The following is a 115,343-nucleotide window of genomic DNA, read 5'->3' on the forward strand; positions in this document are numbered from 1 at the left end:
TCCGAATTAAAGAATTTGCTTGGCGACCATAGCGTTTTGGACCCACCTGATTTCCATGCCGAACTCAGAAGTGAAACGAAATAGCGCCGATGGTAGTGTGGGGCTTCCCCATGTGAGAGTAGGACATCGCCAGGCTTTAGTTTTATTTTCACTTTTTCGAAAAGTGAAGACAAAAGCGGACACTTGCTTATTAAAGCGAGTGATACCACTGCGGAGTGGTAGTTCAGTTGGTTAGAATACCGGCCTGTCACGCCGGGGGTCGCGGGTTCGAGTCCCGTCCACTCCGCCACTTATTTGAGCGTCGTCTCAATAAACACGAATCACAGGGGTGTAGCTCCAATTGGCAGAGCAGCGGATTCCAAATCCGCGTGTTGGGAGTTCGAATCTCTCCACCCCTGCCATACTCTAAAGCCTCAGCAGTAATGCTGGGGCTTTTTTGCATCTGAAGAAAAGAGAATCTGACTAGTTGGAGAGTTGTCGATTCCTCTGATACCAAAGTATCGGGGGATTGAAAGTTCATATCTCCGGGATATTGGTCCACTTCACCTATCCCCCATGTTCATAAGCTCTGGCTTAGGTCAGGGGCTCTTTTATTCCTAACGTATAGTTTCGACGTCAGGTGTATGTTTATCCAACGAATATGGCATACCTTTGCTTCAGATAGTTTTATTTTCTAGTAATGTAATTATTAAATGTTGATGTATCGCTTTGCTCTTTCTGTTTTACCTTCGAATTTTCATAACGCTTTTTCTTCGTTATCGAGCACATCTGATTCACAATCTATTGAAAGGTCAGTGGTTACATTGGCTTGGATGATTACTGACTTGGTTCCTGTTATCATCATGCATTGATGCTAATAATTAGGAAGTAAGTTTATGCCACATTTTCGATTCCGTGCTGTAGAGCCACAAGCTGTTCAGGCATTATCAAAACCTCTTACGGATGAACTTCAGCCTCTAATGGACTGTCCGCGTGAGGATTTTACTTTTGAGTATATCTACACTACGTTTTTCAATGAGGGTGAGGTGAGTGCTGCATATCCTTTTGTCGAAGTGCTTTGGTTCGACCGTGGCCAGGAAGTGCAAGATGAAGTTGCCAAGCTTATTACGCAACAAGTGCGCGGTATCGCTGGTGCCGATATTGATGTTGCAGTTATCTTTTCCGCCTTATCTCCTAAAGCTTATTACGATAATGGCGAACACTACTAAAGGTTAAAGGCTATGAGGCTGAGTTTCATTGTAACTTTGGGTTTATGTTTCTCAGCTTCAGTATGTTCTACTCCTTGGGAGTCTGCGGTTAATCCTACCCGAAACTCTTCCTCCTCTATTGGTAGTTATGCTAACGGTTGTTTAGATGGTGCATTACCCTTGCCTCTCGATGGCGTTGGTTATCAAGTCTTACGTAGTAAAACGAAGCGCTACTATGGGCACCCTAAAACGATAGAGTTTATTGAAAATCTGGCGCTTAAAGCTCATCAAAATCTCAACACCACTCTGCTAATTGGTGATTTGTCTTTACCTAGAGGTGGAAGGTTCTCCTCTGGTCATTCTAGTCATCAAACCGGGTTAGATATCGATATCTGGTTAAGACTTGCTGACCAACCGCTTTCTTATAACGAATTACAACTTCCTAAACCCATGAGTGTGGTGGATTTAAAAGGTGATTCCATACTTAATCATCGCTGGGAAGAGCGGCACTTTAAGCTAATTCGGTACGCTTCAAAAAGTAAGGATGTTGCACGAATTTTTGTACATCCTGTTATTAAGGAGCAACTTTGCTTGCAAGAAAACGGCAAAGATCGTTCTTGGTTACGTAAAGTACGTCCATGGTGGGGGCATCATTACCACTTTCACGTCAGGTTATCTTGTCCTGATTCGAGCGACTATTGTGTTGATCAAGCACCACCTCCAGTAGGTGATGGTTGCGGTGCTGAGCTTGCAAGTTGGGCCCCGAAAGCAAAACCTACTGATCCCCCTCAACGGGTAAAAACAACCTCTAAGCCCAAACGAAAAAAAGTCGTTCCACCTCAATGCTTGCCGCTTATCAATCCTAATTAGTGTTACTCTTCAGGTTTATCTGTACTTGGTGATCTCTTTTATGAAACTGGAGAAACATCATACTTTTGTCTACATTGAATAGTACCAATACAAAAACTAACCCAATCAGTTTTGGGGACATATTATAGAAATCTAAATTAAACAAAGAGTTGTAGTATGGGTAAGTTGTAACTTCTCTGTTTAGAAAAAGATCTTTCGTCACGATACTCTGGTTTCTTAGCAATATGTCTGTCAGTTGGCTAAAAAGCGATAACAACGCAGACAAGTGTGTAAGGCAGGGATATCCCCTTTTCCTGTTAGAAGAGTAAATCAAGGACAAAACCATGACTATGATTTGTGCAAAAGAATTTGCAGAGTGGTTAAGACACAGATTTAGCAGTGATACTAAAGGAGTCTCTTTGACTCGAGAGGATGTGAATCACCTGACTGGGCGTCAACGCCTTGATCCGGGTTTTGTTAATGATGTGCATTATGAGCTGATGCAATATGGGATGGCTTTCGTTACTGATACGAGCCGAGAAAACTTTTATTTAATACCTGTTTCTCAAGCGGAGAATTGGCGTGAGAGACTAGAGTATCATTTTGAAAAAGAGCTATTCTGCAATATTATCCCTATTGAAAAATCAGGTTGAGAAAAGGTTCAACTTTGATGTCAAAGTTGAACCTAATTGCTCTTATGCTAACCCTTGAATAATCACGAATTTTTCAAGCAACTGCTCTTCAGTTTCGACATGGTTCGGATCAGTGATTATGCATTTTGTAATTGGACACACTGACTGACAGGTCGGCTTTTCGTAATGCCCCTTACACTCTGTACATAGCGCTGGATCAATTTCGAAAATGCTCTCTCCCATACTGATTGCCCCATTGGGGCATTCGGGATCACACATGTCGCAGTTAATGCATTTATCAGTAATGAGCAAGGCCATGGTTACTTACCAGTCGGGTTACGGGTGTCCTGCCCTGAGTTTAGATTACGCATTAATAGGCCATATTCTAAATCTAGCTCTGCTGGTACTGGAATGAATACAAAGTGACCGTTTCCTTTCGCGTCTTCAATAGACTCTGATTTGCGGTTTTCCATTGCCTCTAGCGTGAAAACAATATTGCCTTTTGGCGTCATTAGTTCAAGGCTATCACCGACAAGAAACTTATTTTTTACTTCTACTTCAGCCATGTCACCACGACGTTTGCCAGTGAATTCACCAACAAACTGTTGAGCATCAGAGACTGAGTAACCGTAATCGTAGTTTTGGTAAGTATCGTGTGTATGACGGCGTAGGAAGCCTTCAGTGTAGCCACGGTGAGCTAGGCTTTCTAGTGTACCCATTAGGCTTTCATCGAATGGTCGACCTGCTACTGCATCATCAATTGCTTTACGATAAACTTGAGCGGTACGTGCGCAGTAGTAGAACGATTTAGTACGACCTTCAATTTTCAATGAGTGAACACCCATCTTAGTTAAGCGTTCAACGTGCTGAACCGCTCGTAGGTCTTTAGAGTTCATGATGTAAGTACCATGCTCATCTTCGTAAGCCGCCATTTTTTCTTCTGGACGGTGCGCTTCAGAAAGCAGAACGACTTCATCTGTTGGTTTGCCGCGACCAATTGTGGTTTCAGGACGCTCGTCTTGTACTTCGACAGGCTGTGCTTCCGTCGGGTCGAATTTCTCTACGATGTCACCAGCGTCGTTTTCTTTACCCTCTTCAACTTTGTATTCCCAGCGGCATGCGTTAGTGCAAGTGCCTTGGTTAGGGTCACGTTTGTTGATATAGCCAGAAAGTAGGCAACGACCAGAGTAAGCCATGCATAATGCACCGTGAACGAATACTTCAAGCTCAGTTTCAGGGCAATGCTCACGAATTTCTTCGATTTCTTCTAGAGACAGCTCGCGAGAAACGATCACACGTTCCACGCCATTCGCTGCCCAGAACTTAACGGTCGCCCAGTTTACAGCGTTTGCTTGTACAGAAAGGTGAATTGGCATTTCTGGGAAAGCTTCACGAACCATCATAATTAGGCCTGGATCTGACATGATCAATGCGTCAGGACCCATCTCTACGATTGGCTTAAGATCACGGATGAAGGTTTTTAGCTTCGAGTTGTGTGGTTGAATGTTACATACCACATAAAGCTTTTTGCCTAGGGCGTGGGCTTCATCGATACCGATTTTTAGGTTCTCGTGGTTAAACTCGTTGTTACGTACGCGAAGGCTGTAGCGAGGTTGGCCAGCGTAAACTGCATCTGCCCCGTAGGCGAATGCGTAACGCATGTTTTTCAGGCTGCCCGCTGGAGATAGTAGCTCAGGCACGAATGCTTTCTCAGTTGTCATTGCTCAATTCTCTTTTATCTGATCACAAGTCAGGCCAATTCCACCTAATGGAAATGGGGCGCAAATTTTACGTCAAAATGTGAACTGTGACTAGGGTAATTGTGCTTCAGATAGAAAAAAAGCCCTCAAAAAAAGTGAGGGCGTTATGGTTAACCTTTATACAAAATTAAGCGTTAGGATTCGGTAAGCCGCCTAGCGCATCGTATAGGTTGGGAAGGAAAGCACTGAACTCTCCACACATTAGAGAGAAGTCTGCATCAAATCGAGCTGCTTGATCTTCACGTGGAATATCATCGTTTTGATCTTTCAATTCATCAGAGAATTTTAGACGTTTGATGCCCGCATCTTCCGTCATAATGAACTCAATACGATCTTGCCAATTAAGCGCAAGTTTCGTCACGACTTTATCCGCAGCGATGTGGTTGCGGATTTCATCAGTGGTTAGCTCTTGCTTCTTACAGCGAATCACACCACCTTCTTCAAGTACGGATTTTAGCTCAGCTTCGTCCATCATGCTGATACCTTGAGGTGTGTCACCGCTTTTCACCCACTCGGTTAGCGTAGTTTCAATCGCCACTTCTGGAATAGCAGGAACAACAGGTAGACTACCCATGGTTTTACGAAGCAATGCTAATACATCTTCTGCTTTTTTATAGCTGCTTGCATCAACAAGGATAAAACCTTCTTTTGGCATGATGAGCACGTGAGTGTGGCTGCTGCGGCTGAATGCGCGCGGCAGTAAATCCATTACGATGTCATCTTTCAGGTTGTCTTTCTCTTTCTTCTTCAGAGGACGACCTTCTTGCGCTTCCATTGCTTCTACTTTTGCATTCAATGATTCTTTGATCACAGAGGCAGGTAGCATTTTCTCTTCTTTCTTGGCGCAAATCAGAATGCGGTTTTCTGACACGTGAGTCATCATATCGCCATGTCTACCCATTGCACTGACCCAGCCAAATTTCTGTTTGTCTTGACTGCCACACGGGGTGAATCGGAATTCAGACAGCTGAGTTTCTAGTTGTTCGGCGTTAAAAGTAACCTCGCGGTTAACGCGGTATACCAGACAGTTTTTAAACCACATAAATCTTCTCTAGGCTTGATGACAAGGGACTAATCATAGGGAATTTTTGTGCTGATGTCTTAATAGAAATGAAAAATATCCGAATGAACCTCAAAAGAAAGTTATATGAAAATTTGTTTTCAAAGGTCACAAAAGTGTCATAATTGGTAGTGATAATGCTTATGCAAAGAGAGGCGCTTTGTCTCTTAAATTCATTAGCTCAACGAACATAAGGTTACTCAATTATGTCTAGAAGGATTCTGGTTGTTGAAGACGAAGCTCCTATTCGCGAAATGCTGTGCTTCGTACTTGAGCAGAAAGGTTACCAAGCGGTAGAAGCGGAAGATTACGATACTGCAGTAACCAAACTGGCTGAACCCTTCCCTGATTTAGTTTTACTGGATTGGATGTTACCAGGCGGTAGTGGCATTAACTTCATCAAACATATGAAGCGAGAGGAATTAACGCGCAACATTCCAGTTGTGATGCTTACCGCTCGTGGTGAAGAAGAAGATAAAGTGCGCGGTTTAGAAGTCGGTGCGGATGACTACATTACTAAGCCATTCTCTCCTAAAGAGTTGGTTGCACGCCTAAAAGCGGTGATTCGTCGCGTTACCCCTACTGCACTAGAAGATGTAATTGATGTACAGGGATTGAAGCTTGACCCTGTATCGCACCGTGTTACGGCTAATGATGCGCCATTAGACATGGGTCCAACAGAATTTAAGATGCTTCATTTTTTCATGACGCATCAAGAACGCGTATACAGCCGTGAGCAGCTATTAAACAATGTTTGGGGCACTAACGTGTATGTCGAAGACCGTACGGTCGATGTTCACATTCGCCGCCTGCGTAAAGCATTGGAAGCTGCAGGGCATGATAAGCTGATCCAAACTGTTCGTGGTGCTGGATACCGCTTCTCGACGAAGGCATAAATTAACACGCAGCTTATCGGTACCATTTCTGGAGTTATGAGTGGTTGAAAGATTAACGTGGAAAAAGCTGGCCTGGGAGCTGGCTTTTTTTTACACCCCATGGGTGATAGTAGGTTGGATATTCGGTTATATGCCGTGGTTGCTTTTGGCTGCTACGGCATTGCAGCTTGTGTGGCATTTGCATAACCAAGTACGTTTATCTTCTTGGTTATGGGATGAAAAACGCCTCACGCCACCATCTGGTAGTGGTAACTGGGAATCTTTGTTCAATGGGTTGTATCGCTTACAACAGCGCCAACGCCGTAAACGAAAAGAGCTTACTAATCTTATTCGTCGATTCCGAAATGGTGCAGAATCGCTACCCGATGCCGTAGTGGTATTCCGTGCTGAAGGTAATATTGTTTGGTGCAACAAGCTGGCTCAGCACTTACTGGGCTTCCATTGGCCAGAAGATTCAGGTCAACCTATCTCCAATCTCATTCGTACACCTGATTTTATCAAGTACCTCAACAAGAAAGACTTCTCAGAGCCATTAGAAATGCGTTCACCACTCAACGTCGAACGCATGCTGGAATTGCGTATCGTACCGTATACCGAGGGTGAGCACTTGATGGTAGTGCGTGATGTGAGCCAATTAAAACAACTTGAGGGAATGCGTCGCAACTTCTTTGCCAACGTATCTCATGAACTGCGTACACCAATGACGGTGCTACAAGGTTATTTGGAGATGACAGAAGACCCTGATATGGTCGTGGGTCCAATGTGGAGCAAAGCTCATGGTGTCATGACGGAGCAGCTCAACCGCATGAACAGTTTGGTGAACCAACTACTGACACTATCTAAAATTGAAGCGGCACCTATGCATGAACTTGAGGAAGTCGTGAATGTGCCTGCGATGCTTGAAGTGTTAGAAAAAGAGGCAGTTAGCCTTAGTGGGGACAATCAACATAAATTGAAATTTGATGTTGATGCTAGCCTACGCGTGTTGGGCGATGATGACCAGTTACGTAGTGCTATCTCTAACCTCGTTTATAATGCCGTCAAATACACGCCGCCTGGTGCAAACATTAATGTTCGCTGGTTCCAGACCTCTCAAGGCGCATGCTTAGAGGTGGAAGATAGTGGTGATGGTATTGAACCTCAGCACCTACACCGACTTACCGAGCGTTTTTATCGAGTGGATAAAGCAAGATCACGTGATACTGGTGGAAGTGGTTTAGGGCTAGCCATTGTAAAACACGCGCTGAGTCACCATGACTCTCATTTAGAAATTCACAGTGAAGTAGGTGTGGGCAGTAAGTTTTCTTTCGTATTGCCTGAGCGTTTGGTGGTGAAATAATGGCTTTACGATTGGCAAAAACATTCAGTTTATTCGCGCTTGTTTGTTCTTTTATTGCTGCCGCTCAAGATAAACCATTGCCGACTTATCATAAAACGACGGGGATTGTCGGGAACTTGCTCTCTGTTGGCTCCGATACACTTGCGGGTATGACAACGCTTTGGGTTGAAGAGTTTAAATCCATTTACCCGAATATTAATGCGCAAGTCCAAGCATCTGGCTCTTCTACTGCCCCCCCAGCATTGACCGAACAAACAGCTCAGTTTGGTCCCATGAGCCGCCCTATGCGTTTAAGAGAGGTTGAAGCGTTTGAACGTGAACATGGCTACAAGCCAACTGCGCTCAGGGTCGCCATCGATGCAATCGGTATTTTTGTTCATCAAGATAATCCAATTCAAGGGCTTAACTTTAGTCAGTTAGATGCTTTGTTTTCTGCCACGCTGCGCTGTGGTGAAAGTCAATTTGTCACAAACTGGCAGCAACTCGGTCTTGAATCACAGTGGGCAAAGCGAAACGTCCAGTTGTTTGGTCGTAACTCCGTTTCTGGAACTTACGGTTACTTCAAAAGCAATGCCTTGTGTGGCGGCGATTTCAAGACCCGAGTTAACGAGCAGCCAGGCTCCGCGTCAGTTGTGCAAGCTGTAGCGTCAACCATCAGTGGAATTGGTTATTCCGGTGTCGGTTATCGAGTGGCAGGCGTGCGCTTAGTCCCTGTGGCTAAAATGGGAAATGACTACGTGACTCCAACGCGAGAACATATTGTTAGTGGTAAGTACCCACTATCACGTTACTTATATGTTTACGTGAATAAGCACCCTGATTACCCATTAACACCAATTGAAGCTGAATTTATTCGCTTTATCTTTTCTGCTCAGGGACAAGCGTTGGTTGAGAAAGATGGTTATGTGCCCATTACGGCAGATTTTGCAGAAGAAGAGTTAAAAAAAGTCGGCCTGTAAGCCGACTTTTTATTTAGGTATGAAGAGTACGAGATCAGAAAGTGAGTGTCCACTTCGCGCTGTCCCAACGTTCTTGTTCTTCCTGTAAATCCGCGTGAAGTAATTTATTGTTTTCTAGCCATGCTTCATCTGTGCATGTGAGAATCCATTCGTCATTTTTGATAGATAAGGTGATATCAGGCAATGGATCTTCATTACGCTGCCCATTTAATACGATAGAAAGTCGTAATATTTTGATGAGGCTTATAACGTCACTCTGTTTATAGAGGTTGAAATCTGGTAGTTCTTGCAATTTGAGCGCTTTACGCTGGAAGCGAGCTAATGTTGCAAGCACTAATTGCTGCTCACGGTTGAAGCCTTGTAGGGTGGAGTGCAACAGAATATAAAAAGAGTGGCGATGGAAACTACGCAAGTTAATACTTAATCCGACTTCATGAAGCAACGCTGCCCACTCTAGTAAGTCAAATAACTCACTCTTTTTCTTAATGCCTAGTTCAGAGCGTACCTGACATAACATCTCACGTGCATGCCCCTTAACACGAGCGGCATGCTCTAAGTCGACCCGGTGCTTGTTGGCTAAATTTTCTGTGGTGCGCATGCGAATATCGGAGCGTGCAAAACGTTCTTCCATTTCGTACAACAGGCCTTCGCGTAGAGCACCATCGGAGAAAAACATCTGCTCAATGCGAAGCGCTTTGAAAATCGCGGACAAAATCGCTACGCCTGCTGCGAATACGGGTTTACGTTCTTCTGTTAGACCCGCCAGCTCAATATCTTCAATGGAATCAAATTTACACAGAGTTTCGATAAGTGTATCCAGTCGACTCGCTGTGATCAGGCCATCTTCAAAACCTAATCCTACTAGCACTTCTTGAATCGCCTTGATGGTTCCTGATGAGCCGAGAGCAATATCCCAGCCCTTTTTACGATATGTTGAAGCGATGGACTCGAGTTTTTGTTCGGCAGCTAACATCGCCTTGCTGAAGTTTTTTCCTGACAGTTTGCCGTTTTTAAAGTATTGCTCTGTAAAACTGACGCATCCCATCTGTTTACTGTTGAGAAGCTCAGGCTCAAATTCTTGTCCAATAATCATCTCGGTACTGCCGCCTCCGATATCGATGACTAGTTTGGAGTTGGATTCTACTTGAGTGTGCGCGACGCCTAAGTAAATCAGGCGGGCTTCTTCTTCTCCAGGGATAATTTCTATTGGGAAAGGCATCACTTCTTTCGCACGCTCGATGAAAAGGTGGGCATTTTTAGCGCGTCTTAGTGTGTGTGTGGCGGCGATACGTACATTTGACTCATCAAGCCCTTGCAGCCTCTCAGCGAACATGGCTAAGCATTCTAGCGCACGCTCCATTGCGGCGTGACTTAAGTTCAATTCACTGTCGAGTCCTGATGCTAAGCGAACACGTTGTTTATGACGACTAACCAGTTGTAGGTCACTGCCGACAACTTTGGCCACCACCATATGGAAACTGTTTGAGCCGAGGTCTATCGCGGCAATGTAGCGAGTATCTTGTTCAAGTATTTGAGGCATCTGAATTTTGTTTTCTAGTTTGCTTTTCTATATTTTTAAGATAGTCATAGATAGCGATTTGAGAGCGAACTTTTTTGCGATTACCTCGTGGTACGTAAGCGTTACTCATTTCTTTATCTATTAAACGAGCCTTTACTGTATCGGTAAAATGGATATTCGTTATATCAATAATTCTCTGTTTCAAACGTGGATCACGGACTGGTACTGCTACCTCGATACGGTGATCAATATTTCTTGTCATCCAGTCTGCGGAGGAGATATAAACTTGCGGATCGCCATCATTGTGGGTGATCACCACGCGAGGGTGCTCAAGAAAGCGGTCAACAATACTGATGATGCGAATATTGTCGCTGATCCCCTCAATGCCCGGTACTAATGAGCACATGCCTCGAATGATCATGTTTATTTTTACACCGGAAGTACTTGCTCCATAAAGCTTATTGACGATGCCTTTATCGACTAGGTTATTGACCTTGATCGTAAGAGCGGCTTTTTTCCCTAGCTTGGCATTCGCAATTTCATTATCGATTAAGCGGTAGATTTGGGTTCGAGAATTACGAGGAGATACCATAAGGTGATTGAACTTCACTGGTCGGTATGGATTCTCAATGTAACCGAAGACATTACGGACTTCATTAGTGATTTCTTGATCTGCCGTAAGCAGGGAGAAGTCGGTATAAATTCGTGCCGTCTTCTCATGGAAGTTGCCTGTGCCGATGTGTGCGTAGCGAATAATTTCTTCACCTTCACGGCGGCTAATCATCAGTAGCTTTGAGTGAATCTTAAGACCAGGCGCACCAAAGATGACGTGCACACCCGCTTCGGTTAATACTTTTGACCATTCGATATTGGCTTCTTCATCAAAGCGAGCTTGCAGTTCGACGACCACAGTGACATTTTTTCCGTTGTGCACCGCATCAATTAAAGAGTTCATCAAGCGAGAATCTTTCGCGACGCGATAAATGTTAATCTTGATACTAAGTACTTTGGGATCGAAGGAGGCTTGGCGCACTAACTCACTAATGTGGTCAAAAGTGTGGTAGGGATAATAGAGCAGAATATCTTTCGCTTTAATCGCGTCAAAGCTGTTGGCATAACCTTCGAAATCGGCACATTTCATTGGCGGGAGAGGTTTATTTTCAAGATATTCTCGTCCAACATTTGGAAAGCCGATGAAGTCTTTAAAGTTGTGATAGCGTCCGCCGGGGATAAGGTTATCGTAGTTAGAGATATTAAGTTTGTTACACAGAAACTCTAACATTTGAGGCGGCATATCGCGTTCGTAGACGAAGCGAACGGGCTTTGCTGTCAGTCGCTGATTGACACCCTCTGACATTTGTTCAAGCAAGCTGTACTCGATTTCATTGCGTAAATCGTATTCAGCGTCACGCGTCATTTTCATCGCATAGCCGCTAAGCTCATCATAATCAAAAAAGCCTTTGAACAGCTCGTCCAAACAGTGGCGGATAATATTATCAAGTAAGATGATGGTTTTTCGGCGCTTTCCTTTCTGTTCTGGTACCATCACAAAGCGGGGAAGGTGATCGGTCGGAATTTCGATCAGAGCGTACTGGTAATGTTCTTCTTTACGCAGTTCTACGGCGATGTAAGCGTACTCGTCTTTGAGAAATTGCAGAACATCGATCTCGTCTTTCATTAGGAGGGGAGTGATATGCGGCATTACCTCTCTACGGAAGTATTTTGCGATCCACTTTTGTTGCGATTCATCCAGTTGTTGTTCGTTGACCAAGAAAATGCGACGTCGTGCCATTTCTCGAATCAATTCGCTGTAAAGCTCATCAAATTGTTCGTTAAGCTTTAGTGCTTTCGACTGCATTTTGGTTAACAGTCGTTTAGGGCTATCACTGCCACCGCGCTCTTGGCTGATTAGGATTCTGCGCTTCACGTCCGCAAAGCGTACTTTGTAAAATTCATCTAAATTGTTGGAAAAGATCCCAAGAAAGCGAATACGTTCGATCAAAGGGACGGTTTTATCGGCAGCTTCTTGTAATACTCGTTCGTTGAAAGACAACCAACTCAGTTCTTTTTCTATATATAGTTTTTCTGCGCTCATAACCTTACCTAGCCAAAAGTGAAGTAATACGTACTCATCTTGGAAAAATGGATGAGTGAGAACATTATGAGATTTTCATTACAGATTTATTTCATACCACGCATTGCATAAGAGTTGTATTCTTTTCAGGTGTTTAATGTGATCTGTAATATAATTGTCATCTTAACGACATATTCTAGTACTAAGTCAAAAAAGGTAGAGATTTAAATGGCACAAGCCGAGTTTTCATTGCAGGAAAAAGATAAGAAACGACTGATAAAAGATCGTTTAGTTCGACTTGCAGTGACATCCGGTGGTGTCGGCGTACTCGCGGCGCTTATTTTGATCTTTGTCTACCTCGCTATGGTGATCATTCCGCTTTTTTCTGATGCGGAGATCAAAACCAACCAAGCCATTCGAGCTACTCATATTGAAACACCACTTGCGATTTCAGTGGATGATTACGCTCAGCTCGCGTTCGTTCTAACCCAAAGTGGTGAGATTCAATATTTGTCGATGGACGATCCTACGAAACCTGCGGTGTATACACAGCAAATCGTCCAGAAACCCGTCGCTTTCTCTCAATCTGCTCCTGGGCTAGGTTGGTATGGATTTGTTGATGGGCAGGGTAAAGCGAACCTTTTCAAGCCAGAATTTAATGCCACATTGAGAGAAAATACACGTCCTCCGGAAGTGATTGAGCTAGACACCAGCATGGATCTGACGCTGAGTATGCCTCAAGAACCTGTGACTCAGTTTGTATTTGCAGCTTCGACGCCCTTACCAACGGTTGTTTGGCAGACGCAAAGCGGTGAAGTGAAAGCTCGCTGGCAAGTGGCTTCGTCTTTGGGTACGTCTCCTACAACGATCGATTTTACGTTCTCTTCAGGCTTTAATACGCCTCAGCAAATGTTGTTGACACCTGACGGTGAAACGCTTTATTTGCGCGATGGCTCTGAGTTGATAGTGTTAAAGAAAACCGCACGTAAATTTGCTGTACGAGAGGTGGTCGATCTCACTCAAGGTGATAAGAAGCATTCCGTTCGTACGATAGACTTATTGGCTGGTGCTTACTCGCTTTTGGTGACGCACAACGATGGTCGGGTGTCGCAATGGTTTGATACGCTGCAAGAAGAAAAACGCACGTTAACGCATATTCGTGATTTTAAATTGGCATCAGAGCTTAAGTATTTGTTGCCGGATTCTCATCGAAAAGGATTTTATAGCTTTTACACCAACGGCACGTTGCAAAGCCATTATACAACCAGTGAAAAACTGGTGTTGTTTAAGCGTGCGTACAATCAAGCGCCCGCAATCGCAGCAATGTCTAACAATGAACGCTACTTAATCACTTGGCAAAATAATGCGTTAAATGTTGCGGAAGTGGACAATGCCTATCCGGAAATTTCATTGTCTTCATTATGGCAAGAAGTGTGGTACGAAGGGTATCCTGAGCCTGAATTTGTGTGGCAATCGACTTCGGCGAGCGATAACTTTGAGGCTAAGTTCAGCCTAGTACCTATTGCGTTTGGAACGATAAAAGCGGCGATGTTTGCGATGCTGTTTTCAGTACCGCTCGCAGTGCTAGGTGCTATTTATACGGCTTACTTTATGTCGCCACGCATGCGTCGTGTAGTAAAACCGTCGATTGAGCTAATGGAAGCACTGCCGACGGTGATCATAGGTTTCCTCGCGGGATTGTGGTTCGCGCCTATTGTCGAAGATCACCTGATTACGATCGTCGTTATGCTGTTTGTTTTGCCCTTGAGCACCATGATTATGGGCGGGCTATGGGCATTAATACCGCAACCTTTGCGGAATCGTCTGCCCAATGGTTGGCATGCTTTAGTGCTCATGCCTGTCATATTGGTACTGATTGTGCTTGGAGTGTGGATTTCGCCTACGATTGAGCAGGCGTTCTTTGGTGGCGATATGCGCTTATTCTTAACCGAGCATGGTATTGGTTACGATCAACGCAATGCATTGGTGGTGGGGTTAGCGATGGGGTTTGCTGTTATCCCGACGATTTTTACCATTGCCGAAGATGCCATTTTCTCTGTACCGAAGCATTTATCGGATGGCTCTTTGGCATTAGGGGCCACGCCTTGGCAAACTTTAATCTATGTTGTCTTGCTTACTGCAAGTCCAGGTATTTTTTCTGCCATTATGATGGGCCTGGGACGCGCTGTTGGCGAAACCATGATTGTGTTAATGGCAACGGGCAATACGCCATTAATGGATTGGAATATTTTGGAAGGATTGCGCAGCTTATCGGCAACCATTGCGGTGGAATTGCCAGAGTCAGAGGTTGGCAGTTCGCATTATCGTTTGTTGTTCCTCGCTGCGTTGATTTTGTTTGTCTTCACCTTTGCGGTGAACGCGCTGGCAGAGTTGGTACGTCAAAGATTGAGAGATAAATACCGTGCGTTGTAGTTTAGATCAGGAAAAAGAGCGAGTTACAGAATGTTAAATTGGATTCGTTCTGGCGCACCGTGGATATGGCTAACAGGCGGTGCGGTCAGCATCAGTCTGTTGTCGGTGTTAGGGTTATTGCTCCTCATTGGTTGGAAAGGATTAACCTATTTCTGGCCTGCGCCATTGTATCAATGGAACGTAACGTCGTTGACTCCTGTACAAGGCGAAGTGCTACATGAAAATACTATTCTGATTGGTCAAGTGTATGAGCGCAGCTTTGTACCGAAGAGTTATTTGCCTGAAAGCGCAGCACAACAGTTAGAAGACGATGAAGATTTTGCCACTCGACTCAGTATCAAAATCGCTAACCGAGAGTTGTATCCCGCCGATTTTATCTCCGTATTGCAAATGCAGTTGGATGAGCCCACGACGCCAAAAGAGTGGGCGGTGATAGAGCGCAGTAGCGGTGGTTATTTCTTTGGTAAGCTGGTGGCGTTTCAAGATGGCGATAATATATACACCAGTGATATTCAATCGATACTAAATAAAAAGCTTGATGATGCAGAAACTCTGCGCCATGAGATTGATTCTTTGGTGGTCGATCAGCTTAAAGAGCTTGGTTGGAAGCTAGAGCAGTTGCGATTAGAAAAGCGCAAGCATGAATTGAATGACACGCTGACAGAAAGCTTCTTAAAGGAAAATCAGACGAAAAAAGAGCAGATAGAAAAAGCGCTTGCGACGTTAGATTTGCAACTTGATGGTTTACGACTTCAGCTCTCTGACTATGCCTTGATTGCCGAGGATATGACGGGGTCACAAGTATCGATTCCGCTCGAAGATATTTTGGACTACTGGTATCCAAACCAAATGTCACTGCCTGATAAAGTCATGCATTGGGGAAAACAGGTTTGGAAGTTTTTATCTGAAGATCCAAGAGAGTCTAACTCCGAAGGAGGCGTGTTCCCTGCGATATTTGGTACGGTTTTCTTAGTACTCATCATGTCGATCATTGTGATGCCACTCGGGGTGATCGCCGCTATCTATCTACATGAATACGCTAAGAATAACGCTCTAACCAGAGTTATTCGTATTGCGGTTATAAACCTAGCGGGTGTTCCATCGATTGTTTATGGCGTGTTTGGTTTAGGCTTCTTCGTTTATACGATTGGTGCCTCTATCGACAACGTATTCTATGCGGAGAAGCTACCGGCACCAACCTTTGGTACGCCGGGTTTGTTATGGTCTGCACTAACTCTTGCCGTGCTGACGCTTCCAGTTGTGATTGTGACGACGGAAGAAGGTTTAACTCGTATTCCGAGTTCAGTACGACATGGCTCTCTGGCACTTGGTGCAACTCAGTTCGAAACGCTATGGCGCGTGGTTTTGCCTATGGCGACGCCAGCTATTATCACAGGTTTGATCCTTGCGATTGCGCGTGCAGCTGGCGAAGTAGCGCCACTGATGCTGGTGGGGGTCGTGAAATTGGCATCCAGTTTACCGGTTGACGGACAATTCCCTTATGTGCATTTGGATAGAAAGTTCATGCATTTAGGTTTTCACATTTACGATGTTGGCTTTCAAACCTCCAACATCGAAGCGGCGCGACCATTAGTTTATGCCACCTCTTTCTTACTCGTGACAGTGATTGTCGGGCTAAACTTAACAGCAATCAGTATTCGCAATAATTTACGAGAAAAATACAGAACGTTAGGACAAGATTAAGTATGTTTAATTTTGATAGTACATTAGGTTATGAGCCACCATTGGACGTTCATAATTTAACGGATGAACAAACAGCCATCTCAATCGAGAACCTTAATCTGTTCTATGGTCAAACTCAGGCGCTGCATGATATTTCGATGCGAATTCCCAAAGGGCGAGTCACCGCTTTTATCGGTCCTTCAGGGTGTGGAAAGTCGACGTTATTACGTTGCATCAATCGCATGAACGACTTAGTGGAAGGATGTCGAGTCACAGGCAAAGTGCGTCTCCATGGAAAGAATGTTTATCATCCTAATGTCGATGTTGCGACACTTCGACGCCGAGTGGGGATGGTGTTTCAAAGACCCAATCCATTTCCTAAGTCTATTTATGAAAACGTAGTTTATGGCTTACGCTTACAAGGTGTAAAAAACAGCCGCAGTTTAGATGACGCAGTGGAGCGATCCTTGCGCTCGGCGGCGTTGTGGGATGAGGTAAAAGACCGCTTGCATGAGAACGCATTTGGCTTATCTGGGGGGCAGCAACAGCGCTTGGTCATTGCGCGCGCGGTGGCGATTGAGCCGGAAGTCCTGTTATTGGACGAGCCAACATCAGCGTTGGATCCAATCTCAACTTTAACTATTGAAGAGCTTATCAATGAGCTGAAGACTCAATATACTGTCGTTATCGTTACCCATAACATGCAACAAGCGGCGCGAGTGAGTGATCATACTGCATTCATTCATATGGGTAAGTTAATTGAATACTCTGACGCGGACTCGATCTTCACCTCGCCAATGAAGAAGCAGACCGAAGATTACATTACGGGTCGCTACGGTTAAGTCGCGACTCTATACGGAATAAGGAACATCATGCACTTTGGACGTCATATTTCAGGACAGTTTAACGTAGAGCTAGAATCGATTCGTACTCATGTATTAACCATGGGGGGCTTGGTAGAACAGCAGCTTTCGTATGCTATTCAAGCCTTGCATAAAGAAGACATCGAACTGGCGCGTAAGGTTGTGCGTGACGATCATAAAGTGAATGCGATGGAAGTCTCGATCGATGACGCTTGTACACGCATTATTGCTAAGCGTCAGCCAACGGCAAAAGACTTGCGCTTAATTATGGCTATCATCAAAACGATCACTGATTTAGAACGTATCGGTGACGTGGCGACACGTATTGCTTACGTTGCCATTGAAAGCCCATCATCAAAAGAACGACAATTCCAAGTGTCGTTAGAGCCTCTCTGCCGTCAGGCAATTAATATGCTGCATCAGGTTTTAGACGCGTTTGCCCGTATGGATGTAGAAGCGGCAGCAGAGGTGCACAAACAAGATGACAAACTAGACGCCGAGTATGAAGCGGTGATTCGTCAGTTGATGACTTACATGATGGAAGATCCAAAAAATATCCCTAATATTCTGCAAGTGATGTGGTCTGCACGCGCGATTGAACGCGTGGGGGACCGCTGCCAGAACATCTGTGAATACATTATTTACTTTGTGAAAGGGAAAGATGTACGCCACCTAGGTGATCAAAGTATTGATGACGTACTGAAGTAACTGACTTCAACAAATAGACCAGCTTTTAGGCTGGCCTATTTATTAGAGAGAAGGAAAGCACGTCAATATTTATCAGGAACGAAGGTCTGATCATCAATGGGCGCTCTGACGTAACCTTCTTTATTGAGTTCAGGTAATTCGATGGGTGAGTACTCAAGTGCTTTGTAGTCAATCTGGCTTAGTAAATGACTGATACAGTTCAAGCGCGCTTTCTTTTTGTCATCAGAAGGGACGACCCACCAAGGGCAGTTTTTCGTGTCTGTATAGGCAAACATCTTATCTTTTGCTTCCGAATACTCCGCCCAGCGATGACGTGACTCCAAATCCATGGGGCTGAATTTCCAACGTTTGATCGGCGTATTAATTCGACCTAGAAAACGTTTTTCCTGCTCTTCGTCTGAAACCGAAAACCAATACTTAATCAGAATAATCCCAGAGCGTTGCAACATTCTCTCGAATTCAGGGCAAGAGCGTAAAAACTCCTCGTATTCGTCTGGAGTACAGAACCCCATGACTTTTTCGACACCTGCTCGGTTATACCAACTTCGGTCAAATAAAACGATTTCACCAGCAGATGGTAAATGAGCGACGTAACGTTGGAAGTACCATTGCGTTTTTTCTTTTTCGGTCGGTGCAGGCAGAGCCACTACGCGACAAACACGCGGGTTTAGCTTTTCTGTAATTCGCTTTATCACTCCGCCTTTGCCCGCAGCATCACGTCCTTCAAACAGAACCACCACTTTTAACCCTTTGTGTTTGACCCACTCTTGAAGTTTTACGAGCTCAACTTGAAGGTTTTTGAGCTCCTTTTCGTATTCCTTTTTCTTCAATTTAGACATACACATTTCCTCACTCCTTGATAAACAATATGTTAGCACTCAAAAGCTATGCGCGTGAGGTTACGGTGGTCTATTTGAGAGCTGCTACGACATCGGTAATGGCTTGTGTACTTGTGATGGGGATTAAAAAATCATCGACATCGGATGCGCCCATTTTGCTTTGTTCAGCAACAAAGGTCATTTGGCTAGGGCGTGTGGTTTTGCCTGACAGATGGATTTCAGGAACTTGAGTGTCTTCTACTAGCTCACGTACGTTACTCGCATTAACGCCAGCACCCGCCATGATTGCTATGCGTCCTTGGGCTTGCTTAACCAAAGCTCTAAGCACATCGATCCCTTGTGGTGCTGAAGGCGCAAGACCGGAGGTTAAAATACGTTCACAACCTAAGCTGATCACTTCTTCCAAAGCTTTTTCAGCGTCACGACACTGGTCAAAGGCACGATGGAAGGTCACGCCTAAGCCAAGCGCTTGAGCAAATTCACACAGCGTAGCCGCGTAAGGCATATGAATATCACCGTCTTGAGTGAGCACGCCGAACACGGCACCGCTCAAGCCTGATTGGTGAACCGCTTCAATATCCCAACGCATCATTTCGATCTCTTCTGCATTGTAGAAGAAGTCACCTTGGCGTGGGCGGATCATGGCATAAACTGGAACACTAGAAAGCTTAGCCGCTTGCTGCATAAAGCCATAACTGGGTGTTAGTCCGCCTAAAGCCAAAGAGGAGCAAAGTTCAATCCGAGTGGCGCCGCCAGCAATGGCGTAGTGCAGAGATTCAATATTATCAATACAGACTTCTAGGTGAGTAACCACGTTCATTCATCCTGCTAACGTTACAAATAAGTGTTGTGGCTAAGATATTAACAGGGCCAGTAAGCAGAATCTGTATGGAGGGGATGATAAATAGAGGTAAAGTTTACGCTAAAGCGTTACCTCATTTTGGCGGTTTATCTGAAGGAAAAAGAAAGCCCAGAGCAGAGGCTCTGGGCTTTGATAGGACTTTACTTAGACTGATTGGCGTTTGCGGTTTTCCGCATTAGCTTATTGCTTTATATACATCCAACCATCACACCCGTTGAGCTAGGGTGAAGGTCTATTATTTTTTGCCTAGGTCAGCTGCGTGCTCAGATAGGAACGCTGCAACACCTTTTGGAGATGCGTCCATACCTGCTTTACCTTCTTCCCATTGTGCAGGACATACTTCGCCGTGCTTCTGGTGGAAGTTAAGAGCGTCAACCATGCGTAGCATTTCGTCGATGTTACGGCCTAGTGGTAGGTCGTTAACTACTTGGTGACGTACAACGCCTTCTTCGTCGATTAGGAAAGAACCACGGAAAGCAACGCCTGCTTCTGGGTGCTCAACGTCGTAAGCTTTACAGATTTCGTGCTTAACGTCAGCAACTAGTGGGTACTTAACTTGACCGATACCGCCATCTTCGATAGCAGTGTTACGCCATGCGTTGTGAGAGAACTGAGAATCGATAGAAACACCGATTACTTCAACACCTTTAGCTTGGAAGTCAGCTAGACGGTTGTCGAATGCGATTAGCTCAGATGGGCAAACGAAAGTGAAATCTAGTGGGTAGAAGAATACTACTGCTTTCTTACCTTTAGTGAACTCTGCAAAGTTGAAGTTTTCAACGATTTCACCGTTACCTAGAACAGCTGCTGCAGTAAAATCAGGGGCTTGACGACCTACTAGTACCATTTTTTTGCTCCTAAAAAGTATGGTTAGCTCCAAACCGAATTCAGTTGTGTCGGTTTGGTTCGTGTTTGTACGAGACAAACTATAGTACAGATTGTAGTATTGAAAAAAGCGAAATAAATAGATTGAGTTAATCGAAAAAAACGATAATAACAAAACTCTTAACTCGATCACTGGAACGGCGGTAGATACAAATACAATTATGAATAAATGGCCCAGTTTGAAGCAGTTACACTATTTAGTCACACTGCATGAAACAAGACATTTTAGTGACGCTGCAGAGCGTTGTTTTGTCAGTCAGTCGACTTTAAGTAAGGGTATTCAAAACTTAGAGGAGTTGATTGGCTGTCCATTATATGAAAAGAAAGACAAGAAAAGTCCACTGGTTTTTACCCAAACAGGAGAAATGGTAGTAAAGCAGGGGCGAGAGCTGTTAGCAAAAGGGCAAGATTTGGTCGAGCTTGGACGTATGTGCCAAGGCGACGATATGCAAGGCCAGCTAAAAGTAGGATGCATACCAACAATTGCTCCGTTTTTACTGTGTGATTTGGTACAAGAGGTGAACTACCGTTTTCCACAACTGAATCTTTTATTAAGAGAAGACACGACGACAAACTTACTTCAAGCGCTCAGACATGGTGAGCTGGATGTGCTTATTTTAGCGTTACCAGTCGAAATTGATGGGATGGAAAGCCGAGTAGTGGGTAAGGATCCGTTTCGAATGGTTATAAGCGCTAATCAAGCCCAATCGGTCCCTGTGCCGATTCGTTACGCGGATTTACCTGACGAATCCGTCTTTCTACTAGAGAAAGAACATTGCTTAACGGAACATGCGGTATCAGCGTGTAAATTAACAGACAAAGAAAAAATCAATCCGTTTACGGCAACCAGCCTCCATACACTGGTGCAAATGGTTGCGAATGGTTTGGGAACAACGTTCATTCCTCAAATGGCTATCGACCATGGCTTGCTGCATAACCAGAATTTAGTCGTGATCGATCCTCCTGGTAAACAAGCTTATCGCGAAATCGGCTTAGTTTGGCGTCCGAGCTCGTCAAGAACGAAAACATTTAATCAACTTGCAGAAGTCGTTTCAGAGCTGCTTTAGCTATTAGTATTAGCCCTTACTTCTCCATTATTTATCTAAAAGCGCACTGGAAACAGTGCGCTTTCTAGTATTTTATTCTGCTGGTAAACTTTGACTTGTAAAATTTTACAGCTCTTCTTTGATGAAGCTTTCATAAAATAGTGAAATTTCACAATGTTAATTTTACACAAAGCCCTGCATACCTTGTTTGACTCCTGTTTAAATCCATCTCTTCAGCCCTTGTGAATACAAGGTGTTTGTTTACCTGTCAATATTCATACGCTTGTTTGAAATTATAAAGCGACTTTAAATTTAATGTAATTTTATTACGTAATAACTTACAAAATAAGGCGCTTGATAGATGGTTTTTACCTTGCGGAATAAAACTTTGAATTTTCTGTTTTGTTTATATTAGGGGTTTCACTAAACCCTTTGTTGATATAGCTTATTTAAAGGCGATACGACTTATGTCTAGATTGAAAATACACGTAGCATTACGCAATCTATCGACATGGCTAGACGAGTTGAACACAAAGTTAAAGGATGTAATTTGTTGTTCATAACTTACAAATGTAGCTTTACGCTGACTACCCAAGATTGATAAAGCACGTTAAGGATGAATGATTATGCTTGCTCAGACAGAACAAAAAACACAACAACTAAAGCAAACCCAAGGCATGCTTGAGGTGAATGGAGTCGTTGCTCCAGAACATCAAGCAATTTTCCCTGTTGAAGCCCAAACCTTTTTATCTCTACTGTGTGAAAAATTTGCCGGACGTGTTGAAGAGTTGCTGGAAGCAAGAGAAGAGAAGCAAGCACGTATTGATGCTGGTGAGCTACCAGATTTTCTACCAGAGACACAAGACATCCGTGAAGGAAGTTGGAAGATCCTAGGAATCCCACAAGATCTGCAAGATCGCCGTGTGGAGATTACCGGACCAACTGACCGCAAGATGGTGATTAACGCACTGAATGCGAATGTAAAAGTGTTCATGGCAGACTTCGAAGATTCAATGTCTCCTGCATGGAGTAAAGTGCTGGATGGTCAAATTAACTTGCGCGATGCTGTTAATGGCACCATCAGTTACACCAATCCTGGCAATGGCAAACATTATCAGCTGGAAGATGACCCAGCGGTGTTGATCTGCCGTGTTCGCGGCCTTCATTTAAAAGAAAAACACGTTACGTGGCACGGTCAGATCATTCCAGGTGCACTATTCGATTTCGCTCTGTATTTCTATAACAACTACAAAGCGTTACTTCAAAAAGGCAGCGGCCCTTATTTCTACCTTCCAAAACTGCAATCGCATCACGAAGCGAAGTGGTGGAGCGAAGTGTTCCATTTCACGGAAGACTATTTCGGTTTGGATACAGGCACCATCAAAGCGACGGTGCTGATTGAAACCTTACCAGCGGTATTCGAAATGGACGAGATTCTGTTCTCGCTTAAAGAACACATCGTTGGTTTGAACTGTGGTCGCTGGGATTACATCTTTAGCTACATCAAAACATTGAAAAAACACTCAGACCGAGTACTGCCAGATCGCCAAGTGGTAACGATGGACAAGCCATTCTTAAACGCTTACTCGCGATTATTGGTACGTACTTGCCATAAACGAGGTGCTTTCGCGATGGGAGGAATGGCCGCATTTATCCCAGCTAAAGACCCGAAAGAGAATCAAAAAGTATTAGACAAGATCCAGACTGACAAATCGTTAGAAGCTAACAACGGCCACGACGGTACTTGGGTGGCTCATCCAGGTTTGGCTGACACTGCTATGGAAGTCTTTAGTGCTGTGCTGGGTGAACGCACCAACCAGTTGGATGTGAGCCGTGCAGAGGATGCGCCTATTACAGCAGCTGAACTGCTTGAGCCTTGTGAAGGCGAGCGCACTGAAGGCGGAATGCGCCACAATATTCGCGTTGCGCTGCAATACATCGAAGCTTGGATTTCTGGCAATGGTTGTGTGCCGATTTACGGACTGATGGAAGACGCAGCAACGGCAGAAATCTCACGCGCCTCTATCTGGCAATGGATTCAACACGGCAAGTCGCTAGACAACGGATTAAAGGTCACTAAAGAGCTGTTCGAGCTCTATCTCAAAGAGGAGATTGAAGTCGTGAAGCAAGAAATTGGCGAACAGCGCTACCATGCGGGTCGATTTGAAGAAGCAGCAGACTTAATGGCAAGGCTCACGACGAGCGATGAACTGACCAACTTTTTGACAGTTCCTGGTTATGACTACCTGGATTAATAAAGAATAACTGTAACACCAATAACGTGAAGGATTTTCAAGGCAGATAGGGAAGTACTGCCTGAGAACGGAAACTCAACGCACACGCATAAAGTGCAAATTATAAAGAGGGATAGACCAATGACTAACTTAACTCGCCGCCAACAAATTGAAGCTCTGGAAAAAGACTGGGCAACTAATCCACGCTGGAAAAATGTGAAGCGTACTTACACTGCCGAGGAAGTGGTGGAACTACGTGGCTCTATGGTGCCTGCAAACACAATTGCACAACGTGGTGCAGACAAACTTTGGTCACTGGTCAACGGTAGTGCGAAAAAAGGTTACGTAAACTGTCTTGGTGCGCTAACGGGTGGTCAAGCGGTTCAACAAGCTAAAGCAGGTATTGAAGCGATTTACTTGTCAGGCTGGCAGGTAGCGGCGGATAACAACACCGCTTCGACGATGTATCCAGACCAATCTCTTTACCCAGTAGATTCTGTACCGTCAGTAGTAAAACGCATCAACAACTCATTCCGTCGTGCAGACCAAATTCAGTGGGCTGCTGGTAAGACGCCTGAAGATGAAGGTGGTATTGATTACTTCCTACCTATCGTAGCGGATGCTGAAGCGGGCTTTGGTGGTGTGCTTAACGCTTACGAACTAATGAAATCGATGATCGAAGCCGGTGCCGCGGGCGTTCACTTTGAAGACCAGTTAGCATCGGTGAAAAAGTGTGGCCATATGGGTGGTAAGGTATTAGTTCCTACGCAAGAAGCGGTACAAAAGCTCGTTGCAGCTCGTTTGGCTGCTGACGTAGCGGGTACAACAACATTAGTTATTGCTCGTACTGATGCGAATGCGGCGGATCTCATTACTTCAGATTGCGACCCATATGATAAAGACTTCATCGAAGGTGAGCGTACTCAAGAAGGTTTCTACCGCGTTCGCGCGGGTATCGACCAAGCTATCTCTCGCGGCCTGGCTTACGCACCATATGCAGACTTGATTTGGTGTGAAACGGCTACGCCATGTTTGGAAGAAGCACGTAAGTTTGCAGAAGCAATTCACGCTGAATACCCAGATCAATTGTTGGCGTACAACTGCTCGCCTTCATTCAACTGGGAGAAAAACCTAGATGCAGAAACCATTGCTAAGTTCCAACAAGAGCTTGCAGACATGGGCTACAAGTACCAATTCATCACGCTAGCAGGCATTCACAACATGTGGTTCAACATGTTTGAACTGGCGCACGCTTACGCTCAAGGTGAAGGTATGCGTCATTATGTTGAGAAAGTTCAGCGTCCTGAATTCCAAGCAGCTGAAAAAGGCTATACGTTTGTTGCGCACCAACAAGAAGTAGGTACAGGTTACTTCGATAGAATGACCAATACTATCCAAGGTGGTAACTCTTCAGTGACAGCATTGACAGGTTCGACCGAAGAAGACCAATTCTAATTGGCAGAGAAACACTTCCTTAATCAGCGTCAGTAATGGCATTTTGAGCGGCAACCCTGCCGCTCTTTTTTCGTTTAACCGGTGTAAAAACGAAACTTACAACAAAGAGAATACGCTTGCGTACTACTCTTCCTGCTCGATTTCTTCAGGTTCCACTTCTTCTTGCAGTTCCAATAAGTTAATCGCAATGGTCACAAAGTCACTGTCAGTAATGATGCCGACCAATCGACCTTTGGTGACAACAGGTAGACAGCCAACTTTATGCTTTTGCATATAGATAGCGCTCTCTTTGAGCCCCGCGATAGGCTCTGCCGTCATGATATTGGTGTGCATCATTTCGTAGAGCGGTGTGTCTAAAGTAAAAGATTGTTCAGCCTCATCTGGGTGCAAGCTCGATTCTTGAGCAGCAAGAATGTCGCGTTGAGTCACCAAGCCTTGTAAGTGGTTATTGGCATCAACAACCGGAATGTGTCGAATATCAAGCGCATCCATCATGCTTTTTGCATCACGCAAGGTGTGCGTGCGCAGTAAGGTATGAGGATTACGAGTCATCATGTCTTCAACCTTGATCATAGAGACCTCCAGCGGCATTGTCCTTCTCTTAAATATAGAGAATATTTTTCTGTATATCTGGGAGCTAACTCGTTTTTCATCAATTAAATAGCACAATGCTGATGGGCTGCGTAATCTGTGTTTTATTGGTGTTTTTATTAATTTGAATAAGTCGGTTTGTGTGCGAGTCAGTTGGCATTTTTAGTTGATATTGAATGTGTTCCCAAGGTAATCCAATGAATTGAATCGCACATTTTTATTCGCTGGATTTTCCAAGATTCTTCTCTCGAAGAAGATACGTCCAGGCTTACCAAATTGAAGAAAGCAACCTAGATGAAACGAACAACGTGTAACAAACTGATTGCGCTGGCAGTGGCGGCATTCAGTGTGCCATCAACACAGGCGATTGTGTTAGGAGATGAACAAACCGATCCTGTTGACCGCGTTACTTTGCGAGCAAGTAATATGGCAGAGTTTCCGCTGTGTGGTGGAACGATGCTGACAGAGCAATGGGTACTGACTGCTGCGCACTGTGTGGTGATGGGACAAGGGACCAATGAAGCAACCTACTATGTGACCCCGCCGGGTGAGCTGTCGGTGAATGCGAATGTGTATGAACTTAATTCTGCAGGGCTTGATAACTTCTATCCGGTGTCTCACGTTGTGGTTCATCCGGATTACACCCGGATTTCAAAAGCTGAGACCGACAGTAATGGCAACGTGAAACCTATCCAAACCGGTTTAGATTCAGACATCGCGTTGCTGTATCTCACGCGCCCAGTGGCAAACGCGAGCTTTGCTGACCTAGCGAGTAAAGTTGACATGGAGAGTATCGAAGCACGTTTGGTGGCGGACTGGAACGATAATTACCTGACCAATCAACGTGTCGAAAATGTGCAAGTGTTTGGATGGGGGTCTACTCTGCCGGATGCTTCTGAACCTTCTAATACGCTCAAAACCACCATTAGCACATTTTTGCCCATCGACAAATGTTATGAGCGTTTAGAAATTGGCAGCAGTTTTCCGGGGATCATTGATTCAAGAGACAACCAAACCAAAATTTGTACGCTACCAACACAAAACCATGTATTGGAGCCGGATAGCCATACCCAATATGGCAACTCTGCATGTAAAGGTGACAGTGGTGGCCCGTTGGTCGATGTGGCGACCGGCAAACAAATTGGTATTGTTAGTGGCGGCCCTCTTATTCTACCAACGTGTGGCTCTTTGACGATCCCAAGTTTCTATACCAAGGTGAGCCACTATTACGACTGGGTACAGTCTTACATCACTGCCGATGCGCCACCAAGTCGTTACATCATTGCGCCGAATTTTATCAAAAGTGCTAACAATGAAAGTGGTGACAATAAAGAGTGTCACGATGGCATTGCGACCAATAACTGTGATTTCAAAGGCTCAGATGATGAAGGTGGCAGTCTAGGGTTTTGGTTATTGGGTTTATTCGTGCCGTTATTCTTGTGGCGAAAGCGTGAGGTTTGATAGGGCGATTGGAATGCCAAACTAATAAGCAGCGGTATACGCTGCTTTGCTTTTTTCATGTTCTCTCTTTGGGGCTCAAATTAAAAATAGTGCCAAGTAATCGAGGCTTTTCACGTTTTATTACACTCTTCACCATGGCTTTTACTGCTATATTCTGGTGATTTGCTTGCTATTGCAGCATGTAAACATATACTAGTCTGCTGCGAAAAACTCGTCGCAATTTTATCGTCGCCTAGACGTGATTTGACCAATAGATAAGACAAGTAACATGCAAGTATCAGATTTCCATTTCGACCTTCCAGATGAACTCATCGCTCGCTACCCTCAACCAGAGCGTACCGCTAGCCGACTGCTGCAAATGGACGGCAATACCGGAGAGCTCATTGATGGCACATTTACTGATGTATTGGGCCAAGTTCAACCCGGTGACTTAGTGGTGTTTAATAATACTCGTGTTATTCCTGCTCGTCTTTTTGGCCGCAAGGAATCGGGCGGTAAATTAGAAGTGCTGGTGGAGCGTATGTTGGATGAGAAAAGCATCCTCGCGCACGTTCGTTGCTCTAAATCACCAAAACCAGGTACAACCATTATTGTTGGCGAGAATGATGAATATTCAGCAGAAATGGTTGCACGCCATGATGCTTTATTTGAACTGAAATTTAGTTCTGATAAGACGGTACTAGAAATTCTGGAAGAAATCGGCCATATGCCGCTTCCTCCTTACATCGACCGTCCAGACGAAGATGCAGATAAAGAGCGTTACCAAACGGTATATAATCAAAAGCCAGGTGCGGTTGCGGCACCGACAGCGGGCCTTCACTTTGATGATGTTCTCTTGGAGAAAATCAAAGCGAAAGGTGCAGAGTTTGCTTACGTTACTTTGCACGTTGGGGCGGGTACATTCCAGCCAGTAAAAGTGGAAAATATCAACGATCACCACATGCATGCCGAGTACGTAGAAGTACCACAAGAAGTCGTCGAAGCAATTAAAGCGGCGAAAGCGCGTGGCGGACGAATTATTGCTGTTGGTACAACATCTGTGCGTTCACTTGAAAGTGCAGCGCAAGACGCATTGCAAAAAGGGACTGAGCTGGCCCCATTCTTTGGCGATACAGAAATCTTTATTTTCCCTGGTTACGAATATCAGTTGGTGGATTGCTTGATCACAAACTTCCACTTGCCTGAATCAACACTGATCATGTTGGTGAGTGCATTTGCTGGATACGAGAACACCATGAATGCTTACAAACATGCGGTGGAAAACAAATACCGTTTCTTCTCGTATGGCGATTCAATGTTCATCAAGAAGAAAACGGCGTAGTTAAAAATAGATTTACGAGTGCTAGCAGTAAGCTAGGAAATAAAGCATCCATTGCTTTGTCTCTCGCAAGGAAAAGCGACCGCTCCTTAAAGTAGGGTAGAGCCCTAAACACTCAGTCAGACTGTTTCTCTGACACCCGGAGGCATCGTGAAATTAAAATTCGATCTTAAGAAGAAAAACGGCAATGCACGTCGTGGTCAACTGACTTTCGAACGCGGCACTGTTCAAACTCCTGCGTTCATGCCAGTAGGTACTTACGGTACCGTTAAAGGTATGACACCAGAAGAAGTAAAAGGTACTGGTGCAGAAATTCTGCTAGGTAATACGTTCCACCTGTGGCTACGTCCTGGTCAAGAAGTGATGAAAATGCACGGTGACCTGCACGATTTTATGAACTGGCACGGTCCTATCCTTACTGATTCAGGCGGCTTCCAAGTATTCAGCCTTGGTAAGATGCGTACGATCACTGAAGAAGGTGTACATTTTCGTAACCCAGTAAACGGTGACAAGATTTTCATGGACGCAGAAAAGTCGATGGAAATTCAAAAAGACCTGGGCTCTGATATTGTTATGATTTTTGACGAGTGCACGCCATACCCAGCGACACATGATGAAGCGAAGAAATCGATGGAAATGTCATTACGCTGGGCACAGCGTTCACGTGACCACTTCGAGAAGCTAGAAAACCCGAACAACCTATTTGGTATTGTTCAAGGTGGTGTTTACGAAGATTTACGTGATGTGTCGGTAAAAGGTCTAACGGAAATCGGTTTTGACGGTTATGCGGTTGGTGGTTTGGCAGTAGGTGAGCCTAAAGAAGACATGCACCGTATTCTTGAGCATACTTGTCCTCAACTTCCTGAAGACAAACCTCGCTACTTGATGGGCGTTGGTAAGCCAGAAGATTTGGTTGAAGGTGTTCGTCGTGGTATCGACATGTTTGACTGTGTAATGCCAACGCGTAACGCACGTAATGGTCACTTATTTGTGACTGGTGGTGTGATCAAGATCCGTAATGCGAAACATAAAACGGATACAACACCATTGGATCCGCATTGTGACTGTTACACTTGTCAAAACTACAGCAAGTCGTACCTTCACCATTTAGAGCGTTGTAATGAAATCTTAGGCGCTCGCTTGAATACAATCCATAACCTGCGTTACTACCAGCGTCTGATGGAAAGCATTCGTAAAGCAATTGATGAAGATCGCTTCGATGAATTTGTTACTGAGTTCTATGAGCGTCGTGGCCGTGAAGTGCCACCACTAGCAAAAGAGCAGTAATTGAAAAACTAAAAGAATTAAAGCCTTTGGTATGTCGCCAGAGGCTTTTGCTAATAAAGTAGGCTAACGCACGTTATTTTTGAGAGAGCGATCTCTATTAGTTACTCTCAGACTTGAATCTAAAATGCGAAAGCCCAATTTGTTTGATTATCAATAAAATATAATGAGGATGTTTTAATGTTTATTTCTCAGGCTCACGCAGCAGCAGAAGGCGCGCCAGCAGGCGGTGGTTTTGAAATGCTAATCATGCTTGGCATGTTCGCCGTGATCTTTTACTTCATGATTTACCGCCCACAAGCGAAACGCGTAAAAGAACACAAAAACCTAATGGCTTCTATGGGCAAAGGCGACGAAGTTTTAACTAGCGGTGGCCTAGTGGGTAAAATCACTAAGATTGCTGAAGACAATGACTACATTTCAATTGAGCTTAACGCGAACAATGAAGTAGTAATCAAGAAAGACTTCATCACTGCAGTGCTACCAAAAGGTACGCTTAAGTCTCTATAAAACAGCTAAAGGATCCTCGCTGTGCTAAACCGTTATCCATTATGGAAGTACTTGATGGTGCTTTTTGTCATCATCACCGCTGCGTTATACGCACTTCCAAATATCTACGGTGAAGATCCGGCTATTCAAGTTACAGGGGCGCGTGGCGCCTCTGTAGATATGTCAACGCTGGATGCTGTCACTACTGCTCTTAACAAAGAGCAACTTTCTCATAAATCCATTGCTCTCGAAGATGGATCAATTCTTGTTCGTTTTAACGACACTGACACACAAATCAGTGCTCGTGATGTCATCAGCGAAGCGCTAGGCAAAGACACAATTGTTGCACTTAACCTTGCACCTTCTACACCCGATTGGCTAGAAGCGATTGGCGCGTCACCATTGAAGTTAGGTCTTGACCTTCGCGGTGGTGTTCACTTCTTAATGGAAGTGGATATGGATGCAGCGATGGAAAAGCTTGTTGGTCAACAAGAAGAAGCTTTCCGTAGCGAACTTCGTGACGCCAAGATTCGTTACCGTGCAATCCGCCCTTCTGGAAAAGAAGCGGTAGAAGTGTTGTTGCGTAACGAAGAGCAATTAGCAGAAGCGAAAGCAACGCTAGAAAAGAATCACCCGGACATGATTTTTGTCGATTCTGATTCAAATGGCCGTTACGCTCTTACTGCAACCTTTACTGAGCAACGTTTACAAGAGATCCGTAACTATGCTGTTGAGCAAAACATTACGATTTTACGTAATCGTGTCAACGAACTAGGTGTTGCGGAACCATTGGTTCAACGTCAAGGTGCTAGTCGCATTGTGGTTGAACTGCCTGGTGTTCAAGACACTGCTCGTGCAAAAGAAATTCTCGGAGCTACGGCAACGCTTGAATTCCGTGAAGTTGATGATAAAGCTGACCTATCGGCAGCGGCAAATGGTCGTGCGCCAGCAGGTAGTGAAATCAAGATGGACCGTGATGGTCGCCCAGTTGTGCTTAAGAAGCGCGTTATTCTTGGCGGTCAAAGCATCACAGATGCAAGCTCAAGTGTTGATGAATATGGTCGTCCACAAGTTAACATCTCGCTAGACAGCGAAGGTGGTAATAAGATGTCTGCGTTCTCTAAGAAGAACATTGGTAAGCTAATGGCTACCGTGTTTGCAGAATACAAAGACAGTGGCCGTCGTACGCCTGAAGGCAAAGTTATTCTGGATAAGCATGAAGAAGTCATCAACCAAGCAACGATTCAATCGGCTCTTGGTCGTAACTTCCGTATTACAGGTATCGACTCTGCTGCAGAAGCACACAACCTAGCACTTCTACTACGTGCTGGTGCACTGATTGCACCTATCTCTATCGTTGAAGAACGTACCATTGGTCCATCAATGGGCCAGCAAAACATCGATATGGGTATCCAAGCATGTATCTGGGGTATGGTTGCCGTAATGCTATTTACGCTGCTTTACTACCGCGGCTTTGGTTTGATTGCAAACATCGCTCTAATGGCAAACTTGGTGCTTATCATTGGTGTTATGTCGATGATTCCAGGCGCTACCATGACGCTTCCGGGGATAGCCGGTATCGTGTTAACAGTCGGTATGGCGGTTGATGCGAACGTACTGATCTTCGAGCGTATCCGTGAAGAAATTCGTGATGGACGTAGTCCACAACAAGCGATTCACCAAGGTTACGCGAATGCATTCAGCACGATTGCTGATGCGAACATCACAACACTAATTACTGCAATCATTCTATTTGCGGTCGGTACAGGTGCGGTGAAAGGTTTCGCAGTTACTCTATCTATCGGTATCTTAACTTCAATGTTCACCGCCATTATTGGTACACGTTGTATCGTGAACCTGATCTACGGTGGCAAACGCGTTGATAAATTGTCGATCTAAGGCTGGGAATTAATATGTTTCAAATTCTAAAAGCAGAGAAGACGATCGGCTTTATGCGTTGGTCGAAAGTAGCATTCGTTTTTTCAATTATAATGATTGCTGCTTCTATCTTCACTTTGTCAACCAAGTGGCTTAATTGGGGTCTAGATTTCACTGGCGGTACGCTTATCGAGGTAGGTTTTGAACAGCCAGCAAACCTTGAAGAGATTCGTGCAGCACTAGATTCAAAAGGCTTTGGCGATGCGACAGTACAAAACTTCGGTAGTGCTCGTGAAGTCATGGTCCGTCTTCGTCCACGTGATGACGTTTCTGGTGAAACGCTAGGTAACCAAATCATTGGTGCTATCAAAGATGGTACTGGCGAAAGCGTAGAAATGCGTCGTATTGAGTTCGTAGGTCCCAACGTTGGTGATGAGCTAACAGAAGCTGGTGGTCTAGCGATCTTGGTATCGCTGATCTGTATCCTGCTTTATGTATCGATGCGATTTGAATGGCGTCTAGCGGCTGGTGCGGTAATGGCATTGGCTCACGATATAATTATCACGCTAGGTGTCTTCTCGTTTCTACAAATTGAAGTTGACCTGACCATCGTAGCTGCGCTACTGACAGTTGTGGGCTACTCACTCAACGATACCATCGTTGTATTTGACCGGATTCGTGAAAACTTCCGTAAGATGCGTAAGGGTGAACCTTCAGACATTATGGACGCCTCAATCACTCAAACGTTGAGCCGTACATTGATTACATCTGGTACGACGTTATTCGTGGTAATTGCACTGTTCATGCAGGGTGGTGCTATGATTCACGGCTTTGCAACCGCACTTTTACTCGGTATCACTGTAGGTACTTACTCTTCTATCTACGTAGCATCAGCACTGGCTCTAAAACTGGGTATCCAGAAAGAGCACTTGATGCCACCTCAAGTAGAAAAAGAAGGTGCAGAGTTCGACGAAATGCCATAAGGCAGATTGAGAACCGAAAACAAAAACCGCTGAACAATCAGCGGTTTTTTTGTATCTGAATAGAGTCGTGAGCTTGCCGAACCTCATTGTATGGAGAGCCTTACATTGCAGCTAAGTAGATACGGTTCGGTAGATACAAAAAAGCCCCGCTCATTGAGCGGGGCTTTCTAAAGTCATCAGCGTGACGGGCTAAATATGACTTTCAAATCTTACTTAAGGATCGCGCTGTTACCGTTTTCGCGGATGTGCTTAAGGATAGATTTTACGCCACGAGCGCTTGAAGCAACGATGTTACCAGACTTCATGTAGTCAGTGCCGCCAGCAAAGTCTGTTAGGATTGCGCCAGCTTCACGAGCAATAAGCTCACCTGCTGCCATATCCCAAGGTTTTAGGCCTAGTTCGAAGTAACCATCAACACGGCCTGCAGCCACGTAACAAAGGTCTAGAGCAGCAGAGCCGCTACGACGGAAATCAGCACACTCAGTGAATAGCGCACCAACGATCTTGATGTAAGACTCAGCGTGTTGTTTCTGCTTGAATGGGAAGCCTGTTGCTAGAACAGTACCTTGAAGGTCTTTTAGTTGAGCAACACGAATACGTGCACTGTTTAGTTGAGCGCCGGCACCGCGTTGTGCAGTGAATAGCTCGTTTTGCATTGGATCGTAAACACAAGCAACTTCAGTTTTGCCCTTAATACGAACAGCGATAGAAACCGCGAAAGTTGGGTAACCTTTTACAAAGTTAGTGGTGCCATCCAGTGGGTCGATGATCCATTGTACGTCTTTATCTTTACCTTCGATAAGACCTTGTTCTTCAGCAACGATACAGTGCTCAGGGTAAGACTGCTTGATAGTATCGATGATGATGTATTCTGCTTCTTTGTCTACGTTAGTGACAAAGTCATTAGTGCCTTTAAGAGTAGATTCTACTTTATCAGTGTTTTCTAATGATTTAGCAATATGATTGCCTGCCTTTCGCGCAGCGCGAATAGCAATGTTTAGCATTGGATGCATACGAATTTCCCAACGGATGTTAAAGAACAAATGAAAGCGGCGGCGAGTATACCAGAGATAATTAAAAAGGGAAGTGGTTATTTTTTGTTCTAAATGCAGCTGGTTGAGTGTACAGAGCATACTGCGGACGAGAACAATAACCAAGAATGAGAAGAGAGGTCTGCTTGCCTCTAGGGTGTCTTAAAAAACTATGATAACATTCTGCGGTTTTAATTTAGGTAGCAAACACAGATGTTGGATCAAGTAAAAATTGTACTCGTAGGTACCTCTCATTCAGGGAATATTGGCTCAGCAGCTCGAGCAATGAAAGTGATGGGTTTAAACCAACTAGTATTAGTCGATCCACAATGTGAAGTGGATGAACAAACTCTTGCTTTAGCTGCGGGTGCTGGTGATATTGCTCAAAATGCAAAGATTGTCGGCACATTAGAAGAAGCGGTTGAAGATTGTGGCCTTGTTGTGGGTTCTAGCGCCCGCTCTCGTACATTAGAATGGCCAATGCTAGAGCCACGTGAATGCGGTGAGAAATTTGCAGTTGAAGGCCGAAAGCATCCGGTTGCGCTCGTGTTTGGCCGAGAAAGAACTGGTTTGACAAACGAAGAGCTACAAAAGTGCCACTACCATGTTTGTATTCCCGCTAATCCTGAGTACAGCTCGCTTAACCTAGCGATGGCTGTACAAACTCTCAGTTACGAAGTGCGAGTTGCACACTTGAACTTAGAGCAAAGCCAGTTTTCCCCAAATGAATCGGAAGAATACCCGCGTCATCGAGAACTCGAAATGTTCTTCGAGCATCTTGAAAAGGTGATGGTTGAGACCCAGTTTATTAACAAAGAGCAACCTGGACAGGTGATGAATAAGTTGCGCCGTTTGTTCTCTCGTGCTCGACCAGAAACCCAAGAACTTAATATTCTACGAGGCGTTTTGACTTCGATAGAAAAGAAGTTCTGAGTGAATGATAACCACTTTAGGTGTAAGGATGAATACCTGAGTAAAATGGTCAAATAAATACTTGACCAAATTACTCAGGTATGGAAAAATCTTAACCATTACAAACCATGTGGATACGGTGTGGTATGAAACTTACATCTAAAGGAAGATATGCGGTGACAGCCATGCTGGATGTGGCACTGCATTCGCAACAAAACCCTGTACCTCTGGCTGATATTTCAGAGCGTCAAGGGATCTCGCTCTCTTACTTAGAGCAGCTATTTTCAAAATTGCGTAAAGCAGGTCTCGTTGCCAGCGTTCGTGGTCCTGGTGGTGGTTACCGACTTGGTGCCGACGCTCACAGTATCGCTATTGGTACCGTGATTGCTGCCGTTGATGAGTCAGTAGATGCAACCAAATGCCAAGGTAAAGGAGATTGCCAAGGTGGAACACGTTGCCTTACTCACACGCTGTGGCGTGACCTAAGCTCTCGCATTAGTGACTTTTTGAATAACATCACTCTTGGTGAGTTGATGACAGACAATGAAGTCCTCGAAATTTCTGATCGTCAGGACATTGATCTGGCGGTAACCCATGGGCTATCAAACAAAAATACAACCGCCGCGCCCATCGGTGTAAACGTCCGCTCTTAGCGGTCAGCTTTTTACATTGGAGTAGAGAATGAAACTGCCGATTTATCTTGATTATTCCGCTACATGTCCAGTTGATCCACGTGTTGCTGAAAAAATGGTTCAGTACATGACAATGGATGGCACATTTGGCAACCCAGCGTCGCGTTCGCACCGTTACGGCTGGCAGGCAGAAGAAGCGGTCGATACTGCTCGTGAGCAAATTGCTGACCTTCTAAATGCAGATCCTCGCGAAATCGTATTTACATCTGGTGCGACAGAATCAGACAACCTTGCTATTAAAGGTGCAGCGCACTTTTACTCGAAGAAAGGCAAGCACGTAATCACTTGTAAAACAGAGCACAAAGCCGTTCTTGACCCATGTCGTCAACTTGAGCGTGAAGGCTTTGAAGTGACTTACCTTGAGCCAGAATCAAATGGCTTGATCGATCTAGAGAAGCTTAGAGCAGCCATGCGTGATGACACCGTGCTTGTGTCTATTATGCATGTAAACAACGAGATTGGTGTGGTTCAAGACATTACAGCGATCGGCGAACTGTGCCGTGAGCGTAAAATTGTTTTCCACGTGGACGCTGCGCAATCTGCTGGTAAATTACCAATCGACGTTCAAGAGATGAAAGTTGATCTAATTTCACTTTCTGCTCACAAAGTTTACGGTCCTAAAGGTATCGGTGCACTTTATGTACGTCGTAAGCCTCGTATTCGTCTTGAAGCGCAAATGCACGGTGGCGGTCATGAGCGTGGTTTCCGCTCTGGTACACTACCTACTCACCAAATCGTAGGTATGGGTGAAGCATTCCGCATTGCAAAAGAAGACATGCAAAAAGATTACGATCATGCTTTAGCGCTTCGTAACCGTCTTTTTGATGGCGTGAAAGACTTAGAAGCAGTGACGGTAAACGGTGACTTTGAGCAGCGTGTACCACACAACCTAAACATCAGTTTCGCATTCGTAGAAGGTGAATCACTACTAATGTCGCTTAAAGATCTAGCGGTATCTTCTGGTAGTGCTTGTACGTCTGCAAGCCTTGAGCCTTCTTACGTTCTTCGTGCCCTAGGCATGGATGACGAATTGGCTCACAGCTCGGTTCGTTTCTCGTTTGGTCGTTTCACGACTGAAGAAGAAATTGATTACGCAATTGAACAAATCCGCGTTGCAGTGACTAAGCTACGCGACATGTCTCCTCTATGGGATATGTACAAAGAAGGGATTGATTTGAGCACTGTTGAATGGGCTCACCATTAATCTCAGGGATTGAAATAGAGGATTCGAGGTAATTTATCATGGCATACAGCGAAAAAGTAATTGATCACTACGAGAACCCACGTAACGTTGGTTCATTCGATAAAGAAGATCCATCAGTAGGTAGCGGCATGGTTGGCGCTCCTGCGTGTGGTGACGTAATGAAGCTTCAAATCAAAGTGACACCTGAAGGTATCATCGAAGATGCGAAGTTCAAAACATACGGTTGTGGTAGTGCAATCGCATCAAGCTCACTAGTAACTGAGTGGGTAAAAGGTAAGTCAGTTGATGAAGCGGCAGCAATTAAAAACTCTGAGATTGCTGAAGAGCTAGAGCTTCCACCAGTGAAAGTTCACTGTTCTATTCTTGCTGAAGATGCAATCAAAGCAGCGGTTGCTGACTACAAGAAAAAACACCAAGAATAATTATTCCGTAATATAATGGGAGCTTTGACGCTCCCATTCCAATCGAAATTTAGACAGACTAAGGTGCAGTATGGCCATCACAATGACAGAATCAGCGGCAAGTCGCGTAAGAGCATTCCTAGATAACCGAGGCAAAGGTATCGGTTTACGTCTTGGAGTGAAGACGACTGGTTGTTCCGGCATGGCATACGTACTTGAGTTTGTTGATGAGCTCAATGAAGAAGACGAAGTATTTGAACTCTCTGGAGTGAAAATTATCATCGATCAAAAGAGCTTAGTGTACCTAGATGGTACTGAATTGGATTACGTGAAAGAAGGGTTGAATGAAGGTTTTGAATTCAACAACCCTAACGCGAAAAGTGAATGTGGTTGTGGTGAAAGCTTCAACGTCTAATTGATTGTCCTTCTGGGCAAACGAGTCCGGAAGGCTTTACTAGGACCCGAACTTAATGAATCACTTTGAATTATTTGGGCTACCAAGTCAGTTTAAGCTGGATGGTAGCCTTCTTTCTTCTCAGTTCCGAGAACTACAAAAACGCTTCCACCCGGATAACTTTGCAACGGGCTCAGAACGTGACCGTTTGATGGCGGTGCAAAAGGCGGCGCAAATCAACGATGCCTATCAAGTTCTGAAAAATCCTATTTCTCGCGCCGAGTATATCCTCGCAGAGCAAGGTGTTGAGATCCGAGGTGAACAGCAAACAATGCAAGATCCGATGTTCTTAATGGAGCAAATGGAACTGCGCGAAGAACTGGAAGAGATTGCTGACAAGTCCGATCCTGAATCGGCGCTTTTTGACTTCGACTCTAAGGTCAGCAAAATGTACAAACAGCATCTGGCAAGCGTCGAGCAAGAGCTTGATGATGGTCTATGGACTGAAGCCGCAGACCGAGTTCGTAAGCTAAAATTCATTGCCAAACTAAAGAACGAAATTGAGCTAGTCGAAGACAAACTCCTCGGCTAGTAAGCGTGACAAGGACCTATCATGGCACTACTTCAAATCGCAGAACCGGGCCAAAGCTCGGCACCTCATGAGCATAAGTTAGCAGCGGGTATCGACTTAGGTACTACCAACTCTTTGGTTGCTTCTGTACGTAGCGGCGATGCAACTCCACTTGCGGACGAGCAGGGCCGTACTATTTTACCTTCAGTCGTTAATTACGCTGAGGAAACGTTAACGGTCGGCCACGAAGCCAAAGCCAAAGCAGAGTTTGAACCAGAGAACACGATTATCTCTGTAAAACGTTTGATCGGTCGTTCATTAAAGGACATTAAGTCCCGTTACTCTTCACTTCCTTATCGTTTTAAAGAGAGTGAAAATGGCCTGCCAATTCTGCAAACACCTCAAGGTGACAAAAACCCGATTGAAGTATCTGCGGACATCCTAAAAGTATTGGGTAAGCGAGCTGAAGATACGTTAGGTGGTGAGTTAGCTGGTGTCGTTATTACCGTTCCTGCTTACTTTGATGACGCGCAACGTGCAGGTACAAAAGATGCGGCGAAATTAGCTGGTCTTCATGTTCTCCGTCTACTTAATGAACCAACCGCTGCGGCAATTGCTTATGGCCTAGACTCTGGTCAAGAAGGTGTGATTGCGGTTTACGATCTAGGTGGCGGTACTTTTGATATCTCTATCCTACGTTTATCGAAAGGCGTATTTGAAGTATTAGCAACAGGTGGCGACTCTGCATTAGGCGGTGACGACTTCGACCATCTATTTGCCGATTATTTAATGGAGCAAGCGGGTCTAGAAGCTCCGCTTTCTGCAGAAAAGAACCGTACACTGTTGAACATTGCTACTGAAGCTAAGATTGCTTTCTCTGAGCAAGACAGTGTTGACGTTGACGTTTTTGGTTGGAAAGGCACCGTGACTCGCGAGCAGTTCGAAGATCTGATTCGTCCGCTAGTGAAGAAAACCCTGATGTCTTGCCGCCGTGCGCTGAAAGATGCGGATGTAGATGCGGAAGATGTACTTGAAGTAGTCATGGTCGGTGGCTCAACACGCACATTGCTTGTACGAGAAATGGTTGGCGAATTCTTTGGCCGTACACCACTGACAAGCATTAACCCAGATGAAGTCGTCGCAATCGGTGCGGGTATTCAAGCTGATATTCTCGCGGGTAACAAACCTGACTCTGAAATGTTGCTTCTTGATGTGATTCCACTGTCGCTCGGTATTGAAACCATGGGTGGTTTGGTCGAGAAGATCATCCCCCGCAACACTACGATTCCCGTTGCGCGTGCGCAAGAATTTACCACATTCAAAGATGGCCAAACGGCGATGAGTGTTCATGTGGTACAAGGTGAACGTGAAATGGTTGATGACTGTCGTTCACTTGCTCGCTTCTCGTTAAAAGGTATTCCTCCGATGGCAGCGGGTGCGGCACATATTCGCGTGACTTACCAAGTTGACGCTGATGGCCTTCTTTCTGTTACGGCAATGGAGAAGAGCACTGGTGTTCAATCAGAGATTCAAGTAAAACCTTCTTACGGCTTAAGTGACAATGAAGTGGCGGATATGTTGCGTGATTCAATGACGCACGCAAAAGAAGACATGCAAGCTCGTGCCTTAGCTGAACAGCGTGTTGAAGCCGACCGAGTGATAGAAGGTTTGATTGCAGCGATGCAAGCTGATGGTGATGACTTACTATCAGAACAAGAGAAACAAAACTTGATTAAAGCCATCGAAGCCTTGATTGAGCTGCGTAATGGTGATGATGCAGATGCGATAGAGCAGGGCATTAAAGATACCGATAAAGCGAGCCAAGATTTCGCATCACGCCGTATGGATAAATCGATTCGAGCTGCGTTGTCAGGTCAATCAGTAGACGATATATAAGAGATAAGTAGTTATGCCTAAGATTATTGTATTACCACACGACGATTTGTGCCCAGAAGGTGCAGTGTTGGAAGCAAACTCTGGTGACACCGTTCTAGACGTAGCGCTAAAAAACGGTATCGGTATTGAACATGCGTGTGAGAAGTCATGTGCGTGTACTACCTGCCACGTAATCATCCGTGAAGGTTTTGATTCACTCGAAGAAAGTGAAGAACTAGAAGACGACATGCTAGATAAAGCGTGGGGTCTAGAGCCTGAGTCACGCCTAGGGTGTCAGGCGAGAATTGCTGATGAAGACTTGGTGGTAGAAATTCCTAAATACACATTAAACCACGCTTCAGAAGATCACTAAAACTATCTTCCCAATATAGGGAAGAAGCAAAAGGAAGATGAGCAATGAAATGGACAGATTCTCGCGATATCGCGATTGAACTTTGTGACAAGTTTCCAGATGTCGATCCAAAAACAGTGCGTTTTACCGATCTTCATCAATGGATCATGGAGTTAGATGAGTTTGACGATGAGCCAAACCGTTCTAATGAAAAGATTCTAGAGGCCGTTATCATGTGCTGGATGGACGAAGCAGACTAAGTCTGTAAAACACAGCCTAGTTAACAATTCTTACTAAAAAAAGCGGACCTTTAGGTCCGTTTTTTTATCCAATTGACATTTTTGCCCTACATAATGCTAACATCCGTGAGTTATTAAAAAGAAGCAGCGTAGGCAACGCTGCTATAAGACAAGGAGAAACCATGTCTACACAGATGTCTGTATTTTTAAGTCAAGAGTCGGCAGCACCACATTGGGGTGAAAAAGCACTGCTTTCATTCGCTGAAAACGGCGCAACTATTCACTTAGGTGAAGGTCATGATCTCGGCGCAATTCAACGTGCAGCTCGTCAGCTAGATGGCCAAGGAATTCGTTCTATTTTTCTTTCTGGTGATAACTGGGATCTAGAGAGCGTATGGGCTTTCCACCAAGGGTTCCGTAACCCTAAAAAACATGGCTCAGTTGAGTGGGCTGCATTGTCTGATGAAGATCAAGCAGAGCTTCAAGCTCGTATTACTTCGACTGATTTTACCCGCGATATTATCAACAAAACGGCAGAAGAAGTTGCTCCTCGTCAGCTAGCGACAATGGCTGCTGAATTCATCAAATCTGTTGCGCCGAAAGGTACGGTGACAGCACGTATCGTCAAAGACAAAGACTTGTTGGCAGAAGGTTGGGAAGGTATTTACGCAGTAGGCCGTGGTTCTGAGCGTACTTCTGCGATGCTTCAGTTAGACTACAACCCAACTGGTGACGAAAACGCACCTGTATTCGCATGTCTTGTGGGTAAAGGCATCACCTTTGATTCCGGTGGTTACAGCTTGAAGCCTTCTAACTTCATGAGTGCAATGAAAGCAGATATGGGGGGCTCGGGTACTATCACTGGTGGCCTAGGGTTAGCTATCTTACGCGGTTTGAACAAGCGCGTAAAACTGATCTTATGTTGTGCTGAGAACATGGTTTCTGGCCGTGCCCTTAAGCTTGGCGACATCATCACTTACAAAAACGGCAAAACCGTTGAGATTATGAATACCGACGCGGAAGGTCGCTTGGTGCTTGCAGACGGTCTTATCTACGCCAGTGAGCAAAAGCCTGAGTTAATTATTGACTGCGCGACGCTAACAGGCGCAGCGAAGAATGCGTTAGGTAACGATTACCATGCGCTAATGAGCTTTGATGATGAGCTATCGCATCAAGCCCTCACGGCGGCAAACCAGGAAAAAGAAGGCTTGTGGCCGCTACCACTTGCTGATTTCCATCGAGAAATGTTGCCATCTAATTTTGCCGATTTATCGAATATCAGCTCTGGTGATTATTCTCCAGGTGCAAGTACTGCTGCTGCATTCTTGTCTTACTTCGTTGAGGACTACAAGAAAGGCTGGTTACATTTCGACTGTGCGGGTACGTATCGTAAAGCCGCTTCTGATAAATGGGCTGCGGGAGCAACGGGGATGGGTGTTCGTACACTTGCTCGTTTCCTCAATGAGCAAGCTGGAAAATAAGATTGATTGCAGCACTCTCTTGTTTGAGTGCTGCTCTTACCCAGTAAGTCACTTTAAAAGCACAACTATTATTACAAGTACAGAAAGGAAATTTTATGGCTCTAGAAAGAACATTTTCAATCATTAAGCCTGATGCTGTAGAGCGAAACCTAATTGGTGAAATCTACAATCGTATTGAAAAGGCTGGCCTACGTATCATCGCTGCCAAAATGGTTCACCTGACAGAAGATCAGGCAAGCGGCTTTTATGCAGAGCATGAAGGTAAAGAGTTTTTCCCTCCTCTAAAAGAGTTCATGACATCTGGTCCTATTATGGTTCAGGTATTGGAAGGCGAAAATGCGATTGCACGTTACCGCGAGCTAATGGGTAAAACCAACCCAGAGGACGCGGCATGTGGCACTTTGCGTGCTGATTACGCACTCAGCATGCGTCACAATTCAGTTCATGGTTCAGATAGCCCTGAGTCTGCCGCTCGTGAAATTGAGTTTTTCTTCCCTGAATCAGAAGTTTTCTCTCGCTAACTCGTTCATGCATCACTTTTGCGTGATGATCTAGTTCGTAATAACCTCGGATTTGTCCGAGGTTTTTTTATTCTGCGTTCTCCATTTCCCCGGCGAGTTCATTCGTAATTATTCGCGAAGACGTTGGCTAATTTGAGCATCTTACAGGGGGGAAAGCTTAGTTAAGTGTGTTTGTTCTCACTGTTTTCTCTGTATCACTTCTACGCTTTTGCTGTCGGTTGTCTAATCATTATTCTCACCGTAAAGTCTGATTAAAATTTAAACGTTTTTATTTTAATGCCTTAGCAAACTCAGGGTCTTACACCCCTTGTTGTAGCTGAATAAAGGCTGTACAATTCGCGCCCTTATTCTTGTTTCAGTCATTGAGAGGCAACATGACCACTGAAAAAATCAATCTACTCGACTTTGATCGCAAAGGCATGCGTCAGTTTTTCGCGGAAGAACTTGGCGAGAAAGCGTTTCGTGCCGATCAGGTTATGAAGTGGATCTACCATTTCGGTGTAGATGACTTCGAAAAAATGACAAACATCAACAAGAAGCTGCGCGAAAAGCTTTTACACAAGTGTGAAATTAAAGCACCAACTGTAGCAGAAGCTCAGCATTCTTCAGACGGCACGATCAAGTGGGCAATGAAGGTTGGTGATCAGGATGTAGAAACGGTTTACATTCCAGAAGATGATCGCGCAACGCTTTGTGTATCTTCTCAAGTAGGTTGTGCATTGGAATGTAAGTTCTGCTCAACAGCACAGCAGGGCTTTAACCGTAACTTGAAAGTTTCAGAGATCATCGGTCAGGTGTGGCGTGCTGCACGTGAAATTGGTCTTGAGAAAGAAACAGGCCGTCGCCCAATTACGAACGTCGTGATGATGGGCATGGGTGAGCCGCTTCTTAATATGAAGAACTTGATTCCTGCATTGGAGTTAATGTTGGATGACCTTGGCTTTGGTTTGTCGAAGCGTCGCGTAACCGTATCAACATCAGGTGTGGTTTCTGGTCTTGATCAGATGACGGGCAAAATCGACGTTGCGTTGGCGATCTCTCTTCATGCGCCAAACGATAAGCTGCGTAGTGAAATCATGCCAATTAACGATCGTTGGGATATTCAAGATTTCCTAGCATCCGTTCGTCGTTACATTGCTTCATCGAATGCAAACCGTGGCAAGGTAACAGTCGAGTACGTGTTGCTTGATCATGTGAACGATGACATGGACCATGCTCGTGAACTGGCTGAGCTGATGAAAGACACACCATGTAAGATTAACTTGATTCCGTTTAACCCGTACCCAGGTTCACCTTACAAGAAACCAAGTAACTCACGTATTGATCGCTTCCAAAAAACATTGATGCAATACGAGCACACAGTTACGGTTCGTAAAACACGTGGTGATGACATTGATGCCGCATGTGGTCAGTTGGTCGGTGATGTAATTGACCGAACTAAACGTACGGCAATGCTGAAAGCGTCACGCGGTGCTGATACCATTGAAGTGAAAGCTGTATAAACGACCGGAATTCAAAAATAGCCAGAGCCATTCGCTCTGGCTATTTTGTTTATTGTTTAGGACATTTTCGCCAAGATTTGGGACTATCACTCTTCAACCTAAGGTTATTTGGGTATAATTTCGAATTCCTTTGTCAAAGTTTGGACAAAAGCTTGAGCTATCTGTTAGTTTGAGTGTAAAGAGTTTTTGTCTTCGTTGCGCATTCGCTTATCATGATATGTAACACTAACGATGACACCGATAATTCTCAGCACTTTCTCACATACGTTTTGCTGATTTTTGCAAAACGGGTATTCGCACTCAGATCGCTGAGAGTTTCTTAAAATTATTATTTTTGGTTAACGCGTTTAGGCTAGCTATCTTTTAAAGAGGCTTAAGAACAATAACGAAAATACATGACCACGTTAGCCACTAAAACAGATTAAATACCGCCATTATGACAGAACACGAAAATACGAATGAAGTGCCACTCTCTATTGAAGCTGGCACATTACTGAAAAACAAACGTGAATCCTTGGGAATGAGCCAAAAGCAAGTTGCCGATCGCCTGAGGCTTCGCATTTCTGTGATTGAAGATATTGAAAATAACCGATTTGAATCTCAACAAGTCGCGACATTTACGCGTGGTTACTTACGCTCTTACGCTAAATTCGTAGGTCTTGATGAGAAGGTGGTTTTGACGGCGTTAGAGCAGACTGCCGATGCTCAGCCTCAAGAGCAAGAAATTGAAATGCAAAGCTTCTCTCGTAAAACAAAAGACGAGAAGCACAATAGCCGTATTATGCTCCTTACTTGGGTTATCGGGCTGGTCATTATTAGCATTTCAGCGGCATGGTGGTGGCAAAACCAACAAGAAAATAGCCTAACTAAGGAAGTAACGGATTCGAGTGTTGAAGCGCCGCAGCCCACTGCTCAAGAATTAGCTGATATCGATTTGATGACGGCTGAAGAGTTAATCGCAAGCACTCCTGAAGAAGTTGCTTCAACTAATGAAGGTGTTGCTGAATTGACTGAAGCACCCGTTGAGCAAGGGGCGGATCCTTTGCTGACTGAAACTGAAAATACAACAAGCGTAGATTCTGAAGAACCTGTTGCCGTGATTGAAGCGGCGGAAGAGGAACAGCCTGCGCCAGTAGTACCTGAAGGCATGACACTTCTTACTATGAAGTTTAAAGCGGACTGTTGGATTCAAGTAAAAGACACCAATGGTAAAACGCTGGTAAGTGGTACTCATAAGCCAGGACAAGATGTAGAACTTACCGGAAAAGCGCCATTTAAAGTGATATTAGGCGCACCGGAAGGGGTTACAATGACATTTGCAAGTGAACCTGTCGACCTTTCTGGGTATACTTCAGGCAAAGTAGCTAGATTCACTCTACCGTTATAAAAAATTATGCAACACGAATCTCCAATTATTCGTCGTAAATCGACGCGTATTTATGTGGGTGATGTGCCAATTGGTGATGGTGCGCCAATTGCAGTACAGTCAATGACTAACACTCGCACGACTGACGTAGAAGCGACAGTCGCTCAAATCCGAGCACTAGAAAAAGTCGGCGCAGATATCGTTCGAGTTTCTGTACCTACGATGGACGCAGCAGAAGCTTTCAAACTGATTAAACAGCAAGTTTCTGTACCATTAGTGGCCGATATTCATTTCGACTATCGTATCGCGCTGAAAGTGGCGGAGTACGGAGTTGACTGTTTACGTATCAACCCAGGTAACATCGGCAATGAAGAGCGCATTCGCGCTGTTGTTGATTGCGCTCGCGATAAAAACATCCCGATCCGTATTGGTGTCAATGGTGGATCTTTGGAAAAAGATCTACAGATGAAATACGGTGAGCCTACGCCAGAAGCCTTGGTTGAGTCGGCGATGCGTCACGTAGATCATCTCGATCGTCTTAACTTTGACCAATTTAAAGTTAGCGTGAAAGCTTCAGACGTTTTTCTTGCGGTGGATTCATATCGTCTGCTGGCGAAGAAAATCGATCAGCCTCTTCATTTAGGTATCACAGAGGCGGGTGGTGCTCGAGCTGGCGCTGTTAAGTCATCTGTTGGCTTAGGTATGCTGTTATCTGAAGGGATAGGCGATACGCTGCGTATCTCTTTGGCTGCCGATCCAGTTGAAGAAATCAAAGTCGGTTTCGACATCCTTAAATCTCTGCGTATTCGCTCTCGAGGCATCAACTTTATTGCGTGCCCAAGCTGCTCACGCCAAGAATTCGATGTGATTGGTACGGTGAATGCACTGGAGCAACGTTTAGAAGACATCATCACGCCAATGGATGTGTCTATCATCGGTTGTGTGGTAAACGGCCCTGGTGAAGCAGAAGTTTCTCACTTAGGTCTAGCAGGTAGTAACAAGAAGAGCGCATTCTACGAAGATGGTAAACGCCAGAAAGAGCGCTTTGATAACGATGACCTTGTGAATAAGCTAGAAGCTAAGATCCGTGCGAAAGCAGCTATGATGAATGGCGAAAACCGCATCGAAGTTAAAGTACAAGATTAATCTCAACGAGAATTACGGTAAGTATTGTGGCAAAAACAATTCAAGCAATTCGAGGCATGAACGATTGCCTCCCAACTCAGTCGCCACTGTGGCAAAAATTAGAAAACACAGTGAAAAATGTAATTAGCGCATACGGTTATAACGAAGTGCGCATGCCAATCGTTGAAGAAACAAACCTATTCAGCCGCGCTGTTGGTGAAGAAACAGACGTCGTTTCAAAAGAAATGTACACTTTTGATGACCGTAACGGCGACAGCCTAACACTTCGCCCAGAAGGTACGGCGGGTTGTGTACGTTCATGTATCCAAAACAGCCTGATCAACCGTGATGAACAGCGTCTGTGGTACATGGGGCCTATGTTCCGCCATGAACGTCCGCAGAAAGGTCGTTACCGTCAATTCCACCAGTGTGGTGTTGAGGTGTTTGGTCTAAATGGTCCAGATGTTGATGCAGAGCTTATCATGATGACGGCGCGTCTATGGCGTGAGCTAGGTATCAATGAGCATGTCCGTCTTGAGCTGAACTCTATCGGTTCTCAAGAAGACCGCGCAGACTACCGTACTGCACTGGTTGCATTCCTTGAGCAACATATTGATGTGCTAGACGAAGATTGTAAGCGTCGCATGCACACGAATCCACTGCGTGTTCTGGATACGAAGAACCCAGACGTTCAAGCTATTTTAGGTGATGCACCTCGCCTTTCAGATTACTTGGGTGAAGAGTCTAAAGCACACTTCGCAGGTCTATGTGAACTTTTAGACGCCGCAGGTATCAAATACACAGTTAACGAACGTCTAGTTCGTGGTCTGGATTACTACAATCGCACGGTATTTGAGTGGATCACTGAGAGCCTAGGTGCTCAAGGCACTGTATGTGGCGGTGGTCGTTACGATGGCCTTGTAGAGCAATTAGGTGGTAAACCAACACCAGCGGTTGGCTTTGCAATGGGCCTAGAGCGTCTAGTACTGATGCTAGAAACGTTGGAACTGACAGACGTTCGTCGCAGTGTTGACGTGTACGTAGTCACAGCGGGTGAAGGCACCATGATGGCAGGAATGAAGCTAGCAGAACAGCTTCGCGAGTCTGTTCCAGGCGTTCGTGTGATGAATCACTTCGGTGGCGGTAACTTCAAGAAACAGTTTAAACGCGCAGACAAAGTTGGTGCTGTTGTAGCATTGGTTCTGGGCGAAAACGAAGTTGCGGATAATACCGTAGTACTGAAAGACTTAGCTGGTGGTGAGCAAGAGACTTACAACCAAGCAGAAGTTGCAGAAAAGATCGCAGCACTGATTTAAGTCTTTTAGTAATCTAACAAAATTACATCCTAGTTCGTAAGCTAAGGCTCCCAAATGTGGAGCCTTTAAACGAAATAGGAACAATGGCAGCTAAGCTGCCATTTACATGTTTTAAGAGGACAGGAAGTGGAACTTTACGATACTGAAGAACAACAAGTTGAAGCCATTAAAGACTGGTGGAAGGAAAACGGCAAAGCCGTCATCATCGGTGCGGTTGTTGGTTTAGGTGGTCTATTTGGCTGGCGTTACTACCAGGATTCTGTGATTCAGGCGAGTGAAGCAGCTTCTCAAAGCTACACGACAGCAATGAATGCTTTGCAAGACAAAGGCACTGATGCTCAAGCTGACGTGAAAGCTTTCATTGAGTCAAATGAAGTAAAAGAATATTCAGTATTGGCTGCACTACAACTTGCTAAAGCACAAGTTGAAGCTCAAGACCTTTCTGCTGCATTGGAGCAACTGAAGTGGGCGCAAAGCAACACTCAAGATGCTGCGTTGTTACCATTGATTAGTTACCGCATTGCGCGTATTGAGACGGAAATGGGTAACTTCGACGCTGCAACGGCAGAGCTAAGTAACGTCACTGATACAGCATGGACAGGTCGTATTGCTGAACTTCGTGGCGATATTGCGATTCGCCAAGGTGACAAAGATGCTGCGTACGCTGCGTATACTGAAGCTCAGCAAGCGGCAGATGCAAGCCCGACACTACAAATGAAATTGGACGATCTGGCGAAATAAGGACCGCATTGGATGAAAAGAGTCTTTAAGAAAGCCTTGCTAGGGGCGTTAACAATGGGAGTACTTGCCGGTTGTGCAGGTGAGAAAGACACCATTGTAATGGCGCCACTACCTCAGGTAGACAGTCAGTTTACAACCAGTAGTGAGTGGAGCACGTCGGTTGGCGATGGTGTCGGTCATTACTTTTCAAAGCTATCCCCTGTATTTGCGAATGATACATTGTTCGTGGCAAGTCGTGATGGCTTAGTAAAAGCTCTCGATCCTGAGAATGGTAAACAACGTTGGCAAACGGACCTAGAAGAAGATGTCATTGCTCGTCTCTCTGGTGGTATCACAGCGGCATACGGAAACCTTTACATTGGCTCTGAGAATGGTGAAGTCATCTCTCTTGACCAAGAAACAGGTGAAATTGTTTGGCGTGTAAAAGTTGGTGGTGAGGTACTGGCGAAGCCAGTTGCAGATTCAGGCCTTATTATCATCAATACTAGCCGAGGCATGTTGATTGCCCTTAATGAGAGTACAGGTGAGCAACGCTGGGCATTGAGTACAGAAGTGCCGAACCTAACTTTACGTGGCGACAGTACTCCGACTGCAATTGGCGGCGGTGTATTTTGGGGAACGGCAAATGGCCGACTCGCAGCTGCTATCGTTGAGCGTGGTCAGTTGATTTGGCAACAGCCTGTTGGTACGCCAAAAGGCGCGACAGAAATTGATCGTTTGGTTGACGTTGATTCATCGCCAATTGTGCTAGGCGGTACTCTTTTCACCATTGGATACAATGGCCAACTTATCGCTATTGACTTGCGTTCAGCGAACCCGATTTGGAAGCGTAATTACTCATCTGCGACAGACATTTCTACAGATGGTAGTCGCATCTTTGTGATAACGGAAAAAGATCATGTTGTTGCCGTTGATTCACGAAGCGGAACTGAGTTGTGGGAAAACAGCTTGCTTGAGCACCGACAACTTACAGCGCCAGTTATTGTTGGCAATTATCTCGTTGTCGGTGACACGCTTGGTTACCTTCACTGGATGGATCGTTCAACGGGCGAATTTGTTGCGCAGCAGTTTGTCGATGATAGTGGCTTGGCAGTTGGCCCGACGTTATTGTCGGATGGTTATGTGATTACAACTCGCAACGGCGATGTAAAGAAACTAACCATTAACGAATAATATCGTGATATAATTCACATTCGGCTCCTGGCTGGTGACAGCTAGGAGCCGTTTTGTTGTTTGAATTTATTAACCCTGACGTGGTTATAGGTAAAAAGCTGGTTTGATTTGGCATCGAGCAAGTCGTTACCTATAACTACAGAAGAAAGATTATTGTAGAGGTTGTTATGGTACCTGTTGTAGCTCTAGTAGGGCGTCCGAACGTAGGTAAATCTACACTATTTAACCGATTGACTCGCACTCGTGACGCGTTGGTTGCGGACTTTCCAGGCCTAACGCGAGACCGTAAATATGGCCAGGCGAGACTTGGTGAAGAGCACGAATTCATTGTGATTGATACTGGTGGTATCGATGGCACAGAAGAAGGCGTGGAAACAAAGATGGCAGAACAGTCATTAGCCGCGATTGATGAGGCTGATGTTGTGTTGTTCCTTGTTGACGGTCGTGCTGGTCTGACACCTTCAGATGAAGCAATTGCTGCGCATCTGCGTAAAATTGAAAAGCCAGCGATGCTGGTAGTAAACAAAATCGATGGTATTGATGCCGATGCGGCGTGTGCTGACTTTTGGCAGCTCGGCGTGGATGATATGTACCAGATTGCGGCCGCTCATGGCCGTGGTGTGACCGCTTTGCTTGAGCGTGCTTTATCTCCATTCTTTGATGATCTATTAACAAGTGAATCTGAAGACGGTGAGATTGAAGACCTGACTGGATTCGAAGACGAAGAGCCTCTTGTTGAAGATTACACTGAAGAAGACGCAGAAGCTGAATTCAAGCGCCTTCAAGAGCAGCCGATTAAGTTGGCGATCATCGGTCGTCCGAATGTAGGTAAATCGACACTGACTAACCGTATTCTGGGTGAAGAACGTGTAGTTGTATACGATATGCCAGGTACAACGCGCGACTCTATCTACATCCCGATGGAACGTGATGGACGCGAATACGTACTGATTGACACTGCAGGTGTTCGTCGTCGTGGTCGTATCAATGAAACGGTTGAAAAGTTCTCTGTTGTTAAGACGCTGAAAGCGGTAGAAGATGCAAACGTCGTTCTACTGGTGATTGATGCTCGTGAAAATATTTCAGACCAAGACCTAAGCTTGCTTGGTTTTGCACTGAATGCTGGCCGCTCAATTGTCATCGCCGTTAACAAGTGGGATGGTCTAGACAGTGACGTGAAAGAAAGCGTGAAGAAAGAACTGGACCGCCGTCTAGGATTCGTCGATTTCGCGCGTATCCACTTTATCTCTGCGCTGCACGGTACTGGCGTTGGTCACTTGTTTGAATCTATCCAAGAAGCATATAACTCGGCGACAACGCGCGTGGGTACGTCAGTACTGACGCGTATCATGAAGATGGCAGTGGATGATCACCAGCCGCCAATGGTTCGTGGTCGTCGTATCAAACTCAAATACGCACACGCAGGTGGTTACAACCCACCGATCGTTGTTATCCACGGTAACATGGTTCGTGAATTACCAGATTCGTATAAACGTTATCTGATGAACTACTTCCGTAAGTCTCTGGAAATTATGGGAACACCGATTCGCATTAACTTCCACAACAGTGATAACCCATACGAGAACCGTACGAATAAGCTTACGCTATCACAAGAGCGTAAACGCAAACGTATGATGTCGATGGTGAAAAACCGCAATAAATAATGAAATTCGAATACCCAAGTTTTTACTTGGGTATTTTTTTATCAAAAGTAATCGTAAAAATGACTATCACAGCAACAAAGACTCTTTTTTGTCATCAAACATGGCAATTAGAAGCACAAATACAGCTCGTTCAATCTACGGAAGAAGTGACTTACGTTATTACAGATGTCACGCCGTTCCATCCCGTTAGTCACATATGGCCGGATCACCCTGCAGACAAAGGAACGTTGAAGGTGAATGGGGCTGAGCATGATGTGGTAGATTGCCAAGTTGGGGCAGTGGAGCAGGAAAGTGGTGCTCTGTACGTGGGTAGTGACATCCCTGTAAAGCGTGATGCTGAAGGTTGGGTGTTTGTCGTCGTGCATGTTTTATCACGTACGGAATCATTTGCAATTAATGACTTGGTAACATTAGCGGTAGATAAAGACTATCAAAATGCTTTGAGTCGAGGCCACACTGCAGGACACTTAGCGTATTTGGCGTTGAATAAAGTACTATCGGAAGACTATTGGCGAAAAGACGCAGACCGCAAAGACCCACATGGTTATTATGACTTTAATAGCTATGCGCAAGTTACTAGTTATGTCACTCCAGACAAGTGCCTCGATACGTACCGTTTAGGCAAAACACTCCGTAAAAGAGGATTAAACAGTGCAGATATGCTGAATGACCTCCAGGCGATTGCAGAAAAAGTGAATGGCCAACTGCTTGAATGGCTTCAAAGAGATGCGATGATCACCATGGAATGCCACGGCGATAGATTAACGGATTCTCGCTATTGGAAGTGCGATTTAGGGGAAGGTCAATTAGCGGTAATCCCTTGTGGTGGAACGCATGCGAGCCATTTAAATGAGTTTACTTTTATCCAAGTTAAACTCGTTAAGCTCGACGCTCAAACTATCGAAATGCACACCAATGTAAATACTGCTTTTTGAATAAGATCTTTTTATTAAATTCTGATTTTTCGTTTAATTAAATCTCTCTAAGGTTTTTTATTCTGTGTTAAATTGGAATGCAGAATATGTAACTTATGCTTTCGGTGTGTGGTTATATAAATATTCTTTTAAGGGGTGATCGCTGATCAAGGAGTAAATATCAGACGATCAGTATAAGATCCTACGTATCAAGTATGGTTAACGCCTCGTGAAACTTGTTGGGGCGGTGATGAAGATCAACATACTTGTTCGTTATTTTGAGTAGCATGCGTTACTCGAAATTGCTTAGTTTAGAGAGGAACGGGATATGCAGCAGAACATTTGCCCGACTTGCAATGTCGAACTGGAATGGACAGGACAATACCATTGTGCACAGTGTGAATTGGATTTTAAAAAAGTAGGTTTTTGCCCTGATTGTGAGGCGGAGCTGGAGAAGCTGCAAGCATGCGGTGCTGCGAGTTACTTTTGTAATGTGTGTAATGAACTCAAATCAAAATCACGTGTCCGATTTGAGTTCCAGAAAATCAGTTAACCAGAGTTTGTATTCAGTTAACGGTAGAGCGAACGTCGCCTTCGGCTAATCGAGTAATCAATACATCTCCCGATTTTACATCTGAAGATTGAGTAATCACTTTACCTTGCTCAGTTTGAGTAATTGAGTAACCTCGTTTCAATGTCGCTAGTGGGCTGACGGTGTCTAACTTCTCTGCAGCAATCGCGAGTTGATGGCGCATAGTCAGTAATTTGCGATCCATTGCATCCATGAGCTTTTGCTCAACACGTTCTAGCTTCGACTTCTGCTCGGCAAGGCGTGTTACAGGAGAATTTAATTGCAGCCGATAATGTTGACGCTCGATTCGCTGTTGACGCAAGGCAATAAAACGACTCATCGCTCGCTGTAAGCGCATGTCCAACTCATCTAACTGTTGCGTCTGACGTTGCAAGCGATAGCTTGGGTGCTGTCTCTCTAGACGGTGCACTAATTGAGCAGATTGCTGCTTTTGTTGTGCTAGGTAGTAACGCATCGCACTCGCTAACTTATGCTGGCGGGTAACTAAAGCTTGATCTTTGTGGCTGTTATCACGGCTTACTAGCTCAGCGGCTGCTGATGGAGTAGGCGCGCGTACGTCGGCGACAAAATCAGCTATTGTCACGTCAACTTCATGTCCAACGGCGCTAATAATAGGAATTTGGCTTGCTGCAATCGTGCGAGCTAATATCTCGTTGTTAAAGCACCATAAGTCTTCTAATGAACCACCACCTCGGCCCACAATTAGTACATCACATTCATCACGGCTGTTAGCGCGACCAATGGCTTGTGCAATTTGAATGGCTGCGTCCTCACCTTGTACCACTGTCGGATAAATCACAACAGGTAGGGAAGGATCACGACGTTTCAATACGTCTAAGATATCGTAAAGCGCGGCACCAGTTTTCGATGTGATGACGCCAACACGTTTAGGGTGTTCAGGCAAAGATTGCTTATTGATTTGCGCGAACAACCCTTCTGCTGCAAGCTTCATTTTCAGCTCTTCAAACTCTTGTTGAAGACGGCCATCACCTTCCGGTTGCATGCTTTCGATGATCAATTGGTAGTCACCGCGAGGCTCATAAAGAGACAGACGAGCTTTTACTAGGACTTGATTACCGTTAGCGGGTTTGAAAGTCACGCGGCGATTGTTACCACGAAACATGGCACATTTAACTTGAGCGCGAGAGTCTTTAAGAGTGAGGTACCAGTGACCAGAGACAGGAGCTGAAAAGTTGGATATCTCTCCGACGAGCCAAACGATCCCCATTTCGTTTTCAAGGAGTAAACGAACTTCTGCGTTGAGACGAGAAACAGTAAAGATGTTTTGATTGGTCTTGGAGAGCACAGCTAATCTCTTAGACGTGAGTATGGAAATTAGCGGTAATATAATACATAGCAAGGGGGTAATTGCAAGAAAAAAATTAAAAAATTTGTGGTCAAGCGATTGCGTTAACCGTATAATCCCTCCGCAATATCTAATCCAAATGTAGCTTGTTGCTAACACAGGTTACCCTCATTATGCGAAACGATGAGATTGGATTGTTCTTTTTACTCTTCTAATTGTGAGATATTGCAAATGCTAAGAATTGCCAAAGAAGCGCTGACATTCGATGACGTACTACTTGTGCCAGCACACTCCACCGTTCTCCCAAACACAGCTGATCTTCGCACTCAGCTAACTAAGAACATCACCCTAAACATCCCAATGATTTCAGCGTCTATGGACACTGTTACTGAAGCTCGTCTAGCAATTGCGCTAGCGCAAGAGGGTGGCATTGGCTTTATCCACAAGAACATGTCTATTGAGCAGCAGGCAGCCGAAGTTCGTAAAGTTAAGAAGTTCGAAGCTGGTATGGTAACTGACGCGGTTACTGTAAACCCTGACGCGACCATCGCTGATGTTGTTGCACTCACTGAAAAGCATGGTTTTGCAGGTTTCCCTGTTGTCACTGTGAGCAATGAGCTTGTTGGTATTATCACTGGTCGTGACGTTCGTTTTGTGACGGACCTTTCTAAGAAAGTATCTTCAGTAATGACGCCAAAAGAGAAGTTGGCAGCAGTTAAAGAAGGTGCAACACGAGAAGAAGTGCAAGAGAAAATGCACGAAGCTCGTGTAGAGAAAGTATTGGTTGTGAATGATGAGTTCCAACTAACCGGTATGATTACTGCGAAAGACTTCCACAAAGCAGAACGTAAACCAAACGCATGTAAAGATGAGCGTGGTCGCCTACGTGTTGGCGCAGCCGTTGGTGCTGGCGCTGGTAACGAAGAGCGTGTTGCTGCTCTAGTTGAAGCAGGCGTTGACATTCTACTTATCGACTCTTCACACGGACATTCTGAAGGTGTTCTAAACCGCATCCGCGAAACTCGCGCTGCTTACCCAGATCTAGACATCATCGGTGGTAACGTAGCAACAGGTGCTGGTGCTAAAGCACTAATCGAAGCTGGCGTAAGCGCAGTGAAAGTTGGTATCGGCCCTGGTTCTATCTGTACAACTCGTATTGTAACGGGTGTGGGAGTTCCACAAATCACTGCAATCGCAGATGCGGCAGAAGTGGCTAATGATTATGGTATTCCGGTTATTGCTGATGGTGGTATCCGTTTCTCAGGTGATATCTGTAAAGCAATCGTAGCTGGCGCATCATGTGTGATGGTTGGTTCTATGTTTGCTGGTACTGAAGAAGCGCCGGGTGAAGTGATTCTATACAATGGCCGTTCTTACAAGTCTTACCGCGGCATGGGTTCTCTTGGTGCTATGTCTCAAGGTTCTTCTGACCGTTACTTCCAGTCTGACAACGCAGCGGACAAGCTAGTACCAGAAGGCATTGAAGGTCGTATCGCATACAAAGGCCGTCTAAAAGAGATCGTACACCAACAAATGGGTGGTCTACGTTCAAGCATGGGTCTAACTGGTTCTGCAACTATCGAAGATATGCGTACGAAAGCTGAATTTGTACGTATCTCTGGTGCAGGTATGCAAGAGTCTCATGTACACGATGTTCAAATTACTAAGGAAGCGCCGAACTACCGTCTAGGGAACTAATTACCTAACGGAAACGTTTGCTTTTTCCTTGAAGCATTAAGAAGAGGCGAGTACACTCGCCTCGGTTTTAATCACTTAGCCTTAAAAAGACTGCTCAAAATGACAAAAAATATCCATGACCAACGTATTCTGATCTTGGACTTCGGTTCTCAGTACACTCAATTAGTAGCACGCCGCGTACGTGAAATCGGCGTTTACTGTGAACTATGGAGCTGGGATGTAGAAGAAGCGGATATTCGCGAATTCAACCCAGATGGCATTATCCTATCTGGCGGTCCAGAAAGCGTAACGGAAGAGAACTCTCCACGCGCGCCTCAATATGTGTTTGATTCTGGTGTTCCTTTGCTTGGCGTATGTTACGGCATGCAAACCATGGCGGAACAGCTAGGAGGCAAAGTGGCGGGCTCTAACGAACGTGAGTTTGGCTACGCTCAGGTTAAAGTTTCTGGTGAATGTGCTCTATTTAAAGACCTTGAAGCAACTCAAGACGTTTGGATGAGCCATGGCGACAAAGTAGTAGAGATCCCAGCCGATTTCGTAAAAGTTGGTGAGACAGACACTTGTCCTTACGCTGCGATGGCGAACGAAGAGAAGAAATACTACGGTGTTCAGTTCCACCCAGAAGTGACACACACAAAAGGTGGCCTACAAATGCTTGAGAACTTTGTTCTTGGCGTATGTGGCTGTGAGCGTCTATGGACTTCGGAATCTATCATCGAAGACGCGGTTGCTCGCATTAAAGAGCAAGTGGGTGACGACGAAGTTATCCTAGGTCTATCTGGTGGTGTTGATTCATCGGTAGTTGCGATGCTGGTTCACCGCGCAATCGGCGACAAGCTAACGTGTGTATTTGTTGATAACGGTCTACTTCGTCTAAACGAAGGTCAACAAGTAATGGATATGTTCGGCGACCAATTTGGTTTGAACATCATCAAGGTTGACGCTGAAGAACGCTTCCTAAAAGCACTTGAAGGCAAGTCTGACCCAGAAGAGAAGCGTAAGACTATCGGTCACGTATTCGTAGATGTATTCGATGAAGAGTCTAAGAAGCTGAAAAACGCGAAATGGTTAGCTCAAGGTACGATTTATCCTGATGTAATCGAGTCAGCTGCATCTAAGACTGGTAAAGCGCACGTGATCAAATCGCACCACAACGTGGGCGGTCTTCCAGATGACATGGAAATGGGTCTTGTTGAGCCACTACGTGAGCTGTTCAAAGATGAAGTACGTAAGATTGGTCTAGAGCTAGGCCTGCCTTATAACATGCTTTACCGCCACCCATTCCCAGGTCCAGGTCTAGGTGTTCGTGTTCTTGGTGAAATCAAGAAAGAATACTGTGACTTGCTACGTCGTGCTGATGCTATCTTTATTGAAGAGCTTCACGCTGCAGACCTATATGACAAAGTATCTCAAGCGTTCACGGTATTCCTACCAGTTCGCTCTGTAGGTGTAATGGGCGATGGCCGTAAATACGACTGGGTTGTATCACTGCGTGCAGTAGAAACCATCGACTTTATGACGGCACACTGGGCGCACCTACCATACGACTTCCTTGGTAAGGTATCTAACCGTATTATCAACGAAGTTGATGGCATTTCTCGTGTTGTTTACGACATTTCAGGTAAGCCACCAGCGACTATCGAGTGGGAATAATTTTCCTCTAGACAGTTGAGTTTATAAGAACCAGCCTTCGGGCTGGTTTTTTTGTACTTCAAGTTTGTGAAGAGGAGGCTCAACTTTTTCGTGAGAGATATATACATGCGGTTAAATTAAATATATATTCATTTTAATTGTTTGATTATCATAAATGGTATTGCTATGGAACAGGCTGACGTTACCTCTCTCATTCCCATCCTTATTACTCTTTTCCTCGCGCTGACCACAAGAAATGTCGTTGTTGGTTTATTCGCCGGTGTGGTGAGTGGTGTCGCTATGCTCGAAGGGACATTTGTCGAAAAAGGGCCACTAGACTCGTTTAGTGCATTGATGAAAAGCTATCTACTGCCGCAATTAACTGACAGCTACAATGCGGGCGTCATTTTGCTCTTGGTCTTTATTGGTGGCTTTGTTGCCTTGATGGAGAAATCTGGCGGTGGTGTGGCGTTTGCTAAAAAGGTTACTCAATGGGTTGCGAGTAAATGCCAAGCTCAACTGTCCGCATGGTTCGGTGGTGTGGTTATTTTCTTCTCAGACCTTGGTACACCACTGATTGTTGGCCCTGTTTTTCGCCCTTTATTTGATAAGTTAAAAGTATCACGCCAAAAATTAGCTTTTATTATCGACTCTACTTCCTCTCCCGTCGCAATCTTGATCCCTTTTATCGGATGGGGCGTTTACATCATGGGATTGATTCAAAAAGAGTTTACTGCCCTGAATGTCAGTATGAGTGATTGGGGGGCTTTCATTGGTGCGATCCCGTATCAGTTTTACGCCTTTCTTGCGATCGCGATTGTGCCGATTGTCTCTTTCTTCAAATTAGATTTCGGACCGATGGCGAAGGCTGAGCAACTAGCAGAGCAGGGCTCCGACTTTGGGAAAGTGCAGGAGTCCATGAATGTGTTTACGCATAAAAATGCAAAATCTAGTTTTGTATGGGCACCTTTGCTCGTTATGCTGGTGGTTCTATGTACCATCCTCGTGCCACACGGTTTTCCATTTCAAAAAGTGGCAGGATCAACGTTTAGGGCTGCACTTTCTTCTGCATATTTCTTCGCGGCCTTCACTTTAATTGCGCTGATGGCGTTTTATGGCGTAAGAAAGCTTTCGGATGGTATTCAGGTTTATCTGAAAGGGATGTCAAACATGATGTCAGTGGCGGTGATTCTGGTATTGGCTTGGGCGCTTAGCTCGGTTGGGAAAGAATTAGGTGCAGCTGCATACATTGCTGAACAAGCTCAAGCCGGTTTCCCTTACTGGTTATTGCCAGCGGTTGCGTTTTTACTGGCCGGTATTATCTCGTTCGCTACGGGATCATCTTGGGGGACGTTTGCCATCATGATGCCATTAGTGATCCCAACTGCCGTCGCGATTGATGCACCACTGTTGGTTTGTATTGGTGCGGTATTATCTGGTGGCTTGTTTGGCGATCACTGTTCTCCCATCTCTGAAACTACGATTTTGTCGTCGACAGGAGCGGGGTGTGAACAGTATGAGCACTTCCGTACACAATTACCTTACGCATTACTCAATGGAATGATCGCATTGGGGTGTTTTCTTTTAGCTGGAATCAACGCCTCACCAGTGATTGTGCTTGCCGCAATTATTTCTCAGTGTGTGGTTTATTTTGTGCTGTCTAAACAAAAGTCAACCGCGAAGCTAGAGGTGGTTTCGGCAGATCAATAAAGAGAGAAACATCACAAAGCGGAGGCTCACAGGGTCTCCGCTTTTCTTTTGAGTCAAGGTAACATTTTTCTTGTGACAAAATGTGTGTGAGGACCTATTTATTCATTTTGTCTCGCAGAATCAACGTACTTGGCTCGGTGTTTCGTATATATGATCCACTATATGTCTAGTTATTCCTCGTATATTGTATTGTTGAAATCCGGAGACTAGACATGTTTGCACTCAAACATCTTCCTCTTGCATTGAGTTGTGTCTTAGCAGCACAAGTGAATGCGAGTATGAATATTCAGCCCGATCCGCAAAATCCGAATGGTTATGTTATTGCTCGTGGTGACGTTCAAGCCGTAGAGCAAAGCAAAACTTCTGATCCTATGTATGCCATTTGGTCACAAGCATTAGAGACACGCCCGAACTCAGTGGTTGAAGCGATTGTTCCAGGGGCGACAACCAACCCAGAAAACGTGAAGCGTGTAGAGCGTGTATTCCCCGAAAGTGAGTGGGACTTCCTGACTCAAATGGCGGCACCTGAATACACTTACACGCGTTTCCTACGTGCAATTGGTAAGTTCCCTGCATTCTGTGGTGAGTACACAGACGGTCGTGATTCGGATGCAATTTGTAAAAAATCGATCGTGACAGCGTTTGCTCACTTTGCACAAGAAACCGGTGGCCATATTTCGATTGATAACGTATCGGATAATCCGCTAGGGTTGGAAGAGTGGCAGCAAGCTTTGGTTCATGTGCGAGAAATGGGATGGTCTGAAGGGCAAGAAGGTTACACAACAGGTTGTGGTCAGAATGACTGGCAAAATAAGCGTTGGCCATGTGAACCAGGACAAGGTTATTTTGGACGTGGTGCTAAACAGCTTTCTTACCATTTTAACTATGGCGCGTTCTCTGAAGTGATGTTTGATGGCGATGCATCTGTATTGCTGAAAAATCCAGGCTTGGTTGCGGATTCGTGGCTGAACTTAGCATCGGCTATCTGGTTCTTCCTAACCCCACAAGCACCGAAACCTGCAATGCTACATGTGATTGACCGTACTTGGGTGCCTTCACAGCGTGAGCTTGATGCTGGCATTGGTTACGGCTTTGGTACCACCATCAACGTGATCAATGGTGGTATTGAGTGTGGTGAGCAAAACAAGGATAAAGGTCAACCTGTTAACCGTATTCGTTATTGGGAAGGTCTTGCCGCCCATTATCAAATTCCAATTGAAGCCGATGAGACCAATACCTGTTGGCAGCAGACGCCTTACGGTAGCTTAAATCTGAATGGTGCGACAGACGTGTTGTACACCAACTGGGATGGAAACTGGAAATACTACTCAGATCGTCCGGGAGGCCACTCTTTTGAATGTGAACTTGTTGGTTTCCAAACGGCTTACTCTGCGCTAGTTGCAGGTGATTATGAGAAATGTGTAACTAACTTCTACCAATCTCATGCGGGTTGGCCAGAAGTTCGTGTAGTTGACAAGTTAGATCCAGTGGATCCGGTCGATCCGCCTGTAGGTGGTGTGGCAGCTTGGGATTCTGGCAAAGTATACAACACGGGGGAACAAGTCTCTTACCAAGGTGCTGTTTACGAAGCGAAATGGTGGTCACAAGGTAATGAGCCAACGAAAGGAGACCCGTGGAAGCTGGTTTCAGGCACTCCTACGGAGCCGCCTACAACGGAACCTGAACCACCGGTGACTGAGCCAGAGCCGCCCGTCACAGAACCTGAGCCGCCAGTAACCGAGCCAGAACCACCAGTGACAGGCAATTTTATTCAGTGGGAGCCGGGTGTAACGCAAGTCGCTAACGGCGATAAAGTGACGTACCAAAACAAATGTTTTGTTGCGAAAAATGGCCCAGGAGTGTGGGAAAGCCCAACGCAAAGCAACTGGTTCTGGGACGAGATTTCTTGTCAGTGATCGAGTAAAAAACAACCTAACCATCTATAAAGACTCTGCTTTTTTGCAGGGTCTTTTTTTATATATGTAGTGGTTTATTTATGGAATCTAAGTTTTCAATAACAGCTTTTCTCTTTTGTTCTGGAGCCCATTAAAATTCGCGCGCATTTTTTATCAACATTTTTGAAAAAAGGTATTTGTACATGTCGACAAAACTGGCTAACCCAGCACCGCTAGGTCTAATGGGTTTCGGTATGACCACTATTCTGCTCAATATTCATAATGCAGGATTTTTCCCAATTGACTCTATGATTCTAGCGATGGGCATCTTTTACGGTGGCCTTAGCCAAGTAATCGTTGGCATCATGTGCTTTAAACGCGGTGATACATTCGGCACAACTGCGTTTACTTCTTACGGTCTATTTTGGCTAACATTGGTTGGTCTAATCGTAATGCCTCACATGGGTCTTCCTGCAAGCCCTGCAAGCTTTATGGGTTGGTACCTAGCGCTTTGGGGCATCTTCACTGGTTTCATGTTCATTGGTTCTCTATGTTACCCAACAGCGAAGCAAGTGGTATTTGGTTCTCTAACTATCCTGTTCTTCTTGCTTGCTGCTCGTGATTTCACTGGTAGCGAAGTGATCGGTGCTATCGCTGGCTTCGAGGGTATCTTCTGTGGCGCAAGTGCAATTTACTTCGCAATGGCGCAAGTACTGAACAACGAATTTGGTCGTGAAGTGTTACCTGTCGGTAAAGCAAAAATCGCTCGTAAAGTTGAAGCGGTTATCGCCTAAGCTGTTACTCATAATGAAGAAAGGGGGATTAACCATTGGTTAATCCCCCTTTTTTATGTCCTCAATCGGACCACTGCTTTTTCTTATTTATGTGATAACGCTATGTTGATGGTTGCTCAACAGTTTCTGCGCTATTGCTGTCTGCCGTTGGAGCTTTACCCGTTTTACGTCGGTACTTATCTTCCCAGTAATCTGCGCCTTTAATGCCCAGTGCAACAGGGTTAAATGTAAAATCGGTCACACCACGTTTTTGTTGTTCTTCGTAGTCGTTCAGTGCTTTGAGTGCAGGCTTCGACATAAAGAAAATGATCAAAATACCGATGATGTTTAGCCACGCCATCAGTCCTACACCTACATCACCCATCGCCCATGCTAAGTTGGCGGTTTTCACGGTTCCGTAGAACACGGATGAAATAATGATGACTTTCAGAATAAACATCAGTCCATTTACTTTGAACGTACGACGAATGTAAGCAATGTTCGTTTCTGCAATGTAGTAGTAAGCCAGAATGGTCGTAAACGCGAAGAAGAATAGAGCGATTGCGATGAATGGTTTACCCACGCCAGGTAGTGCGCTTTCGATCGCCATCTGTGTAAACACAGGGCCATTTGCACCAATATCCGCTGGTAGGTTTTGAACCAGGAATGTACCTTCAATCGCACCATTTACGTTGTACGCGCCAGTGATAAGAATCATGAACGCGGTTGCTGAACACACAAGTAATGTATCGATGTAAATAGAGAAAGATTGAACAAGACCTTGCTGAGCTGGGTGATCAACACTCGCTGCTGCTGCTGCGTGAGGACCAGTACCTTGACCTGCTTCGTTGGAGTAGACACCACGTTTTACACCCCAGCCGATTGCTGCACCAACGCCTGCCATTGGTGTGAACGCGTCACCAATGATCATGCCGAAAATGCGTGGAACCTCACCAATGTTTAGAAGAATGATGACAAACGCAGTAATGATGTAAGCTAACGCCATAAATGGCACAACGACTTGGGTAAAGTTCGCGATACGCTTTACGCCACCAAAAATGATGAAAGCTAAAATGACACAAACAACCGTACCAGTGAAAATTTTAGCAAAACTGAAGGTACCAATAGCGGTTTCAATCATGTCACCTGAGCCAAATGCGGCTTCTACTGCGTTACCGATACTGTTCGATTGAACGCCAGGAAGTAGAACACCACAAGCAAAGATGGTCGCGATAGCAAAGATCCAAGCGTACCATTTTTGTCCCATTGCTTTCTCAATATAGTAAGCAGGGCCACCACGGAACTCGCCTTCGTCTTCTTCTTTATAAATTTGTGCAAGTGTTGATTCTGCGTATGCGGTTGCAGCGCCAAAGAAGGCAACGACCCACATCCAGAATACGGCACCTGGGCCACCGAAACCGATAGCAGCAGCAACACCAGCAATGTTACCTGTACCTACACGGCCAGATAGTGAAACGGCAAGTGCCTGAAATGATGATATCCCTTTTGTTGAACTCTTCCCTGAAAGTAATAAGCGCCACATCTCAAAGAAGTGACGAATTTGTACAAAACGCGTCATGATTGAATAGAACAAACCTGCGCCAAGGCACAAATAGATCAGTACCGGGCTCCAAATAATTCCATTCAGAAAATCAACTAATGACTGCATGAGTATTTTCCCTGTTAGTTGTGTTTGTGGTTGTTTTTCACACAATACATTACCCTTTATGTAATGCAATTGTTAACTTTTTTAGCTACAAATCCTTTGTAGCGTGATGATGAACACAGAATGGAGAGTAGTTGTTAAAATTTGGTTCTTGTTGCTTATTTGCTCCTTTTAGGTAGAAGATTTGCCTGATGATTAATTATGCAGCACATTGTCATTTAAATGTACTGCGATTTTGATGAGTTAAAAATGCCAATGGTTATGCATTTTGTGGAGTAAGTGTCTGTCTGTTTTTTGTTCAGTCATGTGCTCAGGCGTAACGACAAAGGTTAAGTTCCGCATTATCCATCACTTTTGCTTTTTCACCTTTCATTACGCTTGCTAGCAATTGACCTGAACCACAAGCCATCGTCCAGCCCAGAGTTCCGTGTCCGGTGTTAGTAAAAAGGTTATCGTATTTAGTCGCGCCGATAATTGGTGTGCCATCAGGCGTCATTGGCCTAAAGCCGCTCCAAAACTCAGCTTGGCTGAAGTCACCACAACGAGGAAAAAGATCACGGATGACCATTTCGATAGTGTTTTTGCGCTTTTGTGGAAGGGAAGTATCAAACCCTGCTAATTCTGCGGTGCCAGCTACGCGAATTCTGTCATCAAATCGAGTCATAGCGACTTTATAGGTTTCATCCATCACAGTAGATCGAGGAGAGAAGTGTTCATCTTCCATCGGGATGGTGAGTGAATAGCCTTTGACAGGGTAGACCGGAATATCAATATCGAGTTGCTTGAGTAGCGCTGTAGAGTAGCTGCCAGAGGCCACTACATATTGGTCTGCTTTAAATTGTCCTCGGTTCGTTTGGACACCTATGATCTTTTTGCCTACTGTAACCCAATTGCTTACTTCAGTATCGAACTCAAATCGGACACCGTGTGCCTTAGCAAGCTCCGTTAGTTGTTGGCAAAATTGATGGCAATCGCCCGTTTCGTCATCAGGTAGATGCAAGCCACCAACCAGTTTGTCTTTCACAAGTGCAAGCCCTGGCTCTTGTTCAATACATTGTTCGACGTCCATTAGCTTAAATCGGGTTCCGCTTTGTTCAAGGAGCTGCATGTCCTTTTCAATAGTTTGCAGCTGTTGATGTGTTCGGAATACTTGCAAGGTACCAAACTGACGCCCTTGATACTCAATGGCGTGTTCTTGGCGTAACTGTTCTAAGCAAATACGGCTGTGGTTAGCGATCGAAAGCATGCGAGCCTTGTTAACTTGATAGCGAGGTAGGGTGCAGTTCGCGACCATTTTACTCGCCCAGCGGATCATGTCGGCATTCAGAGTGGGTTTGATTTTAAGTGGAGCATGCTCCTCCATTAACCACTTAATGGCTTTAACAGGAACACCAGGCGCAGCCCAAGGCGAAGAATAGCCATACGAGATCTGCCCGGCATTGGCGAAGCTCGTTTCCATGGCACTGCTTGGTTGGCGGTCAATGACGGTAACTTGATAGCCTGCTTGAGATAAATACCAAGCAGAGGTTAAGCCGATAACGCCGCTGCCTAATACGATGACTTCCATTGATGCACTCCACACATTTATCAGAGTGCTCAGTTTCTTTTCTTTACCTTTTGTTAACAATCGATATAAATTACACGCAGCGTTTAGAAAAACTATAGGCTCAAGGATGAAAAGTAATCTGATAAGTGGCTTATGTCTATTTAGCCAAGTCGCGGAGTACAACAGCTTTACTGGTGCTGCAAGACATTTACACCTCACCACTGGTGCCATAAGCCAACAAATTATTCATTTGGAAGCGTTATTAGGTTTTACTTTATTTGAACGCCACTCTCGCGGTATTCGTTTAACCGTAAAAGGCACTCAGTTACACCAAGCGACGCAGTTTCACTTTTCGGAACTGAGCAAATTGCTTGATGAGCTCAAAGTAGAAAAGCAAACTAATGAAATTCGTTTGAAGTTGACGCCTTCTTTTGCTTTCAAATGGTTAGTCCCAAAGCTCGAAAGCTTCCATCATGATAATCCGGATATCCAAGTACAAATCTTTGCGGAAGGTGCGCTGGTAAATAGTGAGATAAAAGACTATGACGTCGCAATTGACTATGGTCTTCATCCTTATAGAAATGCTAACGCGGAGCTGATTTTGGATGAGCATCTGCTGCCGGTGATGAGTCCAAAATACCTTGAAGATCATGGCTGGCTAAAAACGTTGTTTGGTGAACAAAAAACCTCAATGCCAGTGAAGCAATGGCAAGAGGCGACGCTACTACACGATGCGATGCCATGGGAAAAAGCGACGCGTGACTATGAGTGGCTATATTGGGCGTCAGCGATGGGGTTGGATTTTAAAACCGATATCGGACACTTTTTTAATCGAACGGATATGGCGATGTCTGCAGCCGAAGCAGGCGTTGGGATTGCGATGGCACGAATGGCACTGATTGAGGATGAATTGACGACAGAGCGTTTGGTTTCTCCATTCAAACCGATTCCTGCCAATGCAGGGTATTACTTGATCATGAACACACGTACGAATGCGACAGAAACGTTTCGTCACTGGTTACTTGGACAGTTGAATTAGCGTTTTATCTCTGTGATTCATCCCTACGTTATTTGTTGAAAAATTGGGCAATATAAGTTTTAAGCAAGGTAAGTGCTTTGCTTGCCGCTATTTGAGTGATGAAAGACAGGGAAGAACATGAAAGACGAAACGCTATCCATCCATTTTGGTTACGAAACTGACCCTACCACTAAATCTGTCGCGACGCCGATTTATCAAACAGTCGCGTACGAGTTTGACAACGCGCAGCACGGCGCTGATCTGTTTAACTTGGAAGTGCCGGGGAATATCTACACTCGCATCATGAATCCGACTAACGATGTTCTGGAAAAACGCATGGCGGCGTTAGAAGGCGGCATTGCTGGATTGGTCGTGAGTGCGGGGAGTGCAGCGATTAACTATGCAATTCTGACCTTAGCGCAAGCGGGCGATAACATCGTTTCTACGCCGCAACTTTATGGCGGTACTTATACCTTGTTTGCGCACATGCTCCCAAATCAAGGTATTCAGGTGAAGTTTGCTAAAGATGACAAGCCAGAAAGTTTGGCCGAATTAATTGATGAAAATACCAAAGCGGTGTACTGCGAGAGCATTGGTAACCCTGCGGGTAATATCATCGATTTAGAACGTGTGGCGGAGCTTGCTCATGCACAAGGCGTACCTGTGATTGTGGATAACACCGTTGCGACGCCAGTGCTTTGCAAACCCATCGAATTTGGTGCGGATATCGTAGTTCACTCTCTCACTAAATACGTTGGTGGGCATGGCACCACATTAGGTGGCGTGATTGTGGATTCAGGTAAATTCCCTTGGGCGCAGCACAAAGACCGCTTTCCTGTTTTCAACCAACCAGAACCTTCTTACCACGGCGTGGTGTATACCGAAGCGTTTGGTGAGGCGGCATTTATCGGGCGTGCGCGTACCGTACCACTGCGTAATACCGGAGCAGCATTATCACCGATGAATGCATTTATGCTTATGCAAGGGCTAGAAACGTTACCGCTGCGTATGGAGCGCCATACCGAGAACACACTCAAAGTGGCTGAATTCTTGGAACAGAATGACAAAGTCAGTTGGGTAAGTTATGCCGGATTGCCAAGTTCTGAACACTTCCATCTCGCCGAAAAATACATGAAAGGTAAGCCTTCTGCGATTTTGTCGTTTGGTTTAAAAGACGGTTATGACGCAGGTGTGCGTTTTTATGATGCTTTGAAAATCTTTAAGCGTTTGGTGAACATTGGCGATGCAAAATCATTGGCTTGCCATCCTGCATCGACGACTCATCGTCAATTGAGCGAAGCAGAACAAAAACAAGCTGGTGTGTCTCCAGAGATGATTCGTTTATCGGTGGGCATTGAACATATTGACGATATTCTAGCCGATTTAGAACAGGCACTAAACGCGTAAAACGATTCTGTTTTTAGCTTTGGGTTACCCATAGGCCAGCCTTTAAAAAGCTGGCCTATTTTTATTTTATTGTTTAAATATCAAGGGTTTTGGTGTTTTTGGATTGTGGTATTCCAAAAGCTCATAGAGGGTGAGATTTATTCTCTTGTCACGTTTGGGGTGGTTCCTGATGATGTGTGCAAGTATTACACATTGGAAGGGACTCAAATGTCTTACGTATTTCACCGTCATTGCCATGCCACGCTGCCAATCATCGATAGAGGTGAAGGTGTTTATCTATTCGATAAGCATGGAAAGCAGTATCTCGATGCTTGTGGTGGTGCTGCGGTATCAAACCTTGGCCACAGTCATCACGCCGTTAAAAAAGCCATGTTGGAACAGATCGAGCGAGTGCCATTTGCTCATACTGGATTTTTTACTAGTGACAACAGTGAGCGCCTAGCAGAATTGATTTGTCAGCACATGCCTGAACAGTTCAACCATGTGTATTTAGTCAGTGGCGGATCAGAAGCGGTGGAGTCGGCACTAAAAATGGCGCGGCAGTATTTCGTGGAATCAGGTAAGCCAGAGAAAAAGCAATTCATCGCGCGTCAGCAAAGTTATCACGGTAATACCTTGGGGGCTTTGGCTGTCGGAGGTAATGAATGGCGACGTGAACCGTTCAAACCCATCTTACACCCGAGCCATCATATCGCCCCTTGCTATGCTTATCGTTATCAGCAGAGTCATGAGTCGGAATTGGATTACTCATTGCGAGCGGCGAATGAGCTAGAGGCAAAAATTCTTGAGTTGGGGGCTGATAATGTCATGGCTTTTGTCGCCGAGCCCATTGTGGGAGCCACCGCTGGAGCTGTGACTGCCACACAAGGTTACTTCAAGCGTATTCGCGAAATATGCGACCAATACGATGTGTTATTGATCTTGGATGAGGTCATGTGTGGCGTTGGACGCAGTGGCAGTTTTTTTGCATTTGAGCAAGAAGAGGCAGAACCCGATCTGGTGTGTATGGCTAAAGGGCTTGGTGCGGGTTATCAACCTATTGGCGCGGTGGTTGTGAATGATCGAGTCTACCAAGCTATTGCCGGTGGAAGCGGTTTTTTCCAACATGGCCATACCTTTATGGCGCACCCTGTGGCGTGCGCTGCTGCCGTGGCAACCATTCAAACCATCTTCCAAGATGATTTATTAACGGCGGTGAATCAGCAAAGTGCTTTGCTGCGTAATGAGCTTACTTCTGAATTGGCCCATTTACCGTACATTGGCGACATTCGTGGTAAAGGCTTATTTTTTGGCATTGAGCTGGTGGCGGATAAAGAAAGCAAGGCGCCTCTGAGTAAAGCCACATTGGCAGACAAACGCATCAAACAGCAAGCAATGGAAAATGGCTTAATGTGCTACCCAATGGGCGGAACGATTGATGGCGTTAATGGGCACCATATCTTGCTTGCACCGCCATTCATTATTCAGCCTCACCATATTGATGAGCTAGTTGGCAAACTCTCATTAACGCTAAAAGAGGTAGCGAAGGAATGGAATTAGAAAATCGATCTATACGAGAGCCTATCGCTATTATCGTGGCCCCAAACGGTGCAAGAAAAACTAAGTACGATCACGCCAGCTTACCCATGACAACAGACGAACTGGTTGCAGAGGCTATCGCTTGTCAAACGGCAGGGGCTGCCATGATCCATTTGCATGCTAGAGACGCCAACGGACGTCATTCATTAGACATCGACGACAACATGGCAATTTACCATGCCGTGAAAGAAGCAGTGGGACAAAACATGATGGTACAGCTCACCACAGAGGCGGTGGGCTTGTATTCTCCGCCACAACAGATGGCGTTAGTTAAAGCTGTGAAACCAGAAGCGGCTTCTTTTGCATTGAGGGAGTTAATCCCTGATCGCGCAAGTGAGAAAGAAGGGCATGCCTTTTTCCATTGGGTGGCAGAACACAACATCGTGAGCCAAATTATTCTCTACGATGCAACCGACATTGAACGTTATTTCCAACTGCGTGATGCGGGCGTGTTACCTAAAACGCATCAGCATGCATTAGTGGTGTTAGGGCGTTATCACCAAGCTCAACAGTCTTCGCCATGGGATTTACGAGGTTTGAATTTGGCGCGTTTTGTCGAGGAAGAAATTCGATGTGCCATTTGTGCTTTTGGCGCGCGAGAGCAAGACTGTTTAGCGAGTGCGATGTTACTTGGATTCGATGTGAGAGTGGGGTTTGAGAATAACCACGTCGATGTGGCAGGCGAATTAGCAATCAGTAACGCGGCTCAGGTGGAAGCTCTACGTGATGTGGCGCATCGCTTTGCGATTCCTTTACACAGTGCGCAAAGTTTGCGTTCAGCTTTGAAGTAAATCTGCTCGCGGAAAAGAAAAAAAGAAGAAAGGAAAGTAAAAAGGCTCCATCGGAGCGGAGCCTTTTCGGTATTTGTCGTTAGTTCTCAGTTTGCGCTACAGGTTGACGAGCGGGATGTTTGATAAACACTGCGACAACAGCCGCTATCGCTAATGCAAAACAGTAGTAAGAATTGGCAACTACTTCAAGTGGCGAGAGGTTGAACACGGAACCTAGCAGCAGTACTTGAGCACCGTAAGGCAACACGCCTTGCACCACGCATGAGAAAATGTCTAACAAGCTTGCTGAGCGGCGAGGAGAGACATTATTCTCTTCCGCCAGTTGGCGAGCAACGCTGCCCGATACAATGATGGCTACGGTGTTGTTTGCCGTACAGCCATTGACCATTGAAACCAAACCAGCAATACCTAGCTCGCTTGCACGACTGTTCGCATGCTTAGAGTGACTAGAGCCAAACGCGTGGATAAGGCTACTAACGAAATTTGTTAGAAAAGCAAGACCACCTTGGCGACGCATCAGTTCACTCAAACCACCAATCAACATGGATAACAAGAAGATCTCTTGCATGTTACCAAAGCCTTTGTAAACGTCTTGGGCTAGATTAGTTAGTCCGTAATTGTCAATCGATGCCAAGCTCACGCCGCCAGCTAAAAGAATGCCAATCGACAGAACCACAAACACATTCACACCAGATACCGCTAGGATCAAAATAGTGATATACGGCAAGACTTTTAGCCACTCAATATCGCCAGTTGCAGGCACTTGAGTCGCAGTACTGTTGAAAGCGAACACTGCAATCGCGATCAACGCCGCAGGTAAAGCAATACGAATGTTCTCTTTAAACTTGTCTTTCATCTCACAACCTTGAGAGCGTGTCGCCGCGATGGTGGTGTCAGAGATGATAGAAAGGTTATCACCAAACATAGCGCCGCTCAGTACAACGCCTGCGGTTAACGGTAAGCTCATTCCTGCTGATTCAGCAATACCCAACGCTACGGGGGCAACGGCTGCGATGGTACCCATCGAAGTGCCCATTGCTGTTGCGATAAAAGCAGAAATCAGAAAAATGCCCGGTAAAATCATGCTGGTTGGAATAGCGGATAAACCAAGGTTTACTGTTGCATCAACACCGCCAGAGGCTTTTGCTACCGCAGCAAAGGCACCTGCAAGCAGATAGATCATACACATTGCGATGATGTCTGGGTGGCCAACACCACGCATGAAGTGTTCGATTGAGCGGTTAAGTTTCTCTTTACTTAAAAGAAACGCAATGATGATGGCTGGTAATACCGCGATGGGTGCAGGCAGCTGGTAGAAGGCAAATTCCACGCCTTGCAAAGATAAGTAAGTGCCTACGCCAATAAATAGCGCAAGGAATACAATTAATGGGATCAGTGCGACCGCAGACGGTGCAACTGTTTTAGTAGTTTGTTGGGAACCGGACATGTAAACGACAATGTTAATGATAAGAGAGAAGAGCAGACTAATATCACATTTCTACATTGTCAACGTCTAGACGTCTAAATGGCTGTTTAAATTTTGCGCGTAAAGAAAAAGATAAAAGCTCGTGTTGCGTATCTCACTGATACCACGAGCTTTAGTTATGCGCTAATGAAGAGACTGTCGTTATTGCATTGATTTGGCTTTTTTGCGTTTAACAATACCTAAAACCATCCACGTAAATAAGACAGCAGCAAATGCCCATACCAGATATTTGTATTCGGTGTACAGATTGCTCAACACGCTTAAATGCTCAAATGCAAAGTGAGTTAACAAGCTGAATACCAATACCCAAACCGTTGCCGCGAGGGCGTTACCGAGCAAAAACTCTCTACGTGGCATTTTCGCGATACCGCATGCAAGAGGCATAAATTGCTTCATTCCTTCAATAAAGCGACTGACGACCAAGCACGTAGGGCCGTATTTCTGGATCGTCAATTGAAGCGTTTGCATCTTCGGGCCGGAAATGTAGCCTTTTTTATCTAACCACCCCTCAAAGTAATAACCGATTAAGTAGCCACAGGTATTACCAAAAAAGCAGCTCAGCCACGATACCATCATTACCATACTTAGGTTCATGACTTGTTCTGACGAGAGCAAAGATGCCGCGATCATCAGTGATTGACCAGGCATCGGGATACCTATCCCTTCTAGAAATATGCTGACAATCAGCGCAACGTAGCCATATTGCTCAAGCAAAGGCTTCATTGACATGAGAAGTTCGTTAATATGTTCCAAAAGCTTTCCCCTAATAAAAGCGGAACGAAGTTGGAGTGATACTCCGAATGTCCTATTGGGTCAATTCTTGTTTCTCACCGTTGAGAAAAACTGACATGCCTCTGATAATTGCGCAGAATCAACCTGCAGCTTGCTTTACTCGCCGCCACGCTCTTTGGTAGCGGCGAACTAGGGAGATCCTTATGACTCTTTGGCTTTGGTGAATGCGCCATACAAATCAAGGCGGCGATGACGTAAGTTGGTGACAGAGCCTTCGGTATTAAGCTGTTTCAACTTAGTCAAATCAACATCAGCGAAGATTATCATTTCGGTGTTGGCGCTTGCTTCTGTCAAGGTCGCATCGTGTGGGAAATAGATATCCGACGGTGAGAATACGGCAGATTGTGCGTACTGGATATCGACATTATCAACACGAGGTAAGTTGCCAACACTGCCACCAATTGCAACATAGCATTCGTTTTCAATGGCACGCGATTGGGAACAAATTCGTACTCGTTGATAGCCATTTTTTGTGTCCGTCCAGAAAGGAACGAATACAATTTGTGCGCCTTGTTCTGCTAACATTCTTCCCAATTCAGGGAATTCGCTGTCATAACAAATCAGTATGCCGACTTTGCCCGCATCGGTTTCGAACACTTGAACATTGTCACCACCGTCGATCACCCAGTCTCTTTGTTCATGAGGCGTGATGTGGATTTTATATTGAGCGTTAATTTCACCATCTCGTTGCAGCAAGTAGGCCACATTATACAGTTTGCCATCTTCGATAACGGGCATACTGCCTGCAATAATGTTGATGTTGTAGGTGACTGCCATCTGCGAGAAACGGTTTTTGATCTCTTCCGTAAAGCTAGCCAAAAAGCGGATTGCTTCAACGGAATTTTTGTCGTTTTGCAAGCCCATCAGCGGTGCGTTAAAGAACTCAGGGAATAGGGCGAAATCGGCCTTGTAATTCGCAAGAGAAGAAATGAAGAACTCAGCTTGATCGAGCAAATCCTCCAGGTCATTCATCGCGCGCATTTGCCACTGTACAACACCAATTCGAATCAGAGTCTTTTCTACATCGTGTACGGATTGAATATCCTCTTCGTAGAAAAAGTTATCCCACTCCAGCAGTGTCGCGTAACCTTTAGAAGCGCTATCCTCTGGTAAGTAGCCGCGCATGATTCGTTTTACATCGAAGTCGTTAGCAAGCTGAAAAGACAAAATAGGGTCATGAAGCTCACGGCGTTTTACTTTGTCGATGTACTCTGCAACGCTCAGTTCATCTGCGTATTGGTGGTAATTAGGAATGCGACCACCGGCTAAAATTGCTTTGAAGTTCTTACTACGGCAAAGCTCTTTACGCGCATCATACAAACGTCGACCTAAACGTAGCCCTCGATAGTCCGGGTGGACAAATACATCGAGACCATACATTGCATCACCGGTTACTTGATTCTGTATGACGTTGTTTTCGGTAATGATGTCGGTATATAGATGAGGAAGAGAAAAGCGGTTGTAGTCCACTTTAATGGTTAATGCTGCACCGACTATTTTGCCGTTATCTTCAATACAGATTTGGCCATCAGGAAACTGATGAATGAGATCCATAATAGTCAGCCGTGGCCATGAGCCGCCAACATCAGGAAACACTAAGTCCATTAGTTCTGCAAGCTCAGGGTAATCCGTTGGCTCAATGGTACGTAATGAGAGTTTGGGCGAATTGCTGTCCATATCTTTCAATCCATTTATCCTTTTGAAACAGTGTTAATGAGAATGCCACAATTTGGAGCAGACAGATACTGAAGTCTTTGAGTTGTTTTGGTTTACCAAAAGCATTTCAAGAAAACAATATTAGCTTAGTTTGCTCTTCAACCATTCGTAAAACGCCGCCACTTTCTTAGCCGATAGGCGATAATTCGGGATCATCACGTAATAACCATAACCACTCTGTAAAGTTAGGTTGAGAATATGTTGGATATCCCCTCTTAAAATAGAATTCTGCGCCATAAAATCAGGAAGTAAGGCGAGTCCTTTTCCCATTTTTACGGCTTCGTAAGCTAGGTAAAAATGTTCAAAGCCTACAGGTTGATAGGTAACGGGAGATTCTACAGTGTAGACAGCTTTAAATTGCTCCCATAGCTGAGGGCGAGTGATTTGAGGTATAAAAGTATAATTGCTAACAGCGTGCACACTCTCAATTGCAGGAGCATTTGTACAACCGACTAATAACAATGTTTCTTCGCACAGTAAGTGGCTGTATTCATAATGTGTGGATAATGGAAGGCAGCGAATATGTAAGTCACTTTCGTTGCTCGAATCTTTGACGTTCCCATCCCCAGTACAGACTCTTACTCGGATGTTAGGATGTTGCTGGTGGAAGTCATCAATATTAGGTATCAACCAAAGACTGGCAAAAGAAGGGGTTACGTCCACGGTGAGTAATTCTTGCTTTGAATCTGACTGGATTAAGTTGGCAGTTGCATGCTGAATAAGCTCCAAAGCTTCTGTGACTTGCGGCAGATAACGCTTGCCTTCTTCGGTTAACTCAATACCACTCGTCCCTCTTTGTATTAAAGGTAAGCCCACCAATTGCTCCAGCGATGCGATTTGTTTGCTTACTGCGCTTTGCGTAATACATAGGGCATCCGCTGCTTTAGAGAAACTGAGGTAATTAGAGACCGCGACAAACGTCCTTAATGCTCGAATAGAAGGGTATTCACTGCCTTTTAACATACTTCAGTTCCATTAAACTCTGCTTAGGCAAAGAGTAGAGTATTCACGGCTTGAAGCAAAGTAAGATGCAACGTATGTGTGATTAGCTTCCTTTCTTATAAAAACTAGCTAAGCGTTTTTTGACGGATTAATCTACAAGAGTATTTTAGATGTTTATTTAATTTCTTTGAAAAATCTACAAATTAACAAGAATCTTTTTCACATCAGAGATTAACCTCAATTTAGTATTGTTTATATAAAGTAAACAGACAGCTCTTTTTTCTATTTTTGTTCGGCGATCTTTAGAGGATTGTCAGTATTCTATAAAATTAAATATATTTTTCATTAATTTAAAGTTGGCATTGCATTTGCTCTTTACTATTCGAACCTTCAATGGAACTTATATTAGGAGAACGAAATGAAAAGCAATGTTGTTACTTTGATTAGCCTTTTTTCTTTAGCAACGTTTAGTACTTTATCACATGCTGCGGACTCCAACGATCATGGTGTATATGTTGGCGCCAACTACGGTTACTTAAAAGTTGATGGACAAGATGACTTTGATGATGACAGCGATGTTATTCAAGGTTTAGTTGGTTACCGTTTTAATCCTTACTTAGCGTTGGAAGGTGGTTACATTGATTTCGGTAGCTATGGTAATAACTTAGCAAATGCCGAAACGGACGGCTATACAGCGGCTCTAAAAGTTACTGCTCCCATTGCTGATCGTGTCGACCTTTACGCAAAAGGCGGTCAAATGTGGTACTCGACGGATTACAACGTTGCGGGCTTCCAAGGCAACAAAGATGATGAAGGTGTATTCGCTGGTGCCGGTGTTGGTTTTAAAGTTACTGATAACTTCTTAGTTAACGCAGAATATATGTGGTACGACGTAGAACTCAATGCGGAGAATGTCGCGAACGGTGCAAACACGGAAACAGACTTTAACCAAGCATCACTAGGTGTAGAGTATCGCTTCTAATATAGTTAGCCGTGCTGGACTCAATAAAAGTGCGAAGCAGAATAGCTTCGCACTTTTATTATTTATCACTCAAATAATTTAAGGCCGATGAAGCGTATATATAAAACGATGGCTAATTTATTTTATTGTTACTCCAGGGTATTTAATACATTGCTAGCATGACTGTCTAGCCTTTTTACTAACCTTGAAAAACAAAGCTTTATTGCTCTGCAAGTAATATTAGATAGGTTAATTTCCGCATTGTCTGACATTACATTTATGTGGCCTATAATACCGAGAACGTGTTCTTTACGTTCATTTTTTAGCTCTGAAATTAGCTAATTGAACCCAAGTAGCAAGGCCTACGGTCGCATCTGTTGTATTATATGACCCAGACCTGAAATTCTTAGTAAAGTCAAAGTTGAAGAGACTATTTTACTTACCCAACCATCAGTCATCCGAGCGTTATATCTATTGTTGAAGTCAAGAAATACGTTGCGTTCTAGATAAGTTTAAGGCTTAGATTGTAGTGCCGATCACTCATTACTTGTAGCGTTATTGACATAACCCAGAACAGATTTTTTCCTAGTCCATGAGCGTGGAAGTCGATACCAGAACCTCCTTCTAACCGATACTCAATGCCCCCGTGAATGAATGGCCAAAGAGGAGACATAGGAACTGGAGTTTCATCATGAGTGCATTATTTAATTTCCATACAAGTCAGAGTCTATATAACCAAATAAGTTACATTGGCTGTTTACGTAGTAGTCATCGTTTTCTTCATCATCAATTGAAAAAGCAAAGTACTTAAGAGGGTTCTCAGTGTCACAAGCAAGGTTAGCCATGTTATTTTTTACGTAATCCTCTATTTTATAACCATCAAAGCTTCCTTCCCAAATAATAGTACTTTCATCATTGCTGAGTTCTGCGACTAAAACAATAGTTACATAGCGATCAATGAGAGGAGTGCTTATGACGTCTTTATTTTCATAGACTGGAGAAAACTCAAAGCGACCAGTACTGTCTGTGAATGTTGATAAGTCTATTGATTTCCCTGACATGCTTAAACCAATACTAAGGCTAACCTTTAGGCTACTAAGTGGTTTTCCTTTCTTTGTTAACACACCATTGATTTGCGGTGTGTATTGATTAACGTGTTCGTCATTCAATTTACTTTCTTCAAAATTCATTACAATGCTCACTAATATGACTGTAATAATTCCAGCAACTTAATTTTTCACAACAATATTTTCATTTTGAAATTTAAAAATCTATATATGTTGTGTTTCTGTTCAATATCTAAGGTTAACTTTGTGATTAGAGTTACATTATTTTTTGTAACTACTGTTTGTAGTCATTACATCTATAGAGTTGTAATGAAACAAGCGAGTAGGGACTAACAATGAATACATCAATCAATTCATCGAGGGAGATGAGTATAGACTTTAGACTTAGATCTAGTTATCTCTTAGAAAGGATAGGTAAGCAGAAGACTTTTAAGTTGCAGGGCTTTTAGTACCATGCTTTCTGCCTTTTTGATTAGTACTTATGAACTTCTTGTTTACTGATTAATACTCAACGAGTTTGTAAACCTACATGGGCCAAAGGTATGCGGTAATCTATGTAGTAAGATTTCAGAAAGCATGAATGTTTGAAAAAAGAGACTATTTTAGTTGATACAAAAAAGGCCACCCGAAGGTGGCCTTTTCCAAACGTTTGGTGGAGCTGGCGGGACTCACCTTCAACTGCCTTAAAAAACAGTTACTTCAATAGGTTAGGGTATTTGTGATTTTTGAGAATAACCCTTTAGTACCTTATCTTAGTACCATATGAGGCCAGTATCAATATGGAAGCCTATTATCCTAAGTTAAGGACGCCAGTTCAGCTCCCTGGATGGGAGTTGAACTGGCGTCTGAAGTTTTATAGAGAGTCACAACCTTGATATTTGCATCTGCGGCGTTATAGGAAGGTGTTCTAAAACGAAATGAAGCGAAGTGTATTTTCGCACTTCGCTAGGAATGGCATCGGCAATAGTATTTGCAATTTAATCTATTGTGCTTTAGGAACCTTTCACCGATTGTACGGTATATGTTCCAATACGTGAGTTAATTAATCTATTCATCAAAAAATCTATCAATACATTTAGCACAGCGGTCTTGTTTGTCATAGTCGAAGTCTTCATAGACGTCGTTTAAAATTCTATTATCCTCAAATGTGATAATGGCTTGACAGTCTGAGCACCTTCCATAAGTAAGCTTGCAGACATCTTCTAGCTTGACCCGCTCTTCATAACCACATGGATGAGTTATGAAAAGTCGTAGACCATCCTGCTGAGCACTTTCGTAGGATATTTTCTCAAGTAGAACCGTAAGTTTCTGCATAGCAGATTCTAAGCTGTCGGCAGTGGCGACAAAATAACGTCGGGCTGGCGCAGCGGCAATTGCTTCATTAATAATGTAATTCATAGTTTACCTTTTTGTTTTATAATATTTTTTATTGTTTCTGTTTGGTGGGAAGTCAATGGCATCTTTTCTAATGCGAGTTGCGTTTGAATTAGGCGATTGCTTTGTCTGCGTACTTGGCACCAATCACTATCAATTTTTGCCTTAAGCCACTTATCAAACTGACTTTGCATCTTCTTAATCAGTTTTTCGATTTCTAAAGCTTGATTGGCTTTTTCATATTGATACTGCCAAGTACTCAACCGTCGTCCTTTCTCTTTTTCAATTGGTTCATAGCTCCGGTAATCTATTCCGACATGTTGCAAAACCGCATGGTTGAAAGTTTGCTTCAAGAGTTTTGTCGCGCCTTTTTTCTGCAACTCCTTCAAAACGCGCCCACGAACCACCTTACCGATAATTAAATGCACATGATCGCCACTGCCTTTGGTGCCGTCTTGGCTTTGTTGGTGTAGTACTGCTCGAATTTGTTGTCTATATTGAGCGAACTCAGATTTATTCAGCTTGCAGAGTTTTGCGAGTGCTAAACAGCAATCTTTGACAATGGATTGCCACTGCTCAGCGGTGGGCCTGTAGCCTTTTGGTAACGTAAGACAGTATTCCATCGCATAGCTTGAAAGTGGGCGACCACCACGGCGGTTATTTAGTTGTTGATTGAGCCTAAATTTTTCGCCTGCTAGAGCAATTCGGTGGGATGTTTCTCCGCAACCAAAGATCGAAATGAGTGCTTCGGTGCATTTGTGGTTGGCGTGTTTGGCGTTTAGCAGGTAACGTTCGCGCATCATTATGCCGTCAGAAGCGAGGCGAACGGGTTGTGTTGTTACAGTCCAGTTTTTAAGCATGAATCTCTATTTTTTATAAACATAGAAATTTATTTTTGTATTTGCAAATAACCTTTGAGTTATTTTTGTTATTTATGGCAGGTTCCAGATAGGACAACGGCTTCGCAATGTTATCCACTGGCAAGAATGGGGAACTCCCCCCTCTTAACTCCCCCTAAAAAATTCCGGTACAAATTTGTAATAGAGATAAATACTTTTTACTATTTTAATAAACAGTATGGATAATCTTCCTTCGTCCGACTTGATCGGCTATATCATCGAATTGGAGAAATTCGAGTCTACAACTCTTTTAGACCAAGTCATTGAAAGAGCGAAACTAGCAGGTTTCGTCAGTGACAGTAATAGTGTCGAAAACCTGTCTAAACTGAATTGGATTAAGAAGGTTACGCAGCTTGCTGAAAGCTCGTTCAACCTTCAAGCCACAGTTGATGGCGAGCTTGTTGAGCTGAATATGTCGACGTTTAAGCAGCTTAGGCAAGAACGCGAAAAGCGAGTAAATGATATTTTGGAGTTGTTAGCTAGGTATCTCATTGATGCAGCTCCGCCTTACAAAGGCTAAGAACTAGTGTTGTTTAAAATATGATCTCTAATTTAAAGTACCTGTAATAGGTGCTTTTTTGTTGTATGTCGCTGCGACTTGGAGAGTGGTGAGGTACAATCAGCACAATTTTTCATATTCAATTGTGCTGTTTACAATGACTAACAACAACTTCTCCCAAACCGCTGCCTTTATCTGGTCGGTAGCTGACCTGCTTCGCGGTGACTTCAAACAATCCCAATATGGCCGTGTGATCCTGCCGTTTACTCTACTTCGTCGTCTTGAGTGTGTGCTTGAGCCAAGCAAAGATGCAGTGCTTACAGAATATGAAAGAGTATCGAAGATGGGCTTGCCTGAAGAGGCTGCCGAGAAGTTTCTTCTTCGTGCTACGTTCGAAGAAAAAGACCGTTCCAAGAATTTATCATTCTTCAACACCTCGCCAATGAACCTTGGCAAGATGGGACAAAGCAACATCAAGGCGAACCTTGAGAAGTACGTGCAGTCATTCTCCAAGGATGCACGTGAAATCTTCGAGCATTTCAAGTTCGACGAGTTTGTCGGGCTGCTAGAAGATGCCAATCTGCTTTACAAAGTGGTGAAGAAGTTTGCCACCACCGACCTTAGCCCAAACAGCATTTCTAACCACGATATGGGCTTGGTGTTTGAAGAGTTGATCCGCCGCTTTGCGGAAGGCTCAAACGAGACCGCTGGTGAATATTTTACCCCGCGTGACATCGTGCGCCTGACCACCTCTTTGGTGTTTATGGAAGATGACGAAGCCCTAACTAAAGATGGCATCATCCGCACCATCTATGACCCAACAGCGGGTACAGGCGGCTTCCTTTCTTCTGGTATGGAATACGTACACGAACTCAACCCGAAAGCGGTAATGCGTGCGTTTGGTCAGGAGCTAAACCCAGAGTCATACGCGATTTGTAAGGCAGATATGCTGATCAAAGGGCAAGACGTTAGCCGTATTAAACTGGGTAACACCTTGTCTAATGACCAACTGCCAGCAGATCAGTTTGACTACATGCTGTCTAACCCGCCGTTTGGTGTGGATTGGAAAAAGATTGAAGGTGAAATCAAAGACGAGCATCAACAAAAAGGCTTTGATGGGCGCTTTGGCGCAGGCTTGCCGCGAGTCTCTGATGGTTCGTTGCTGTTCTTGATGCACCTTATCAGCAAGATGCGAGATAAGAAGAATGTCGACAACAAAGTGATCGATGGCGGTCGTATCGGCATCATCCTTAATGGTTCACCACTATTTACTGGTGGTGCGGGTAGCGGTGAGAGTGAAATACGCCGCTACATCCTGGAAGCTGATCTACTTGAAGCGATTGTCGCACTGCCTACCGACATGTTCTACAACACAGGCATTGCGACCTATGTTTGGGTACTGAGTAACAAAAAAGACCCTGCACGTAAGGGCAAAGTGCAATTGATTAATGGCGCTAACTTAAGTACGAAAATGCGTAAGTCATTAGGCTCTAAGCGTCACTATTTAACTGATGAAGAAATTCGCACCATCACGAAAAACTTTGGTGACTTTGAAGAAATCGACACCTTGACCAAAGATGGTGTGACGGACAACCAAAAACACTTTGCCAGCAAGATATTTGATACTTATCAGTTTGGCTACCGCCGACTAACCATAGAGCGTCCATTACGTCTGTCAGCACAAATCACCGATGAAGCGGTGGAATCATTGCGTTTTGCTCCTAAGCCATTTAACGCTGTAATGCAGGCGGTCTTTGAGCAGTTTGGCGCTGAGTGGACAGAAGACACCTACGGCTCACTAACTGACGTGGAAAAAGAAGTTCGAGTTCTGATCAAAGCCGACTTCCCTGAGTTGAAAGAAAAGCAAATCAAGGATGTACTGGATAGTAAGTTGTGGCTCAATCAAAAAGCTCTGATGGATGCGGCGAAAGCCCTGCAAATTGCCGTTGGTGACAGTCTTGGTGGAAAAGCGCAGCAATCCGACGACTTCAACCAGTTTGAACTAACTCTGAAAGGCGCGTTTAAGGCTACTGGCATCAAGTTCGATGTCAAGCAGAAAAAGCAGTTTATTGATGCGGTAACGTGGAAGAACCAAGACGCAGAACCTGTGATCAAAAAAGTGCTCAAAGAAACTGCACAACCGCTTTACGGTGCTTTTGACTATAAAGGCAAGGTGGTTGAGTTCCAACAAGATGGCGACCTGCGTGATAACGAGAACGTGCCGCTTGATCCAAGTGTGAGCACATCAACCCTTATCGAAAGCTACTTTAAGCGCGAAGTACAGCCACACGTTGCCGATGCCTGGATCAACGCAGATAAGCGCGATGACAAAGACAATGAGATTGGTGTAGTGGGTTATGAAATCCCATTTAACCGCCATTTCTATGTTTACCAACCACCACGCACACTGGAAGCCATTGACGCTGATTTGGATGCAGTGAGTGCCGACATTATGAAGCTTCTGCAAGAGGTGCATTCGTAATGACAGCCTTGAGAGAAACAAATAGATATCAGGCGTATCCAGAGTATAAAGATTCTGACGTTGAGTGGTTAGATGACATACCTAAGGATTGGTGTACTCGACGACTGAAACATATGCTCGAAAGCTCTATGTCCTATGGAGCCAATGAGGCAGCGGAAAGGGCTGTATCTACTGAACCTAGATATATTCGAATCACCGATATGAATAGTGATGGTACTTTAAAAGAGGATACTTTCCGTTCACTACCTAAAGACATTGCTAGTGATTACTTGTTGAAAGATCGCGATATCTTATTGGCAAGAAGTGGTGCAACTGTTGGTAAATCATTCATTTATCGGAAAGAGTTTGGTGACTGCTGTTTTGCTGGATACTTGATAAAAGTTAGCTGTGATAGCGCTAGATTAAATTCTGACTACGCTTTTTGGTTTTTTCAATCTTCTTCGTATTGGCAATACATTTCGGGTTCCCAAATACAGGCGACTATTCAGAATGTTAGTGCTGAAAAGTACGGCGAAATGTATATATCGCTGCCCGAGCATGTTGAGGAACAAACCCAAATCGCCAATTTCCTCGATCACGAAACCGCCAAAATCGACACCTTGATCGAAAAGCAGCAGCAACTGATTAAACTGCTTAAAGAAAAGCGCCAAGCGGTGATCAGCCATGCTGTGACTAAAGGATTAAATCCGCAAGCGCCAATGAAAAATTCTGGTGTGGAATGGTTAGGGGAAGTGCCTGAGCATTGGGAACAAATAAAGCTAAAACATATAACGCATCAAATTGTAGATGCTGAACACAAAACAGCACCTTACTTTGATGATGGTGAGTATCTGGTTTGTCGTACAACTAATGTTCGAGATGGAAAACTACGGTTAGATGGCGGTAAGTACACGAACCATGCTATTTATGAAGAGTGGACTAAGCGCGGTCAACCAGAGGTTGGAGACATACTATTCACTAGAGAGGCTCCAGCAGGAGAGGCGTGCGTTTATACAGGAGAAGTACCACTTTGCCTCGGACAAAGAATGGTTCTCTTTAAACTCAATCAAACGAGAGTGTTGCCTGAATTTGTTCTCCACTCTATCTACTCTGGCTTAGCTGATGACTTTGTGAAGCAGTTGTCGCAAGGGAGCACAGTTGCACACTTCAATATGAGCGATATTCAAAATATCCCGCTGTTTGAGCCACCAAAGGATGAGCAAGCTCAGATAGTTGATCATTTGGCAAAGGTTCTAGCAAAATATGATGCACTAACATCTTCAGCCTCTCTAAAGATTGAACTCATGCAAGAGCGCCGAACAGCCCTTATATCTGCCGCAGTGACAGGCAAGATTGATGTTCGGAACTGGCAAGCGCCAATATCTCAAGAACAAGCGTTGGAACAAACCGCCTAAAAGTATTGCCACTCTCGCTTGAGTGGCTTTCCTTGCCTACTTGGCGTTGCAGCGGTGTTGGCGGGCACTCGCAAACCTCATCACATAGGAAATCTATGCTCAGAGGCTTTGCTCGTTTGCCGCCTACCTGCAACACCAATTAGTTTGGGAAAGAGATAAGTAGAATAAGAAGAATGGTTATGAAAGACACTACACAAGAACGGGTATTTCAGGACGACATCATCAGCCACATGGTGGCCAATGGCTGGGTGCAAGGTACTGGCGAGGGTTACAACCGCGAATCGGCATTGTACGACGTGGATGTGCTGTCCTTTATCAAACAGACCCAGCCGAAAGAGTGGGAGAAGTTCTGCAAAGTCTTCCCGACCGACTCGGAGCATCACTTCCTTGATGCCTTGGTGACGCAGCTTAAGAAAGCCGATGAGAGCGCCACTGATCGTGCGTCACGTACCTTTGGTACCTTGGGCGTGCTTCGTCATGGTTTGAAAATCCGCAATGCCCGTTTTGAATTGTGTCAGTTTAAGCCTGAGCATAACCTCAACCCTGAAACCTTAGCGCGTTATCAGCAAAACATCTGCCGTATTGTGCCTGAGCTGGTCTACAGTCCGTATGCAACGCAAGCTGAATTAGAAGCAACAGGAAAACAAGCAAAACGCTGGCGCATTGACTTGGTGCTGTTTGTTAACGGCTTGCCAGTATCTACTCTTGAGTTGAAATCTGAGTTCAAACAAGCAGTAGAAAACGCCATTGCGCAATATAAACTAACCCGTTTACCGAAAGACCCAGCCACCAAAAAGCCAGAGCCGCTATTGAGCTTTAAAAGCGGTGCCTTAGTGCATTTTGCGGTAAGCCAGTATGAAGTTTACATGGCAACCAAGCTCGCGGGTGAAGAGACATTCTTCTTGCCGTTTAACAAAGGCACGCATGATGGCGGCAAGGGCAATGACATTCCCGAAGATGAAAACCGCTACGCGACTGATTACCTGTGGAATGAGGTTCTAACCCCAGACAACCTGCTCAACATCATCGGGCGTTTTATCCATCTTCAAATTGAAGAAAAGGAAGATTGGGAGGGGCGTAAAACCAAGAAAGAAACCCTGATCTTCCCGCGTTACCATCAATGGGATGTAGTAACCAAGCTGGTTGAAGCAGCCATTGTTGAGGGCACAGGCAATAAATACCTGATCCAACACAGTGCAGGTTCGGGCAAGTCGAACTCGATTGCTTGGACAGCGCACCAACTCTCGACTTTGCATGATGCCAATGGCAACAAGCAGTTTGATTCGGTGATTGTGGTGACTGACCGCACCGTGTTGGATGATCAGTTACAAGACACCATCTATCAGTTTGAACATGCTGATGGTGTAGTGGGACGCATCAACCGCAAAGAGGGCGATGGCTCTAAATCAGAGAAGCTGGCGACGGCACTGGAAACCTCACAGCCTATCATCATCGTGACAATTCAAACCTTCCCGCATGTGTTAAAGGCGATTGAGAATTCAACGTCACTCAAAGAGCGTCGTTACGCCATTATTGCCGATGAAGCGCACTCGTCACAAACAGGTGCAACGGCTCGCCAGCTCAAAGAAGTGTTGATGACGGATGAAGCCAATGATGATACCGAACTTTCCTCAGAAGATATTCTTGATGCCACCGTTGCGGCTCGTCGAGGCAGTGCCAACCTGAGTTACTACGCCTTTACCGCCACACCAAAGCCAAAAACTTTGGAGTTGTTTGGGCGCAGACCTGACCCAGAGCAACCAGCTTCTAAACGTAACTTGCCAGTGGCTTACCATATATATTCCATGCGTCAGGCGATTGAGGAAGGCTTTATCCTTGATGTTTTGAAAAACTACACTAACTACAAAGTTATCTATCAGCTCAAACAGAAGCTGGAAGCGGAAGATAAAGAGGTTGATGCAGGCAAAGCTAAGCTGAAACTCAACAACTGGGTGCGCCTGCATGATCACAACATCTCGCAGAAAGTGAAGGTGATTGTTGAGCACTTCAAAAAGAACGTGATGGGTTTATTAGGTGGTCAAGCTAAGGCGATGGTGGTTACTAGTTCTCGTAAAGAAGCAGTACGCTACAAGTTGGCTTTTGATAAATACGTGGCAGAAAATAGTTATGCGGGGATTCGTGCGATGGTCGCGTTCTCTGGAGAAGTGGAATTTAATGCCGCCGACCCAGACAGCACGGCGTTTATGGATCAGAAATTTACTGAGCACAACATGAACCCTGATCTTAAAGGTCGTGAGATGCGCAAAGCCTTCAACACCGATGACTATCAAGTGATGTTGGTTGCCAACAAGTTCCAGACAGGCTTTGACCAACCGAAACTCTGTGCAATGTATGTAGATAAGAAGCTGGCTGGCGTTGAGTGTGTACAGACACTTTCTCGCCTCAACCGTATCTATCCGGGGAAAGCAGAATGCGGTACTTTCGTGCTCGACTTCCATAACGATCCGCAAGATATTCTTGATGCTTTCCAGCCTTATTATCAAGTGGCAGAGCTGGAGGATGTCACTGACCCTGACAAGATTTTTGACCTATCAGAGAAGCTGCGTGCTAGCGGTATATTCTTATGGTCGGAGGTAGATCAATTCGTTGATGCCTTCTTTACCAAGAACAAATCTAATGCGGCTATCAGTAATATCTGTAAGCCAGCGATAGACCGTTGGCGCAAGCGTTATACTTCTGCGGTAGAAGCATACATTCACGCTAAAAACGTGTTTGAACGCACCAAGAGAACAGACGATGCCGTGTTAATCGCTAATGCGGAGAATTCCTTCAAAGAGTGTAAGCAGGAGAAAGATCGCCTAGAGATCTTCAAGAAAGACTTAGGCAGCTTTGTTCGCTTCTATGAGTTTATGTCGCAGATTGTCGATTATGACGATAAAGAGCTAGAGAAACTGAGCCTGTATGCACTCCACCTTCGCCCAATGCTGCGCGAGAAGGTTATTGAAGAGGATGAACTTGACCTTGGTAATGTGGTGATGAGCCACTATCGTCTGTCGAAGATCCGTCAGCAGGACATTCAGCTTCAAGAGAATACGCCAGAGTACAAGTTGCACCCAAGCAACGATGTTGGCACTGCCAAGCCAAAGGATAAGAAAGAAGAGTTCCTCTCTCACATAATTGAGCGATTGAACGAGGTGTTTGTTACCGACAACCTAACCGACAAAGACATGATCAATTATGCCTTTACGGTGCGTGACAAGCTCACAGAGAACGAAACAGTTATGAGTCAAATCGCCAATAACACGCGTGAGCAAGCCATGCTGGGCGACTTCCCACGTGCGATTGATGATGCGATTTTGAATAGCAACGAGGCGCACCAAGAACAAATGATGCAGTTGTTGTCTGACCCGAACAAAACCAAACAATTTGCGCGGGTTATCTTCGATATGTTGAGTGGGTATAAAGGGTAAGGAAGTGTTTTTTGTGATGAAGGGGCTGGTTGAATCAGCTTAAAGTTTTTTGAGTGAAGTGGATGAGCCAGTTTATGGCTGGCTCATGCTTTAGGATATTCCGTTCTTTCAGTTAATTAAATAAACGTAAAAAACGGAATCAACTGATGCCAGTTAAGCGTTGTTGATAAGGTAATATATTTTCTTTCGCCCTGTTTTTCCGCTAACCTCAAAGTTGATGAGCTTACCGGATACACGGTCAATTATTTCAGCGCACTTGTCACGGCCATATTTTGTGTTTTTTAAAAGAAAATCTCTTAATTCCGTTTTATCCATCTTATTGCCATCTAAAACAGACTTTATTAATGAAACGGCATCAGGGTACTTATCAAGATAATCATTATATTTAAACACTTCATCTTGTAAAGATTTTGCCTTTGTATGCGTATTTTCATCGATATTGCGAACAGAATTTATCATATCAACATACTTCAAACTTTCTGCTTTTTGGTATGCGAAGGTCAGCTCAAGGGCATTATTACCACGGAGTTTTTGGTTTATCAGTTGAATGTGTTTTGTTTGGGTTCCATTTTCATCAGTATTGTCATATTTAATGTCCATCATGTAAATACAATCTACGTCTTCGATAAGATCTGATGTCCCAGAATAGACAAGTTTGTTGTCGCCATCTCGATTTTTGTTGGTATGACCTAAACCGATAAAGGTTCCCCCCTTCATAACAAAATCTCTGACAGTGATACCAAATCTACGCATATTTTTTTTGTCCATTGTGTCAGCGAACTTCTTAAGAGTATCCACAATAATCACAACATCCTTTGCTGCATCATCATCAGATAATCCGTCTAAGATGGCTAATAGAGAATGTGATTCGAAGCCGTTATATCCGGGAACAAGCACGTGAACCCCAATACTTTCCAAAATTTCAGTTTTTTCAATAACTCCATTTTGAGTATCATCAGCATTTATATAAAAGACCGATAGATCGTTAGTAAGACCTGCTGCATGAGCTTGTTTCAGTTGGTTGATGATTAATAAGGTCTTGCCAGCATTCGGTGGTGCAAAAAGAGTACTTGACTGTCCTTTGAGAACTAAACGGTCAAAGATAAAAACGCTCTCAGCAGCGTTCTGTTTAATATTATCTAAGTCCTCATTGATAGCGAGTTCAATGAGTGTTGCCAATGTATTTTTTTTCATTAAATAAACTTTCAGTAAATTTTGGGTGAGCGAAGCCGTTCACCCAAATATATGGGTTAATAACATATTTTTTAGTTGTGGTGGTGCTGTTTAAATAGATATCACGCTAAATTATATGGGCGAATATGTTCGGTATGGCTCGTATCTATCATATTAACAACAGGAGCAAGAATTCTAGGATGGTATTGCTCACTGTACGTATCAAACGACTCAGAATTATGTTTATGGCCAACAATGCACTCTATAATCTCTTTAGAAACACCTAACTGTTTCAACTCATTGATGAACGTGTGTCGGAAAGAGTGTGCATCTAACCCTTTACCTAAACCCAATGAATTCCTACGGCGTTGAAACCACTTCGAAGCATTGTGTGAGTAGTACTCTTTAATAAGTGGTAGCTCTGGGAAGAGGCGACCTTTGTTCTTTGAATTTACGAATGCTAAGAAGCCTTTTGCAATTAGACCGTCATGAATTGGTACTAATCTGATAGATGAACTATTTTTGACACTCTGCCCTTCGAAGTTCTCCCTAATCTTAAGACAGTAAACACCATCAACTTGAGTTACATCATCAAAGATTAGTTGGCAGATTTCATTTAGCCTTGCCCCTGTGTAACGTAACAATAGTGGTACCCAGTAGTAATAAGAATGAAGGTAGCGATGAGATTTGTAGTCTGTCATGTTGAAAATGGCAGCAAGGTGGTGGTCGGAAAAGCATAGGCGTTTCTTTCCACCTTTTTCACTCTTTTTTGGAAGTCGATAAAATACATTGTCCTTAACGTATCCATGAGCTTTGCTCCAGTTAAGAAAAGTAGAGAACTTTTCGATTATCCCTTTGACGGTTGTAAGGGAAAGACATGGTTTAGGCTTTGGCAACGCTGCATTTTTGAAGATTACGTCGTACCCTGTTAGTCCCGTAAACTCAGAGTGTTTCTTTGCGTTTGTGGGGTAGTAGCTCAAGGCGTCTCGAACATTCTCAGCGCCTGAACGATCAAGCTCGTTTAAGTCATCAAAGCCGATGAGGTGCAATACTCTCGTAAGAAGTTCATGATCCTGCTGGATGTTTTTTAGCTTAGATTTGCCGAGTTTGATGCGTGAATCAGTATAAGCATCTAGTAGTTTGACACCTGTTAGTGGTTCTAGTGTCTTATGGCTTCGTTGCACTGGTATTTTAAGACTGAGGATAGCTTCGAGATTTACGTTATCGCTGAAATTAGAGCGTAAGCTTTGTGCCACAGAAGAGGATAAATTCATAATAGTTCCTAATTATCAATTGCTTTCCAATCAATCTAAGAAGGTCTTTCACGGCCGTAAAGAAAAAAAACTAGCAACCTATTAATCACATACATGTATCCATATTTAACTGCAACTTGTTTTTTAAATTGTTGTTTTTAAATTGTTTATTTGGTTTTCTTGAGCTGATTGCTGAAAGAATGAGCGAATGAGTTTGTTTTTTTTGGGCGTGAAATCACGCCCAAAATTAAAGCCACATAATTGTTTAAGAGGTCGCTAGGGTCACTCAGTTGAATAGTTTTTCACCTTATCTAAAGGGAGGGGATCAATCAGGTTTACGACAGTCATCACTTGCTCAATGTTTAGATCCTTCCCGTATCGGTCGTAGGTAATGTTATTCAAGGTGTGACCTAGTATCGCACCAGCCACAATATGGGAAATTTGCTTTTGTTTAAGTTGTGTCGCTACCGTATGACGGAAAGAATGAAAGTCATGTCCTTTGCCAAAACCAAGTTTGGTTTTAAAGCGTCCATACCACTTAGAGGCGGTGCTACCAAAACCATCTCGTGAATTTTTCAGTTCAGGAAACACACGCTCATGTTTGATTGAGTGTAGGTATTTAATGAATCCAAGTTCTATTAATTGTCGGTGAATTGGGATAATGCGACGACTCGTTACATTTTTTAGTTTCTGTCCCTCATATCGGTCATCAATTCGGATCACCCAAATACCACTCTGTTGATAAATGTCCGCTTTGTAGAGTTGACACAGTTCATTCTGCCGAGCACCTGTAAAATAAGCTAAGAGAGGGAGCCAGTAGTAGTAGGGATGCCTGAAGTCTCCCTTCGCATGAATTTCTGTACTAAAAATTTTCTGTAAGTCTGTTTTTGCATATGCGTTTTTGGCTTCACTATCTTTACGTTGCTTTCGGAAGCGAATTGCTTTGAATGGGTTGATATCAGTAAATTCGTTCAAATGGCACCACTCAAAGAATCCTGACGTTTTCTGACAATAATCTTTTACCGACTCTTCACTGAGTGTAGGCATATTAAGGCTATTATTGAGTTTAACCGCCTCCTTGGCTGTTAGGCCTTTGAACTGGGGGTGTTTCTTCATGTTTACGGGGTAATGTCGCAATAGCTGCACTGCGTCTTCTGCATCGCGTCTGCGAATTAAAGGGAGATGGGATTTTCCAACTAAATCAAGAACGGTTTTGCACTTAGCTTTCAGCATTCCAACGGCCTTAGGAGAAATATGCTGAGCCTTATAGAGACAAAAGCGCTCTAGCATCTTTTCTGGGCATAACACCTTAAGCTTTTTCTGTTTTACTGGTGGGTGCTTTTTTTCGTTATGAATGGGTCTGACTTGCTTTGGTGCTGTGGTTGCAGTCGGGGATATGATGGTGCGACGAACCTGTATCTCTAGTTCTAATGCTAAAAGCGTAGCTTTATCTTTGCATGATGTTTTTAGCGATCGTTTAACTTCACGAAGCCCGTCAAATAAGTGTCGATGCTCAGATGGGATTTGATAGCGAAACTGCCAAATGCCAGATTTTGAAATAGATAAATAGCGCATGTTTTAGTACCAAAATGTAGTACAAACAGCCTAATATTGAAGTGGCGAATACAAAAAGGGCGATAACTCAGAGAGTTACCGCCCTTTCCAAACGTTTGGTGGAGCTGGCGGGAGTTGAACCCGCGTCCGAAAACCGTTCATCATTGGTACTACATGCTTAGTCGATCTTTAATTTCGCCACCCACCTGCGAACCGACACGCTAATGAATGACTAGCCTGAATTAAAATTCGCCGTTCATCTCTCAGGCGGGAGAATCCGGGCTAGCGCGTTTGGGTTTGATCCCTCGTTGATCCCCGTCTTACGTGCGGAAGCTAGGGCGAGAGAGCTCTTAGCAGGTTATTAAGCTGCTAGTGCGTAGTTTTCGTCGTTTGCGACTATTTTTTTGCGGTTTGTTAACGAGGCCTACCGCACCTCGGCATGCACCTCAGACTTCTGAATTCCCGTCGAATCCTAAATCAGCCCCAGGTAATATTCGCATAGTAACAGAAAAGCATTGGCTGTCCAGTACTATGCGTTTAAGTGGTCAAGATTAACGCAGCGCGCTCTTCATTACGCGTGCTTTTTCTCTTGCCCAGTCTTTTTCTTTTAGATCCGTACGTTTATCGTGCAGCTTTTTACCTTTTGCTACGCCAATTTTTAGTTTCACCCAAGAGCGAGACCAGTACAGTGAGAGGGCCGTTAATGTCATACCTTCACGGTTTACACGTCCGAATAGGTTATCCAGCTCACGACGACTCATTAGTAGTTTACGCACACGTGTAGGGTTCGCCACAACGTGTGTCGATGCCTGATTTAAAGGAGTGATTGTCATGCCACTCACAAAGGCTTCACCGTCACGCATAAATACGTAACTTTCAGAAATATTGGCTTTACCTTGGCGAAGGGCTTTCACTTCCCAACCTTGGAGCTCCAAGCCAGCTTCGATTTCATCATCGATGAAATACTCGTGGCGAGCTTTTTTATTCAGCGCGATAGTATTGCTACCCGCTTTTTGTTTCGTTTTTTTCTTTGCCATAATAGCGTCATTATACGGGTTGGATATCGGATAGGAAATCCTTTTATTTGCGCAATCGTGGAATAAAAGTAAAATTGGCGAGTAGCTTTAAATCTGTACATGTATCGATAGGAGTATGTATGAAGCAAGTCAGCCGTTCTGCGCTTGTGTCTTTTAGCGCCGAACAGATGTTCAATCTGGTTAATGATGTTGCTAAATACCCTGAATTTCTGCCTGGTTGCTCGGGCTCTAGAATCATTGAGTCTTCGGGGAATGGTATGGTGGCTTCTGTCGATGTGGCGAAGGCTGGAATCAGCAAAACGTTTACGACTTCAAATGAGTTGATCCCCGGTCAGGCAATTATGATGAACTTGGTGGATGGCCCGTTTAAGACGTTGCGTGGTGGTTGGATTTTTACCGCGCTAGATGAACAAGCTTGCAAGGTTGAACTAAAGCTTGAGTTTGAATTCTCAAGTAAAATGATTGAGATGGCCTTCGGTAAGATTTTTAACGAGCTTACTAGTAATATGGTAAATGCATTTACTAAACGCGCAAAACAGGTCTACGAGTGTTATGAGTATTGAGTCAGATATGATTCACGTTGAGGTTGTCTATGCTCTTCCTCATGAACAGCGTGTATTTAACTTAGTGGTAAATAATCACGCAACGGTAGAAGAGATCATTCGACAATCCGGTGTATTGGAGTTGTACCCTGAAATTGATTTGTCCAAGAACAAAGTGGGTGTGTTTAGTCGTAACGTGAAGTTAGATGCGACCGTTCGAGATCGAGATCGAATAGAGATTTATCGTCCGTTACTCGCCGATCCGAAAGAGATTCGCCGTAAACGGGCGGAGCAGGCTAAAGCCGAGGGGAGTGCAGACCCTGTCACCGGTGGCAAGCCTAGTTCTGTACGTAAAAATAAGCAGGATTAATATAAACCCAATAGCTCATGTGAGTTACTCAAAGTTTGACTAACGTGATTTCTATATAATAAAAAACCTCCCAAACGGGAGGTTTTTTTGCAAAAGTCAGTTTACTGAATTTGCTCGTAAAATGCGTCACTTTTTGGAAAGTCACCACTGATGTCTGCGAGTGTGCCTTGGCCATTAAAGTTTACAATCAGATCTTTCTGTACTGGTTCGCCATGGCCAGGAGTATGATGATAGATGTAATACCAAGTGTTTGGATAGCCGTTTTCAATAAGCATTGGCGACCCTAATACGAAGCGAACCTGTGCTTTAGTCATCCCAAACTTTAATTTATCAACCGCACTTTGTTCTACATAGTTGCCTTGGTTGATATCAATACGATAAACCAGTCTTTCCAATACCGAACATCCTGTCAGCAATGTCATTGCTAATGGTACGGCAACTAACCACTTCTTTAATTGCATAATAATTTCTTAGTAACCTTTAAAATACTGCGCTGATAATAAACAAGCTCGACGCAGATGTAAAAAGCTATGCGTCGTATGGTAGACAATCTGACAACGAATTTTGAGTTGAGTTGCATTTATTCACCGATATTAGGCGGTAAATGTCACCACATGACGTATTAGTTAGGTGACGAAGAGCAAATTTCAATCGGAAGTAGGGTGATGGACGCTTTCAGCGGTGAGCAAAGCCTAGTGACTCGTTAGTCGGTTTTGGCGAATTCGCGTAATGCATCACCTGAAAAACGATAATACTCTTTTTCATGAATTAGTGTTGCACCAATTGAGCGGTAAAACTGACCTGCGGTAGGGTTACTACTTTCAGCTGTCCAGTCCAACCTTTGGCATCCACACTTGATCGCCAAAGATGCCAGATACTTCATTAACTTGAGACCAACCCCTTTTCCTCGAACCTTCGAAGATACGAACAGATCTTTTAAGTACATCTGCCCTGAGAGTTTTGGGGCAGGGAACATGACGGTATAAGATGCAAAGCCTACGACGTCATCATTATCGTAAACCGCAATGATATTAACACCAGAATGTTCAGAGAAGACTTGGCTCTTTAGATAATGGACCAGATCGTGTTTTGATGAAGCTTTTTCTTTGAAGTAGTAATGTTCTAACTCAATAAAAATAGGGATGAGATCTAAGCAGTTGGTTTTGTGTATTGCTCTGATATCCATATCTCATCCCTTGTCGATTTATTAAGCGGCGATAAGCAGTTCTTTTGCGTTTGCCAACGTTGAGTCGGTTATTTGACTACCACCAAGTAAGCGAGCTAATTCTGCCACACGTTGTTGTTCATCTAATGCGTGCATTTGGGTTTCGGTTTGGCCTGCTTTGGTTTGCTTAGCAACAAACATTTGTTGATGGCCGCATCCGGCAACTTGAGGGAGGTGAGTGACACACAATACCTGAGTAGATTCGCCAAGCTTGCGTAGCATTTTGCCCACTACGGCAGCTGTTGGGCCACTAATACCTACGTCCACTTCATCGAAGATTAAACTTGGTGTATCTACTTTCTGAGCGGTGATCACTTGGATAGCTAGAGAGATACGTGATAGCTCACCGCCTGACGCAACTTTTGCTATAGGTTGCAATGGTTGTCCCGGGTTGGTCGATACTAAGAAGCACACGCTGTCCATGCCAAGCGGCGATGGGTGCGTGTTGTCATTGCTAACTTCGATACTGAATACTGCTTTCTCCATGCTCAATTCGTGCATGCTTTGTGTGATCAGTTTGTTCAGTTCTTTTGCGTAACGGCTGCGTGATTTGTGCAGTTTTTCTGCTTGTGTTAGAAAGCTTTGGTACTTGTGTTCTACTTCTTGAGCAAGTTCATCTAAACGTTCATCGGAGCAATCTAACGCTTCTACTTGGGCCAGAAGATCTTGATGATGCTGGTAGAGTTCTTCTGGCATTACGTGGTGTTTACGAGCTACAGACATCACTTTAGAAAAACGTTCTTCTACATAAGCCATACGAGCTGGATCAACATCGATGCCATCTAAGTAGCTGCGTAATTCATTCTTCGTTTCTTCAAGTTGAATCATCGCTTCTGACAGCATGTTAGGTAGCTCAGATAGCTTTTCATCTAATTCGGCTAATTGAATTAGGGAGTGATTGGCCGATTGCAAAATACCAAGCGCATTGACTTCTTCACCTTCGTAAATAAGCTCGATGGCTTGCTGACAGGTAGTGGCGAGTTCACCACTGTTGGATAGTCGTTTATGCTCTTGCTCGAGCTCTGCAAATTCTTCTTCACCTAGCGATAACTCATTCAGTTCTTTGATTTGGTATTCAAGCAACTGTTTTTGCGCCTGGTTTTGCTGGCTATTTTCTTTTAGCTGCTTGAGGTTATTATCCGCCTGACGCCAATGCTGGTAAGCACTTCGTGTGCTTTTTAGTAGGTTTAAATGCCCAGCATATTGGTCGAGCATGGCCATTTGGTGCTCACTTTTCATCAATTGATGATGAGCGTGCTGCCCATGGATATTGATAAGTAGCTGCCCTAGAGATTTGAGTTGTGATAGTGGAACAGGGCTGCCATTAATGAAGGCTCTTGAGCGGCCTTCTTTTGTGATACTACGACGCAAAATACACTCACTGCCATCTAGCAGATCGTTATCTTCTAACCAACGTGTTGCATGTAAGTTGTTGTCCAATAAAAAAGCGGCGCTAACTTCGGTTTTCTCTTCACCTTGTCGCACCATGCCGGCATCGGCTCGTCCGCCTAAGCAGAGCCCTAAAGCATCGATAGCAATGGATTTACCCGCGCCTGTTTCACCTGTAATGGTGGTCATGCCCTTAGAAAGCTCGAGTTGTAAAGACTTAACAATCGCAAAATTATTAACACTTAGATGAGCCAGCATTTTATTTACCTGTATAACTGAACAATACTGTATAAGAGAACAGTATATACTGTTTCTTTATACAGTAAAGTCAGGTAAGGAAAATTTTCTTTGTAGGCTGTTTTTTTGTGATGAAGTGGGAAAAATGAGCCGATGTGATTACAACGACTCATTAAAATTGAACAGGTTACGGACGAGTTGGGTTAATCGTTAGTGGTTCTAGTGTGACGACTGCATTCACACCTGCACCTGGGTGATCTACGTATGAAGTATCTTGCATTAGAGTGTAGTAAACGTCGACGAAGTCATCATCATTCGTGAGTACACCATCGGGGATAGTGTCGATGATCTTGTTCGTGATTTGCGGAATAATCGCGTAAGCCTGAACTTCTGGATCTGGAATCGCTTTCAATACTTCTTCGGCAACTTGAACAAGGAGTTTTGCCAATTGTTTATAGTCTGTGCCGTCATCTTGCTCCATGAGCACAATGTCTGCCGCACCCCAGCGGTAACGAGACCAGTGAATAATGATCTGATTCGGATAGTAATCTTGGTTATCGTAGTCTAAGTATGGAAGCTCCACCAAATCGAGAGTAGGTTCATCACGACTTGGATTGACGCCCGTTACGATAGCGTAGATTTCTGCCTTGCCAGAGATCCAAGGTTCTTTGTCATCGGCTAGACGGATCTTTTTCAACTGCGTGGTTTGAATTGGAGCCGCTTCGCTATTTGACAATAGCGGTGTATTTTGGCGTTGTTCATCAGCAATATATGGTTGAACTAAAGCTGGTTGACCGAGTTTTTTCATCTCAGCTTGCATAGCTTGCAAGCCTGCTTTTAGCTCTGCAGAGCTATTGTTATCAACGACAAGCACAGGTACCTCAGGGAGCTGGTAAACATCGAGTTGATGGATGTTGCCATAAACATCAAATGCTTCGATGTATTGCCAATTCTCATCATCACCACTTGGTTCAAATGCAAATAATGGCTCGACCTCGCCACTTTGCCATGCTGTTATCATGGCTTCATTTGCCAAGCGAACTTCTAACAACTGATCAGAGTATTCAGAAATACCTTTCCAGCTACGAATTTGAGTGTCAGCTTGTACAAGCTGGCGGCTGAACTCTGAGTTAGGGTTTTGCTTAACAAATGCTGATACAGACACGTTAGTCTGTTGTGGAGTAATATCTCTTCTCAACATGGGTTCAATGGCAGCATAGTTCTCACTCAATTGTTGAGCTAGGGCACGCTTCGTCTTAGTGATATCTTCCGCTTTTGCGTTGGATACACTGTTGACTTGCGTTTCCTCTGATTGGCAGCCAATAAGTGCTAATGTACTGAGAACAGACAGAATGATGGTTTTCTTCATAATATGTCCTTTATTGATTGTATGAAATAGAGTTAATACTCTATTCATGGTGAGAATATCACCGGACATAGATCATTGAATTTGCTTTTCTATCTTTTGTGTAAAGTTTGCCCACAGGATCAAAATTTATAAGCTTCTCTTTAATGATGACAAATATCGTGTCGCCTCACTACTTTGTGTCTATTTCTTGTCTAAGAAAGCCAAAAGCCAGTAGCAATTAAGCTGCTGGCTTTTTTATTGAAGTTATTGCCCTGAGTAACAAGTGTTAGAACAATTTACTAGACCAGCCAAGCTTATTCCGTAAGACGTGATAGTAGCTGTAGTCTTTTGGATGGATGAGCTTTAGTACATTTGGACTTTGATAGATGTGAATTTCGTCGCCAGGGGTAACTGGAAGTGAGACTTGTCCATCACAGCTAACTTCTTGTGTTCCACGGTTTTCTGGTGATACCACCAATTTAATTCGACGTTTTCCATCAACCACCAAAGGTCGACTCGACAATGTATGCGGGAACATTGGCACGAGTGAAATGGCATTCAAGCTAGGAGAAAGAATTGGGCCGCCGCCAGAAAGTGAATATGCCGTCGAGCCAGTCGGAGTGGAGACAATCAAACCGTCGGCCCGTAAAGAGAAGGCGAAGCTTTCATCAATATACACTTCAAATTCAATCATATGAGCAATTTGCCCTGGGTGAAGTACGGCTTCGTTTAGCGCAGCGTTATGGCTCTTTATTTGTCCGTGGCGGTGTACTTCCGCCTCTAAAAGAAAACGCTCCTCTTCAATGTACTCACCGTCGAGTACCGCTTGCAGAGACGCTTGGAAGTCGTCTGGGTTCAAGTCAGTTAAGAAGCCCAAATTTCCGCGGTTCACGCCTATAACTGGTACATCAAATCGGGATAAAATTCTTGCTGCACCTAGCATGTTGCCATCGCCACCAACCACAATGGCTAGATCGGCATTTTTTCCTAGTTCAACTAAGCTAGCAAACTGACTCTGTGGGATATCATCCAGTATTGCGGCAAGGCGATCGTCAATGAATACTTTATAGCCCTCAGAGGTCAACCATTGGTACAACTCTTTATGAGTTTGAATTGCTTGTTGATCTCTTGGTTTTCCGATAATCGCGATCACGTTACATGGATTTTTCATAGCATTTCCGCATTAAAGAGGCTTGAATCAGGAATCTTCATCCCCATAATAATGGCAAGTCACCTAAATATGCGAATTTTTATGTGGTTAAAGCCCGCAAAAACGCGCATGGCTTTAAGGGCATTATGTTGAATTCTGGAGATATCATGAGCAACGAAGAAAACAAAGTTACAGAAGAAGAGCTTGATCAAATCATCGAAGAGGCTGAAAAAGTAGAAGCTGAAGCACAAGAAGTTGAAGCTGAGCTTGAAGAGCTTGGTGATGAGACAGACGCTAAGATTGCTCAACTAGAAGCGGCACTATTGTCTAGCGAGGCAAAAGTAAAAGAGCAACAAGATGCGGTGTTGCGTTCTAAAGCTGAAGTAGAAAACATGCGTCGTCGCACTGAGCAAGAGATCGATAAAGCACGTAAGTTTGCGTTGAACAAGTTTGCAGAAGAGCTGCTTCCTGTTATTGATAACCTAGAGCGTGCAATTCAAGCGGCAGATACAGAGAATGAAACTGTGAAGCCGTTCCTAGAAGGCGTTGAACTAACACATAAAACGTTTGTAGACGTTGTCGCGAAATTTGGCTTGAAAGCAATCAACCCTGAAGGTGAAGCATTCAATCCAGAGTTCCATCAAGCGATGTCGATTCAGGAGAGCCCTGATCATGAATCAAACACTGTTATGTTTGTTATGCAAAAAGGTTACGAACTAAACGGTCGTGTGATTCGTCCGGCAATGGTAATGGTTGCTAAGTAACTTTAACTCCCTGTTTTTTTAAATATAAAAGCGCCCATCATTTTTGATGGGCGCTTTTTTGTTTTAAACATAAATGACTGCATCGAACTTCGTTGTATATCGATAAATGAAAATTTGATCCCCTTCATATTTTTTCCTATTGGTTAATTATTTTCCTATAGGAGATTTTCTCTCATCTCGCTGCGTGTTTATTAACGGAAAGGACTATAAGTGATTGTAATCATTCGCTGTGTGAATGTTTATTCTGCATAGGAATGTAAATATAGTCATTTTTTCTAAAATAATTTCGTTAACAAAAATGTAAATTATCACTTTATTTTGTAACTTCGGTGTGTATGATTTGCGACTAATGCTTTAAAAGTAAGCATATATAACTACAAAAATGTAAATAGTAAACACAACATATCGGAGATTTATAATGGATAAATCGCTTTCTAGTAAGATTTTTATAGGCTTGTTTGCCGGCCTTGTGTTGGGGACAGCAATTCAGTACTTATTTAGCGGTATTGCGATTTTTGATACATACCTACTTGGAGCAGCAGAAGGTGTTGGCGGCATGTTCGTCTCACTGATCAAATTGCTTGTTGTTCCTTTAGTTTACGTTTCAATCGTATGCGGCATTGTTGACTTGAAAGATATCAGTGCATTTGGTCGTCTTGGTGGAAAAACTTTTACCCTTTACATTCTTAACACCATCATTGCGATTACGGCGGCTTTGACTGTCGGCTTGATCTTCCAGCCAGGAGTGGGCGCTAATCTAGCAGGAACGGTATCTGAGGCTGTACAGCTGACAACGACAGAGACGCCGGACATTTTCTCTTTAGTTGTTAACATTGTTCCTAGCAATCCTGTACAAGCGTTTGCTAGCGGCGACATGCTGCAAATCATCTTTATGGCAATTTTGACGGGGCTTGCAATTCAAGCTTTGGATTCTCGTGGTGGCCCAGCTATTCGCACATTCAAAATGGCAAATGAAATCATGATGAAATTGGTTGGATTAGTGATGAGTCTTGCACCATATGGTGTGTTCGCACTAATGATTCAACTAGGTGCAACGCTAAACGCCAATACATTAATGTCCGTTGCCGGTTACGTGGCTTTGGTGGTTGCGATGTTGGTGTTCTGGATCTTCTTCTTCTACCCAATGGCAGTGAGTATTGCGACAGGAACTTCTCCAAAGACTTTCCTACGTGCAACTCGTGAGCAGATTCTTTTCTCTCTATCTACCGCGAGCTCAAACGCGACTATCCCGGTAACGATGCGCACACTGACAGAAAAGCTTCAGGTCTCTAAATCGGTTGCTGGCTTCGGTGTACCACTGGGCGCAACGATGAATATGTCTGGTGTTTCTATCTATATTGCTCTAGCAACGATGTTTGTTGCGAACGCTTTTGGCCAGCCAATTAACACCGCAGACATCTTCACACTTGGCTTAACTATTCTTCTGTTATCTATTGGTGCTGGCGGTGTTCCTGGGGGCGGCGTGGTAATGGTAGGCGTTTTGCTTCACCAACTAGGTTTACCACCTGAAGGTTTAGCAATCATTGCAGCGGTCGACCGTATTAATGATATGTTCTGTACATCATCTAACGTTGTCGGCGACACGGCAGTGAACACCATTGTTGCAAAAACAGAAGGTGAGATCGGTAAAGAAGAAGGTGTTGATGCTGAGCCTGCTCAAGCGAACGCCTAATACCTTGAATAATTTATTTTAACCCTAATATTGAAGCGAGCTCTTATGAGCTCGTTTTTTATTTAGGAAGAGTCGGACATAAATAAATTTATCTGGGAAATGACGTTTTGTTGCGCTACAGCAGTGTGACGAGTTCCCAACTAATCAGAAAGAAACACATAAATTTCGAAAAAAGACGCTTTTTTTTAATTCTGCCCTTGAAAAGCATTTTGCCGCCCTTATCTATGTGGCATAGAGAAGCAAACATTGATTATTTTTGTTTGTGAGCAAGGGTTGAAACCCGATTCTCCTCCCCCCACATTGGGGTTATAACCAAACGAAAATAGAATTTATTCGGAGATAGCCAGATGGGTAAAATCATTGGTATTGACTTAGGTACTACTAACTCATGTGTTGCTGTATTAGACGGCGACAAACCACGTGTAATTGAAAACGCAGAGGGCGAACGTACTACTGCATCGGTTATTGCTTACACTGACGGTGAGACGCTAGTAGGTCAACCAGCGAAACGTCAAGCAGTAACTAACCCAGAAAACACGCTATTTGCAATTAAGCGTCTAATCGGTCGTCGTTTTGAAGACGAAGAAGTTCAGCGTGACATCGAAATCATGCCTTACAAAATCGTTAAGGCTGACAACGGTGATGCTTGGGTAGAAGCGAAAGGCCAAAAAATGGCAGCTCCTCAGGTTTCTGCTGAAGTTCTTAAGAAAATGAAGAAAACTGCTGAAGACTTCCTTGGTGAGGAAGTAACTGGCGCAGTTATCACAGTACCTGCTTACTTTAACGATGCTCAGCGTCAAGCGACAAAAGATGCTGGCCGTATCGCAGGTCTAGAAGTTAAACGTATCATCAACGAACCAACAGCAGCTGCGCTAGCTTACGGTCTTGATAAGAAAGGCGGCGATCGCACTATCGCGGTATACGACCTTGGTGGTGGTACATTCGATATTTCAATCATCGAAATCGATGAAGTTGAAGGCGAGAAAACATTCGAAGTTCTAGCAACTAACGGTGATACTCACCTAGGTGGTGAAGACTTTGATAACCGTCTAATCAACTACTTGGTTGATGAGTTCAACAAAGAGCAAGGCATCAACCTTAAAAACGACCCACTAGCAATGCAGCGTGTTAAAGAAGCAGCAGAGAAAGCGAAAATCGAGCTTTCTTCTACTTCTCAAACAGACGTAAACCTACCTTACGTTACTGCAGATGCAACTGGTCCTAAGCACATGAACATTAAAGTGACTCGTGCAAAACTAGAATCTCTAGTTGAAGACCTAGTACAACGCTCTCTTGAGCCATTAAAAGTAGCTCTAGCTGACGCTGACCTATCAGTAAACGACATCACTGACGTAATCCTAGTTGGTGGTCAGACTCGTATGCCAATGGTTCAAGCGAAAGTTGCTGAGTTCTTTGGTAAAGAAGCGCGCCGTGACGTAAACCCTGACGAAGCAGTAGCAATGGGTGCTGCAGTTCAAGGTGGTGTACTTGCTGGTGACGTTAAAGACGTACTACTACTAGACGTAACTCCACTGTCTCTAGGTATCGAGACAATGGGTGGCGTGATGACTAAGTTAGTTGAGAAGAACACAACTATCCCAACTAAAGCGAACCAAGTTTTCTCTACAGCGGAAGACAACCAGAGCGCGGTAACTATCCACGTTCTACAAGGTGAGCGTAAGCAAGCGATGTACAACAAGTCTCTAGGCCAATTTAACCTAGAAGGCATCCAGCCTGCACCACGTGGTATGCCACAAATCGAGGTTACTTTTGACCTTGATGCGGATGGTATCCTACACGTGTCTGCGAAAGACAAGCAGACTGGTAAAGAGCAGAAGATCACTATCCAAGCTTCTGGCGGTCTAAGCGATGAAGACATCGAGAAAATGGTTCAAGAAGCAGAAGCTAACAAAGAAGCGGACAAGAAGTTCGAAGAGCTAGCGACTGCACGTAACCAAGCTGACCAAATGATTCACGGTACTCGTAAGCAAGTAGAAGAAGCTGGTGAAGCGCTACCTGCAGAAGAGAAAGAGAAGATTGAAGCAGCAATTTCTGAGCTAGAAACAGCACGTAAAGGCGAAGACAAAGAAGCTATCGATGCTAAAGTTCAAGCACTAATGACTGCTTCTCAAAAGCTGATGGAAATCGCTCAACAACAAGCTCAAGCGCAGCAAGCACAAGGTGCTGACGCAGGTGCACAGTCTAAAGAAGACGACGTTGTAGATGCTGAGTTCGAAGAAGTTAAAGACGACAAGAAATAATATTTCTTAACCAGATGGTTGCATAGCCATCTGGGGTCGATAAGACTTCGTGTGCGGGCGTTTGGGGCAACTCTTACGCCCGTCTGTTTGTAAACGCTGTCTTTCTAGTTAAGTATGTTGCAGACAAGTGCACTTACCTAGAACGATACAAACACCAAGCGGTGAATCGATGCCGTTTGTAGTAATTAACTGGTGACGAAGAACATGTCAAAACGTGATTTTTACGAAGTATTAGGCGTAAGCCGTGATGCCTCAGAGCGCGATATCAAAAAGGCGTATAAGCGTCTAGCGATGAAATTCCACCCAGACCGAAACCAGGGTGATGATTCTGCGGCGGACAAGTTTAAAGAAGTAAAAGAAGCGTACGAAGTTCTGACCGACCCTCAAAAGAAAGCGGCGTACGACCAATACGGTCATGCTGCTTTTGAACAAGGCGGCGGTGGTTTCGGTGGCGGCGGCTTTGGCGGCGGCGGTGCTGATTTCGGCGACATCTTTGGCGATGTATTCGGTGACATCTTTGGTGGTGGTCGTCGTGGCGGTGGTGGCCACCGTGCCCAGCGAGGTGCTGACCTACGTTACAACATGGAATTGACGCTAGAAGAAGCGGTTCGTGGTGTAACGAAAGAGATCGAAGTACCGACACTAGTACACTGTGATACCTGTGATGGTAGTGGCGCGAAGAAAGGTTCATCTGCTGAAACATGTGGTACCTGTCATGGTCATGGTCAAGTACAGATGCGCCAGGGCTTCTTCGCAGTGCAACAAACCTGTCCTACCTGTCACGGCAAAGGTAAAATCATTAAAGACCCTTGTAATGAGTGTCATGGTCAAGGTCGTAAGCAGAAAACAAAAACACTTAACGTTAAGATCCCAGCAGGTGTTGATACTGGCGACCGTATTCGTCTATCTGGCGAAGGTGAAGCGGGAGAAATGGGAGCACCAGCGGGTGACTTGTATGTACAAGTGCACGTGAAAGAGCACCATATCTTCGAGCGTGATGGCAACAACCTATACTGTGAAGTGCCAGTAAGCTTTGCGATGGCAGCTCTAGGTGGTGAAGTTGAAGTACCAACCCTAGATGGTCGCGTAAGCCTAAAAGTGCCTTCAGAAACGCAAACAGGTCGTATGTTCCGTATGCGTGGTAAAGGTGTGAAAGGCGTTCGCGGTGGCGGTGTTGGTGATCTTATTGTTAAGTTGGTTGTTGAAACACCAGTAAACCTAAGCTCACGCCAAAAAGAACTGCTCAAAGAGTTTGAAGAGTCTTGTGGTGGTGAAGCGGCGACAAAGCACAAGCCTAAATCAGAAGGCTTTTTCAACGGTGTGAAAAAGTTCTTTGATGATTTAACCAGCTAAGACGTTAGTGAAAAGCACAAATACAAAGGCCTGCTAAAATGCAGGCCTTTTTGCATCTCGGTGTTCTTCCTAATTCCAGCAATCACTTGGTTCTTCGACATTTGTTGACGTTAAAGTAATCGTTTTAGAACCAGTCAAGCACTCGTCGTCGTCTTGTCCCAGAGCCGATTTTGCTGTTGCTGTAATGGTATAGGCCGTACTTGCAGAGCTCGCAATATCGAAAGAAAATCTATTTGTGTCTGAGTCACATAGAGTGCATGTGCCTCCAGAGAGAATATGACTCCAGTCGTACCCACCATCATAAGATGTCTCTAGCTCTAGCTGAATTCGACTAAGATCGCTCAAGGCAACCGTCCTATGAGACTTGATTACATGATTAGTGTAAGAAGGGTAGGCGATCGCAGCAATGATCCCGACAATCACTACAGCTACCAGTAATTCGATCAATGTCATCCCTCTCAATCCTTTTTTGTAGCCGTTACAACGAGAAATTCGAATCATCACGAGTAGTTTCCTTTTCACTTTTCCGCCTATTTTTGGCAGGTGATAGCATCTGTGCAAGATGAATTACGGCCCTTTTGCCGTTTACATAGGAATTTGGGAAATGCCTCGCGGGTTTACGTTGTTGGAGCTTCTTATTACTGTTGCTGTACTGAGTATTATATTGGCGTTTGCAGCTCCAAGCTTTAGCCGTGTTTCACAAACTGTGCAAATGCAGCGATTAGCAACTGAATTAGCTGGCTTTCTAAGCCAAAGTAAGTCCGAGGCGGTAATGAGAAATCAAAAGTTATATATACATTTCTCTATGGCTAAAAACGTCGTTGTCAGTCAAGGTGCATGGTCTCTACAGTTAACTAACTCGTCTAGCGGCTCTGGGGGCGTAATTTTAAGCCTTTCCGGCTCCGCCTACTCTGAATTATCTTTGAAGCACAGCTACGATAATCAAAAAATAAGCTTCGACGAGGTCCGTGGACGACCCCAAGGAGGAAATATAGAGTTTTTCCCAACCAATGCTCAAAACATAAAACTACAAGCAAAGCTCTCCAACCCTCCCGGAAGGATTAAAATTTGTAGTAACTCTGGAGCTAAGTTATATGATTACCGTCAGTGCTAACAAACGTTATCAAATAGGTAGCTCTTTAATCGAATTGATGATTAGTTCTTTAATTGGATTAATTGTCCTTAGTGTAGTGGGCTCTATATTCTTGAGTTTACAAAAAACAGCAAAGGAAAAAAGCTTAGAGCTAAATTTATTGCAAGGTCTGAATATCACTTTATCTGTTATGAAAGAAGATATTCAAAGGGCAGGTTATGATGGTGGGAACGGTAGTTCACTCAAATTATCCGGAGCTACAGGAACCATAATGCTGAGCGGCGCCTCTTCTGTAGGGGTTGTGTATTTTAAAGAGGACTCAGCTGCCAATGAAGACTATCGAAATATTAAGTATGAGAAGAGAGATACTCGGTTTTTTATATGTGAAAAAGGCGTTGTGTCTCAAACACAAATATTATCTTTTGATGGTATAGATTTTTGTCGTTCTCTATTTGATGATGATATTTTCCAAGTTACCCAATTCACCGTTAGTTCAGAAACAGTGACTAATGGAGGAAATGTAAGTTCGGTCACGAGCGTTAAGTTAGGTTTGAAAACGATTGATGGAGTCTTTAGTGAAGTTGCGGAGTTTTCTATCAAACAAAGGAATTGGCAATGACATCTAAATATGGCTATTCCGGTTATACCACTTTGCTTGTGACTTCTATACTTTTATTACTTGCTTTAATTGCATCATTAGCATCATCCAAAGGTGTATTTTTTCAAATAAAAGTTGCGCAAAACGAAATAAAATCTCGACAAGCACATTGGTTAGCGGAAGGAGGTGTTGAATGTGCATGGGCGCAATTTAGAGTTAATAATATTGTACCTGCCGTAATAACAGATTGTGGCTCAGGGCTTTGGACGATTCCGAATTTTACGAGTACTTCCAATGGGTATTTGGTTACTTCTAATGTTGGATTTACAAGCATTAGTAAGGAGATTATTTTGGGAGGTAACTTGAGTTATGGTGCAATGCAGTCTAGTGCCGACATTTATTTTCATTCTAGTGCAACGTTCTCTACTCCAGACCCAGGGGAATTGAGCAGCGATGGGTGGGAGTGTATTGCGTTAAGGTATAAAAAGCGCTTTTACTCCTCTTCAGTTGATAATAAAGGCGTAATTCATGGAGAGTCTCCCTATGCCGATTTTAACAACCCTACAAATAAAGATTGTGCAAACACGACGGCAAACCGTCATCTCTCATCTAGTGTTGGCGGGGTTGGTGCTGGTGATGATTTTACTCAAGATACAGATTTAAAGCCATTTGAATCCTTCTTTGGAGTAAAGGCAGAAGAGCATAACGATGTCCGAGATAATGGTGTATTTCATGTTATGACGGGCTCAGTGGCTGATGGTATACCTAATTGTGGTGCTGCTTTAACAGCAGAAATTCAGTCAGGGAAGCATCATTTATGGGTGGAAGGGAGCTGTGAAATCAAGCAATCGGAATACAATGATTTAGTGAATGCTACATCATCGACCAATGGCGTAACAGTGCTCATTCATGGTGGTCTTTTCTCCGTGATGGGACCACCGAGCTCCGGCGCTACATCAAATAAGTTTAAAGGGGTCTTGTTTCATTTCAATCATGATTATACCCCGACAACAGCGGATTGGGTTGGGTTCGAAGCCAATGCTCACCTAAATCATGTGCCAAGTGTTGTAGAAGACTCATACAGGACAATAGCTTCTTATTATCAGCATGGTTCTTTTACGGTATCTGGTGGTCAATATTTTGATAGTGAAGATCAGGCAGCGGTTTTCTTCGATTCTTTGGACTTTAGATACAATAAAGATGTGATAGACAATTCAAGGAATGCGCATGCAATTCCTAGATGGAAAAAAGGCTCCTGGAATGATCTCTAAACAAAAAGGTTTTAACCTTCTTGAAGTTCTAATTTCTTTTCTACTTATCGGTGTTGGGGCTCTAGGTTTAACGAAGCTAAACGTATATCTAGAACGCGAATCCGAATATGCCATAAAAAGTATTGAAGCACTTCGTCTAGCAGAAAACCAGCTTGAATGGTTCCGAACGCGTGGTGCTTCGGATGCGCTTTCTACGATTTCTACTGCCAGTTTTGCCTCTATCGTGACAGGATCTTCCGCCACTGGAGCGTACACGGTGGAGTGGGATGTGCCACCTGCTACTGTATCAGGTTCACTAAAGACGATCATCATCACAACAAGTTGGGAAGATAGAATGGGGCAGACGCAATCCGTTCAGCTGAAAACTATGATTTCACAGTACAGTGAATTCGAAAACTAAGTTCAATTGCATACATGGGCTGAGACAAATGCGGGTGTAATTCCTGTTTGATACCGGATTTGTCACGGTTAATAAATGGTTTTTGAACTGTTAATCGAGTTGATGTGCTACTGTTTTTATTATGTTTAATTGAAGTGGTGTTTTTGCAAAATATGTCTCCAATTATGAAAAAAAATCTAGAACCTTGTGCTTTCTCCATTAGTGTTTACTAGAATACTCGTTGGATAGTAGGTCGTTATAATTATTCAAATAGGCCTTGGCACCAACATCATTCACTATGGAGTTACCATGAGTAACCAAGCTGTAAATAAGGCACCATCATCGAAGCCGAGCGGGATGGAGCGCTTTTTAAACTTTATCGAGAGGACAGGTAACAAAATTCCTGATCCTGCGATTTTGTTCTTCTGGGCATTGATCATTACTTGGGCGGCGTCAGCACTTTTGTCGAATGTATCATTCGATCTTCCAAACCCTCGAACGGGCGAAGCTCTTACTATCACCAACTTACTTACGGGCGAAGCGCTAGCAAGTTTCCTTGCTAATATGGTGACGACGTTTACTGGCTTTGCGCCACTGGGTATCGTACTTGTCGCAATGCTAGGTGTGGGTGTTGCAGATTCTTCGGGTTTTATTACGACGGGTCTTAAGAAGATGCTGAACTTCACGCCAGCTAAGCTTCTTACTCCAATGCTTATTTTGGTTGCCATTGTATCGCATACTGCGGCAGATGCAGGCTATGTTCTGGTTATTCCTCTTGGCGGTATTATCTTCCATGCGGCAGGTCGTCACCCTCTAGCAGGTATTGCGGCAGCATTTGCAGGTGTATCTGGTGGCTTCTCTGCAAACTTTATCCCTTCAGGTATAGATCCACTACTAGCAGGCTTTACGCAAACTGCGGCGCAGGTTCTTGATCCTGAATACGTGGTTAACCCATTAGCGAACATCTTCTTTACTGGCCTATCTTCCATCATTATTGTAGCGATTGGTTGGTACGTGACAGAAAAAATCATTGAGCCTCGTTTGTCAAAAATGCCAATTGATGACGATGCGGAAACTGCGCCAAACCTAGGTTCATTTACTGAACTGGAATCAAAAGCATTCCGTTATGCAGGTTGGGCAATGATGGCGGGTATTGCTTTACTTGTTGCAGCGTTAATTCCAGAAACATCAGCACTACGCTCGCCTGAAGGTGAAATTACGGCCTTCTCAGCACCGATCATGAAGTCTATCGTTCCGCTGATCTTTATTCTGTTTATCATTCCTGGTTACGTTTACGGTAAAGTGTCTGGAACGTTCAAGACCAGCAACGACATTATCAAAGCGATGGCTGACACCATGTCAACCATGGGCGCATACATTGTAATGTCGTTCTTCTGTGCTCAGTTCTTATCTGCATTTGCTCAGTCAAACATCGGTACGATGCTAGCGTTGTATGGCGCAGAAGGCTTAAAAGCGATGAACCTACCAGGTGAAGTGACCATCATCGGTATGATCCTTCTAACCGCGTCTGTAAACCTACTTATTGGTTCGGCATCGGCAAAATGGGCTTTAATTGGTCCAATCTTAGTGCCAATGCTAATGGCGGTTGGTATCTCGCCTGAGCTGTCTCAAGCGGCTTACCGTGTGGGTGACTCTGTATCGAACATCATTTCGCCTCTAATGGTATTTTTCCCTCTTGTAGTGGTTTACTGTCAGCGTTATGTGAAGTCGGCTGGTATCGGTACGCTTGCGTCACTAATGATGCCATTCTCGATCGCAATGCTGATCGGTTGGTCTATCTTCCTAGTTGCTTATTGGATGGTAGGTATCCCGCTAGGCATTCAAGCTCCTTACACTTACACAATGTAAAAACGTGTAGGGTGTGAAAGCCACTAATTGGCAGCCGAAAAGCGCAGGTCTTCGATCTGCGCTTTTTTGTTCTCGCACAACAAACATCGATAGGTCTTGTAACTAGGTTTTTTGGGGTTGCAGACTTTGTCCCGTGATGTGTTGCTGTAGTGAAACCGAAGTTGGTGATAAAATTCCTGACTTCAATCGTTTTTTGTTTCTTTGGAGCCTCCTTTGTCTAACCATCCGTTTTCCCCTCAAGATGAATTGTTTATGCGCAGAGCGATGGAGCTTGCTGAGCAAGCAGAAGCTGAGGGGGAAGTACCTGTTGGCGCAGTGCTTGTCAAAGATGGTGAAATTATCGCTGAGGGGTGGAATCGCTCTATTGGTACTAATGACGCTACCGCACATGCTGAGATCCAAACGCTGCGTAAAGCAGGCCAAAAGCTAGAAAATTACCGCCTTCTGGATACGACGTTATATGTAACACTTGAGCCATGCCCAATGTGTGCCGGAGCCTTATTGCATAGCCGCGTTAAGCGGGTTGTTTTTGGAGCGCCAGATTTAAAAGCTGGAGCAGCAGGAACAGTGCTTAATTTGTTTGAAAGCCAAGCCGCTTACCATTACGCCTTAGTTGAAAAGGGGCTGCTAGAAGATGAGTGCCGTACTCAGCTACAAGCGTTTTTTAAGCGCCGCCGAAAGGAAATTAAAGCGAAGAAGCAAGCACAAAAAGCATTAGAAAATGGAGAGAGCGAACAAGGTAGTAGGAGTAGTGAGGGCTAGCAAACACCTACAACGTGGTAGATGTTTGCTTGGACGCACTAGTGATTGACTAAATGTACAAAAACACGATTACGTGAACTTACTTTCTTTTTCATACATGTCAGTTTACGTTTACGTCGGATAGCAGCTACTGTGTTATTTAAACGCTTTGACTGCACTCTACGTCTTCTCATATTCAAAACCTCCTGCAGACAAGACTTATACCAGTAAAGTGCGGCTCATCGATGCTTGGCAATAGGCTCGATAATCGCACTAAACATTGTATGGTTTAAACGTTCTTCATTTGACTTCTGCATTGCACAGAGCCAGCAAACAATTTCAATACGATGCTTAATAATAGGAGTGACGTTATTTCGGCAGAGTGTAGCCGAAAGCGCCGCTTCATCAAGTGAGCTAAACCATGTGGTTGTAAAGTAATCTGTTACAAAGCAATCAGTTTTACTAACGATGAAGAAAAGGCGACCAACCAAAGGAATGGTTGAGTGTGGTTGGTGTCACTCAGAATATTGGAGTCTAGATAAGTTTTCGTTAGGACTCAACAAAAATGACGAGCTTCATAGGCTCGTCATTTTTTAGTTTACCGCGGGTTTATTCTTCAATGCTTTCTTGTTCGGTGTCTTCTTCAACCGTGACGTCAGAAGCGCCAGAGACTTGTTCTACGACGGTCTCTACTGCGCCCGATATCAAAATGTCGGGGTTGAGCGGCGGAATCACTTGCAAGTCATCGCTATTCTCATCAATCGCTGGCTGTTGGCTGACATGACCAATGATGGATTGGTAGTAACGTCGAATATTTTCTACGTAATTACGCGCTTCATCGCCTCTGGCGTACCCATAGCGAGTTTGGCTGTAATAGCGCTTCTGACGCAGTAAAGGCAGCCTATCTTTTACATCGGCCCAAGCGTTCGGATCGCCACCTTGTGCTTTGGTGAGTCGTCGTGCGTCCATCATGTGGCCGTAACCAATATTGTATGAAGCTAACGCAAACCATATTTTTTCATGCTCGTTAATGCTATCAGGCACGCGACTTACAATACGACGTAAGTACTCGACACCACCACGAACAGATTGCTCAGGGTCTAAACGGTTTGTTACCCCGACGCTTTTCGCTGTTGGCAGAGTCAGCATCATCATCCCCCTAACACCCGTTGGCGATTTTGCTGTTGGTTTCCAGTGTGACTCTTGATAAGCCAATGCTGCAATTAATCGCCAGTCGAACTCTTCGCTGTATTTTTGGAATAAAGGTGCCCATTTAGGCAATTTGTCATCCAGAGCTCGAATGAATGCGCGAGTATCAACGTAGTCAAATGCTTCAATATGACCAATGTACTTTTCTTCGAGAGTGGACAGTTCTCCTGATTGTTTGATGTTACCGAAAAACTCTATCAGCATCGCATACAAGCTTTCGTCTTCAGAACGTCGAGTAAACCAAGACACTGGTTGATCTTCTGTAAGTTCAAACGCGAGCGCAAGATCGGGGTAAAGGCGTTGAGCTAGGGAAAGTTCTACCGAATCAGTCACAGTAAAACGTAACTCACCCGTCGATACGTATTTGAGTAAGTCTCTCGTGTCAGCATCACCAACAATTTCAAACTGAAGTTCTGGATACTGCTTCTTTAACGCTGTTAGGGTCGGAACATATTGCGATTGTTCAACGATCTTTAATGTTTGAGCGCCTGCATTTGTATCTTCGTCGGACTCGTCGTCTTTCGAGGCTTGGTATTCAATGAGTTGTTCGATATCACGTGGTCGAAGTTGCCCTTTTTTATATACCACTTGTTGGCTTACATAATAATAGGCAGGGCCTGGTCTAAATCGTTTGACTGCTTGTGACGTTTGATTTAAACCCGTAGCGATGATATCGATATCTCCTTTCTTAAGAGCAGGAAAAAGCTCAGCCTGGCGAAAGGCTGGTTTAATCTCGAGTTTGACGCCGAGCTGCTCCGCAAACTGACGCGCCAATTCGTAATCCAACCCTGCGGGACCATCGGGACCTATGTAGTAGGAAAGCTGATTGTTTAGCGTGCCAACACGAAGCACACCACGTTCTTGAATTTTTTCAAATTCACTTTTGGGCTCCGACTCAATCTGGCAAGCTGAGAGCAAAAGAACAGAAACTAAAATTAGAGCACTGCGCTTGAGCCGGTTGAAGTGACTTATTTGCATTAATAGGTACATCTTGGAAAATTTCTATTTGCCTTTATATCAAAGCGAGCTCATGGGGCAAAGTGAATCACACACTTATAACGTGACATTGTGTGTTTTATCGACATTTTAGTTGTAATTCAAATTTGACAAAAAAAATGACGCAAACGGTTGCTTTTGGTGTTACATCACAAAAACAATTACTATATAATGCGCTCGCAATGACGAGGTGGAATCGGCATAGGTTCGACAGGGCTTATTTTAAGTGTCTGAATTTATTCCAATATCACCTTAATCAATTGCATAAGAGACCTAAGCACATGAGAATTTTGCGTGGCTCCCCAGCTCTTTCTGAGTTTCGTGTTAATAAACTACTGGAACTTTGTCGTGAACAAGATCTGCCTGTAACTGGCATTTATGCCGAGTTTATGCACTTTGCCGATCTAAAGTCAGACCTTGATGACCAAGAGTTAGAAAAACTTGAAAAGTTACTAACTTACGGCCCAACCATCGAAGAGCATGAGCCTGAAGGTCTTCTACTTCTTGTCACGCCTCGTCCTGGCACTATCTCGCCTTGGTCTTCTAAATCTACCGATATCGCTGTTAACTGTGGTCTGGATAAAGTGAAACGTCTAGAGCGTGGTACGGCTTATTATGTCGAGTCTTCAGTTGTTCTATCAGAAGCTCAAGCTGACGCTGTTAAAGCGTTAATTCACGACCGCATGATGGAAACAGTATTCACAGAATTTGAAGCCGCATCAGCATTATTTACTGTTGCAGAGCCTAAGCCTGTCGCACATGTTGATATCTTAGCTGGCGGTCGTCTTGCGCTTGAAGAGGCAAACGTTTCCCTTGGCTTGGCACTCGCAGAAGATGAAATTGATTACTTGGTAGAGAACTTTACTAAGCTTGGGCGTAACCCAAACGACATTGAATTGATGATGTTTGCTCAGGCGAACTCAGAGCATTGTCGCCACAAAATTTTTAACGCAGATTGGACTATCGACGGGGTAGATCAACCTAAGTCTTTGTTCAAAATGATCAAAAACACTTTTGAAACGACACCTGACTATGTACTGTCTGCATACAAAGACAACGCAGCCGTTATGACAGGTTCTAAAGCGGGGCGTTTCTTCCCTGACCCTAAATCTCGTCAATACACGTACCACCATGAAGATACGCACATCTTGATGAAGGTAGAAACGCACAACCACCCAACGGCAATCTCTCCATGGCCGGGCGCATCGACTGGCTCAGGCGGTGAAATTCGTGACGAAGGCGCGACGGGTATCGGCGGTAAGCCAAAAGCGGGTCTGGTTGGTTTTACAACCTCTAACTTACGTATTCCTGGTTTTGAACAGCCATGGGAAACCGACTTCGGCAAGCCGGGTCGTATTGTGAATGCGTTAGACATCATGCTTGAAGGCCCTCTTGGCGGCGCGGCATTCAACAACGAATTTGGTCGTCCAAATCTATTGGGTTACTTCCGTACTTACGAAGAAAAAGTCACTTCTCATGCGGGTGAAGAAATTCGTGGTTACCACAAACCAATCATGATTGCTGGTGGTATGGGTAACATCCGCGATGAACACGTACAGAAGAAAGAGATCCCTGTAGGTGCGAGCCTAATCGTACTTGGTGGTCCGGCAATGAACATCGGTCTTGGTGGTGGTGCGGCGTCCTCAATGGCATCTGGTCAGTCAGCAGAAGATCTGGACTTCGCTTCAGTACAGCGTGAAAACCCAGAGATGGAACGTCGCTGTCAGGAAGTGATCGACCGTTGTTGGCAGTTAGGCGACGACAACCCAATCGCATTTATCCACGATGTGGGTGCAGGCGGTATCTCTAACGCATTGCCTGAACTTGTCGACGACGGTGAGCGTGGCGGTAAGTTCCAATTACGCGATGTACCAAACGATGAGCCGGGCATGAGCCCACTGGAAATCTGGTGTAACGAATCACAGGAACGTTACGTTCTAGCGGTAGCGCCAGAAAACATGGAAGCATTCGACGCCATCTGTAAGCGTGAACGCGCACCGTATGCAGTGGTGGGTGTGGCGACAGAAGAGCGTCATCTAACGCTAGAAGATTCTCACTTCGACAATACGCCAATCGATATGCCAATGGATATCCTGCTTGGTAAGCCACCGAAGATGCACCGTGACGCAACCACACTAAAAGTGGAAAGCCCTGCCATTGTTCGTGATGGTATGGAGCTTAATGAAGCGGTGGATCGCGTACTTCGTCTTCCTGCTGTTGCAGAAAAAACATTCCTAATTACTATCGGTGACCGAACAGTAACGGGTCTGGTTGCTCGTGATCAAATGGTTGGTCCTTGGCAGGTACCAGTAGCAAACTGCGCAGTAACAGCGGCAAGCTACGACACTTACCATGGCGAAGCAATGTCGATGGGTGAGCGCACGCCAGTGGCATTACTAGACTTTGGAGCATCGGCTCGCCT

96 protein-coding genes, 2 tRNA genes, 1 rRNA gene, 1 other RNA gene and 1 pseudogene (1 of these 101 running past the window's edge) are annotated in these 115,343 nt (G+C 44.3%); 69 read left to right on the top strand and 32 right to left on the bottom strand.

The genetic code is table 11. From position 1 onward, the window contains the following. The first annotated feature begins 18 nt into the window (after window positions 1-18). The 6 genes from rrf (at window position 19) to R7P80_RS20390 (ending at window position 2,689) form a co-directional block, all read left to right on the top strand. Window positions 19-135, top strand: a 5S ribosomal RNA gene (rrf, locus tag R7P80_RS20365). Between the two features lie 77 nt (window positions 136-212). Then, window positions 213-289: transfer RNA gene (locus R7P80_RS20370), tRNA-Asp, on the top strand. Between the two features lie 35 nt (window positions 290-324). Next, window positions 325-401, top strand: a tRNA-Trp gene (locus tag R7P80_RS20375). A 474-nt stretch (window positions 402-875) separates the two neighbouring features. Further along, window positions 876-1,208 carry a DUF1904 domain-containing protein gene (locus R7P80_RS20380; protein WP_005381768.1) on the top strand — a complete coding sequence of 111 codons (333 nt, stop codon included), beginning with the start codon at window positions 876-878 and terminating at the stop codon, window positions 1,206-1,208. 12 nt (window positions 1,209-1,220) lie between these two features. Beyond that, window positions 1,221-2,057, top strand: a complete 837-nt coding sequence (mepA, locus tag R7P80_RS20385) for a penicillin-insensitive murein endopeptidase (RefSeq protein WP_213870991.1) — start codon at window positions 1,221-1,223, stop codon at window positions 2,055-2,057. Window positions 2,058-2,380: 323 nt separating this feature from the next. After that, on the top strand, window positions 2,381-2,689 hold the full coding sequence (locus tag R7P80_RS20390; protein WP_005381765.1) for a hypothetical protein: 309 nt from the start codon (window positions 2,381-2,383) through the stop codon (window positions 2,687-2,689). 42 nt (window positions 2,690-2,731) lie between these two features. On the opposite strand, the gene R7P80_RS20395 is transcribed toward R7P80_RS20390, so the two are convergent. From R7P80_RS20395 to rdgC, 3 genes are all read right to left on the bottom strand, one after another. Further along, window positions 2,732-2,986, bottom strand: a complete 255-nt coding sequence (locus tag R7P80_RS20395) for a YfhL family 4Fe-4S dicluster ferredoxin (RefSeq protein ID WP_005381763.1) — start codon at window positions 2,984-2,986, stop codon at window positions 2,732-2,734. 2 nt (window positions 2,987-2,988) lie between these two features. Then, window positions 2,989-4,389 carry a tRNA 5-hydroxyuridine modification protein YegQ gene (yegQ, locus tag R7P80_RS20400; protein WP_005381754.1) on the bottom strand — a complete coding sequence of 467 codons (1,401 nt, stop codon included), beginning with the start codon at window positions 4,387-4,389 and terminating at the stop codon, window positions 2,989-2,991. 166 nt (window positions 4,390-4,555) lie between these two features. Beyond that, on the bottom strand, window positions 4,556-5,470 hold the full coding sequence (gene rdgC / locus R7P80_RS20405) for a recombination-associated protein RdgC (RefSeq protein ID WP_005381753.1): 915 nt from the start codon (window positions 5,468-5,470) through the stop codon (window positions 4,556-4,558). A gap of 224 nt (window positions 5,471-5,694) precedes the next feature. Here rdgC and phoB point away from each other — a divergent pair, with 224 nt between their 5' ends. Genes phoB through R7P80_RS20420 form a run of 3 tightly spaced genes read left to right on the top strand, consistent with a single transcriptional unit; the run spans window position 5,695 to window position 8,682 of the window. After that, entirely contained in the window at window positions 5,695-6,384 is a 690-nt protein-coding gene (gene phoB, locus R7P80_RS20410) for a phosphate regulon transcriptional regulator PhoB (RefSeq protein WP_005381752.1), read from the top strand. Between the two features lie 40 nt (window positions 6,385-6,424). Continuing rightward, window positions 6,425-7,723: a phosphate regulon sensor histidine kinase PhoR gene (gene phoR, locus R7P80_RS20415; protein WP_005383667.1), complete on the top strand. Its 1,299-nt coding sequence runs from the start codon at window positions 6,425-6,427 to the stop codon at window positions 7,721-7,723. After that, the gene (locus R7P80_RS20420) at window positions 7,723-8,682 is read left to right on the top strand and encodes a PstS family phosphate ABC transporter substrate-binding protein (RefSeq protein ID WP_005383668.1); all 960 of its coding nucleotides are present in this window, start codon (window positions 7,723-7,725) and stop codon (window positions 8,680-8,682) included. Before phoR ends, R7P80_RS20420 begins: the two co-directional genes overlap by 1 nt. Window positions 8,683-8,716: 34 nt before the next feature. On the opposite strand, the gene ppx is transcribed toward R7P80_RS20420, so the two are convergent. Together ppx and ppk1 are read right to left on the bottom strand one after the other, a co-directional pair. Further along, window positions 8,717-10,222, bottom strand: coding sequence for an exopolyphosphatase (ppx, locus tag R7P80_RS20425; protein ID WP_033905789.1), 1,506 nt, complete (start codon window positions 10,220-10,222; stop codon window positions 8,717-8,719). After that, window positions 10,206-12,296 (bottom strand): polyphosphate kinase 1, encoded by a 2,091-nt coding sequence (gene ppk1, locus R7P80_RS20430; RefSeq protein ID WP_005381748.1) that lies wholly within the window; start codon window positions 12,294-12,296, stop codon window positions 10,206-10,208. The genes ppx and ppk1 overlap by 17 nt, the downstream gene beginning before the upstream one ends. A 207-nt stretch (window positions 12,297-12,503) precedes the next feature. Between ppk1 and R7P80_RS20435 the strand changes: the two genes are divergently transcribed. The 4 genes and pseudogenes from R7P80_RS20435 (at window position 12,504) to phoU (ending at window position 17,962) form a co-directional block, all read left to right on the top strand. Then, complete coding sequence (locus R7P80_RS20435; protein ID WP_225491879.1) at window positions 12,504-14,708, top strand: ABC transporter permease subunit; 2,205 nt, start codon at window positions 12,504-12,506, stop codon at window positions 14,706-14,708. A 735-nt stretch (window positions 14,709-15,443) separates the two neighbouring features. Next, window positions 15,444-16,412 (top strand): annotated as a pseudogene (pstA, locus tag R7P80_RS29425) (phosphate ABC transporter permease PstA); the annotation flags it as partial. 2 nt (window positions 16,413-16,414) lie between these two features. Beyond that, window positions 16,415-17,233, top strand: coding sequence for a phosphate ABC transporter ATP-binding protein PstB (gene pstB / locus R7P80_RS20445; RefSeq protein ID WP_005381745.1), 819 nt, complete (start codon window positions 16,415-16,417; stop codon window positions 17,231-17,233). A gap of 30 nt (window positions 17,234-17,263) precedes the next feature. Further along, complete coding sequence (gene phoU / locus R7P80_RS20450) at window positions 17,264-17,962, top strand: phosphate signaling complex protein PhoU (RefSeq protein WP_005381744.1); 699 nt, start codon at window positions 17,264-17,266, stop codon at window positions 17,960-17,962. Window positions 17,963-18,024: 62 nt separating this feature from the next. Here phoU and ppk2 read toward each other — a convergent pair whose 3' ends face one another. From ppk2 to R7P80_RS20465, 3 genes are all read right to left on the bottom strand, one after another. Then, window positions 18,025-18,801: a polyphosphate kinase 2 gene (gene ppk2 / locus R7P80_RS20455; protein ID WP_005381743.1), complete on the bottom strand. Its 777-nt coding sequence runs from the start codon at window positions 18,799-18,801 to the stop codon at window positions 18,025-18,027. Window positions 18,802-18,871: 70 nt separating this feature from the next. Next, the gene (locus R7P80_RS20460; RefSeq protein ID WP_406707486.1) at window positions 18,872-19,615 is read right to left on the bottom strand and encodes a copper homeostasis protein CutC; all 744 of its coding nucleotides are present in this window, start codon (window positions 19,613-19,615) and stop codon (window positions 18,872-18,874) included. 283 nt (window positions 19,616-19,898) lie between these two features. Continuing rightward, window positions 19,899-20,510: a peroxiredoxin C gene (locus R7P80_RS20465; RefSeq protein WP_005381738.1), complete on the bottom strand. Its 612-nt coding sequence runs from the start codon at window positions 20,508-20,510 to the stop codon at window positions 19,899-19,901. Window positions 20,511-20,709: 199 nt separating this feature from the next. Here R7P80_RS20465 and R7P80_RS20470 point away from each other — a divergent pair, with 199 nt between their 5' ends. The 3 genes from R7P80_RS20470 (at window position 20,710) to aceA (ending at window position 25,283) form a co-directional block, all read left to right on the top strand. Continuing rightward, entirely contained in the window at window positions 20,710-21,615 is a 906-nt protein-coding gene (locus tag R7P80_RS20470) for a hydrogen peroxide-inducible genes activator (protein ID WP_005383681.1), read from the top strand. A 605-nt stretch (window positions 21,616-22,220) separates the two neighbouring features. After that, window positions 22,221-23,849: a malate synthase A gene (gene aceB, locus R7P80_RS20475; protein WP_225491881.1), complete on the top strand. Its 1,629-nt coding sequence runs from the start codon at window positions 22,221-22,223 to the stop codon at window positions 23,847-23,849. A 120-nt stretch (window positions 23,850-23,969) separates the two neighbouring features. Beyond that, window positions 23,970-25,283, top strand: a complete 1,314-nt coding sequence (gene aceA / locus R7P80_RS20480) for an isocitrate lyase (protein ID WP_005381733.1) — start codon at window positions 23,970-23,972, stop codon at window positions 25,281-25,283. 123 nt (window positions 25,284-25,406) lie between these two features. Here the strand turns inward: aceA and R7P80_RS20485 are convergent, their stop codons facing one another. After that, window positions 25,407-25,856: a CBS domain-containing protein gene (locus R7P80_RS20485; RefSeq protein ID WP_017820562.1), complete on the bottom strand. Its 450-nt coding sequence runs from the start codon at window positions 25,854-25,856 to the stop codon at window positions 25,407-25,409. A gap of 312 nt (window positions 25,857-26,168) precedes the next feature. Here R7P80_RS20485 and R7P80_RS20490 point away from each other — a divergent pair, with 312 nt between their 5' ends. From R7P80_RS20490 to secF, 6 genes are all read left to right on the top strand, one after another. After that, complete coding sequence (locus R7P80_RS20490; RefSeq protein WP_225491882.1) at window positions 26,169-27,335, top strand: trypsin-like serine protease; 1,167 nt, start codon at window positions 26,169-26,171, stop codon at window positions 27,333-27,335. A gap of 268 nt (window positions 27,336-27,603) precedes the next feature. After that, window positions 27,604-28,656, top strand: coding sequence for a tRNA preQ1(34) S-adenosylmethionine ribosyltransferase-isomerase QueA (gene queA, locus R7P80_RS20495; protein WP_154204823.1), 1,053 nt, complete (start codon window positions 27,604-27,606; stop codon window positions 28,654-28,656). 147 nt (window positions 28,657-28,803) lie between these two features. Beyond that, complete coding sequence (tgt, locus tag R7P80_RS20500; protein WP_005381727.1) at window positions 28,804-29,940, top strand: tRNA guanosine(34) transglycosylase Tgt; 1,137 nt, start codon at window positions 28,804-28,806, stop codon at window positions 29,938-29,940. A gap of 177 nt (window positions 29,941-30,117) precedes the next feature. Further along, complete coding sequence (gene yajC, locus R7P80_RS20505; RefSeq protein ID WP_005381725.1) at window positions 30,118-30,447, top strand: preprotein translocase subunit YajC; 330 nt, start codon at window positions 30,118-30,120, stop codon at window positions 30,445-30,447. A gap of 21 nt (window positions 30,448-30,468) precedes the next feature. Beyond that, the gene (gene secD, locus R7P80_RS20510; RefSeq protein ID WP_225491883.1) at window positions 30,469-32,325 is read left to right on the top strand and encodes a protein translocase subunit SecD; all 1,857 of its coding nucleotides are present in this window, start codon (window positions 30,469-30,471) and stop codon (window positions 32,323-32,325) included. Window positions 32,326-32,339: 14 nt separating this feature from the next. Further along, window positions 32,340-33,287, top strand: a complete 948-nt coding sequence (gene secF / locus R7P80_RS20515) for a protein translocase subunit SecF (RefSeq protein ID WP_005383689.1) — start codon at window positions 32,340-32,342, stop codon at window positions 33,285-33,287. 209 nt (window positions 33,288-33,496) lie between these two features. Here secF and suhB read toward each other — a convergent pair whose 3' ends face one another. After that, window positions 33,497-34,300 (bottom strand): inositol-1-monophosphatase, encoded by an 804-nt coding sequence (gene suhB / locus R7P80_RS20520; RefSeq protein ID WP_005381722.1) that lies wholly within the window; start codon window positions 34,298-34,300, stop codon window positions 33,497-33,499. 231 nt (window positions 34,301-34,531) lie between these two features. On the opposite strand from suhB, the gene trmJ reads away from it, so the two are divergent. From trmJ to R7P80_RS20620, 20 genes are all read left to right on the top strand, one after another. Further along, a complete protein-coding gene (gene trmJ, locus R7P80_RS20525) occupies window positions 34,532-35,251 on the top strand; it encodes a tRNA (cytosine(32)/uridine(32)-2'-O)-methyltransferase TrmJ (RefSeq protein ID WP_005383693.1) in 720 nt (239 codons plus the stop codon). A gap of 125 nt (window positions 35,252-35,376) precedes the next feature. Beyond that, entirely contained in the window at window positions 35,377-35,883 is a 507-nt protein-coding gene (gene iscR, locus R7P80_RS20530) for a Fe-S cluster assembly transcriptional regulator IscR (RefSeq protein WP_005381720.1), read from the top strand. Between the two features lie 28 nt (window positions 35,884-35,911). Continuing rightward, window positions 35,912-37,126 (top strand): IscS subfamily cysteine desulfurase, encoded by a 1,215-nt coding sequence (locus R7P80_RS20535; protein ID WP_005381719.1) that lies wholly within the window; start codon window positions 35,912-35,914, stop codon window positions 37,124-37,126. A 38-nt stretch (window positions 37,127-37,164) separates the two neighbouring features. Further along, the gene (iscU, locus tag R7P80_RS20540) at window positions 37,165-37,548 is read left to right on the top strand and encodes a Fe-S cluster assembly scaffold IscU (protein ID WP_005381718.1); all 384 of its coding nucleotides are present in this window, start codon (window positions 37,165-37,167) and stop codon (window positions 37,546-37,548) included. Between the two features lie 70 nt (window positions 37,549-37,618). Next, the gene (iscA, locus tag R7P80_RS20545; RefSeq protein ID WP_005381717.1) at window positions 37,619-37,942 is read left to right on the top strand and encodes an iron-sulfur cluster assembly protein IscA; all 324 of its coding nucleotides are present in this window, start codon (window positions 37,619-37,621) and stop codon (window positions 37,940-37,942) included. A 55-nt stretch (window positions 37,943-37,997) separates the two neighbouring features. Then, window positions 37,998-38,513, top strand: coding sequence for a co-chaperone HscB (gene hscB, locus R7P80_RS20550; protein WP_005381716.1), 516 nt, complete (start codon window positions 37,998-38,000; stop codon window positions 38,511-38,513). 21 nt (window positions 38,514-38,534) lie between these two features. Continuing rightward, window positions 38,535-40,388: a Fe-S protein assembly chaperone HscA gene (gene hscA / locus R7P80_RS20555; RefSeq protein WP_005383703.1), complete on the top strand. Its 1,854-nt coding sequence runs from the start codon at window positions 38,535-38,537 to the stop codon at window positions 40,386-40,388. 13 nt (window positions 40,389-40,401) lie between these two features. Beyond that, complete coding sequence (gene fdx, locus R7P80_RS20560) at window positions 40,402-40,740, top strand: ISC system 2Fe-2S type ferredoxin (RefSeq protein ID WP_005381713.1); 339 nt, start codon at window positions 40,402-40,404, stop codon at window positions 40,738-40,740. A 44-nt stretch (window positions 40,741-40,784) separates the two neighbouring features. Beyond that, window positions 40,785-40,979 carry a Fe-S cluster assembly protein IscX gene (gene iscX / locus R7P80_RS20565; protein WP_005381711.1) on the top strand — a complete coding sequence of 65 codons (195 nt, stop codon included), beginning with the start codon at window positions 40,785-40,787 and terminating at the stop codon, window positions 40,977-40,979. A gap of 161 nt (window positions 40,980-41,140) precedes the next feature. Beyond that, window positions 41,141-42,439 (top strand): aminopeptidase PepB, encoded by a 1,299-nt coding sequence (gene pepB, locus R7P80_RS20570; RefSeq protein WP_206954192.1) that lies wholly within the window; start codon window positions 41,141-41,143, stop codon window positions 42,437-42,439. 95 nt (window positions 42,440-42,534) lie between these two features. After that, complete coding sequence (ndk, locus tag R7P80_RS20575) at window positions 42,535-42,960, top strand: nucleoside-diphosphate kinase (protein ID WP_005381702.1); 426 nt, start codon at window positions 42,535-42,537, stop codon at window positions 42,958-42,960. Window positions 42,961-43,334: 374 nt separating this feature from the next. Then, window positions 43,335-44,462: a bifunctional tRNA (adenosine(37)-C2)-methyltransferase TrmG/ribosomal RNA large subunit methyltransferase RlmN gene (locus R7P80_RS20580; protein ID WP_017633913.1), complete on the top strand. Its 1,128-nt coding sequence runs from the start codon at window positions 43,335-43,337 to the stop codon at window positions 44,460-44,462. Window positions 44,463-44,898: 436 nt separating this feature from the next. Further along, window positions 44,899-45,849, top strand: a complete 951-nt coding sequence (rodZ, locus tag R7P80_RS20585; RefSeq protein ID WP_225491884.1) for a cytoskeleton protein RodZ — start codon at window positions 44,899-44,901, stop codon at window positions 45,847-45,849. A 6-nt stretch (window positions 45,850-45,855) separates the two neighbouring features. After that, entirely contained in the window at window positions 45,856-46,974 is a 1,119-nt protein-coding gene (ispG, locus tag R7P80_RS20590; RefSeq protein ID WP_005381699.1) for a flavodoxin-dependent (E)-4-hydroxy-3-methylbut-2-enyl-diphosphate synthase, read from the top strand. A 26-nt stretch (window positions 46,975-47,000) separates the two neighbouring features. Then, complete coding sequence (gene hisS / locus R7P80_RS20595; RefSeq protein ID WP_005381698.1) at window positions 47,001-48,269, top strand: histidine--tRNA ligase; 1,269 nt, start codon at window positions 47,001-47,003, stop codon at window positions 48,267-48,269. Window positions 48,270-48,395: 126 nt separating this feature from the next. Next, the gene (locus tag R7P80_RS20600; RefSeq protein WP_005381697.1) at window positions 48,396-49,010 is read left to right on the top strand and encodes a YfgM family protein; all 615 of its coding nucleotides are present in this window, start codon (window positions 48,396-48,398) and stop codon (window positions 49,008-49,010) included. A 12-nt stretch (window positions 49,011-49,022) separates the two neighbouring features. Beyond that, complete coding sequence (gene bamB, locus R7P80_RS20605; RefSeq protein WP_005381696.1) at window positions 49,023-50,183, top strand: outer membrane protein assembly factor BamB; 1,161 nt, start codon at window positions 49,023-49,025, stop codon at window positions 50,181-50,183. A gap of 167 nt (window positions 50,184-50,350) precedes the next feature. Beyond that, entirely contained in the window at window positions 50,351-51,847 is a 1,497-nt protein-coding gene (gene der, locus R7P80_RS20610; RefSeq protein WP_005381694.1) for a ribosome biogenesis GTPase Der, read from the top strand. Between the two features lie 59 nt (window positions 51,848-51,906). Continuing rightward, window positions 51,907-52,782 (top strand): alanyl-tRNA editing protein, encoded by an 876-nt coding sequence (locus tag R7P80_RS20615; RefSeq protein WP_225491885.1) that lies wholly within the window; start codon window positions 51,907-51,909, stop codon window positions 52,780-52,782. A 307-nt stretch (window positions 52,783-53,089) separates the two neighbouring features. Beyond that, window positions 53,090-53,314 (top strand): zinc ribbon domain-containing protein, encoded by a 225-nt coding sequence (locus R7P80_RS20620; RefSeq protein ID WP_225491886.1) that lies wholly within the window; start codon window positions 53,090-53,092, stop codon window positions 53,312-53,314. 13 nt (window positions 53,315-53,327) lie between these two features. Here R7P80_RS20620 and xseA read toward each other — a convergent pair whose 3' ends face one another. Then, complete coding sequence (gene xseA, locus R7P80_RS20625; protein WP_017633909.1) at window positions 53,328-54,659, bottom strand: exodeoxyribonuclease VII large subunit; 1,332 nt, start codon at window positions 54,657-54,659, stop codon at window positions 53,328-53,330. 231 nt (window positions 54,660-54,890) lie between these two features. On the opposite strand from xseA, the gene guaB reads away from it, so the two are divergent. The 5 genes from guaB (at window position 54,891) to R7P80_RS20650 (ending at window position 62,388) form a co-directional block, all read left to right on the top strand. After that, complete coding sequence (gene guaB / locus R7P80_RS20630) at window positions 54,891-56,357, top strand: IMP dehydrogenase (RefSeq protein WP_225491887.1); 1,467 nt, start codon at window positions 54,891-54,893, stop codon at window positions 56,355-56,357. A 99-nt stretch (window positions 56,358-56,456) separates the two neighbouring features. Next, window positions 56,457-58,010: a glutamine-hydrolyzing GMP synthase gene (guaA, locus tag R7P80_RS20635; RefSeq protein ID WP_005383721.1), complete on the top strand. Its 1,554-nt coding sequence runs from the start codon at window positions 56,457-56,459 to the stop codon at window positions 58,008-58,010. Between the two features lie 165 nt (window positions 58,011-58,175). Continuing rightward, a complete protein-coding gene (locus tag R7P80_RS20640) occupies window positions 58,176-59,699 on the top strand; it encodes a Na+/H+ antiporter NhaC family protein (RefSeq protein ID WP_225491888.1) in 1,524 nt (507 codons plus the stop codon). Between the two features lie 212 nt (window positions 59,700-59,911). Beyond that, window positions 59,912-61,615 (top strand): chitinase, encoded by a 1,704-nt coding sequence (locus R7P80_RS20645; RefSeq protein WP_206949575.1) that lies wholly within the window; start codon window positions 59,912-59,914, stop codon window positions 61,613-61,615. Window positions 61,616-61,797: 182 nt separating this feature from the next. Beyond that, window positions 61,798-62,388 (top strand): acetate uptake transporter, encoded by a 591-nt coding sequence (locus tag R7P80_RS20650; RefSeq protein ID WP_005381682.1) that lies wholly within the window; start codon window positions 61,798-61,800, stop codon window positions 62,386-62,388. Window positions 62,389-62,488: 100 nt separating this feature from the next. Here R7P80_RS20650 and R7P80_RS20655 read toward each other — a convergent pair whose 3' ends face one another. Then, entirely contained in the window at window positions 62,489-64,036 is a 1,548-nt protein-coding gene (locus tag R7P80_RS20655; RefSeq protein ID WP_005381681.1) for an alanine/glycine:cation symporter family protein, read from the bottom strand. A gap of 307 nt (window positions 64,037-64,343) precedes the next feature. Further along, the gene (locus tag R7P80_RS20660) at window positions 64,344-65,600 is read right to left on the bottom strand and encodes a D-amino acid dehydrogenase (protein WP_225491889.1); all 1,257 of its coding nucleotides are present in this window, start codon (window positions 65,598-65,600) and stop codon (window positions 64,344-64,346) included. Window positions 65,601-65,706: 106 nt separating this feature from the next. On the opposite strand from R7P80_RS20660, the gene R7P80_RS20665 reads away from it, so the two are divergent. The 4 genes from R7P80_RS20665 (at window position 65,707) to R7P80_RS20680 (ending at window position 70,373) form a co-directional block, all read left to right on the top strand. Next, on the top strand, window positions 65,707-66,618 hold the full coding sequence (locus R7P80_RS20665) for a LysR substrate-binding domain-containing protein (protein ID WP_206958384.1): 912 nt from the start codon (window positions 65,707-65,709) through the stop codon (window positions 66,616-66,618). A gap of 117 nt (window positions 66,619-66,735) precedes the next feature. Then, window positions 66,736-68,004, top strand: coding sequence for an O-acetylhomoserine aminocarboxypropyltransferase/cysteine synthase family protein (locus tag R7P80_RS20670; protein WP_005381677.1), 1,269 nt, complete (start codon window positions 66,736-66,738; stop codon window positions 68,002-68,004). Between the two features lie 207 nt (window positions 68,005-68,211). Further along, on the top strand, window positions 68,212-69,543 hold the full coding sequence (locus tag R7P80_RS20675) for an aspartate aminotransferase family protein (protein WP_206958386.1): 1,332 nt from the start codon (window positions 68,212-68,214) through the stop codon (window positions 69,541-69,543). Continuing rightward, window positions 69,534-70,373, top strand: a complete 840-nt coding sequence (locus tag R7P80_RS20680) for a 3-keto-5-aminohexanoate cleavage protein (RefSeq protein ID WP_158157263.1) — start codon at window positions 69,534-69,536, stop codon at window positions 70,371-70,373. Before R7P80_RS20675 ends, R7P80_RS20680 begins: the two co-directional genes overlap by 10 nt. Window positions 70,374-70,452: 79 nt before the next feature. Here the strand turns inward: R7P80_RS20680 and R7P80_RS20685 are convergent, their stop codons facing one another. The 4 genes from R7P80_RS20685 to R7P80_RS20700 all read right to left on the bottom strand — a co-directional run bounded on the left by R7P80_RS20685 (window position 70,453) and on the right by R7P80_RS20700 (window position 75,330). After that, window positions 70,453-71,820, bottom strand: coding sequence for a Na+/H+ antiporter NhaC family protein (locus tag R7P80_RS20685; protein WP_005381672.1), 1,368 nt, complete (start codon window positions 71,818-71,820; stop codon window positions 70,453-70,455). 180 nt (window positions 71,821-72,000) lie between these two features. Beyond that, window positions 72,001-72,588 (bottom strand): DedA family protein, encoded by a 588-nt coding sequence (locus tag R7P80_RS20690; RefSeq protein WP_005383738.1) that lies wholly within the window; start codon window positions 72,586-72,588, stop codon window positions 72,001-72,003. Window positions 72,589-72,792: 204 nt separating this feature from the next. Beyond that, the gene (locus R7P80_RS20695) at window positions 72,793-74,328 is read right to left on the bottom strand and encodes a bifunctional GNAT family N-acetyltransferase/carbon-nitrogen hydrolase family protein (RefSeq protein ID WP_025768871.1); all 1,536 of its coding nucleotides are present in this window, start codon (window positions 74,326-74,328) and stop codon (window positions 72,793-72,795) included. A 120-nt stretch (window positions 74,329-74,448) separates the two neighbouring features. After that, on the bottom strand, window positions 74,449-75,330 hold the full coding sequence (locus R7P80_RS20700) for a LysR family transcriptional regulator (RefSeq protein ID WP_225491890.1): 882 nt from the start codon (window positions 75,328-75,330) through the stop codon (window positions 74,449-74,451). A gap of 397 nt (window positions 75,331-75,727) precedes the next feature. Between R7P80_RS20700 and R7P80_RS20705 the strand changes: the two genes are divergently transcribed. Beyond that, window positions 75,728-76,291, top strand: coding sequence for a porin family protein (locus R7P80_RS20705; protein ID WP_005381668.1), 564 nt, complete (start codon window positions 75,728-75,730; stop codon window positions 76,289-76,291). Window positions 76,292-76,974: 683 nt separating this feature from the next. Here R7P80_RS20705 and R7P80_RS20710 read toward each other — a convergent pair. The 3 genes from R7P80_RS20710 to R7P80_RS20720 form a co-directional block, all read right to left on the bottom strand. After that, window positions 76,975-77,460: a DUF6795 domain-containing protein gene (locus R7P80_RS20710; protein WP_053302978.1), complete on the bottom strand. Its 486-nt coding sequence runs from the start codon at window positions 77,458-77,460 to the stop codon at window positions 76,975-76,977. A 924-nt stretch (window positions 77,461-78,384) separates the two neighbouring features. Then, entirely contained in the window at window positions 78,385-78,735 is a 351-nt protein-coding gene (locus R7P80_RS20715; protein WP_005381666.1) for a hypothetical protein, read from the bottom strand. Then, window positions 78,732-79,571, bottom strand: coding sequence for a hypothetical protein (locus R7P80_RS20720; RefSeq protein WP_005381665.1), 840 nt, complete (start codon window positions 79,569-79,571; stop codon window positions 78,732-78,734). Before R7P80_RS20720 ends, R7P80_RS20715 begins: the two co-directional genes overlap by 4 nt. Before the next feature lie 217 nt (window positions 79,572-79,788). Between R7P80_RS20720 and R7P80_RS20725 the strand changes: the two genes are divergently transcribed. From R7P80_RS20725 to R7P80_RS20740, 4 genes are all read left to right on the top strand, one after another. Continuing rightward, window positions 79,789-80,130: a hypothetical protein gene (locus R7P80_RS20725; RefSeq protein WP_005381663.1), complete on the top strand. Its 342-nt coding sequence runs from the start codon at window positions 79,789-79,791 to the stop codon at window positions 80,128-80,130. A 136-nt stretch (window positions 80,131-80,266) separates the two neighbouring features. Further along, window positions 80,267-82,591, top strand: coding sequence for a type I restriction-modification system subunit M (locus R7P80_RS20730; protein WP_005381661.1), 2,325 nt, complete (start codon window positions 80,267-80,269; stop codon window positions 82,589-82,591). Beyond that, complete coding sequence (locus R7P80_RS20735; RefSeq protein WP_225491891.1) at window positions 82,591-83,985, top strand: restriction endonuclease subunit S; 1,395 nt, start codon at window positions 82,591-82,593, stop codon at window positions 83,983-83,985. Before R7P80_RS20730 ends, R7P80_RS20735 begins: the two co-directional genes overlap by 1 nt. Before the next feature lie 179 nt (window positions 83,986-84,164). Then, entirely contained in the window at window positions 84,165-87,416 is a 3,252-nt protein-coding gene (locus R7P80_RS20740; protein ID WP_225491892.1) for a type I restriction endonuclease subunit R, read from the top strand. A 153-nt stretch (window positions 87,417-87,569) separates the two neighbouring features. On the opposite strand, the gene R7P80_RS20745 is transcribed toward R7P80_RS20740, so the two are convergent. The 5 genes from R7P80_RS20745 to smpB all read right to left on the bottom strand — a co-directional run bounded on the left by R7P80_RS20745 (window position 87,570) and on the right by smpB (window position 92,433). After that, window positions 87,570-88,610 carry a helicase RepA family protein gene (locus tag R7P80_RS20745; RefSeq protein WP_225491893.1) on the bottom strand — a complete coding sequence of 347 codons (1,041 nt, stop codon included), beginning with the start codon at window positions 88,608-88,610 and terminating at the stop codon, window positions 87,570-87,572. A 101-nt stretch (window positions 88,611-88,711) separates the two neighbouring features. Continuing rightward, a complete protein-coding gene (locus R7P80_RS20750; protein WP_225491894.1) occupies window positions 88,712-89,863 on the bottom strand; it encodes a site-specific integrase in 1,152 nt (383 codons plus the stop codon). A gap of 261 nt (window positions 89,864-90,124) precedes the next feature. Beyond that, window positions 90,125-91,417 (bottom strand): site-specific integrase, encoded by a 1,293-nt coding sequence (locus R7P80_RS20755; protein ID WP_005381643.1) that lies wholly within the window; start codon window positions 91,415-91,417, stop codon window positions 90,125-90,127. A gap of 96 nt (window positions 91,418-91,513) precedes the next feature. Beyond that, window positions 91,514-91,881: a transfer-messenger RNA gene (gene ssrA / locus R7P80_RS20760) on the bottom strand. A 66-nt stretch (window positions 91,882-91,947) separates the two neighbouring features. After that, a complete protein-coding gene (smpB, locus tag R7P80_RS20765) occupies window positions 91,948-92,433 on the bottom strand; it encodes an SsrA-binding protein SmpB (protein ID WP_005381642.1) in 486 nt (161 codons plus the stop codon). Between the two features lie 119 nt (window positions 92,434-92,552). Between smpB and R7P80_RS20770 the strand changes: the two genes are divergently transcribed. Both R7P80_RS20770 and R7P80_RS20775 read left to right on the top strand, forming a co-directional pair. Further along, entirely contained in the window at window positions 92,553-92,996 is a 444-nt protein-coding gene (locus R7P80_RS20770) for an SRPBCC family protein (protein ID WP_005381641.1), read from the top strand. After that, the gene (locus R7P80_RS20775; protein WP_005381640.1) at window positions 92,986-93,345 is read left to right on the top strand and encodes an RnfH family protein; all 360 of its coding nucleotides are present in this window, start codon (window positions 92,986-92,988) and stop codon (window positions 93,343-93,345) included. Before R7P80_RS20770 ends, R7P80_RS20775 begins: the two co-directional genes overlap by 11 nt. A 101-nt stretch (window positions 93,346-93,446) precedes the next feature. Here the strand turns inward: R7P80_RS20775 and bamE are convergent, their stop codons facing one another. From bamE to nadK, 5 genes are all read right to left on the bottom strand, one after another. Next, window positions 93,447-93,806, bottom strand: coding sequence for an outer membrane protein assembly factor BamE (gene bamE / locus R7P80_RS20780; RefSeq protein WP_005381639.1), 360 nt, complete (start codon window positions 93,804-93,806; stop codon window positions 93,447-93,449). A gap of 242 nt (window positions 93,807-94,048) precedes the next feature. Next, entirely contained in the window at window positions 94,049-94,531 is a 483-nt protein-coding gene (locus tag R7P80_RS20785; RefSeq protein WP_005381636.1) for a GNAT family N-acetyltransferase, read from the bottom strand. Between the two features lie 21 nt (window positions 94,532-94,552). After that, window positions 94,553-96,217, bottom strand: a complete 1,665-nt coding sequence (recN, locus tag R7P80_RS20790) for a DNA repair protein RecN (RefSeq protein ID WP_005381634.1) — start codon at window positions 96,215-96,217, stop codon at window positions 94,553-94,555. Between the two features lie 166 nt (window positions 96,218-96,383). Next, complete coding sequence (locus R7P80_RS20795) at window positions 96,384-97,565, bottom strand: DUF3103 domain-containing protein (protein ID WP_017820586.1); 1,182 nt, start codon at window positions 97,563-97,565, stop codon at window positions 96,384-96,386. Window positions 97,566-97,830: 265 nt separating this feature from the next. Next, on the bottom strand, window positions 97,831-98,715 hold the full coding sequence (gene nadK / locus R7P80_RS20800; protein WP_005381631.1) for an NAD(+) kinase: 885 nt from the start codon (window positions 98,713-98,715) through the stop codon (window positions 97,831-97,833). Between the two features lie 146 nt (window positions 98,716-98,861). Between nadK and grpE the strand changes: the two genes are divergently transcribed. The 4 genes from grpE (at window position 98,862) to dnaJ (ending at window position 104,765) form a co-directional block, all read left to right on the top strand. Further along, window positions 98,862-99,458, top strand: a complete 597-nt coding sequence (gene grpE, locus R7P80_RS20805) for a nucleotide exchange factor GrpE (RefSeq protein WP_021034134.1) — start codon at window positions 98,862-98,864, stop codon at window positions 99,456-99,458. Between the two features lie 418 nt (window positions 99,459-99,876). Further along, complete coding sequence (locus tag R7P80_RS20810) at window positions 99,877-101,151, top strand: dicarboxylate/amino acid:cation symporter (protein ID WP_053350256.1); 1,275 nt, start codon at window positions 99,877-99,879, stop codon at window positions 101,149-101,151. Window positions 101,152-101,498: 347 nt separating this feature from the next. Then, on the top strand, window positions 101,499-103,412 hold the full coding sequence (dnaK, locus tag R7P80_RS20815) for a molecular chaperone DnaK (protein WP_005381623.1): 1,914 nt from the start codon (window positions 101,499-101,501) through the stop codon (window positions 103,410-103,412). 204 nt (window positions 103,413-103,616) lie between these two features. After that, entirely contained in the window at window positions 103,617-104,765 is a 1,149-nt protein-coding gene (gene dnaJ, locus R7P80_RS20820; RefSeq protein ID WP_005381620.1) for a molecular chaperone DnaJ, read from the top strand. A 69-nt stretch (window positions 104,766-104,834) separates the two neighbouring features. Here dnaJ and R7P80_RS20825 read toward each other — a convergent pair whose 3' ends face one another. Next, window positions 104,835-105,266 (bottom strand): type IV pilin protein, encoded by a 432-nt coding sequence (locus R7P80_RS20825; RefSeq protein ID WP_104978840.1) that lies wholly within the window; start codon window positions 105,264-105,266, stop codon window positions 104,835-104,837. Between the two features lie 103 nt (window positions 105,267-105,369). On the opposite strand from R7P80_RS20825, the gene R7P80_RS20830 reads away from it, so the two are divergent. The 6 genes from R7P80_RS20830 to tadA all read left to right on the top strand — a co-directional run bounded on the left by R7P80_RS20830 (window position 105,370) and on the right by tadA (window position 110,737). After that, window positions 105,370-105,879 carry a GspH/FimT family pseudopilin gene (locus R7P80_RS20830; RefSeq protein WP_005381616.1) on the top strand — a complete coding sequence of 170 codons (510 nt, stop codon included), beginning with the start codon at window positions 105,370-105,372 and terminating at the stop codon, window positions 105,877-105,879. Further along, window positions 105,860-106,477, top strand: coding sequence for a PilW family protein (locus R7P80_RS20835; RefSeq protein ID WP_053350258.1), 618 nt, complete (start codon window positions 105,860-105,862; stop codon window positions 106,475-106,477). The genes R7P80_RS20830 and R7P80_RS20835 overlap by 20 nt, the downstream gene beginning before the upstream one ends. Beyond that, a complete protein-coding gene (locus R7P80_RS20840) occupies window positions 106,474-107,727 on the top strand; it encodes a hypothetical protein (RefSeq protein WP_225491895.1) in 1,254 nt (417 codons plus the stop codon). Before R7P80_RS20835 ends, R7P80_RS20840 begins: the two co-directional genes overlap by 4 nt. Then, window positions 107,717-108,127, top strand: a complete 411-nt coding sequence (locus R7P80_RS20845) for a prepilin-type N-terminal cleavage/methylation domain-containing protein (protein ID WP_053350260.1) — start codon at window positions 107,717-107,719, stop codon at window positions 108,125-108,127. The genes R7P80_RS20840 and R7P80_RS20845 overlap by 11 nt, the downstream gene beginning before the upstream one ends. 288 nt (window positions 108,128-108,415) lie before the next feature. Continuing rightward, entirely contained in the window at window positions 108,416-109,975 is a 1,560-nt protein-coding gene (locus R7P80_RS20850; RefSeq protein ID WP_005383758.1) for an AbgT family transporter, read from the top strand. Between the two features lie 213 nt (window positions 109,976-110,188). Next, a complete protein-coding gene (tadA, locus tag R7P80_RS20855) occupies window positions 110,189-110,737 on the top strand; it encodes a tRNA adenosine(34) deaminase TadA (protein WP_031780849.1) in 549 nt (182 codons plus the stop codon). Window positions 110,738-111,325: 588 nt separating this feature from the next. On the opposite strand, the gene mltF is transcribed toward tadA, so the two are convergent. Further along, the gene (gene mltF / locus R7P80_RS20860; RefSeq protein WP_031779069.1) at window positions 111,326-112,903 is read right to left on the bottom strand and encodes a membrane-bound lytic murein transglycosylase MltF; all 1,578 of its coding nucleotides are present in this window, start codon (window positions 112,901-112,903) and stop codon (window positions 111,326-111,328) included. Between the two features lie 299 nt (window positions 112,904-113,202). Here mltF and purL point away from each other — a divergent pair, with 299 nt between their 5' ends. Then, window positions 113,203-115,343: the 5' portion of a phosphoribosylformylglycinamidine synthase gene (gene purL, locus R7P80_RS20865; protein ID WP_033905829.1), read on the top strand. It continues 1,753 nt past the right edge of the window; the window shows 2,141 of its 3,894 coding nt (coding positions 1-2,141); it begins with the start codon at window positions 113,203-113,205; its stop codon lies beyond the right edge, outside the window.

The sequence above is a fragment of the Vibrio sp. 2092 genome, from assembly GCF_033339635.1.
GTDB lineage: Bacteria > Pseudomonadota > Gammaproteobacteria > Enterobacterales > Vibrionaceae > Vibrio > Vibrio alginolyticus.

Coding starts and splice junctions, on each gene's coding strand:
- iscA (WP_005381717.1), top strand. CDS start 37,619: ATGGCCATCACAATGACAGAATCAGCGGCAAGTCGCGTAAGAGCATTC.
- R7P80_RS20690 (WP_005383738.1), bottom strand. CDS start 72,588: ATGTCAATGAAGCCTTTGCTTGAGCAATATGGCTACGTTGCGCTGATT.
- R7P80_RS20435 (WP_225491879.1), top strand. CDS start 12,504: ATGGCACAAGCCGAGTTTTCATTGCAGGAAAAAGATAAGAAACGACTG.
- iscX (WP_005381711.1), top strand. CDS start 40,785: ATGAAATGGACAGATTCTCGCGATATCGCGATTGAACTTTGTGACAAG.
- ppx (WP_033905789.1), bottom strand. CDS start 10,222: ATGCCTCAAATACTTGAACAAGATACTCGCTACATTGCCGCGATAGAC.
- R7P80_RS20795 (WP_017820586.1), bottom strand. CDS start 97,565: ATGAAGAAAACCATCATTCTGTCTGTTCTCAGTACATTAGCACTTATT.
- R7P80_RS20675 (WP_206958386.1), top strand. CDS start 68,212: ATGTCTTACGTATTTCACCGTCATTGCCATGCCACGCTGCCAATCATC.
- trmJ (WP_005383693.1), top strand. CDS start 34,532: ATGTTGGATCAAGTAAAAATTGTACTCGTAGGTACCTCTCATTCAGGG.
- R7P80_RS20710 (WP_053302978.1), bottom strand. CDS start 77,460: ATGAATTTTGAAGAAAGTAAATTGAATGACGAACACGTTAATCAATAC.
- nadK (WP_005381631.1), bottom strand. CDS start 98,715: ATGAAAAATCCATGTAACGTGATCGCGATTATCGGAAAACCAAGAGAT.
- R7P80_RS20725 (WP_005381663.1), top strand. CDS start 79,789: ATGGATAATCTTCCTTCGTCCGACTTGATCGGCTATATCATCGAATTG.
- R7P80_RS20750 (WP_225491894.1), bottom strand. CDS start 89,863: ATGAATTTATCCTCTTCTGTGGCACAAAGCTTACGCTCTAATTTCAGC.
- R7P80_RS20640 (WP_225491888.1), top strand. CDS start 58,176: ATGGAACAGGCTGACGTTACCTCTCTCATTCCCATCCTTATTACTCTT.
- R7P80_RS20660 (WP_225491889.1), bottom strand. CDS start 65,600: ATGGAAGTCATCGTATTAGGCAGCGGCGTTATCGGCTTAACCTCTGCT.
- R7P80_RS20850 (WP_005383758.1), top strand. CDS start 108,416: ATGAGTAACCAAGCTGTAAATAAGGCACCATCATCGAAGCCGAGCGGG.
- R7P80_RS20825 (WP_104978840.1), bottom strand. CDS start 105,266: ATGATTCGAATTTCTCGTTGTAACGGCTACAAAAAAGGATTGAGAGGG.
- R7P80_RS20395 (WP_005381763.1), bottom strand. CDS start 2,986: ATGGCCTTGCTCATTACTGATAAATGCATTAACTGCGACATGTGTGAT.
- R7P80_RS20670 (WP_005381677.1), top strand. CDS start 66,736: ATGAAAGACGAAACGCTATCCATCCATTTTGGTTACGAAACTGACCCT.
- R7P80_RS20680 (WP_158157263.1), top strand. CDS start 69,534: ATGGAATTAGAAAATCGATCTATACGAGAGCCTATCGCTATTATCGTG.
- R7P80_RS20470 (WP_005383681.1), top strand. CDS start 20,710: ATGAATAAATGGCCCAGTTTGAAGCAGTTACACTATTTAGTCACACTG.
- phoB (WP_005381752.1), top strand. CDS start 5,695: ATGTCTAGAAGGATTCTGGTTGTTGAAGACGAAGCTCCTATTCGCGAA.
- pstB (WP_005381745.1), top strand. CDS start 16,415: ATGTTTAATTTTGATAGTACATTAGGTTATGAGCCACCATTGGACGTT.
- R7P80_RS20845 (WP_053350260.1), top strand. CDS start 107,717: ATGATCTCTAAACAAAAAGGTTTTAACCTTCTTGAAGTTCTAATTTCT.
- R7P80_RS20390 (WP_005381765.1), top strand. CDS start 2,381: ATGACTATGATTTGTGCAAAAGAATTTGCAGAGTGGTTAAGACACAGA.
- R7P80_RS20420 (WP_005383668.1), top strand. CDS start 7,723: ATGGCTTTACGATTGGCAAAAACATTCAGTTTATTCGCGCTTGTTTGT.
- guaB (WP_225491887.1), top strand. CDS start 54,891: ATGCTAAGAATTGCCAAAGAAGCGCTGACATTCGATGACGTACTACTT.
- R7P80_RS20835 (WP_053350258.1), top strand. CDS start 105,860: ATGATTACCGTCAGTGCTAACAAACGTTATCAAATAGGTAGCTCTTTA.
- R7P80_RS20730 (WP_005381661.1), top strand. CDS start 80,267: ATGACTAACAACAACTTCTCCCAAACCGCTGCCTTTATCTGGTCGGTA.
- der (WP_005381694.1), top strand. CDS start 50,351: ATGGTACCTGTTGTAGCTCTAGTAGGGCGTCCGAACGTAGGTAAATCT.
- yajC (WP_005381725.1), top strand. CDS start 30,118: ATGTTTATTTCTCAGGCTCACGCAGCAGCAGAAGGCGCGCCAGCAGGC.
- R7P80_RS20580 (WP_017633913.1), top strand. CDS start 43,335: ATGACCACTGAAAAAATCAATCTACTCGACTTTGATCGCAAAGGCATG.
- queA (WP_154204823.1), top strand. CDS start 27,604: ATGCAAGTATCAGATTTCCATTTCGACCTTCCAGATGAACTCATCGCT.
- pepB (WP_206954192.1), top strand. CDS start 41,141: ATGTCTACACAGATGTCTGTATTTTTAAGTCAAGAGTCGGCAGCACCA.
- R7P80_RS20740 (WP_225491892.1), top strand. CDS start 84,165: ATGAAAGACACTACACAAGAACGGGTATTTCAGGACGACATCATCAGC.
- smpB (WP_005381642.1), bottom strand. CDS start 92,433: ATGGCAAAGAAAAAAACGAAACAAAAAGCGGGTAGCAATACTATCGCG.
- secF (WP_005383689.1), top strand. CDS start 32,340: ATGTTTCAAATTCTAAAAGCAGAGAAGACGATCGGCTTTATGCGTTGG.
- R7P80_RS20465 (WP_005381738.1), bottom strand. CDS start 20,510: ATGGTACTAGTAGGTCGTCAAGCCCCTGATTTTACTGCAGCAGCTGTT.
- suhB (WP_005381722.1), bottom strand. CDS start 34,300: ATGCATCCAATGCTAAACATTGCTATTCGCGCTGCGCGAAAGGCAGGC.
- ispG (WP_005381699.1), top strand. CDS start 45,856: ATGCAACACGAATCTCCAATTATTCGTCGTAAATCGACGCGTATTTAT.
- R7P80_RS20695 (WP_025768871.1), bottom strand. CDS start 74,328: ATGGACAGCAATTCGCCCAAACTCTCATTACGTACCATTGAGCCAACG.
- R7P80_RS20720 (WP_005381665.1), bottom strand. CDS start 79,571: ATGCTTAAAAACTGGACTGTAACAACACAACCCGTTCGCCTCGCTTCT.
- R7P80_RS20830 (WP_005381616.1), top strand. CDS start 105,370: ATGCCTCGCGGGTTTACGTTGTTGGAGCTTCTTATTACTGTTGCTGTA.
- recN (WP_005381634.1), bottom strand. CDS start 96,217: ATGCTGGCTCATCTAAGTGTTAATAATTTTGCGATTGTTAAGTCTTTA.
- R7P80_RS20715 (WP_005381666.1), bottom strand. CDS start 78,735: ATGAATTACATTATTAATGAAGCAATTGCCGCTGCGCCAGCCCGACGT.
- dnaJ (WP_005381620.1), top strand. CDS start 103,617: ATGTCAAAACGTGATTTTTACGAAGTATTAGGCGTAAGCCGTGATGCC.
- R7P80_RS20770 (WP_005381641.1), top strand. CDS start 92,553: ATGAAGCAAGTCAGCCGTTCTGCGCTTGTGTCTTTTAGCGCCGAACAG.
- R7P80_RS20655 (WP_005381681.1), bottom strand. CDS start 64,036: ATGCAGTCATTAGTTGATTTTCTGAATGGAATTATTTGGAGCCCGGTA.
- R7P80_RS20735 (WP_225491891.1), top strand. CDS start 82,591: ATGACAGCCTTGAGAGAAACAAATAGATATCAGGCGTATCCAGAGTAT.
- phoU (WP_005381744.1), top strand. CDS start 17,264: ATGCACTTTGGACGTCATATTTCAGGACAGTTTAACGTAGAGCTAGAA.
- R7P80_RS20840 (WP_225491895.1), top strand. CDS start 106,474: ATGACATCTAAATATGGCTATTCCGGTTATACCACTTTGCTTGTGACT.
- ppk1 (WP_005381748.1), bottom strand. CDS start 12,296: ATGAGCGCAGAAAAACTATATATAGAAAAAGAACTGAGTTGGTTGTCT.
- R7P80_RS20785 (WP_005381636.1), bottom strand. CDS start 94,531: ATGGATATCAGAGCAATACACAAAACCAACTGCTTAGATCTCATCCCT.
- ndk (WP_005381702.1), top strand. CDS start 42,535: ATGGCTCTAGAAAGAACATTTTCAATCATTAAGCCTGATGCTGTAGAG.
- hscB (WP_005381716.1), top strand. CDS start 37,998: ATGAATCACTTTGAATTATTTGGGCTACCAAGTCAGTTTAAGCTGGAT.
- R7P80_RS20775 (WP_005381640.1), top strand. CDS start 92,986: ATGAGTATTGAGTCAGATATGATTCACGTTGAGGTTGTCTATGCTCTT.
- R7P80_RS20620 (WP_225491886.1), top strand. CDS start 53,090: ATGCAGCAGAACATTTGCCCGACTTGCAATGTCGAACTGGAATGGACA.
- fdx (WP_005381713.1), top strand. CDS start 40,402: ATGCCTAAGATTATTGTATTACCACACGACGATTTGTGCCCAGAAGGT.
- iscR (WP_005381720.1), top strand. CDS start 35,377: ATGAAACTTACATCTAAAGGAAGATATGCGGTGACAGCCATGCTGGAT.
- rodZ (WP_225491884.1), top strand. CDS start 44,899: ATGACAGAACACGAAAATACGAATGAAGTGCCACTCTCTATTGAAGCT.
- R7P80_RS20705 (WP_005381668.1), top strand. CDS start 75,728: ATGAAAAGCAATGTTGTTACTTTGATTAGCCTTTTTTCTTTAGCAACG.
- R7P80_RS20380 (WP_005381768.1), top strand. CDS start 876: ATGCCACATTTTCGATTCCGTGCTGTAGAGCCACAAGCTGTTCAGGCA.
- R7P80_RS20665 (WP_206958384.1), top strand. CDS start 65,707: ATGAAAAGTAATCTGATAAGTGGCTTATGTCTATTTAGCCAAGTCGCG.
- iscU (WP_005381718.1), top strand. CDS start 37,165: ATGGCATACAGCGAAAAAGTAATTGATCACTACGAGAACCCACGTAAC.
- R7P80_RS20685 (WP_005381672.1), bottom strand. CDS start 71,820: ATGTCCGGTTCCCAACAAACTACTAAAACAGTTGCACCGTCTGCGGTC.
- R7P80_RS20700 (WP_225491890.1), bottom strand. CDS start 75,330: ATGTTAAAAGGCAGTGAATACCCTTCTATTCGAGCATTAAGGACGTTT.
- R7P80_RS20535 (WP_005381719.1), top strand. CDS start 35,912: ATGAAACTGCCGATTTATCTTGATTATTCCGCTACATGTCCAGTTGAT.
- R7P80_RS20810 (WP_053350256.1), top strand. CDS start 99,877: ATGGATAAATCGCTTTCTAGTAAGATTTTTATAGGCTTGTTTGCCGGC.
- bamE (WP_005381639.1), bottom strand. CDS start 93,806: ATGCAATTAAAGAAGTGGTTAGTTGCCGTACCATTAGCAATGACATTG.
- hscA (WP_005383703.1), top strand. CDS start 38,535: ATGGCACTACTTCAAATCGCAGAACCGGGCCAAAGCTCGGCACCTCAT.
- R7P80_RS20645 (WP_206949575.1), top strand. CDS start 59,912: ATGTTTGCACTCAAACATCTTCCTCTTGCATTGAGTTGTGTCTTAGCA.
- ppk2 (WP_005381743.1), bottom strand. CDS start 18,801: ATGTCTAAATTGAAGAAAAAGGAATACGAAAAGGAGCTCAAAAACCTT.
- R7P80_RS20745 (WP_225491893.1), bottom strand. CDS start 88,610: ATGAAAAAAAATACATTGGCAACACTCATTGAACTCGCTATCAATGAG.
- aceA (WP_005381733.1), top strand. CDS start 23,970: ATGACTAACTTAACTCGCCGCCAACAAATTGAAGCTCTGGAAAAAGAC.
- bamB (WP_005381696.1), top strand. CDS start 49,023: ATGAAAAGAGTCTTTAAGAAAGCCTTGCTAGGGGCGTTAACAATGGGA.
- grpE (WP_021034134.1), top strand. CDS start 98,862: ATGAGCAACGAAGAAAACAAAGTTACAGAAGAAGAGCTTGATCAAATC.
- yegQ (WP_005381754.1), bottom strand. CDS start 4,389: ATGACAACTGAGAAAGCATTCGTGCCTGAGCTACTATCTCCAGCGGGC.
- mltF (WP_031779069.1), bottom strand. CDS start 112,903: ATGCAAATAAGTCACTTCAACCGGCTCAAGCGCAGTGCTCTAATTTTA.
- R7P80_RS20485 (WP_017820562.1), bottom strand. CDS start 25,856: ATGATCAAGGTTGAAGACATGATGACTCGTAATCCTCATACCTTACTG.
- dnaK (WP_005381623.1), top strand. CDS start 101,499: ATGGGTAAAATCATTGGTATTGACTTAGGTACTACTAACTCATGTGTT.
- R7P80_RS20490 (WP_225491882.1), top strand. CDS start 26,169: ATGAAACGAACAACGTGTAACAAACTGATTGCGCTGGCAGTGGCGGCA.
- R7P80_RS20755 (WP_005381643.1), bottom strand. CDS start 91,417: ATGCGCTATTTATCTATTTCAAAATCTGGCATTTGGCAGTTTCGCTAT.
- rdgC (WP_005381753.1), bottom strand. CDS start 5,470: ATGTGGTTTAAAAACTGTCTGGTATACCGCGTTAACCGCGAGGTTACT.
- guaA (WP_005383721.1), top strand. CDS start 56,457: ATGACAAAAAATATCCATGACCAACGTATTCTGATCTTGGACTTCGGT.
- aceB (WP_225491881.1), top strand. CDS start 22,221: ATGCTTGCTCAGACAGAACAAAAAACACAACAACTAAAGCAAACCCAA.
- R7P80_RS20615 (WP_225491885.1), top strand. CDS start 51,907: ATGACTATCACAGCAACAAAGACTCTTTTTTGTCATCAAACATGGCAA.
- R7P80_RS20650 (WP_005381682.1), top strand. CDS start 61,798: ATGTCGACAAAACTGGCTAACCCAGCACCGCTAGGTCTAATGGGTTTC.
- mepA (WP_213870991.1), top strand. CDS start 1,221: ATGAGGCTGAGTTTCATTGTAACTTTGGGTTTATGTTTCTCAGCTTCA.